92 protein-coding genes (2 of these 92 cut by a window edge) are annotated in these 115343 nt (G+C 41.0%); 66 read left to right on the forward strand and 26 right to left on the reverse strand.

Annotated elements, in window-relative coordinates:
• Both srlE and BSR11_RS13635 read left to right on the forward strand, forming a co-directional pair.
• Window positions 1-547 carry the 3' portion of a PTS glucitol/sorbitol transporter subunit IIB gene (gene srlE, locus BSR11_RS13630; RefSeq protein ID WP_072670883.1) on the forward strand. Its footprint begins 425 nt before the window's first position, so only the last 547 of its 972 coding nucleotides appear in the window; its start codon lies beyond the left edge, outside the window; its stop codon occupies window positions 545-547.
• Window positions 548-554: 7 nt separating this feature from the next.
• Window positions 555-914: a PTS glucitol/sorbitol transporter subunit IIA gene (locus tag BSR11_RS13635; RefSeq protein ID WP_072670884.1), complete on the forward strand. Its 360-nt coding sequence runs from the start codon at window positions 555-557 to the stop codon at window positions 912-914.
• A gap of 228 nt (window positions 915-1142) precedes the next feature.
• Here BSR11_RS13635 and glpT read toward each other — a convergent pair whose 3' ends face one another.
• Complete coding sequence (glpT, locus tag BSR11_RS13640; RefSeq protein ID WP_072670885.1) at window positions 1143-2513, reverse strand: glycerol-3-phosphate transporter; 1371 nt, start codon at window positions 2511-2513, stop codon at window positions 1143-1145.
• A gap of 599 nt (window positions 2514-3112) precedes the next feature.
• On the opposite strand from glpT, the gene BSR11_RS13645 reads away from it, so the two are divergent.
• The gene (locus BSR11_RS13645; protein WP_072670886.1) at window positions 3113-4279 is read left to right on the forward strand and encodes a lytic polysaccharide monooxygenase; all 1167 of its coding nucleotides are present in this window, start codon (window positions 3113-3115) and stop codon (window positions 4277-4279) included.
• Between the two features lie 144 nt (window positions 4280-4423).
• Here the strand turns inward: BSR11_RS13645 and BSR11_RS13650 are convergent, their stop codons facing one another.
• A complete protein-coding gene (locus BSR11_RS13650) occupies window positions 4424-6676 on the reverse strand; it encodes a TonB-dependent receptor domain-containing protein (RefSeq protein ID WP_072670887.1) in 2253 nt (750 codons plus the stop codon).
• Window positions 6677-6793: 117 nt separating this feature from the next.
• On the reverse strand, window positions 6794-7717 hold the full coding sequence (locus BSR11_RS13655; protein ID WP_072670888.1) for a LysR family transcriptional regulator: 924 nt from the start codon (window positions 7715-7717) through the stop codon (window positions 6794-6796).
• Between the two features lie 133 nt (window positions 7718-7850).
• On the opposite strand from BSR11_RS13655, the gene BSR11_RS13660 reads away from it, so the two are divergent.
• Both BSR11_RS13660 and BSR11_RS13665 read left to right on the forward strand, forming a co-directional pair.
• Complete coding sequence (locus BSR11_RS13660) at window positions 7851-9110, forward strand: adenylosuccinate synthetase (RefSeq protein ID WP_072670889.1); 1260 nt, start codon at window positions 7851-7853, stop codon at window positions 9108-9110.
• A gap of 227 nt (window positions 9111-9337) precedes the next feature.
• Complete coding sequence (locus BSR11_RS13665) at window positions 9338-9550, forward strand: DUF3820 family protein (RefSeq protein ID WP_072670890.1); 213 nt, start codon at window positions 9338-9340, stop codon at window positions 9548-9550.
• 205 nt (window positions 9551-9755) lie between these two features.
• Here BSR11_RS13665 and BSR11_RS13670 read toward each other — a convergent pair whose 3' ends face one another.
• From BSR11_RS13670 to BSR11_RS13680, 3 genes are all read right to left on the reverse strand, one after another.
• On the reverse strand, window positions 9756-11276 hold the full coding sequence (locus tag BSR11_RS13670; protein WP_072670891.1) for a hypothetical protein: 1521 nt from the start codon (window positions 11274-11276) through the stop codon (window positions 9756-9758).
• Window positions 11277-11349: 73 nt separating this feature from the next.
• The gene (locus BSR11_RS13675) at window positions 11350-12069 is read right to left on the reverse strand and encodes a hypothetical protein (protein ID WP_072670892.1); all 720 of its coding nucleotides are present in this window, start codon (window positions 12067-12069) and stop codon (window positions 11350-11352) included.
• A 404-nt stretch (window positions 12070-12473) separates the two neighbouring features.
• Window positions 12474-12698, reverse strand: coding sequence for a response regulator transcription factor (locus tag BSR11_RS13680; protein ID WP_072670893.1), 225 nt, complete (start codon window positions 12696-12698; stop codon window positions 12474-12476).
• A 259-nt stretch (window positions 12699-12957) separates the two neighbouring features.
• Here BSR11_RS13680 and BSR11_RS13685 point away from each other — a divergent pair, with 259 nt between their 5' ends.
• Genes BSR11_RS13685 through BSR11_RS13730 form a run of 10 tightly spaced genes read left to right on the forward strand, consistent with a single transcriptional unit; the run spans window position 12958 to window position 19615 of the window.
• Window positions 12958-13239 carry a hypothetical protein gene (locus tag BSR11_RS13685; RefSeq protein ID WP_072670894.1) on the forward strand — a complete coding sequence of 94 codons (282 nt, stop codon included), beginning with the start codon at window positions 12958-12960 and terminating at the stop codon, window positions 13237-13239.
• Between the two features lie 56 nt (window positions 13240-13295).
• Window positions 13296-13991 (forward strand): flagellar type III secretion system pore protein FliP, encoded by a 696-nt coding sequence (locus BSR11_RS13690; RefSeq protein WP_072670895.1) that lies wholly within the window; start codon window positions 13296-13298, stop codon window positions 13989-13991.
• A 1-nt stretch (window position 13992) separates the two neighbouring features.
• Complete coding sequence (locus BSR11_RS13695; protein ID WP_072670896.1) at window positions 13993-14676, forward strand: type III secretion system apparatus protein VscT2; 684 nt, start codon at window positions 13993-13995, stop codon at window positions 14674-14676.
• Window positions 14669-14944 carry a hypothetical protein gene (locus BSR11_RS13700; RefSeq protein WP_240004071.1) on the forward strand — a complete coding sequence of 92 codons (276 nt, stop codon included), beginning with the start codon at window positions 14669-14671 and terminating at the stop codon, window positions 14942-14944. Before BSR11_RS13695 ends, BSR11_RS13700 begins: the two co-directional genes overlap by 8 nt.
• Complete coding sequence (locus BSR11_RS13705) at window positions 14934-16400, forward strand: secretin GspD/PilQ domain-containing protein (protein WP_072670897.1); 1467 nt, start codon at window positions 14934-14936, stop codon at window positions 16398-16400. Before BSR11_RS13700 ends, BSR11_RS13705 begins: the two co-directional genes overlap by 11 nt.
• Complete coding sequence (gene vscN2, locus BSR11_RS13710; protein WP_072670898.1) at window positions 16400-17662, forward strand: type III secretion system ATPase VscN2; 1263 nt, start codon at window positions 16400-16402, stop codon at window positions 17660-17662. Before BSR11_RS13705 ends, vscN2 begins: the two co-directional genes overlap by 1 nt.
• Complete coding sequence (locus tag BSR11_RS13715) at window positions 17616-18020, forward strand: hypothetical protein (RefSeq protein ID WP_072670899.1); 405 nt, start codon at window positions 17616-17618, stop codon at window positions 18018-18020. The genes vscN2 and BSR11_RS13715 overlap by 47 nt, the downstream gene beginning before the upstream one ends.
• Window positions 18014-19012, forward strand: coding sequence for a hypothetical protein (locus BSR11_RS13720; protein ID WP_072670900.1), 999 nt, complete (start codon window positions 18014-18016; stop codon window positions 19010-19012). Before BSR11_RS13715 ends, BSR11_RS13720 begins: the two co-directional genes overlap by 7 nt.
• Window positions 18999-19232: a flagellar biosynthetic protein FliQ gene (locus tag BSR11_RS13725; protein WP_072670901.1), complete on the forward strand. Its 234-nt coding sequence runs from the start codon at window positions 18999-19001 to the stop codon at window positions 19230-19232. The genes BSR11_RS13720 and BSR11_RS13725 overlap by 14 nt, the downstream gene beginning before the upstream one ends.
• An 8-nt stretch (window positions 19233-19240) precedes the next feature.
• Complete coding sequence (locus BSR11_RS13730) at window positions 19241-19615, forward strand: hypothetical protein (RefSeq protein ID WP_072670902.1); 375 nt, start codon at window positions 19241-19243, stop codon at window positions 19613-19615.
• Between the two features lie 752 nt (window positions 19616-20367).
• Here BSR11_RS13730 and BSR11_RS17595 read toward each other — a convergent pair.
• Window positions 20368-20766: a transposase gene (locus BSR11_RS17595; RefSeq protein ID WP_072670903.1), complete on the reverse strand. Its 399-nt coding sequence runs from the start codon at window positions 20764-20766 to the stop codon at window positions 20368-20370.
• A 46-nt stretch (window positions 20767-20812) separates the two neighbouring features.
• Between BSR11_RS17595 and BSR11_RS13740 the strand changes: the two genes are divergently transcribed.
• The 4 genes from BSR11_RS13740 (at window position 20813) to BSR11_RS13755 (ending at window position 28430) form a co-directional block, all read left to right on the forward strand.
• Window positions 20813-24232: a response regulator gene (locus BSR11_RS13740; protein ID WP_072670904.1), complete on the forward strand. Its 3420-nt coding sequence runs from the start codon at window positions 20813-20815 to the stop codon at window positions 24230-24232.
• Between the two features lie 16 nt (window positions 24233-24248).
• Window positions 24249-24851 (forward strand): response regulator transcription factor, encoded by a 603-nt coding sequence (locus BSR11_RS17575; RefSeq protein ID WP_072670905.1) that lies wholly within the window; start codon window positions 24249-24251, stop codon window positions 24849-24851.
• A gap of 418 nt (window positions 24852-25269) precedes the next feature.
• Window positions 25270-25824: a winged helix-turn-helix domain-containing protein gene (locus tag BSR11_RS13750; protein ID WP_240004072.1), complete on the forward strand. Its 555-nt coding sequence runs from the start codon at window positions 25270-25272 to the stop codon at window positions 25822-25824.
• Window positions 25825-25907: 83 nt separating this feature from the next.
• On the forward strand, window positions 25908-28430 hold the full coding sequence (locus BSR11_RS13755; RefSeq protein ID WP_072670906.1) for a hypothetical protein: 2523 nt from the start codon (window positions 25908-25910) through the stop codon (window positions 28428-28430).
• A gap of 189 nt (window positions 28431-28619) precedes the next feature.
• Here BSR11_RS13755 and BSR11_RS13760 read toward each other — a convergent pair whose 3' ends face one another.
• Window positions 28620-30185, reverse strand: a complete 1566-nt coding sequence (locus BSR11_RS13760) for a hypothetical protein (protein WP_072670907.1) — start codon at window positions 30183-30185, stop codon at window positions 28620-28622.
• Between the two features lie 504 nt (window positions 30186-30689).
• Here BSR11_RS13760 and BSR11_RS13765 point away from each other — a divergent pair.
• The 23 genes from BSR11_RS13765 to BSR11_RS13875 all read left to right on the forward strand — a co-directional run bounded on the left by BSR11_RS13765 (window position 30690) and on the right by BSR11_RS13875 (window position 51698).
• A complete protein-coding gene (locus tag BSR11_RS13765; RefSeq protein WP_072670908.1) occupies window positions 30690-30938 on the forward strand; it encodes an EscI/YscI/HrpB family type III secretion system inner rod protein in 249 nt (82 codons plus the stop codon).
• On the forward strand, window positions 30938-31483 hold the full coding sequence (locus BSR11_RS13770) for a type III secretion protein (RefSeq protein ID WP_072670909.1): 546 nt from the start codon (window positions 30938-30940) through the stop codon (window positions 31481-31483). The genes BSR11_RS13765 and BSR11_RS13770 overlap by 1 nt, the downstream gene beginning before the upstream one ends.
• The gene (locus BSR11_RS13775) at window positions 31470-31937 is read left to right on the forward strand and encodes a hypothetical protein (RefSeq protein WP_072670910.1); all 468 of its coding nucleotides are present in this window, start codon (window positions 31470-31472) and stop codon (window positions 31935-31937) included. Before BSR11_RS13770 ends, BSR11_RS13775 begins: the two co-directional genes overlap by 14 nt.
• Before the next feature lie 36 nt (window positions 31938-31973).
• On the forward strand, window positions 31974-32459 hold the full coding sequence (locus BSR11_RS13780) for a tetratricopeptide repeat protein (protein ID WP_072670911.1): 486 nt from the start codon (window positions 31974-31976) through the stop codon (window positions 32457-32459).
• A 94-nt stretch (window positions 32460-32553) separates the two neighbouring features.
• Window positions 32554-33705, forward strand: a complete 1152-nt coding sequence (locus BSR11_RS13785; RefSeq protein ID WP_072670912.1) for a hypothetical protein — start codon at window positions 32554-32556, stop codon at window positions 33703-33705.
• A 125-nt stretch (window positions 33706-33830) separates the two neighbouring features.
• Entirely contained in the window at window positions 33831-35300 is a 1470-nt protein-coding gene (locus tag BSR11_RS13790; protein WP_233268603.1) for a hypothetical protein, read from the forward strand.
• Between the two features lie 14 nt (window positions 35301-35314).
• Window positions 35315-36043: a type III secretion system protein gene (locus BSR11_RS13795; protein ID WP_072670914.1), complete on the forward strand. Its 729-nt coding sequence runs from the start codon at window positions 35315-35317 to the stop codon at window positions 36041-36043.
• A gap of 38 nt (window positions 36044-36081) precedes the next feature.
• Complete coding sequence (locus tag BSR11_RS13800; RefSeq protein ID WP_072670915.1) at window positions 36082-36633, forward strand: hypothetical protein; 552 nt, start codon at window positions 36082-36084, stop codon at window positions 36631-36633.
• Window positions 36623-37036, forward strand: a complete 414-nt coding sequence (locus tag BSR11_RS13805; protein WP_072671217.1) for a hypothetical protein — start codon at window positions 36623-36625, stop codon at window positions 37034-37036. The genes BSR11_RS13800 and BSR11_RS13805 overlap by 11 nt, the downstream gene beginning before the upstream one ends.
• Window positions 37037-37041: 5 nt before the next feature.
• Window positions 37042-37611 carry a hypothetical protein gene (locus BSR11_RS13810; RefSeq protein WP_072670916.1) on the forward strand — a complete coding sequence of 190 codons (570 nt, stop codon included), beginning with the start codon at window positions 37042-37044 and terminating at the stop codon, window positions 37609-37611.
• A gap of 298 nt (window positions 37612-37909) precedes the next feature.
• Entirely contained in the window at window positions 37910-40429 is a 2520-nt protein-coding gene (locus BSR11_RS13820; RefSeq protein WP_072670918.1) for a hypothetical protein, read from the forward strand.
• A 151-nt stretch (window positions 40430-40580) separates the two neighbouring features.
• Window positions 40581-41177: a hypothetical protein gene (locus tag BSR11_RS13825; RefSeq protein WP_072670919.1), complete on the forward strand. Its 597-nt coding sequence runs from the start codon at window positions 40581-40583 to the stop codon at window positions 41175-41177.
• On the forward strand, window positions 41174-43066 hold the full coding sequence (locus BSR11_RS13830; RefSeq protein WP_072670920.1) for an FHIPEP family type III secretion protein: 1893 nt from the start codon (window positions 41174-41176) through the stop codon (window positions 43064-43066). The genes BSR11_RS13825 and BSR11_RS13830 overlap by 4 nt, the downstream gene beginning before the upstream one ends.
• Window positions 43067-43075: 9 nt before the next feature.
• The gene (locus tag BSR11_RS13835) at window positions 43076-44116 is read left to right on the forward strand and encodes an EscU/YscU/HrcU family type III secretion system export apparatus switch protein (protein ID WP_072670921.1); all 1041 of its coding nucleotides are present in this window, start codon (window positions 43076-43078) and stop codon (window positions 44114-44116) included.
• Window positions 44100-44858 carry an OmpA family protein gene (locus tag BSR11_RS13840; protein ID WP_072670922.1) on the forward strand — a complete coding sequence of 253 codons (759 nt, stop codon included), beginning with the start codon at window positions 44100-44102 and terminating at the stop codon, window positions 44856-44858. The genes BSR11_RS13835 and BSR11_RS13840 overlap by 17 nt, the downstream gene beginning before the upstream one ends.
• A complete protein-coding gene (locus tag BSR11_RS13845) occupies window positions 44848-45243 on the forward strand; it encodes a hypothetical protein (RefSeq protein WP_072670923.1) in 396 nt (131 codons plus the stop codon). Before BSR11_RS13840 ends, BSR11_RS13845 begins: the two co-directional genes overlap by 11 nt.
• Window positions 45230-46231 carry a hypothetical protein gene (locus tag BSR11_RS13850; RefSeq protein ID WP_072670924.1) on the forward strand — a complete coding sequence of 334 codons (1002 nt, stop codon included), beginning with the start codon at window positions 45230-45232 and terminating at the stop codon, window positions 46229-46231. The genes BSR11_RS13845 and BSR11_RS13850 overlap by 14 nt, the downstream gene beginning before the upstream one ends.
• A 15-nt stretch (window positions 46232-46246) precedes the next feature.
• Window positions 46247-46891: a hypothetical protein gene (locus tag BSR11_RS13855; protein ID WP_072670925.1), complete on the forward strand. Its 645-nt coding sequence runs from the start codon at window positions 46247-46249 to the stop codon at window positions 46889-46891.
• 3 nt (window positions 46892-46894) lie between these two features.
• A complete protein-coding gene (locus BSR11_RS13860; RefSeq protein WP_072670926.1) occupies window positions 46895-47107 on the forward strand; it encodes a FliM/FliN family flagellar motor switch protein in 213 nt (70 codons plus the stop codon).
• Between the two features lie 13 nt (window positions 47108-47120).
• A complete protein-coding gene (locus BSR11_RS13865) occupies window positions 47121-47675 on the forward strand; it encodes a winged helix-turn-helix domain-containing protein (protein WP_083545027.1) in 555 nt (184 codons plus the stop codon).
• Between the two features lie 293 nt (window positions 47676-47968).
• Window positions 47969-48115 carry a hypothetical protein gene (locus BSR11_RS17335; protein ID WP_167363664.1) on the forward strand — a complete coding sequence of 49 codons (147 nt, stop codon included), beginning with the start codon at window positions 47969-47971 and terminating at the stop codon, window positions 48113-48115.
• A gap of 524 nt (window positions 48116-48639) precedes the next feature.
• Window positions 48640-50271, forward strand: a complete 1632-nt coding sequence (locus BSR11_RS13870; protein WP_072670928.1) for a methyl-accepting chemotaxis protein — start codon at window positions 48640-48642, stop codon at window positions 50269-50271.
• 368 nt (window positions 50272-50639) lie between these two features.
• Window positions 50640-51698, forward strand: a complete 1059-nt coding sequence (locus BSR11_RS13875) for an ElyC/SanA/YdcF family protein (RefSeq protein WP_419796195.1) — start codon at window positions 50640-50642, stop codon at window positions 51696-51698.
• A 164-nt stretch (window positions 51699-51862) separates the two neighbouring features.
• Here BSR11_RS13875 and BSR11_RS13880 read toward each other — a convergent pair whose 3' ends face one another.
• Both BSR11_RS13880 and BSR11_RS13885 read right to left on the reverse strand, forming a co-directional pair.
• Window positions 51863-52465, reverse strand: coding sequence for a Fic/DOC family protein (locus BSR11_RS13880; RefSeq protein ID WP_072670930.1), 603 nt, complete (start codon window positions 52463-52465; stop codon window positions 51863-51865).
• Window positions 52466-52724: 259 nt separating this feature from the next.
• Window positions 52725-53447: an epoxyqueuosine reductase QueH gene (locus tag BSR11_RS13885; protein ID WP_240004074.1), complete on the reverse strand. Its 723-nt coding sequence runs from the start codon at window positions 53445-53447 to the stop codon at window positions 52725-52727.
• A 280-nt stretch (window positions 53448-53727) separates the two neighbouring features.
• On the opposite strand from BSR11_RS13885, the gene BSR11_RS13890 reads away from it, so the two are divergent.
• The 3 genes from BSR11_RS13890 to BSR11_RS13900 all read left to right on the forward strand — a co-directional run bounded on the left by BSR11_RS13890 (window position 53728) and on the right by BSR11_RS13900 (window position 57388).
• On the forward strand, window positions 53728-54651 hold the full coding sequence (locus tag BSR11_RS13890) for a cation diffusion facilitator family transporter (RefSeq protein WP_072670931.1): 924 nt from the start codon (window positions 53728-53730) through the stop codon (window positions 54649-54651).
• An 87-nt stretch (window positions 54652-54738) separates the two neighbouring features.
• On the forward strand, window positions 54739-56127 hold the full coding sequence (locus tag BSR11_RS13895) for a DEAD/DEAH box helicase (protein ID WP_072670932.1): 1389 nt from the start codon (window positions 54739-54741) through the stop codon (window positions 56125-56127).
• Window positions 56128-56257: 130 nt separating this feature from the next.
• Window positions 56258-57388 carry a conjugal transfer protein TraF gene (locus tag BSR11_RS13900; RefSeq protein ID WP_072670933.1) on the forward strand — a complete coding sequence of 377 codons (1131 nt, stop codon included), beginning with the start codon at window positions 56258-56260 and terminating at the stop codon, window positions 57386-57388.
• Window positions 57389-57523: 135 nt separating this feature from the next.
• Here BSR11_RS13900 and BSR11_RS13905 read toward each other — a convergent pair whose 3' ends face one another.
• Together BSR11_RS13905 and BSR11_RS13910 are read right to left on the reverse strand one after the other, a co-directional pair.
• Window positions 57524-60058: a zinc-dependent metalloprotease gene (locus BSR11_RS13905; protein WP_072670934.1), complete on the reverse strand. Its 2535-nt coding sequence runs from the start codon at window positions 60056-60058 to the stop codon at window positions 57524-57526.
• 430 nt (window positions 60059-60488) lie between these two features.
• Window positions 60489-61697, reverse strand: a complete 1209-nt coding sequence (locus tag BSR11_RS13910; protein ID WP_072670935.1) for a NupC/NupG family nucleoside CNT transporter — start codon at window positions 61695-61697, stop codon at window positions 60489-60491.
• A gap of 935 nt (window positions 61698-62632) precedes the next feature.
• On the opposite strand from BSR11_RS13910, the gene astA reads away from it, so the two are divergent.
• From astA to BSR11_RS13925, 3 genes are all read left to right on the forward strand, one after another.
• Entirely contained in the window at window positions 62633-63676 is a 1044-nt protein-coding gene (gene astA / locus BSR11_RS13915) for an arginine N-succinyltransferase (protein ID WP_072670936.1), read from the forward strand.
• Between the two features lie 39 nt (window positions 63677-63715).
• A complete protein-coding gene (astB, locus tag BSR11_RS13920; protein ID WP_072670937.1) occupies window positions 63716-65059 on the forward strand; it encodes an N-succinylarginine dihydrolase in 1344 nt (447 codons plus the stop codon).
• 331 nt (window positions 65060-65390) lie between these two features.
• Window positions 65391-67532 (forward strand): sensor domain-containing diguanylate cyclase, encoded by a 2142-nt coding sequence (locus BSR11_RS13925; RefSeq protein WP_072670938.1) that lies wholly within the window; start codon window positions 65391-65393, stop codon window positions 67530-67532.
• A gap of 38 nt (window positions 67533-67570) precedes the next feature.
• On the opposite strand, the gene BSR11_RS13930 is transcribed toward BSR11_RS13925, so the two are convergent.
• The 6 genes from BSR11_RS13930 to BSR11_RS13955 are packed head-to-tail and all read right to left on the reverse strand — an operon-like array spanning window position 67571 to window position 74383.
• Complete coding sequence (locus BSR11_RS13930) at window positions 67571-69214, reverse strand: BatD family protein (protein WP_072671219.1); 1644 nt, start codon at window positions 69212-69214, stop codon at window positions 67571-67573.
• Window positions 69214-71049, reverse strand: coding sequence for a VWA domain-containing protein (locus tag BSR11_RS13935; protein WP_072670939.1), 1836 nt, complete (start codon window positions 71047-71049; stop codon window positions 69214-69216). The genes BSR11_RS13930 and BSR11_RS13935 overlap by 1 nt, the downstream gene beginning before the upstream one ends.
• Complete coding sequence (locus BSR11_RS13940; protein ID WP_072670940.1) at window positions 71042-72010, reverse strand: vWA domain-containing protein; 969 nt, start codon at window positions 72008-72010, stop codon at window positions 71042-71044. The genes BSR11_RS13935 and BSR11_RS13940 overlap by 8 nt, the downstream gene beginning before the upstream one ends.
• Entirely contained in the window at window positions 71997-72482 is a 486-nt protein-coding gene (locus tag BSR11_RS13945; protein ID WP_072670941.1) for a DUF4381 domain-containing protein, read from the reverse strand. The genes BSR11_RS13940 and BSR11_RS13945 overlap by 14 nt, the downstream gene beginning before the upstream one ends.
• 5 nt (window positions 72483-72487) lie before the next feature.
• The gene (locus tag BSR11_RS13950) at window positions 72488-73417 is read right to left on the reverse strand and encodes a DUF58 domain-containing protein (RefSeq protein ID WP_072670942.1); all 930 of its coding nucleotides are present in this window, start codon (window positions 73415-73417) and stop codon (window positions 72488-72490) included.
• Window positions 73418-73426: 9 nt separating this feature from the next.
• Window positions 73427-74383, reverse strand: a complete 957-nt coding sequence (locus BSR11_RS13955; protein ID WP_072670943.1) for an AAA family ATPase — start codon at window positions 74381-74383, stop codon at window positions 73427-73429.
• Between the two features lie 287 nt (window positions 74384-74670).
• On the opposite strand from BSR11_RS13955, the gene BSR11_RS13960 reads away from it, so the two are divergent.
• The 6 genes from BSR11_RS13960 to BSR11_RS13985 all read left to right on the forward strand — a co-directional run bounded on the left by BSR11_RS13960 (window position 74671) and on the right by BSR11_RS13985 (window position 83471).
• On the forward strand, window positions 74671-76584 hold the full coding sequence (locus tag BSR11_RS13960) for a methyl-accepting chemotaxis protein (RefSeq protein ID WP_072670944.1): 1914 nt from the start codon (window positions 74671-74673) through the stop codon (window positions 76582-76584).
• Window positions 76585-76937: 353 nt separating this feature from the next.
• A complete protein-coding gene (locus BSR11_RS13965; protein ID WP_072670945.1) occupies window positions 76938-78854 on the forward strand; it encodes a methyl-accepting chemotaxis protein in 1917 nt (638 codons plus the stop codon).
• 64 nt (window positions 78855-78918) lie between these two features.
• Window positions 78919-79119, forward strand: a complete 201-nt coding sequence (locus BSR11_RS13970) for a restriction endonuclease subunit S domain-containing protein (protein ID WP_072670946.1) — start codon at window positions 78919-78921, stop codon at window positions 79117-79119.
• Window positions 79120-79417: 298 nt separating this feature from the next.
• Entirely contained in the window at window positions 79418-80776 is a 1359-nt protein-coding gene (locus tag BSR11_RS13975) for an alpha-amylase family protein (protein ID WP_072670947.1), read from the forward strand.
• Between the two features lie 442 nt (window positions 80777-81218).
• The gene (gene pepT / locus BSR11_RS13980; protein ID WP_072670948.1) at window positions 81219-82448 is read left to right on the forward strand and encodes a peptidase T; all 1230 of its coding nucleotides are present in this window, start codon (window positions 81219-81221) and stop codon (window positions 82446-82448) included.
• 144 nt (window positions 82449-82592) lie between these two features.
• On the forward strand, window positions 82593-83471 hold the full coding sequence (locus BSR11_RS13985) for a mechanosensitive ion channel family protein (RefSeq protein ID WP_072670949.1): 879 nt from the start codon (window positions 82593-82595) through the stop codon (window positions 83469-83471).
• Between the two features lie 9 nt (window positions 83472-83480).
• Here BSR11_RS13985 and norR read toward each other — a convergent pair whose 3' ends face one another.
• Window positions 83481-85067, reverse strand: a complete 1587-nt coding sequence (gene norR, locus BSR11_RS13990) for a nitric oxide reductase transcriptional regulator NorR (protein WP_072670950.1) — start codon at window positions 85065-85067, stop codon at window positions 83481-83483.
• 189 nt (window positions 85068-85256) lie between these two features.
• Here norR and hmpA point away from each other — a divergent pair, with 189 nt between their 5' ends.
• Window positions 85257-86456, forward strand: a complete 1200-nt coding sequence (gene hmpA / locus BSR11_RS13995) for an NO-inducible flavohemoprotein (RefSeq protein WP_072670951.1) — start codon at window positions 85257-85259, stop codon at window positions 86454-86456.
• A gap of 65 nt (window positions 86457-86521) precedes the next feature.
• On the opposite strand, the gene BSR11_RS14000 is transcribed toward hmpA, so the two are convergent.
• Window positions 86522-86731 (reverse strand): cold-shock protein, encoded by a 210-nt coding sequence (locus BSR11_RS14000; protein WP_004396923.1) that lies wholly within the window; start codon window positions 86729-86731, stop codon window positions 86522-86524.
• A gap of 501 nt (window positions 86732-87232) precedes the next feature.
• Between BSR11_RS14000 and BSR11_RS14005 the strand changes: the two genes are divergently transcribed.
• The 4 genes from BSR11_RS14005 to BSR11_RS14020 all read left to right on the forward strand — a co-directional run bounded on the left by BSR11_RS14005 (window position 87233) and on the right by BSR11_RS14020 (window position 90838).
• Complete coding sequence (locus BSR11_RS14005; protein WP_072670952.1) at window positions 87233-87592, forward strand: hypothetical protein; 360 nt, start codon at window positions 87233-87235, stop codon at window positions 87590-87592.
• A gap of 280 nt (window positions 87593-87872) precedes the next feature.
• On the forward strand, window positions 87873-88877 hold the full coding sequence (locus BSR11_RS14010; RefSeq protein ID WP_072670953.1) for a response regulator: 1005 nt from the start codon (window positions 87873-87875) through the stop codon (window positions 88875-88877).
• The gene (locus BSR11_RS14015) at window positions 88877-89320 is read left to right on the forward strand and encodes a PAS domain-containing protein (protein WP_072670954.1); all 444 of its coding nucleotides are present in this window, start codon (window positions 88877-88879) and stop codon (window positions 89318-89320) included. Before BSR11_RS14010 ends, BSR11_RS14015 begins: the two co-directional genes overlap by 1 nt.
• A 42-nt stretch (window positions 89321-89362) precedes the next feature.
• Window positions 89363-90838 carry a bifunctional ADP-dependent NAD(P)H-hydrate dehydratase/NAD(P)H-hydrate epimerase gene (locus BSR11_RS14020; RefSeq protein ID WP_072670955.1) on the forward strand — a complete coding sequence of 492 codons (1476 nt, stop codon included), beginning with the start codon at window positions 89363-89365 and terminating at the stop codon, window positions 90836-90838.
• On the opposite strand, the gene BSR11_RS14025 is transcribed toward BSR11_RS14020, so the two are convergent.
• Complete coding sequence (locus BSR11_RS14025; protein WP_072670956.1) at window positions 90828-91826, reverse strand: 2-hydroxyacid dehydrogenase; 999 nt, start codon at window positions 91824-91826, stop codon at window positions 90828-90830. The two genes, BSR11_RS14020 and BSR11_RS14025, sit on opposite strands and share 11 nt — an antisense overlap.
• A 555-nt stretch (window positions 91827-92381) precedes the next feature.
• On the opposite strand from BSR11_RS14025, the gene BSR11_RS14030 reads away from it, so the two are divergent.
• Complete coding sequence (locus BSR11_RS14030) at window positions 92382-93428, forward strand: GMP reductase (RefSeq protein WP_072670957.1); 1047 nt, start codon at window positions 92382-92384, stop codon at window positions 93426-93428.
• Between the two features lie 436 nt (window positions 93429-93864).
• Window positions 93865-96417 (forward strand): AAA family ATPase, encoded by a 2553-nt coding sequence (locus BSR11_RS14035; protein ID WP_072670958.1) that lies wholly within the window; start codon window positions 93865-93867, stop codon window positions 96415-96417.
• Window positions 96418-96669: 252 nt separating this feature from the next.
• Here the strand turns inward: BSR11_RS14035 and BSR11_RS14040 are convergent, their stop codons facing one another.
• Window positions 96670-98751 (reverse strand): TonB-dependent receptor, encoded by a 2082-nt coding sequence (locus tag BSR11_RS14040; RefSeq protein ID WP_072670959.1) that lies wholly within the window; start codon window positions 98749-98751, stop codon window positions 96670-96672.
• 180 nt (window positions 98752-98931) lie between these two features.
• Between BSR11_RS14040 and fes the strand changes: the two genes are divergently transcribed.
• The 3 genes from fes (at window position 98932) to BSR11_RS14055 (ending at window position 108993) form a co-directional block, all read left to right on the forward strand.
• The gene (gene fes / locus BSR11_RS14045) at window positions 98932-100260 is read left to right on the forward strand and encodes an enterochelin esterase (protein WP_139299850.1); all 1329 of its coding nucleotides are present in this window, start codon (window positions 98932-98934) and stop codon (window positions 100258-100260) included.
• Window positions 100261-100262: 2 nt separating this feature from the next.
• Window positions 100263-100457 (forward strand): MbtH family protein, encoded by a 195-nt coding sequence (locus BSR11_RS14050; protein WP_040905268.1) that lies wholly within the window; start codon window positions 100263-100265, stop codon window positions 100455-100457.
• A gap of 67 nt (window positions 100458-100524) precedes the next feature.
• Window positions 100525-108993 (forward strand): non-ribosomal peptide synthetase, encoded by an 8469-nt coding sequence (locus tag BSR11_RS14055; protein ID WP_072670961.1) that lies wholly within the window; start codon window positions 100525-100527, stop codon window positions 108991-108993.
• Window positions 108994-109027: 34 nt separating this feature from the next.
• On the opposite strand, the gene BSR11_RS14060 is transcribed toward BSR11_RS14055, so the two are convergent.
• Genes BSR11_RS14060 through BSR11_RS14070 form a run of 3 tightly spaced genes read right to left on the reverse strand, consistent with a single transcriptional unit; the run spans window position 109028 to window position 111946 of the window.
• On the reverse strand, window positions 109028-109795 hold the full coding sequence (locus tag BSR11_RS14060; protein ID WP_115152772.1) for an ABC transporter ATP-binding protein: 768 nt from the start codon (window positions 109793-109795) through the stop codon (window positions 109028-109030).
• A 43-nt stretch (window positions 109796-109838) separates the two neighbouring features.
• Window positions 109839-110876 carry an iron-enterobactin ABC transporter permease gene (gene fepG / locus BSR11_RS14065; protein WP_072670963.1) on the reverse strand — a complete coding sequence of 346 codons (1038 nt, stop codon included), beginning with the start codon at window positions 110874-110876 and terminating at the stop codon, window positions 109839-109841.
• A complete protein-coding gene (locus tag BSR11_RS14070; protein WP_083545006.1) occupies window positions 110876-111946 on the reverse strand; it encodes an iron chelate uptake ABC transporter family permease subunit in 1071 nt (356 codons plus the stop codon). Before BSR11_RS14070 ends, fepG begins: the two co-directional genes overlap by 1 nt.
• A 122-nt stretch (window positions 111947-112068) precedes the next feature.
• Between BSR11_RS14070 and entS the strand changes: the two genes are divergently transcribed.
• Window positions 112069-113352, forward strand: coding sequence for an enterobactin transporter EntS (gene entS, locus BSR11_RS14075; protein ID WP_072670964.1), 1284 nt, complete (start codon window positions 112069-112071; stop codon window positions 113350-113352).
• A 121-nt stretch (window positions 113353-113473) separates the two neighbouring features.
• Here the strand turns inward: entS and fepB are convergent, their stop codons facing one another.
• The gene (fepB, locus tag BSR11_RS14080; protein WP_072670965.1) at window positions 113474-114496 is read right to left on the reverse strand and encodes a Fe2+-enterobactin ABC transporter substrate-binding protein; all 1023 of its coding nucleotides are present in this window, start codon (window positions 114494-114496) and stop codon (window positions 113474-113476) included.
• A 355-nt stretch (window positions 114497-114851) separates the two neighbouring features.
• On the opposite strand from fepB, the gene BSR11_RS14085 reads away from it, so the two are divergent.
• Window positions 114852-115343, forward strand: partial view of an isochorismatase gene (locus tag BSR11_RS14085; protein WP_072670966.1) — the 5' portion only. Its footprint extends 393 nt past the window's final position; the window shows 492 of its 885 coding nt (coding positions 1-492); it begins with the start codon at window positions 114852-114854; its stop codon lies beyond the right edge, outside the window.

Raw genomic sequence — 115343 nt, forward strand, 5'->3', positions numbered from 1 at the left:
TAAACTGTCTCAGCAGAGTCATGGATTATTAGCCAATATTGGTATGGGAATGGGATCCGTGATGGCCACGCTTAATCAAGCTGGCCGTGAAACTATTGAAACCGTCATAAAAACCATTCTTCCTTTCATGGCCTTTGTCTCTATGTTGATCGGAGTTATTTTGGCTTCTGGTCTGGGAGATCTTGTGGCGCAAGGATTAGCGCCATTGGCGGATAATCCGCTGGGACTCATTACCTTGGCATTAATTTGTTCTTTTCCTCTCTTATCGCCGTTTTTAGGACCAGGGGCAGTTGTTGCTCAAGTGATAGGGGTATTAATAGGAACACAAATTGGCATGGGAACTATTCCACCTCATCTGGCTTTACCTGCGTTATTTGCGGTCAATGCTCAAGCGGGTTGTGACTTTATTCCAGTAGGGTTAGGGCTTGCTGAGGCAGAAGCTGAAACCGTACAAGTGGGCGTTCCGTCTGTACTGTATTCTCGTTTTTTGACCGGAGCGCCGAGCGTGTTACTGGCTTGGTTCGTTTCGTTTTTTATTTATCAGTGAGTTAAGAATGTACCAGTATATTGCGAGTATTGAACATATTGGTGAACAAGCTTTAGATGCCTTAAAAGATCGTATGATGATTCTATTTGGCTTAAATGCGCCGCAAGAGGTAAAAGATTATTGCTTTGTCATTCGTAACTATAGTCATCTCAATAGCAGTATTAATTTAGACAGCACTTTATTAATAGGAGATCATGCCTATATCATTACCGCAGTTGGTGACGTAGCCAACCACAATCTAGCGACTCTGGGTCATGTAACGTTGAAGTTTGATGGAAGTATTCAACCCGAGTTACCGGGCACTATTCATCTACTTGGACCGACACTAGGTAAAATACAGTGTGGGGATATTATTATTTTTGGTTGATTGGATAATCGAGCTATATTTAGATTGCTTATGTATCGATGCTGTTTACGCAACAGCCTGATTTTTGTGGCTATAACTAAGCAAACTTATCAGGTAAGTTTTTCTAAACTAAAATCTTTAGTTGTTTAAATCTTATATTCCAACGAATGAATTTTATCAAATCGTAAAACATCAGCCCGAGGTATTTTCGGGCTGATGTGGATGTTAAACAGAAGGTTCAGTAAGCGTTTATTGTGCGGCTTCCGCTGCTTCTCGTGCGTCTTTTTCTTTGTGGAATGCTCGTTCACCGATAAAGGCGTAGAGTAAACAAACAATAGATAAAATGCACGATGCAACCAGGATAAAGAATCCACCATCCCAACCAAAATGGTCAACCGTGTAACCTAAGATAGCGTTCGCGGCGACCGCACCACCGAGATAACCAAACAGCCCAGTTAAACCTGCTGCAGTGCCTGCGGCTTTTTTCGGCGCTAATTCAAGCGCATACAGACCAATCAGCATCACGGGGCCATAAATTAAGAAACCGATAGCGATTAATGCCATCATATCAACCATGGGGTTACCCGCTGGATTAAACCAGTAAACCAATACGGCTAGGGTTACTAACACCATAAACAGAATGCCGGCAGGGGCGCGACGACCTTTAAAGACTTTATCTGAGATCCAGCCGCAGAGTAGGGTTCCGGGAATACCCGCCCACTCATAGAGGAAATAAGCCCATGAAGATTTATTCACCGTAAAGGCTTTAGCTTCTTGCAAGTAAACTGGAGCCCAGTCTAATACACCATAACGAATGAGGTAGACGAATGCGTTAGCAATCGCAATCGCCCATAACAGTTTGTTATTAAAAACGTACTTAAAGAAAATCTCTTTCGCTGTCATCTCTTTTTCATGAGATTTATCGTAATTTTCTGGGTAGTCATTTTTATACTCTTCAATCGGTGGTAAGCCGCAAGATTGTGGAGTATCGCGCATGGTTAACCAAGTAAATAGCGCCACCAGCAAGGCAAAGAAAGCCGGAACGTAAAAAGCCGCTTTCCAGTCACCACTGAAGGCCCATAAGCCTAGGATAAAAATAGGACCAATCAGCCCGCCACCCACGTTATGCGCAACATTCCATACCGAAACAATTTCTCCGCGCTCTTTACGTGACCACCAATGCACCATAGTTCGACCACAGGCAGGCCAGCCCATCCCTTGGAACCAACCATTTAAGAACAGTAAAATGAACATCGCGGTAATACTGCCCGTTGCCCAAGGCATAAAACCAAAACAGAACATCACTAAGGCGGATAAAACCAAGCCTGCCGTTAAAAAATAACGAGGGTTGGAGCGGTCAGACACGTTACCCATTAAGAACTTGGACAGTCCATAAGCGATAGAAACCGCAGCCAGTGCGACCCCCAGATCACCACGGCTAAAACCTTGTTCAATCAAATAAGGCATCGCTAAGCTAAAGTTTTTACGGACTAAATAGTAACCCGCATAGCCGACAAAAATACCGATAAAAAGTTGCCAACGCAGACGTGAATAGGCGCTATCCACTCGTTCTGCAGACAGTCGCTCAATGTGAGCGTGTGGTTTAAAGATCCCAAACATAATGGCCTCGTAATGTAATTAGGTTGCTGGGGGAATAGAACATTCAAAATGGAGCGAACGAATAATGTTTTATTTTCGTTCGAAACTTTTCGAGAATTGTAGGTATGTTGCAAATTATTTCTGTGATGAATGAAGTGTTACAATTAATTTACTCATAAAAACAAATAATTAATTGGTTTTTATGAGTGATAAATAATCGAAATGATGGCATTTTGATCTTTAGTTTTTGCTAATAAAGCTTTGTTTTTATTAGATGGGTTTAATGTGACGCCATACCTGCTCGTTCGAGAGTTCTTTCTTTGCAACGAATCAATGACCAATTTAGTTTGATGATCTGGCGGGAGGATAAAATTTGATGTCCCTCGTAGGAAAATGAGCGTTCAAAGTATGAGCAGTATAGATTTGGAAGGTAGGTTGTATTTTGGAGCATCGATAGTGGTACTGGACTTGGGTTATCAGTGAATCTTGCTAGCTTTAGGACGTATTGGGTTTGAAAAGATAGCCCATTTTTATGGTGATGGTTGAGTTGGTTAATCACCGTAAAACATCGCCCTAGTTCATCTGTGATTATTAACATCGTCAGTGGAAGGAACCTAACAATGAAACATCGATTAGTCCTGAGTACCTTGTGTATCAGTTTATCTATTCCCTCATTAGCTTTTGCACATGGCTGGGTTGAGTTTCCCAGTGCGCGGCAAAATACGTGCTATTTAGATGGTGGTTTTTGGAGTAACACTATTCCCAATGCGGCTTGCCAAGCGGTTTATGATCAATCGGGAGCGTATCCCTTTGTGCAACGCAATGAAGTGGCTGCGAATGTGGCTCGTTATCGAGATCTCGAGCAGGTGAAAGCAGTGATACCGGATGGTCAGCTTTGTTCTGCCGGTCATGCAGCTAAAGCTGGGTTAAATATTGTCTCTCCTCATTGGCAGAAAACACCGATTCAGCTAAATGAACATCATCAATTGGACTTAGTTTTTCATGCTGCAGTGCCACATAATCCTTCTTATTGGGAGTTTTACTTAACGAAACCAGAGTACGATCCAAGTCTACCTTTGACATGGGACGATTTAGAGTTAATTGATGAGGCGGGGAATGTCGCAGTAGGGGCTGATCGAAAATATCGATTCACGGTCAATTTCCCCGAGGGGCGCAGTGGTGATGCGATTTTGTATACCCGCTGGCAGCGAATTGATCCGGCGGGCGAAGGGTTTTATAACTGTAGTGATATCACCTTTGTGGGCGGAGAGGCCCCAACGCCGTCTACTGAACCGAGTGAACCTGAGCAACCGACAGATTTAATGGCATTAGGTTATTTTGTGCCAACAGGGTTTGGACCAGTGGACAGCGGCGATAGTGTGCGTTTTCGTACCTTTAGCCAACAAGGGCAAGAGTTGACGGATATTCATCTCGAGATTTCTGCCAATAATAGACACACTTGGCCTGTTGAACTGGCCGGTCAGTTTAATCAGCAGCAAGCGGGACATTGGTATATTGGTATTTGGCACCAAGAAATGAACCACTATATGTTTGATAGCCGAAATATCCATGTTAACCAAGTGTTTGCGCCACATGGTCAGTTTAGCTACCAATTATCATTACAAAAACAAACACCGCCACCAGTGATCCCTGATAACGCTTGGCAAGAGAGCAAAACATACACCGCTGGTGACATTGTTGTTCACCAAGGGCGTGAATGGACGGCGCAATGGTGGACGAAAGGAGAAGAGCCGGGAACCACAGGAGAGTGGGGTGTTTGGCGCTAAGATGAGTCAAATTCTTAGTATGACTTCTGTTAATTGCTTTAATTCAAATAGGCAGCGATATTGCTGCCTATTTGAAGAAGAAAAATCATCAAAATACAGCCAAGTTAAGGGGCGGTAACTCCTTAACTTGGCTTGATATCTCGATTAATAGTGTACTTCCACACCAAGGGTGATCGTTCTGCCTGGATCGGGCATGCTGATCACCGCTCCCGGTTGTACTTGATAACGGTCAGTGAGGTTATTAATGGCTAAAAACAGCTGTGTGTTAGGGTTTAAGGCATATTGAGAGTAGAGATCAATTTTATAATCCGCAGGAATATCGATAATCGCACTAGCACCCGTGCCCGCTAACCAATTGCTTGGATTAGACTTACCTGAGTGATAAGAGACCTTGATACCAGTATCAAGGGTATTATTAAAAAATTGCGTGCCAAGATTGAGGTATATGTTTTCTTTGGGTGGAATACGCGTTGGGGTCAATCCCCAAGCAAAGCCCATAGAATTACAGCGTTCGCTTTCTGCATATGCCGCTTGGTCTGTGGAGCAAATTTTGGTCTCACTGTATAAGGTAGCGGCAAGGTGAGCGTATAACCAGGCATAGTGATATTTTGCGCTCAGCTCCCAACCAGAGAGTTGCATTTTATCGTAATTGGTAAAGGTGAAGTTAGATCGCCATTCAGGCATTCCCGGCGTTTTGGGTAATACGCCGCCAGAAATATAATTTTTAATGCTGTTGTTGAAATAAGACGCTGATAGATGAAGATTATCTCCACGCGCCATGGTATCCATGTTATGCCATTGCACGCCGACCTCATTATTGAATGATTGCTCAGGTTTGATTGGGTTGAAAGGGTTATAGCTGAACACCTCATTCGATAGTGTCGTTTCATATAAGCTAGGCATCCGATAAGTACGTGAAGATTTCAAAAATAGCTGAGTACTTGGGGTGAGTTGATAAGTTAGCTCAGTCAGTAGATCCACTTTTTCTTTGTAATCGAGATGTTGCTTGGTTTGGTGGTCAGTGGACTTGGCATTGTGGACATTTAGCCCCAGTTTTATTTTCAGCGGTGCGTAATTTATATCGGCATTAGCAAAAATATTTTGTGTACGACGTTTACCATCACGTGAAGTCACGGTTTGGGTAAAACGAATTTGTCCATCTTCTTCAGGCGATAAGCGCTCTTGCTGCTGCGCAAAACCATAAGTTAAACGCACCGGCCAGTCGGTCAGTAAGCTCTCATTACTGACGCTAAAGCCGGAACGATCGTTACTGTAGCCATGGAAATACTGCTCGGCGTTAGTGCCGTGGGCCCAAAGCCCATTATATTGAGCGAGCTTCGCATCGGTGTACCACACATTGGCATGCAGATTTAGCCAAGGCTGATTTGGTTGATAGTAGTAGTTGGCGGCATAGGTACTGACTTTTGCTGTGCCTAATCCCCATTGCGGCATCATTTCTTGACCATCGGGTAGTGGGTTCCAATTTTGGTCATAATCAAATTTGTACCAATAAGCGGCCAAAACCTCACCGGCTTTTTGTTCGTGGTAACGATAGGTGAGATCGGCATTATGTGCGGTGCGATTGTTGGTTGCTAATTTTAAGAGCCACGAATCACTTTCAAAACTGGTGTTAACCACTTCTTGAGCCGGACCGACGACGGGTTCGTGATAATCGTTATAGCCATTTTTACCGGAAAAATGGTTACCTTTTGAACGTTTGCTATAAGCCAGTACGGTACTGAATAACTCATGTTGATAACCAAGGCCAATCATAGCTGAGCCGTGTTTAAACTTGTATTCAGAGTCACGGTTCGCTAACAAATAATCACCTTGTTGACGGTAATCGCCGCTGACTTCTGGGGTACGGTTATGGTTATTGGCTCGAGCTTTAAATACGACACCAAAGGTGCTGTCATCTTTAATTACATCGTTAATGGTTAGCGTTGTGGCGTTAACCACGCCGCCAACAGCCCCGCTGGCGTAAGGTGAGCTATCCATGGTCGCACCTTGATGAACCGTCAAGGTGCTGAGTAAGTCGGTATCAATATAGGTTCGGTCACTGACGCCTTGGTAACCTCGGGAGGTGTGGGTTGATTGCAAGCTACCATCAATAAAAATCGGCACCCGACCTTCGCCTTGCAAGCCGCGAATGCCAATATCCAATGCACCAGCTTCATTATGCATATTATTACTTTGTACGCTGGTGATCCCAGAAAAGATATCCGCATTGGCGATACCACGCATTTTGTCTAAATCATTGCGTAATCGTTGATGAGTAGGAATGGGTTGACCATGCACTGTGATGGTTTCGTCGGTTTCTGAGGAAGCGGCTGTTTCTGCTTGAGTTACACTGGTCAACAGAAGAGGAATAAGAGCCAACAAAGGTTTCAACTGCATAATTTGATCCTTGTCAAAATGAGAGTAAGGATACTGATGTAATTGATAATTATTATCAATACGTTTTGTTTAAATAGTTTGTGACTTGAATCACGTTTTGGTGCTGGTGTTTAATCATTAAGCTAGTGGTTGCGATTTTTGGATTTCTTCATCGACCCAGATCAGTAATTGCTTAATCGCTCTTGAGAGCAATTGGTTTTGGCGCACGATATAACCCAAGCTGGTGGAAGAAAAATCAGGCAGTGGGGTAAGCGTTGTGTGTAATGCCCTTTGCGGATTGACTGAAAACGTAGGGACAATCGCGACTCCGAACCCCGCTTCTGCCCAGTCAATTTGTGCATCCACACTACCGACTTCCATAATGCGATAGTTAGACAGATTCAGTTTCGGCAGGCTGAGATCGATTAAATCTCGAGTACGAGTATCATGACCAAGCAGAATAAGCGTTGGCTCATCCGCGGTCAGAGGAGCTTGTGAATGCTCGCTCACCGCTAGGCTTTGATTCGTGGCCTGCGCTTGCCACTGCGCCAGTCCATTGCCAATTGCGCACCACTGCACTTCACGTAGCTCGGTAAAACTCAGTGGTGCCTCTTCTTTCTGCGCGATCACAAATCCTAAGTCGGCTTTGGCCGTTTTCACCAGCTCTGCCGCTTGTGAAGAGGTAGTATTAAATAATGATAGGTCGATACCCGGATAGGTTTTGCGAAACAGCTGAAAAGGGCCAATCAATAGTAAGCGAGAGATGATATCGCTGGCGGCAATGGTTAAAGTGCCCTGATGAAGATGGTTAATGGCATTGAGATCGGCTTGGCAGACTTGTAATTCAAGTAAGGTTTTCTCTGCACTTTGCAATAATCGCTCACCCGCTTGAGTCAGTTGAAACGGGTTACGTTCAATCAATTTGACACGCGTTGCTTGCTCTAATTGTTTTAAATGCAAGCTAACGTTGGGCTGTGTCATGTGTAAGGCTGCTGCGGTTTTACCAAAATGTTGATATTTCGCTAAAGTGACAAAGGTATTGAGCCAGTGAATATCAAGCATGATGGATCCTTATACGAGAGAACATTCAGTGAGGGTGATATGGATTTCTTATCAAAGTTATAATAATAATTAATTTTTCATATTTCAATCTTAGGCATAGGATGGTGGCACTTGCTTTTAAGGAGAGTAACTCATGTCGTCGATTGTTGTTGTTGGTGCTAACTGGGGTGATGAAGGTAAAGGTCGGATTGTTGATTATCTTGCCGATCAAGCTTCAGCCAGTGTTCGTTTTCAAGGCGGAAATAACGCCGGTCACACCGTAGTTAATGAATTCGGAACCTTTAAATTACACCAATTGCCGAGTGGCGTGTTTAATCCAGATTGTTTGGCGGTACTTGGCCCTGGCATGGTAATAAGCCCTGAGTTATTGTCAAAAGAGATGGCGGAAGTTGAGCAATCAGGCGTATCGCTACGCATGGCGATTTCCGATCGTGCGACCTTATGTTTGCCTCTCCATGCTTTAGAAGACAGCTTAGAAGAAGCGCGTTTAGGCGATCGCGCCTACGGCTCTACTCGTCAAGGCATTGCTCCGGCTTATGGTGACCGAGTGATGAAAAAAGGCATCTTAGTCGGCTGGCTAAAGCAACCTGAAGTATTACAAGAACGCATTCAATTTTGGTTAGATTGGAAATTGCCTCAACTCAAAGCCCTTTACCCAAGTTTTGAGTTTACGCAAAGCGCGGCGGAAATGGCAGCATGGTTACTAGAGGTTGCTCAGCCATGGTTAGCATCCGTGTGTAATGTCACTGTACCGCTAAAAGCGATTCAAGCTCAGGGCGGAAATTTGTTGTTTGAAGCCCAGTTGGGTGCTGGCCGTGATTTGGTGTACGGAGAATATCCTTGGACAACGTCCTCTCATGTCACTTCCGCTTACGCAGGTTTGGGCGGTGGTTTACCCGCATTGCGTCCAGAGCGAGTCATTGCCGTGGCGAAAGCCTTTAGCTCGTCGGTTGGCACTGGCACCTTGATCACCGCGATGGAAGAGCAAGATGCGTTTCGTGAAAAAGCCAACGAGTTTGGCGCGACCACTGGTCGTCCACGTGATATGGGCTATTTTGATGCCGTAGCAACCCGTAATGGGGTTGAGCTACAAGCGGCCACCGAAGTCGCTTTGACCAAAATTGACTGCTTAACGGGCTTATCTGATCTGAAAATTTGTGTCGGCTATCAAGGTAATCACAGTGAAAACCCGATTTGGCCACAAACGGCAGCCCTTGCGCCTATTTATGAGCAAATGGAAAGCTGGCAAGAAGACATTACCGGTTGTCGCACTTTTGAAAGCCTGCCGCTTGCGGCTCAAAAATACGTGCTGCGGATTGAAGAGCTATTGCAAGTGCCGGTATCGATGATTTCGGTGGGGCCGGAACGTGAGCAAATGATCTTACGTGGTTAAAGACCACTATACCCAAACGACTTAGAGTTGCAGCTAGGCGGCAAGTGAGTTCATTCCCATGAGTATAGGCTGGGGCTAATGAACGTAATCAACACCGCTACAGCTTCAAGTAGGAAGGGTATACCTCTGCAACAATAAATAAAGGTATCAGTCTCCCGGCACTTGCTCTGCTCGGGAGACTTTTTGTATGCTGTGCCTCTCATTACCCACCGAGTCTAAGTGACATCATGTTAGAAAAAGAAAACCTACTCAAACTCGCCAGAATGCCCATGCCTTTTGGCAAATACGCTGGTAGGGTTTTGATCGATTTACCTGAAGAGTACCTACTGTGGTTTGCCAACAAAGGCTTTCCCGAAGGTGAGTTAGGTCAACTGCTTCAGTTGTGTCTAGCATTAAAAATCGAAGGGTTAGATTCAGTGGTAAAGCCGCTTCAGTACTAAGATCTGTTAATATGGATTTTAACCAATAAGGTTCTATATTGGTACGTTATGTGTAAATAAAGAAATCAACAGATGGTATTTTAGATACTAAGAAAAGAGATCAAAAAATGAGGTATAGCGGGAGTTAAATATGAACTAACGTTAATGCCCCCCTTTCAGGGGGCTATAAATCTACAGCATCATCTAAGGTTTCGGGTTTTAATTTTTAATTACTCCAATTTATTTTATTAGATATTTCTAATGTTTTGTTATATGCGTGATTAACCGCATTATTATGATATGAAGAGATCTCAGAAAATAAATTATAGCTCATCGGAACATATGGTTCTAAAGCAGAATTAAAAATGTTATAGGCTTCATTAAATGAATGCCCACCGCTAAAAGTAAGAAAAGCAGCGGCTTGCAGTCTAGCTGTACTAATTTGAAAATCTTTATTTTCTTTCATAATGATTTGAAATAGCGGTTCTAATAAATTACTACTACCAGACATCCCAATACCGATAGCCCTTCCTTTTTTTATTGCATTTATATTGTGTATAGAATCTTCATTATAGGTAGAAGGACTTATGTACCTATCTATTGGACGAACACCAAGGCCTAGGCCATGTACATTTTCAAAAAGCCCATCGTACTGATAATCTAGTAATATTCCAGAACGATGATTTTCTTGGTGTTGCATGCTTTTATTTTCAATCAATACTCGTTGTTTTTTTATTTTTGATATGTACTTTTCCGTTGCTTTTTTGCACTCATCTCTTAATGAAGGATATACGAGCATTGCTTTAACACCTATGCTTGATAACAAAAAGCTAGAATATTTATTCTCAGACTTAAGCATGGAAATGTAATTGTTTTTTGTTGGATTATCAAAAAAATCATATACTTCTGGTATGTTGACTCTCCAAGGTTGCGGATCATTTATCATCATATCTTTTATTCTTTCAAAATGTTCAAACCCACGTTCAGGTAATTTTTTTATCAAAAAATCAACAATATACTGATGATTTTTATTTTGGTTTGTATCTGTTTCTTCCAAAATAAATTCTGCAAGATTTGAATCAAATAACCTACCGTAAAGGTTATCATTAGCAAGTGTTTTTGGTACTTGATTTGGAACAGTGTCTATTATCTCTTTTACATGATGGATAATATTGGAAAACGAAGGTTTATCACTCAATTCATCATAAATAAATTTTAAATTATCACGAGAGCAAGAACCATCTAAAAAAATAAATTTTAATTTGTTTAATATACTATTTTTTTCTGAAAGTTTTATGTCAGAAAAATTTATTAAAGAAGCAATATCTATATATGCACTATGAGGGGTTCTAACTGAAGACAAGTTTTCTTGAGATCTGTTTAGTGGTTTTATTATATACTTTAATAGAATATTGTATTCAGAAATGGACAGTTCCTTTTTTATACCACTAATCTTCCCATAGCCATCTACTATTAATTTTTCTTCAAAAACTCTAGATGATTTAAAAATATTAGGGTTAATTGACTTCCCTATGATTCTTTTAGTTATTTGATTATCATCTATTTTAATAAAGTTAGTTTCGTTTTTTTTGTTTTTTTTATAGCCTAAGAAAACTAACATTCTATGTATATTAGAATGTTTTTTTTGAACATTTTTTATAGAAACAATTTTATTTTCTATATCATTAGGTTTTATTGATGATAGTTTATGATAAATACTATTTGTTACAATATTAGATGTCTTCATTTTTTGTCCAATAAATATGACACACTTAAATATAGGATTTTAAGTGTGTGGATATATTAAATTTATTATATTGTTAAGAGATGCCTATTTTTTCTGAAACCCAGCTGTCAATTGATCTTTTAGTTAAAATAGTAGTGCCACCATAATTATTTTCAGCATAGTTAGATAAATGTTCATTTGTTTTATTTTCAACGAGTTTGTTAATCTGAGTGGTCACATTTACTCTTAAATTAACACTTACTTGACCTTGATCTAGCTTCGCTTTATCTACCGCACTTCTTAGTGTTGCTTGAAGTCCAGATCTACCAACACACGCCTTATCTACTCCTATCCATTTTAGGAACGATTTTATGTAAATTTTTGCTTGTTGTGAGTTTATTTCTTCTCGTATCAGTTTTGTTTCTATTAAACCTACGCCATAACATGCAAAGTGTTGTTTAATTTCTTCTTTAGTAGGTGATGTTAAAGGGTTATTTTTATCTTTCATTATCGAACTAAAAGCATTATCAACTACTTGATTAACTCTTAAATCAATGATCTTATCTGATTGGTATTTGGATAAAATATGTTTCCCGCATTCATTATACTGTCCTATTTGATTCATGATTGATATCACTCTCTCTTGTTGTTTTAATTCTTTTCTAGTTTTAGACTTTCTAGAGAATGAATTTCTCATTCTATTTATATCCGTGTTACGGATTGATTTTATATCCATGTTCTCTATTTTTTTTAATTCACTCTCAGATAAAGAGCTAGTCGGTAAAAAACAGGAAAAAAGAGAAGAGATTGCCATGATATTACCTATCTAAAGATTAATGGTTAACTAAGTTGTAAGTTAATTAATAACTCGATAATTTGAGTAGTTAATATTACTCATTGGGATGGTTTTATATCACGATATTTCTTATGAAAATTTATTACTGCCATTGAAATTAGTGTTTACGTTCCCCGATTTTTGATGCTATCTATGTTATTATATCACATTGTTGATGATTAAAATAAATTGTCAGATCATGTGGTTGACAAAAAAGTACTTGTCTATTAGTGACAGTGTTATTGATTTTTTTGAAGATGAGTAGAACGCGGTAAATTATTATCAGGATAAAAACGTAACCAGGGTAGGGTGTAATATTTTCCTATTTTATATGGATTTATGTTTACTTTACCATATTAGTTAATTTATAGATGAATTAAAATTCAAATTTGGAAGCTACCATAGTTTTTATGTGCAATTAAAATTAGGCTGGACATAGTGGAACAGTTTAGCTTTTCCATTAATCTTCTTTTATAAGTACTCACTGTTTTTTCACTAATATTTAGTATATTAGCGATTTGGTAGTTTCGATAACCTTGATATAAATATTTAAAAACGGTCAATTCACGTGATGATAAATGTGAGAATGAAATTTCTTCGTTCTGCATGCTTCTGCTCTTTTTCAAATTTAAAAATAATTCATATGGAGTGATTGTGAGAATCTTCATTTTAATTATGAAGTGTAATATAAGGTTGTGGTAGAGATTTTTAATGATTTTTTATGATGATAATTGATTTTTTATGTTCAGAAATAATCACAATTAATCATTTTTGATCCCACGCTCTCGTTGGTACTATTCTTGCTCATTTTTCTTCCTTTTAGAGTTTTTGGGAAGAGGAAAGTTAACAATCACGAGGAAAAATTTAATGCCAACGATAAATCCTGCTTCTACTAGTGGTGAAGTAAGTGGAAACCTGACAACAACATACATTAATGATACTTTTAATGGATTAATTTCAAAAGCTGATGAGGCAATCGAGAAATTTTTGACTGAGAAAAGCGCTGAAGACGGTACACTAAATTTATCTGCTTCTGATTCTTTACAACTTCAGAAGTTGATGGCTGAGCAAAGTATTGCAGCACAAACAGCAACGACAACCTTGAAATCGGTAAAAGACTCAATTATTGCTGCGGCAAGAAATATCTAGATTTATTAAGGCAAGGGGGATCGCCTGAGCCTTATATTTTAAAATATGGTGAGAATATGCTCCAGTTACTCAGTCCTGATAACGCTTACTCGGGCGCAAACTTACTATTACTATTAGTTTTGGTATTGTTATCAACGGTATTTTTTATCTGCTTTTCTGGCTTTGTAAAATACAACATTGTATTAAATATCATCAAAAATGCAGTCGGTACACAACAGATACCTCCAGCGATAGTTGTGAATTTATTGGCAGCCTTAATGGCGTTGAATAGTATATGGCCTGATATAAAACCAGGAATTGAGCGTATAAAGCCCTATTTTTCTGAACAGTTTGAAAGTGAACAAGTTTTTGATATTTTTTATGAGCCTAGTATTGAAGAAGAAAGTCACCCTAAAAAGATAACAATGTACTATTTAGCCAGTCATGTTTTTGAGTTTTTCCCTGAATTATTAGAACGCTCCACAATAAAGACAAATAAGTTGCTTTCTATGATTGATATCCCGATTAACTTTGATGAAAGCACCGATACATTTAAATATTTTTTTGGTAGTTTGGTTTTGGATCTCTATGAAGGATTTGAATTAGGATTGAAGTTGTATCTGGTATTTGTAAGTATCGACTTTTTGATTGCTGTGATACTCAGTGGAGTAGGGATGACGATGTTGTCACCGACGGTAATATCAACACCAGTTAAGCTAGCAGTTTTTTATTTTTCAGATAGCTGGACTCTTTTATTCCGAGTGTTATCTTGATATGGAGACATTATTTTTTCCAAATTGGTTTTTATTTGCTGGGTTATTTTTATTTCTCAAAATTTATAATCCTACTCGGCTTTATTTGGATAATACCACATGTTTAGCGATTGCCATCGTCCTTGCGATTGGGCTGAGTTCCAGTGAAAAAATACAAGTACCAACGTTTTGGTGGATCTTGAGTGTAGTGTTTTTTGCACTAATTGCTTCTATTCCATATTGGTTAAGCGGAATAGTGGGCAGTGTTATTCAGCAGTTGTTATTGCTTAATGAACAGTCAGTTCAGGATCGACGTTTTACCGATGAATCAGAAGCACTTGCGAAAATAAGTAGCCTTATTTTTATGATGTATGCTCTTGAGGCTGGAACTCTGTTTCGACCTATTTTCGATGTGTTCATGCATACTCATGATGAATACATTAGTCATCCTTTTGAAACACTTTATTTTATGATTGTTGATAGTTTATCGATGATGATGGTGGTATCGGGTAAATACTTGATTTTAATGATAGTGATAACGGTAGGCTGCGGTTATATCGACCTGTTTTTTAAAAAGGCGTCACTCTCTATGTTTGTTACGATAAATGTTAAAGCGATCGTAATTGTTATTATTCTTAATCTTTGGTTGTTGAGTGACCAATTTTATGTGTTTAAACAAATGATGCAAAAGGTAGGTTATGAATAGAGTAGAAATGATAAATAGGCATGCTGTTTTACAAGTGCATAATAGTATGAATGATTTTGAAACGGTTGCCCAAGAAATTTCGCGATCTGCAAAAGTACAAAATGAAGTGACCACTCACATTAAGGACGGAGAAATCACCGAAGATGATGAGATGCTGAGTCAAGATGAAACGGTAGATATGATATTAAAACAGTCTGTTATGAATCAAACTCTACGTGAAATGAAGCAAAATCAGGAACGCATAAAAGAGATACTCAATGAAGATTAAATTGTTAGGATTAATTTTATTTTTTTGTGCCACGATAACGCATGCGAGTATCTTGATAAAACAAGAAGATATTGACTTAAGAGCTGCGTTGTCAGCTATTGCCAAAGATATGCAAGTCAAGCTAGTTAATGATCTTGACGATCAAACACAGCGCCATACCCTCACTCAAACGCTTTCTGGCGAGGGTCCTGTTTTATTAAAGCAGTTGTCTGAGATTTATGATTTTGACTGGTATGTATACGGTGGAATGCTGACGGTTGAAGCAGGAAAGACTTACGTCAACTATGCCTATAAACCACGTAATATTTCTTCTCAAGCGTTATTAAAAGAGTTAAAACAGACTTTTAACACAAATGCTACCACTAAGCTAAAATTAACTGAGCGAGGTAATTCAATTCTATTTTCCGGCACACGTAGGTTCGTTAATGATGCTGTCAGCTATGCTAATATGGTAGACAAGAACCAGTTTTTAGAGAAAGGGAACAACTTAGAATTAGCCAGAATCGAATTTCATTTTATTTCTGTCATTGATCGTAGTGTCAGTTCTTTTGATAGTACAGTTATCTTCCCTGGTGCTCAAACATTGATTGCTGCCGCTATAACTAACATGGGGCAATTTCAGAATGTCAGTGATGGAGAAATAGTACAGCGTGCATATAAAGTGAAGTTGAGTGAAGCTGAAAAGCAGCAGCTTGATGAGGAAGAAAAAACCTCGAAGGTACAAGCTATACCGGCAGCTAATGCTCTTTTAGTCCGTGGTACTCCAGAAGAAATTAAGCTCGCAAAGCGTATTGCAGCTTTGATCGATATTAAGCGGCAACAATTGCTTTTTTCATTAAAAGTATATGATGTTGCTGTAGATCGTAATGAAAATTTTGGTATTGATAGTTCTTGGTTAAATGGTACCAAAGGTATTTACGATATTATAGTTCCACCATTCACTCAAACAGCTGATTTTATGAGAAACTTTCAGGCATTATCTTCAAATGGTATTGCTCGTAGTGTTTATCAAACTAATCTTTTAGTACTCGAAAACCAAAAAGGCCATTTTGGTAAAAAAGAAACGGCAACCATTACCTTGATTTCTGAGCGGCAAGTTGAAGTCCAAAAAATAGAGGCTGATAACAGTCTATATGTCACTGGACGTTTATTGCCATCGGGTAATGTACAAGCGAAGGTGGAATATATAGAGGAGTCATTAGGTGACAAGGATAGTGAAGGTAAGAAAAATGAGCCTCCAAGAGTAAGTTCACAATCAATAGAAACAGAAGTATACATTAAGCCAAATCAAACGGTTATCCTCGGAGGATTTGATAATACCGTCACTCAATCAACAACTAGTAATGTCCCCGTACTGTCAAGTATTCCTTTATTGGGAGAATTATTTAAAAATACTTCACAAAAAAAGTATAAAGTCAGACGTTATGTCTCGGTATCATTCGAGGTTATTGATTGATGTTAAAATACTTCTTTAAGGTAAAAGAGTTATACCAAGATACTGTAATTTGCCATGTATCGATCGATACTTTTGTTGGTCAAGAGTGTTTTATATATACGGCAACAGGAGAAAAAATTCGTGGTGAGGTAATGAAAGTCTCTCAACCGAGGGTAGAGATAAAGTTACTTCAGCCGGGCGCAGTACAACGTGGTGGGCGGATAGAAATCACACCTCGCCGATTTTGCTTTCCTCTCAATGAACATGCGCTCGTTGGTAAAGTGATCAACTGTTATGGCGAGTCGCTTTATGGTGATGATTATTTAACTCAACCTGGTGAATTTGTTGATTTACCAATCCTTATTGAGCCTATCTCACTACAGATGCGAGCGCCTATTGAAACGGTTTTTCCGACTAAGATTAAAATTATTGATGGTTTATTTACTATTGGAGAGGGGCAACGTGTTGGTTTGTTTGCGCCAGCTGGAGCTGGCAAAACGACTACAGTATCTATTATGGCGAATAACATGGAGGCTGACGTTATTATTTTTGCCATGATTGGTGAGCGAGCTCGTGAAGTTATTGAGTTTTTAGAGGGAGAGATTGGCCCAGAAGTTATTCGTAAATCAATCACTATAGTTTCTACATCAGAAGCAAATCCTTTAGAGAAAGTACGTTCTGGTTTGGTTGCTGTATCTATAGCTCGCCATTTTATGGCTCAGGGAAAAAAAGTTGTGATCTATTTTGACTCATTGACTCGTTTTGCTCGCGCCCAGGCGATGTTAGATGGCACGCCAATTAAAGATGGCATTCCAATAGGTGTATCGCTTGCTTTATCTCGATTAGTTGAAAGTTGTGGCAACTCAGTGCACGGTTCGGTAACTGGTATTTTCACGGTCTTGATAGAAAAAGAGATTGATGATGATCCGATTGCTCATGAAGTGAAATCATTAATTGATGGTCATCTTGTGTATTCCACGATCATCGCGTCCACAGGACGTTACCCAGCGATCGATGTATTAAAGAGTAAAAGTCGCCTACAAAATAAGGTTCAAGATAAAAGATACGTTCAATTATCGGAGAAAATCAAAGATATGGTGTATCGCTATTTCAATGTTGAGCTATTGATTCGAGTTGGAGAATACGAAAAGGGCAATGATTTAGAAACTGATAAAGCAATTGATCTTTACCCAGTGATTATGGAGTTTTTAAAACAAGATTTTAAAGGTGTTGAATATGAAGAAACACTCGAAGCTATGGAAAGAATTTGGTCAGATTATTGATATTATCGATATTCGAATTAATAAACAACAGAGAATATTGGTTAAGTTAAAAAAAATTAGCCAAGAACTGCAAAAAAATATAGACGAATATTGGCAGCGTATTAATATATTACAGCTAGAGCTAAAAGATTTGGCTGTAGTAAAAGAAACTAATGCGTTGAGTCGTCTATTTATGCGTCGAGAGAGTATAAAAACGAGCATTGAATCGGTTTTTTTTGACGTATCGGTCACACGACAAAAAGCAGAGGATTTAGCCTCTGAAATAAAACATGTGGAAGCAAAAAAAAGACATCTTGAAAAACGAAAAGATGCTCTTAGTGAGATCAGAGAAAAATTGAGGTTTGGAAAAGAATGCTAAATAAAATAAACCAGAACTCATTGAATTCTTTGATAACTGAAGATAGTCATTTTGAGAACATACTGAATGAATGTTCAGATGATGTTAAATTAGTTTTTGCTAGTGAAACTACAGTAAGAAAAAATAAAAAAAAGAAAAAAAACACTTTAAAAACGCCTCATGATGAGGTAGAAAACAAACCAGCTATCGAATTAATGAGGAATATAATTTTAGTGAAGCAAGGTGATGCATCTCTAAAGCCGAAAATATGTTCTAATCTTAGTCCTAGCATTGCTCTGAACGCTAGGATAATAGGAGCGAATGTAAGTCGAGGGGAGGGAGTATCCCTTACAAAAAAAGAAGCATCACTATTGGTACCTAATGAAACGAAGGTAAACACACGTGGCGAAAATCTATTTTTTCAAACTAAGCCTAAAGCTACGTTATTTCATAAGGATATAGCACCAGTATCTCCTTCTCTAACCATAAAAGATATAACAACATCGACACTAGACGATACTAAACAATATGGCCATGGAATAGAGCATCTAATTCCTAAAGAAAAAACGTTAATGGTATTGAATAGAGTGAGCGTCGAATCACAAGGAGTAAGATTTGCTTCTGAATCTTCTAGCTTTATCTTGCCTTGCGTTAACTCACTCTATGTTTCCCAGAACCAGAAATGGCCGATAGTATTTGCTACGAATAAAGAGGTTGTATCTTCTTCAATCTCTATAGAAGATACCAGTTTTTTGAAGAACGGACATAAAAACATAGTTGGAGTAGAGCTAAATTCTTTATATTTAGACAATATTAATTTAAATCATGGTGTTTTTAACAAAACTTCCTTGGTGAACTTAAACCATCTTAATTATTCATTATCACCAACGCTGTTTTGGCAATATCCTCAGGTGAATAGTTACCGAGTTTTTTTTGCTAGAAAATACTACTTGTTTACATTTGAAAATAACAAAGTAACCAGTTTTTTAGAGGAATACTATGACCGTACTTGATGTTACAGCTGCATGCCTAGATATTGTAAAAAATGCGATTATTATTTTTTCTTTAAGCTTTGTTGTTACTGGTGTTGTTGTCGGTTTGTTACAAACAATATTTAGTGTTCAAGACCCTGGTTTACCAATGGCTGCGAAATTAGTAGTATTTATTATTTTACTAACACAAGTAGGAGGAAATATTTATGAACAGTTCCACTTACTATTCCATCTATTATAGGTTTTAAAATGAAAAAATTAAGAGAAGTTGTGTATAAGGCATTAGTAATTAATTTGGGTGTGCCATCTCACTTTCTTTCAAGAATTGAGGATAATTTACCGATCTGCATTGAACTCACTGGCGGAGAAGAAATTTATATTCACTTGCAAAATGAAACCTTACAAATTTTTCTAGAAAAAAACATACCTGATCAAAGAGTAGTTATTGCTAAAGCTAACAAGATTCTAGATACATTATATCGAGATGGTGATGTATTTTTATGCCTTAAAAAAGAAAGGATTATTTTTGTATCTGAATTATCTATTTGTGAGTATAATGTTGAAAATATATTAATCCAGCGATTGAAATTATTCAACAATTTAATTAATCAGTTGAAAAGTTAAATTTAATTGAACTATCATGTAATTAATAATATATTCTAAAATAGAATATTTCGATATTATTTTGGCGGTTTCCTAATCAACGGTAGTGCTCTACTAAATATTCTGATTAATTTTTTATTTTTGCGCAATCCAAGTTTATAAAAAGAAACCGCCCCAGCTCGGTTGATTATTGATTAAAACGACAAGTTTTAGACATACTTAGCATCAGAGCTTTGATCATATTATGTTCCTATAAGGCTGTGCTACTTCTTGGAAGAGCGAAAGCTACTATTCTCAGAATGGATAAGTATTGTAACAAGATCCCTTTTGCCATAAATGTCATTACTTCATATCTCAATGACGACTCTAAGTATTTGCTTGAGTAAGTTTGACAGTACTTAATTGTCAATTTTAGTCGAGAAACTTAACTTTGTCGCAATAATTTCGCGACTATCAGTATCAAGATGGAATATTTGCCAAACTCTGCGTTTGTCGTTTGTGCCGTATTTTTTGACTCCTCATTTACTTATTACTAATGACTAAGTGGTATTCACTCCTCTCGTTTTCATTTTGAATGAGATGTCAACATCTTTAGCGCGACAACCTATACAAGTGTAATATAATTACTGTAACTGAACATGCCTTTGTTGCATTAAACAATAATCATTCATCAAGCGGTGACAAGCTTATTAAAGCCTTATTGGTTGGTAGACGCTAAAGAAATCGAAGAGTTTTATTCTGAATTTAGGCATATACTCCTCGCTTATTCACTATTACGAAACAAAGCCACGGAGCATGTGCAGCTCCAATATAGAGTTAATCATCCCTTGCAGCGTAAGCAATGGCATTGAGAAGAGTCGCTTAATAGTCAGTACCGTCGCAATCGGTCGATCACTGAAACGGTGTGTTCTCTCACGTTTGTTTTGTTTGTCTTGTTTCCAATCCCGTATCACATCTTCACCAATCCAGAAACTAAGAGAGCTATGATTGATTGAGGCTTTACTATTTACAGCTGTTCGTTTTTTAACCCAGCTGAGGCATGTAGAGTGGCAGATCAGATCGTAGAGCCTTGCTTTAGTTCGTCTGACTTGCGCGGCAAGATTTCGCCAATGAAAGTTTGGTCTGAACAGAAAGGGTGTATGTTCAGTCACCATAGCAAATATAAGATTCATGGTATATTATCAATTATAACCCTAATCATAGTCTAGATGGATAACTATGTCATATAAGCTTTGTTTTATATTAATTTTTATTTTTTATGCGGGAAAAATAACTGCAGGAAATTTAGTTTATGAGTTATACCCTAGTGATATGGTGAAAAGGGAAATGAACTGTGAATTTGATTATAAAAATATAAGTGTAGGTCTTGTAAGAAATATAGGTGAGCCATTTTTAATTAATTTTAGTAGTTATCTTTCAGGGATAGAAGTGGACCATGTTAATTTACTTATTCCATGTGCAAAAGACAAAATAAAGTATGTTTTTTATGATTCAGTTAATGATGCTAAATCATCGATGGAGAAAGGTGAGATTCAATTTTTTATTTCAAGGAATAATACGGATTTTTCTGGCGACGAGTATAAAAAAATAAAGTTTCGTGATGATGAATATATAGGTTTAAATTTCAAAAATAAATCTTTTAAGCATGAGGAAGTTAAAATTGGTTATGTGGACGAATGTTTTTATGAAGAGTTGTATAGCTATGGTTATAAAAATGTGGTTTGTATTAGCTATAGCAGTGAAAAAGATGCTTTTATAGATTTGATAAACAATAATATTGACATTTTAGTAATAAAAAAAATATCAGAATCCTATTTTAGGAATAAATTTAGATTTAAAGATCAATATGATGTGATTTATTTTAAAAATGAGTTAAGTAATTATTTAATTTATCAGGATAAGGATAATGAAAGTTTTTTAGACCAAGAACGTTTAAAGTATAAATGGCAGCTTGTAAAAACCATATGGTCTAGAGATGTAAGTAATAATGAATTGACTACATTATCTGAAGATGAAAAAAAGTGGGTAGCTGAAGAATCTCCTATTATTAAAGTTTCATTTAATCATTCCTTTCCTCCTTACACTTTTTATGATTATTATGGTAATGAGTCGGGTATAATACCAGAGCTTCTTACATCTATAGGTATTAAAACAGGTTTAAGATTTCAGTGGGTAAAAATTAATGATTTACCAGATATTGTTAAGAGTATAAAAGATGGTATCGTGGATATTGTACCTTTAGCTGCCTATAATGATGATTTTAAATCCAAGGTGTTATTCTCAATTCCATTTTCATTTACAGATATATCTTCAGTAAGGCGGATTAAAGATGAAAAAGATGAAATAATAGCAATATCCAGTACGTATAGTTTACAATCTTATATTTCAAATAAGTTTCAAGATAAAAAAATTATTATTGCTAAAAATACATTATCCGCAGTTGAAATGGTTGCAAATGGGAAAGCAGATGTAGCGTATGGATATAGTCATGTTATGGAGTTTTTAGTTGATATTTACTTTCCTGGTAGTCTAGTAAGTCATGTAATGCAATTTTCATATCCAGGAGACCTAAGATTTGCAATCAGTAAGGAAAATGATAATGCTAAATTGATACAGAGTATATTAGATAAAGCTATAGAGAATTTGGGATTTTCCTATGTTGATGGATTAACTGCGAAGTGGGACTCTTATTTAATAAACTCAAGTGAAGTATGGGTTGATAAAGAAAGAGAAATAAAAAAATACTATTATTTAATGTTGGCCTTATTATTTTCTATATTGATCTATACTGTTTTTTATTTTATCAATGACTTCAAAAGAAAAAGACGATTAGCTGAATATGAATTTAAGTCTCGATTAATAGATGGTATCCCAATACCAATTATTGTTCGAGACAATGAATCTAAACTTATTCATGTTAATAAGGCATTTACGGATTTTTATCTATCCACTGAAGAATTAGTTTTAGGAAAGAAGACTTCTGAATATCGTAATGACTTTCTGGATGATGACTTTTTCATTAATAGTGAAATGGAGTTTTTTGAAATAATTAAAAATAGAGAGTCGGTCTATAAAGAAATAACCCTGACCCGTAATGGAGAAAAATTAATATTAAATGAATGGTCTGTTCCCTATTACTATGATGGAAATATTTCAGGTGTGATTACGGGTTGGATTGATATGACGGAAATAAATTATCTAAACTCGCAGCTCATTATCTCTAGAGATGAAGCATTAAAAGCCAACAGGGATAAATCAAACTTTATAGCAGTTATGAGCCATGAAATAAGAACCCCATTAAATGCTATTATTGGTTCATTAGAAGTTGCACTTATCGATAATGAAAAAAAATATCTTAACCAAGCATACACAGCATCATTAGATTTAATGTATATTTTGAAAAGCATTCTAGATATTTCAAAGGTTGAATTTATATCTTCGGATTTAAATATTGAGTGTGTGAAAGTTAAAAGTTTAATTGAGAGTGTTTCTTATATATTTAAACCATTATCTATAAGTAGAGGGATAGACTTTGTTATAGATATTTCAATAGACGATGATATTGAAATATACACGGAGGTTAATTATTTAAAACAAATATTGAACAATATAATAAGCAATGCAATAAAATACACTGACGTTGGTTCTGTGTCCGTTATTTGTTATTTAATGAATAAGGATATAAACATTGAGATAATTGATACTGGAATTGGGATGTCTCAACAGCAAATTAATAATTTTGAGCACCCATTTGTGACTGAATCAGTAAAAAATGATAGTTATGGATTAGGTTCATCGATTATACATAAATTATGTTCAACATTGAATATACAGTTGAATATAATAAGTGAAGTTAATCAAGGGAGTAAATTCCATTTAATTATTCCAAATGCATTTAAGTTAAAAGGTTTAATTAAAAATGACACAGGAAGTCAAGATGATATTGATTTAAAAGGAAAGAAAGTACTTGTTGTTGATGATTATGAAATGAATTGCAATATAATTGAAAGACAACTAAATACTTTAAATATAGATGCAACAATATGCAGCAGTAGTATTGATGCTTGGAATTTAATCATTCGTGATCAAACAAAGTTTGATTTAATAATTACAGATTGTTACATGCCAGAAATGACAGGTTTTGAGTTGAGTGAAGTTATTCGATCGTGGGAAGTTAAAAAAAATAAAAAACCTATACCTATATTAGGTTTCACCGCCAACGCTCAGCAAGAAACATTTTCATTATGTATAGAGTCTGGAATGAATGATTGTATATTTAAACCAGTAACACTTAAATTGTTAAAAGAAAAAATCATTGCGACATTACAAAAAAACTATTGTTTTGATATGATTAATATTTATCGCACATCACATGAAATAGGTATGCCATTTGAAGAATTAATGGTATTAGTAAGCAATGCGTTAAAAGACGCTTATGACAATATCATGATGCCTAACAACTCTAGTGCTGATGTTTCAAATTTTATTCACAAATTAAAAGGCATAACTAAAATAATTGGTGATAAAAAAATCCTGGAGCTAATTAATGATTTTGAAAAATATAAAACGGAAGATGCACTAGATGATATTTTATTAAGGCTTGAGTTTTTAATCGAAAATATAGATTTGTTAAAATAAATTTTGAGGGTAACTTATGGCTAAGTTTTTACTGGTAGATGATCACTCTATAATAAGAGAGTTTTTAAAGAACATGCTAGTATCTATGGGGCATGAAATAGTCGATGAAGCAAAAACAGGCATAGAAGCGATAAAAAAAATTAAGGATTTAAATCCTCATTTTGTTATTTTAGATGTCGGTATACCTGAGCTTGACGGATTTGAAGTTATTAAGCGCTGCCCATCAAATGAAGAATTGAATTATATTATATTTTCTTCTATGCCAGTTAATAACATCAAAGAACAATTTAGTCAGTTTAGTGGTATATCCATTATATCAAAACAAGAAGATGTATATGATATAAAAAGAATGTTAGGTTCATTTATAAACAAAACCAGCTTGACATATAATAATCAACAAAATTCTTCAAATTCAGAAAATGCCACATATAACTTATCCTCACGAGAGTTACTGGTATTAAAGTACTTGTCTCAGGGGTATAGGAATAAAGAAATAGCTAACATATTAATGATTAGTGAGAAAACAGTAAGTACCTATAAAAAAAGAATAATGGATAAACTCGGTTGTTCAACAATATCAAGCCTTATATTATTCTCACACAGAAATAATATTTTATAATTGTATTACTACAGCAAAACAATGCTTATTTCATCAACTTGATGTCGAGTATTGTACTCCGTGTCGAGGGTTAAACCGTTGCCATGGACGGTGAAATTTCACGATGTTTATAGGACCAAAACCAGGTTGGTCTAACACACTATCTACTTTATTAGCTCAACGCTCTTGAAGGCCAGTTGTAGGCTAAGGGTAACTAGAACGCATAGGTGCAATTACGCTATTAGCTTGAAGTCAATAGAAAAAATTGCTTTACCTGAACACAAAGATGTAGGAATTTTCCTAAACATTTGTGATCCATTAGATGCTTTTCATTTTTGGTAATAATATTTCAGTCATTAGTTGTTGTCTTATGTTGAATGTGACGTCAAGAAAGCGTTTGCATTGAATGGTTAAGACGATCTTAAGATGCTTGGTCATTATGATTAAATGGGTTTATATGAGTGATAGATACTATCTTTTGGGTGAAACAGTAGCCTTTGACACATTGAAAAGAGAAATAACCGTAAATGAGAATGTTTACAATTTAGGGGGAAGAGAGTCTGACCTTTTAAAATTACTGTGTGAAAACCAAAATCAAGTATTGAAAAAACAAGATATACATATGAAAGTATGGGGCAGTATTTATGTCAGCGATACATCTCTGACAAAAGCCATCTCTAATTTAAGAAAGCAGCTTAGAGTGATTAATGGATTAGATTGTAGTATAAAGACCGTGCCTAAAGAGGGTTATGTTTTGATATCTGATAATTTATTAATGACAAAGTCTTCAGTGTCAGTCCAACAGGAAAAAACTGAAATTTTTGAAGATGTGCCTGAAAAAAGAAGTGACAATTTCCACGTTGAGTTTGAAAGTAAGGGAAAAAAAATTAAAAACTTCTTTGGTGACAGTATTTTTTATATATTATTTACATCTGTTTTTTCATCATCAATAACCTTTCTTGTCAACTACACATTAGGGTGGCATTATTTGTGAAATTTAATGGTTTTTGTATGTTTTTTTACTAATAGCTATGACACCATCTAATCATTATTTTATTATTAGATGGGGCGCTAGCAATGTTGAATTTTTTGGGATTAAAAAATAAAGAAGAATCCATAGAAATTGAATTGATTAATAATACGGATAACGAAAAAGAGCGAAGTGAAGCTATTGATTTATTTAAAAAAATAAAAAACATCAGAAATGACGAAATGATAGAAGAAGGGCCTAATCTATCAATGTTCAATCCTAATCTGAGTTTAAACGTAAAAAAAATATTGCTAGGTAGTTTATTATTTTCAGGAACTATACATTCAAAAAATTCATATCAGTCTGGCAATAATAAAAGTTTAGACTTCGATGAAAATTTTACATCAACAAAATTAAGTCACCGATCACTTCGGCATGCTATATTTCCTTCAACTACCATAAAGCCGATAGCTCAAGATGATGTAAAGATAGTTAAACTATTCGATTTCTCTTGTTTAAATAATGGAGAAGATTTAAGTTTTTCAAAAATAATACGTCAAATTGGAAAAACATTACAACAACCGATAACGACTATGGCTATAGAAAGTCAGAATGTTCTTAGTTGGAATAGAGGCGTTGGCTGCCCTCAGCAAGAAAAGATACAGGACATCACTCGTATTACTAAAGAAATTGATTCGATTGTTTCTCAAGTTGTCACTTTGCTTCCGGGGAGTAATGCTTTGGCTATCGCTCAGTATATCGTTGGCCCTCTTCTAATATTCGCTGCTAATGATCTTGAAGGTAAGCCTACGTCGCCTGAAGATGAACTGAATCTAATAGAACAAATTATTCAACAAGCCAAGGCATCTATTAGCACTAGTAGTCATATTGAACAGCAACACCTACGCACTAACCCATTGGGTGAGTCTCATTCTATATCAGTAGATCTTCCCAAGTTTAGTATTCATAATGGCATTAATCATATACCTATTAAAATAAATGGAAACCATGAGTTAGTGCAGATAAACATCAATAATGGTAAGTTATTGGCAGTTTTTCCTACAGGGGAAAACGGTATAAATGATCACCGTGAAGTATATTTTAATTATTTGGACCGAGAGTGGAGATTGACCGGAAACGGTAAACTTAATCGCTTTAGTAAAAAAGAACAACGTTTAGCACATGAACTATCTATTTATTCTACTCACTATCATAGGAAGGTTGATGAGGCGTTCCATGTGTATGGTGTTAAAAATCCTTTTTCTGAAAAACCGTTATATTTAAATGTTATAGATCTATGCGGACGATTAGTTCCATATCGACGCGATTTAGTTACAGGTAAGGAATTTATTTATGACTTCATGGTTCCTACATCTTCTGCTCATGAAGTAGAAAATCGATTTGGCGAATGGCATCTTAAATCAAAGCATACTCTTAATGTCTCATCTGCATTAAAATCATCAATTAATCAATATGGAATTGAACCATTAAAAATCAGTTCAGATGAGTTATCTTCACCAAATCACATTGGAATTCAGTTTTCTCGGAGTGGAAAATCTGTAATAAAGATTGATAATAATTATTATCTGGTCACTCAGCAGGGAAAGCAACTTCACCTAGGACATCGGAAAAACTTCCCGATTAATTTGAGAAAAATCAACAATCATGAAGTCAGAATAGAATTATCTGAAATGATATCGTCAGACAACAAAGCATTTAATTTATCAGATGTACCTATAATTAATGGACCTTGGAAAAATCGTATAGCACATCGGTTGATTAGTAAGTCTCTACCTATTGCGAAAGCTAAGATTAAAAATTCCTTAGAAATTATGAATAATCCTCAGTTTAACGATCAAGTTAAACTGGCACAAAATGCATACTTTGGCCGAGGATTTTCAGAAAACCCTCAAGGCCTAACGAAGTTACACCATACGCTATTTCAAATGGACTATGACTTAGGGCGTATCAGCAAGAAAAATTTTAATTTTATGCGTCATACTGGTGGGCATGTCACTGTAGCTGAGTTATCCAAAGAGCAGTATCGATTGTTAGATAAAAAACCTAATAGCAAGATTATAAACGTAGGGCGTGATGGATTTTATACTTATTATCAGAGAATGGGAAAAAGTAAATCAGCAGTCGCTGATTTATTGATTCATGAATTATCTCATGGAGCACCAAATACTCTCGACTTCGTCTATATTGGTACTAAACGACAAGTTAAAGCTGGTGATGTCGATGTTTTTGAGTTGATAAACCTCGGTAATAATAACCTCTATCGAAATCAGCGAGGTCATGTGCCACAAAGTGTTTACGCAGGGGCAGACCTAAGATCTATTGATAATATCAATGTTGCAGGTTCTAAAGGTTTGACAAATGCAGACTCAATTGCTCAATACATCTCTTTTTTGAGTAAAGCAAAAGATAATCCAGAGTCATTTAACAAAGATTATCAATCCTTACTTTCTGCAGCGAAAGTGTCTAATAATTTTCTAAAAAGGATAGAGGAAAGTGTGCTTGTTAGTCGTAGTCGTCGCGCGATAAAACCATTAAGTACGACTTTAACCAGTGTGATTTTAATGGTGGAAAGGAAATCTGGTCGCTATCATATTTATCGCCCGATTTAATAATGTAAATCAAATTTATATTCAGATACTTTTAAAAAAGACCCCGATATTATGGGGTCTTTTGGGGGTTGTAGTTTAATTCAACTAGGCTTAACCATTCTGATTTTATAGATAACTAAGCGACGTTAGTTATTTATACAATGGATTTCTATGATTAAAAACCAAAAAATATATTCGGCTTAGCATATGCTATTTTTTATGAGCCAGTTTTAGTTGTGCAAGCTCAGCTTTTAAACGTTCATTCTCTGCAGATATAGATTGATAAGTGAACTCACTGAAGCCTGTCGGTAGTCTTTGTTTAAGGAAGCTTTTAATGCTTTCTTGCAGTTTTTCTGGATTTTTAATTGCTTTACTGAATTCATGCTCCAATTTTCTAGCAGCAGTTTTATCGAGATCAGAGAAAAAACCATTAAATATATCAATGTTTCTGAATGACGAGGTAACTTGGCGCTGATAATCATTACTTAGTAGCTCAGTTCGAGTTGAATCATTGATTAATGCTATGCTAGCTTTTTGAGCTTTGGAAAATATCTCGCTGGTTTTTTCTCTTGTGGAAGCTACAGAACCATCGTTATACCTTTTCCTTGATGTAAGTGATGGTTGCTTTTGCATTTTATTTAGTCCCTCGCTTACGGTTAACCACCGGGAAGGGGATTCAATGTTACTTTCTTTGTTACTAAGCTGCATTTCCTCACTGATTTTTATTGGTTGATGACTATTGGCAACAATATCTGATTTCTTAAATATTGAGTGACTAAATAATGGTGAATTTTCTGTATCTTGTGTATAAGGTTTAATAATATTGAAATAAGCACGACAGTAATCTGGCATGTTGTCAATATCAGCCTGAGTCACGTTATTCGCTGGTAAAGAACCGATATGTTCATTAATTTTTGCTAAAATATCGAGTTCTATAGACTGGATTATCGCGTCACTAATGAATCCTGTTACCATATCTCTATCGCTGTTAGATAAGGATGAATATTGACTTAGAATTTTATCTGGTTGTTCTAATATAAGTTTCTTACCCGGTGACAATTCACTATCGCTTGATTTTGATTGTGTGATTTTTTCTGATTGGATGGACTTCTTTAACCCCTGAGTTCCACCAAACTTTCGGATTTGCGCGAACAGTTCATTTTTACTTGTGTTTGAGGATGAAACTTTACTCAGTGATTTCTCTGGTATTGGCATTGGTGGTGGCGGTGGTGGTGCAACCTGATCCCGATTATTATTTTCTTGATATTTAACGAGTGTCTTTAACCCCTGGGTTCCACCAAACTTTCGGATTTGCGCGAACAGCTCGTCTTTACCTGTACTTAAGGCTGAAACTTTAGTCATTGATTTCTCTGGTATTGGCATTGCTGGTGGCGGTGGTGGTGCAACCTGATCCCGATTATTATTTTCTTGATATTTGACGAGTGTCTTTAACCCTTGAATTCCATCAAACTGTCGGATTTGTGCTAATGTTTGTGTAGGCAGAGTGGCTTGAGGGAGTGCGTTTGACGGTTTGGATGTCTTACTATCGACCTCTTGTTGATTAAGTAGCCTATCGAGATCATCAGTGAGCTTATGAATAGTTATCTTGTTCTTATCTATATCTTTGTGTAGATCGGTAATAACACTTATGAGCCTCATCACTTTTTCTGGACTCACATTTGTTACTTTGTTGACCGGAAAAACTCCATCGCTTTCCTTTCTATCAAGTGGTTTCATTTTACAATTATTGGATTGAACAATAGCAGCTGGGTTCATGGTTTTATCCTAGTTGTTAGACACAGAAAATAATATCCCCTATGCAATAGTTAAATTCACGATAATATTTATGAAATATCCTTAATGCTGTTCCTTCCACTTGTCGTCAAGCTGTAATTTTAAGTCGATTGTGTATGGGTAAATTGTGGCGAACTTATTGTTCTTGCAGCCCTTCTTGTTGCGACTGTGAAAAGTTTTTGTTCGACTCGCGAAAATCTATGACGTGATTGAGTAACATTTAGAGTCCTAGATTGTTGTATAAACGTGCTTCACTACATCCGATTTATCAAAAAAGATGCATATCGATTCTGGCCTGCATGGTCCGATTGATCATTTGGTCTGGATTTTTCAGAAAAATTCCAGTTTACCCATTGGAGAAAATATAGAAAAGCTGGCATGTTGGGTAGGTGGTGAGTGATGTATGGGTTGTAACCCAAGTGAATATTGAGTTGGTTTACTCCTACATCCATTTTGTTTTTAAGCGAGCGGAGTTTATGTAAGATAATGATAGAGCTAGATATCCAAGCGATAAGACCATCAGTACTTGAAGATACGTTCAACAATATTGGTCAAGGCTTTCAAGAGATACTTGATGCATTAGATAAAGCGAATGCAAATGGGCAGACGTTAACAGTTCAAGATACCCTAGCGCTGCAGCAATCGGTTTTTCATTATACGATGTTCCAAGAAACCGTAACTAAAATTGCATCAAAATCGGCTAACGCCATTAATGAAGTGGCGAAGGCTCAATAATGAAATTTTTTTACCCATTGTTGCTACTTTTTTTATTTGGTTGTAGTGAGAAGGGCTCAACGCAAGTTGCCATTTTTGAGTCTGCGGATGTTGCAAACAAGGTCGTTGTTATGCTTTCTCATTATCAAGTCCCAGCAACATTATCTACTCAAAAGGAAAATTTTTTAGTACTTGTCGATAAATCTCAAGAAGGAAAAGCGAGAGCCTTATTAACAAAATTTAATTTCTATTTTCAACGTGAAGACCTTAATGATCTTCTAGAGTCTAAATTTGCCAGTTTAAGTAAACTAGAAACGGTTAAAGGCAATCTATTACAAAGTAAAGAAATTTTTAACAAATTAAGTGTTATTCCAAATGTGATGAGAGCAAGTGTCGTTGTTAGTGGTGATGTCAATAAACAGATATCAGTCCTGATCATGAGTTTTGAGGATCTCGAACCAGAAAACAAAAATAATATAGAACGGTTTCTAAAAGGGTTGGTTTCAGAAAAAGACAAGTTGACAATTAGCTATTTTGTTCAGAATTTATCAAATGAAACCATGTAAAAAACGTTATAAAAAGATACTCCATTATTATCTAAGTAAAAAGAAATTATCATCATCTGAGTTCTTTGTTTTGACTTCTTTAACTGAAGATGAAATAGCAGCTTGCTTCTCTTTATCTAGGCATGATGTTAGAGAAAATCTATTACTTTTAGGATTAGTAGTAGAGTATCAAGTGCTTCGTTTAAATACAGAAAGGAAAGCATTTTTATCATTACGCGATAAAATAGGACAAAAGTTATACCTATGGTCAGATGTGGTTGGTTTTTATGATATACCAATGGTTTCAGACACTATTTTGTCTGGACTTTTATTATTAAGAGAACATAACAAAAGACATGCATTGATATTAGCGATGAGATTAGGTCTCGATATACCAGAGGCATCAATTGGTATTAAATACCCTTATCGTTTGAGTAATTTTATCCAAAGAGTAATGAACTCTTCTTTAAGTTAGTAAATTTAAACTAGCCATGATGATTTAGGGTTATATATGAAAGAAGCAAAGATTGATTTCAATACCTCAGATGAGGAAAGCTTAGCTCTACTTGATAGTAAAAGCATCGAGCAGAAACTGTCTCAATTACGTCAGTCTAAAAAAGTCACGATAGACGACCTTAAAAGTATTTTTGCTTTAGGTGTTAAGTTTTATAACGATTTTCAATTCAAAGAAGCTGAAATTATTTTTTCTTCTTACACATCATTGAACCCATACGATCATCGCGGACCTGGCTCTTTGGCTGCAATTTATCTAGAAAATGGTCAATTTAACAAAGCGTTAGATGTGCTTAACGTTTTAAAAACCTACCCAACCAATGATTTGGATGAAACAGTGTTAAATATCGCGCTATGCCATTATAAATTAAAAGAATATTTACAGTCAGCAGCGATGTTACTAATCGTTAAATCAGAGAATTTGAGTGATTTTAACTCGAAAAGATATGCTTATCTTTCTCAGCAATTACGACCTTATCTTTGAATTTTATTTAAAAAATTTATGGTTATAGTCACTCTAACATTCTGTTTTTGTTATGAGTCTTACTTAAACCCATAAGTAAACAGCAGGGATTATTATGAGAATAAATGCTTTTAACGAACCATACTATAACGTTGATTATCAGAATGCTACGGATAAAAATAAGTATGGTTCTTTAGATAAAGATCTAGAGAAAATTGATCAAGCTCAAAAAGAGTTAATGGAAATAGATAAGCAGGTGGCTGCTACAGATAAACAGCCAAGTAATCCTGAAGTCATGGGAATGATTGCTACACATCAAAGTCAAGTTGTGAAGTCAATGTTAGAGGGAAACCCTGAAGAAGCGATTGCGCTGCTTCTAGCGAAAAGTATAGAAACCTATGCAAAGCGGCTGCAAGAAATTCAAGACTCAACCGGTGGTAAGGCTGCGTTTAGCGACGCATTACAAATCATGTTTGATAGTCTGATAAAAAAGGGGACACCAAGCGGACATGATTTAGAAAATATATTTCAGCTAGCCATCATGGACTTCATGTCAAATGAATATGAAGATTTAACACCAGATCTAAAAGAGGCGATGAGCCACTTTCTTGAAAGTACTGGTTCGGGATCTCATGGTGTGCATGAAGGATGGAATGGCCCTCACTTTGCCAACAACGTTGATAAATTATTTGATTTCATGCTGAAATATGCGCCGAAAGATAGCCTTTGTCATAAAGCTCTGAACAGTATAGATAAAAGTAGTTTAAAGTCACAATTAAAGAACAACTTTGATAACGAGGGCGGTTTTGTCGGTCTTAATGATTATGATAAAAATCCATCACATGGGTTATCGCCAATGCTGCGTATTGCCATCACGGCAGCGTATTTAAAAAATAACCCACTTGAATTAAAGGATGTTAATTTATTACTAACAGGCTCGATGGCTGATCTAAATGCATACATTAATAGTAATACTGAATATTCATCGGCAATGGAGTTTCTTTTTGCTAATGATGATAGTGGGCCTGGAGAAGGCTGGCGAATTGTAGATCAAGATGGAAGAAAAGTTATCGACTGGGAAGGTGTTGGATTATCGATAGAATACTTTGAAGGTATTTATAATCACTTTCCACAGCGAATATTAACCGAAGATGAGCTGAAAGAAGTTAACCGAATTGGTGACCAAGTAAAAATGTTGCAAGAAACTTTAAAATATTGGTTATCAATTATGCGTGATGAGCGTTTATCTACCGTACGAAATATTTAGAATTAGCAATAAAATTAAAATAAAAGAGTATACCATCGCTGGGGGATATACTGCTCGTTGGACGAGAAATGTGTAGTAATAAAATAGTACACATAATCCCAGCTAATCACATGAAGGGACAATACATGAGTACATTCATGAATAATATCTCACCGCAAGTTTACGTTAATGCGGTAGAAGAGGATAACCAAAAAGCCCAAGCTAAATCAGCCTCGTCCTCAGTGGTTGATGACATTAAGCCTAATCAACCTCTACCAGGTAGCGCTATTTCTCTTAATGCGTTATGGCGTTTGGTTGAAGAGCAGATGAAAGAAGTGGCTAATGCTATTTCAGGGACAGGGAAAGAAAACTCTGCAGCGAAAAAATCGCTGATTGATTTACAAAAAGATTCGCAAATCAATCAGTTGAAAGATCGTGAAAAGCAGCTTGAAGACCAGAAAAAAGCCCAGGCGAAGCAAGATTTCTGGAGCAAGTTTACCATGGCACTCGGTTTTATCGCTGCGATTGTTATTGCGCCTTTTAATCCAGTAATGGCTGCTATCATGATCGTGACTATGGTTGCGGCTATCGTGATCCCCAAAATTGCGGATAAAATTATGGAGTCACAGGGGGTTCCTCAGGCGACCCGCGATAAAGTAAAAATGGGGCTTGAAATTGGCATCGGCATTATTGGTATGTTGGTCAGTTTTAATCCTGCACAACTGGTGAGAAATGTCGCAAAAATGGCGGCAGATACTGCAATTAAAGCTGCTGCGATGGCTGAAAGAGCGATCATTGCGATGCGTAGTATGTTAGTGAATTTGAATCCTGCCAAATTGGCAGGCATGTTGGGTAAATCCGCTGCAAATAGTGCATCTAAAGTGACAAAGTTACTTGATACCGCACTTGACGCTCTCAAAGCCTTTAAAACGACGGTTGTGAATGCAACTAAAGAGGCCTTATCAAAAGCAGCCGATGCAGTATCTAAAGTTATTGAACAAGCATTGAATGCTATTAAGCAGTTAAAGTCACAACTGCTGAAAGCATTGGACAGTGCGACTGATGCGATTAAATCAACGGGTTCAGCGATTAAAGAGCAGCTAACGCATTTGAGCCAAGCTGTCGGCAAGGTTTCGTCCTCGATGGATGATTTGTTAGTCAGTTTAAAAAGTTTGAGTCCTGCAAACCTGATGAACAAAGTGTCACAAATGGTTGAAAAAATGTCTGACTTGCTGAGTTCAATGAAAGCAATGCGACCAAGCCAATTGCTGACTAAAGCCAAGCAAATGCTGGACGATGTGGTTGAATCACTCAAAAATTGGATGACTAACAGCGATAAAGCCGCGTTGCGTGCTACTCGTGTGAATCAGGCGATTGAAGTGGGTTCTAATGCCACCTCTGTTGTCAGCATGGGATACAGTATCAAATCAGCCGATATTAGGAAGGATATGGATATTTCTCAAGCTAAACAGGAAGCTTTGGAGACACAGATACAACAGATTTTAATGTTGCTTTCGCAAGCTATGCGAGCGGTGACACATGCCTTTGAATCACTATTTAAAACCCAAAGTGATTTCCGTCAATTTAATGAAAAAATGATTTCGATCAACATGTGATCCGGAGATAAATAATGACTTCAATTGTATTCAATACCCAGCTTTCAGACATTACGTTTTCCGAAAAATCTCAAGCTCAAAACAGCGTGACGTTTAATGAAAAACAGTGGAACAACTATGGAGACACACTCGATAAAGTCGAGAAAGGCTCTGTTTCAATGAGCGAGTTATTGGCTTTACTTGCACAAATCATCGAGTCATCCCAGCGTTTGCGTGCTCAAATGATGCAAAACCGTATCACAGAAGCCGTAGCAACAAATGACTTAGCGATAAAAATGTCTGGTGATAAATGTAGCGATGCCCAGCGTAAATTTGCTATTACGCTTGCTGCTGGAGTTGCAACAATGGCGATGTCTACCGCTGCCACAGTGCGTATGGGACAGAGTAAGACTTTAACTGACAAGCATGTGACTGATTTAACTAAAGGCAAAAATACCTCAGTGAGTTCACTTGATGCAAAGTCGATTAATCAGTTTACGGCTAGCTTGCAAGAAGCTCGCACCGCTAAATATCGCTCAGTTGCACAAATGAGCGAAATGGGCAGCAACATGACCGGTAATGTCAATGAAATTCAGCATGCTGATCAAGTTCGCCAACAAGAAGAATCTCAAGCGAGTAAAGATCTTAAAGAAAAATTTGATGCTCAGCTTGACCAATATATTCAAGATTTAACTCAAGAAGCTGTAAAGCTGAATGAAATCTTGGATGCAGTCGCCAAAGCCAGTTTGGCGACTAACCGATAACGGAGTGGGAGCGGGCTGCGGCTCGCTTCATTTAATCTATGCGTAGTGTATCATTTTCTATTTTCTCGAAAACAGAGAGAGTGTCAGAAGTTTCTTCTACTAAACAGACACGAGAGGAAAGTCAGCCGAAACGTGTAAGAGATGTTAAGCAAGTAGCGAAAAGAACAAAAAAGCATCCACGTCTATTTCGTATTCGTCGAAAGATGATGACTCCCCAAAATCAGCGTCAATTCGCTAGGTTATTGCAGGGTTATCAGTTAAAAGCTTTGAGAGATTGGCAGGGTTTTACCGATACGATTGTGGACCTTAAATCACTCAACGATGCGCAGCTATTTATTCTACAAGCGGCTTCGTACTCTGAACATTTATATCCTGAGTATCTTCGTAAAAAGCTTAAGCAGTATATTGATTCTTTGGGTGTTTCAGAAGAAGGGTTGGAGGCGGATAGTGGTACGTTGCAACAACTAATTGCTTATGAACATTATCTTGAAGGCCTACTTTCGCTGTTAGCATTGTGTAGAAAATACGACACTCGAGAGCGTAGTGGTCCGAAGGTAATGCGTAAAAATGGGCAAGATGATGAAAAATAACAAGACTCGTATCACTCATTGTCAGTTAGAAAATAAGCTCCTCGATCCTTATGAGATTTTGAAAAGTAAGTCTCAACGTTTGAGCTGGAACCAGTTATCAGATGCTGAGATACATCTTGATAAAAGAGCGGTAATTTCTTGGTTTGAACGATTAAGAAATTACTCAGAGGAAATGGTTAAAGCCATTATTGTTGAAGGAATTCTGGAAAGCCAGTTTCACAACATTACCTTTATTTTGCGTCTAATCCAGAGCCCAGATTTTACAGCAATGACTTCTAAGGAAAGCTATCAGTTGTTGTATGACATGGTATGTGAGATACCACAAGGGATCCGAGATTGGATTGATGAAAAAGATTATTTAATGAGTCGCGATGTACTTGCGCTCCTTTCACGGAATCGGTGAAGAGTATGAAACAACAGACAAAAGTAACGATCGAGGCCCGATATCAATTAACATCTGATATGCACGATAAAATCAATAGTATAGCAGGATGTCAATTTGACAATCGCTCGATAACACTTGATTTTATTGCGCCACGCTGGAAACGGGATTTTGAGGAAGATCTGCTTGAAATACGTGTTGTGCACATCGGTATTGAAGCTACTGGTTATATCCGTGCTTCTGAGGTGGAACGCTTGATAGGTGTTCAAGTAAAACACTTAGAAAACGATTATCTTGCTTACTTAATGACACAAGCGGTGGCAACAAAAGGTATTCATTACCAAGGATATTATTCTAACAAAGCGGTTACCAATACACTGTTTGAGAGTGTTCTGAGCTGTGGAGACTGGCAGGTTACTCTTTATGTAGATATCCAATCGTTAGATATTGACGATGACTATCTTGAGATTCAGCCCTGCCAACTCGATGGGAATCTTCGCTTGGCTGTCAGTTTCACTCCTTTTGAAACTTATCTCGATACGAACGAGATAATAGGCTTATCTGATGACGATATCGTTGTTGTTTTTCCGAAATAGATTCCTGTGAAACTTAACGATGTCGAGCAGTTCTTACTGCACTTAGAACAGAACGAAGGAATCGTGTTTGAACAGTATCCAAATTATGTACTCCTTCCGATAATCCCTTTTTTTCAACTGATTCATGTTCAGAATACATTGCAGGTTATTAATAGATTGCATTGTTTTGAACCCGCATCAAATGGCTTTTTGATTCGTGTAGATGGTTATCTGACCTTAGCTTGTGAAGAGCATAGCATAAGATATGATGATTTTCGCCGCATCACTATTCAATTACTAGAGACAATGAGGTTTTAATATGCCGTCATTCACACCTGTCAGTTCCCCTATATTCCCTGCCGGTTCTTCACTGCCTGCACTCGACGCTCAAATAACAAAAGTCAGTCCAAGTTCATCATTACTTACAAACCAACCCGTTAATGTAATGGTTAATCCGTCTCCGATTGCTCCTAATAGTGCATTACCTACCGAGTCTATACTAGCGAGTAATCAGGACAGTGATTCTTCATCTGAAAGAGCGGAAACTATTGAAACACCCGAACAAAAATTTAACAAAAAGAAAGTAAACACAAAGTCTAATAAATACGATAACAAATCTAAGGCAAAAGTCCATTTGGGCGCCTGCGCAGTGGGTAGCATTACCTTAGGAATACTTGCAGGACCGCTTGGGCTTATTTTTGCAGCGGCTTACATTAATGCGATGTGTGGGGTTATGTATGGAGGCTCTGAGTTTTATACGGGCGACAAAACTAATCAAGCAAAGAAAGAACCAGATCTTCAGCCTAAAGATACTCCGCATAAAACGACTCGAAATTTCAGCGTTCCTTCTTCAGAAGATGGGAGAATTCCCGATGAGACAGATGCTGGACGAGAAAAAGATCAAGACAGTAAAGATAATGTCTTTATTTTTGCTCCCGTGATTAATAACGACAACCGTACGACTATTCATGGTAACGTTTACTTTTTTAATCAAAATAATCAAAAAAATGATTCGTCAGCAGAGCCAAAAAGCTCATCGAATTTTTCTCAAACGGACAAGGAGACGAATACGACTCCAACGATGAGAGGAGCAAGACTGATTAGCCAACAAGAAGCAGAGCAATTAATTTCCCATTCATCAGTAGTTAATACTGCGGTTGAAAATGTGGATGATATTATTAACCAGTTTCATGGCGCTGAGCTCATACACGTTGATTTTCATGATGGAATGAACGCGATTGTTGATGCTCCTGAATCGCTCCGACACCAGATCTTATTACATCATAATGAAATCGGATCTCATACACCAACCTCAGCATCGTATAACGTGCAAGGTGCTGAAGATACCGGCGTTACAAGGAAGCGGCTTCTCCAATCTAACGTTTCCCAGCATCACCGAGGCGCTGATTTTGATGCTTTCATCGGTACACAAATCGCTCATTCCCAGGCTTCCGCTTGCTTGGTGGCGGATGAGTTACAAGAAAAACCGGTTATTGGGGCCACGGGGAGCCATCATTGGCAGCAAACCGAACAAGGAAGTTGGGTATTACAACCGAATAACCCAGCTCAAGCGCAAGCAGCATCAGCAATGGGAAGTTCGCTACAATCAACGCCAATTAACGCACCAGTGAGTGAGGGAGCGAATGACGTAACGAATGCTCAGACTGTAATTTCGACAACGAATAACATGAAGCGCAGCGATCATACTAGCGTAAAGGATAGTCCTCTAGCTAAAGCTGCTCTGCATCATCGAGGAGCCGATTTTGATGCTTTGATTGGTGAACAAATCGCTCATTCCCAGGTTTCTGCTCGTTTGGTGGCAGATGAGTTGCAAGAAAAGCCGGTTATTGGGGCCACGGGTAGCCATCGTTGGCAGCAAGCAGAACAAGGAGGTTGGGTATTACAACCGAATAACTCAGTTCAAGCGCAAACTCCATCAGCAATGGGAGGTTCATTACAATCAACGCCAATTAACGCGCCAGTGAGTGATGGCACGGATGCTCAGACTGTAATTTCGACAACGAATAACATGAAGCGCAGCGATCATACTAGCGTAAAGGATAGTCCTCTAGCTAAAGCTGCTCTGCATCACCGAGGAGCTGATTTTGATGCTTTGATTAGTGCACAAATTGCTCATTCCCAGACTTCTGCTCGTTTGGGGGCAGATGGGGTGCAAGAAAAGCCGGTTATTGGGGCCACGGGTAGCCATCGCTGGCAGCAAGCAGAACAAGGAGGTTGGGTATTACAACCGAATAACTCAGTTCAAGCGCAAACTCCATCAGCAATGGGAGGTTCACTACAATCAACGCCAACTAACGCGCCAGTGAGTGATGGCACGGATGATGTAACGGATGTTCAAGCACCAACTCTGACACCGGATTACGTCAAGCGTAGCGATCGTACCAGCACAGACTTAAAGAAAGTTATCAACGTTCATTTGACGTTTGATACTGAGAATTCTCATATAAATTTGGTTCCTACGACAAGCCAAGGTAGTCAGATAATTTCAGAAATTTTGCCACCGGTAACACCGGCAGATTTATCTAAAAAAATATCATCTTCCTGGACCAGAGTTATTTCTGAAGATGGTCAGGTTCGTTGGGTTAATCCGTTCCAATCTGCAGATCAATTAGTACTATTAACTGCAGGTCCTATTAGTGGTCTTGGGGGCAACTATACAAAAGGCACATGGAATAATCTACGCGATATAGAAGAACATCGAAAAAATCGGCTTAATAACCTTCAGAACAACCTAAGTTCTAAGGACTACAAAATGTTCAATATTCTCGATGGTAAGCTGGCTTGGCCGTTGCAGGAGGCAAACTTAAAGATTGCATAAGTAGTTGATTGCATAAGATGCCAACAGGTAAATGGCACTAAATTTTATAAAAAGACCAAATCAGGTTTATTCAGGTTTGGTCTTTTTTTTTCTTTTGCTTTGGCGATGAGTCTTAATTACTTTGTTCTTAATAGTAAAAGGAAGGTGTCCATTGTATATCGAAATAGAATCTGCAGATAAAGGTGTGCCTCAAATCACTTTTAAGCGAAATCTAAATACTAATATCATCAAAAAATCTGAACTGAATATATACCATGAAGCAAGAGCTTTATTGATGGCAATGGAAGACCATCTATCTGACTATCAAGCTGTATTAGAACAGAAAGTCATACAGATGATTGAAGATAAGGAGCAGTTTTTAAATTTTCGAATTAATAATACTTACCAATCAGTAGTCGAACAGTGGGTAGAACAACAAAAGCGTTGGTTAGATACCGCGGAAGAGCGTTTGGAGTCATTACTAGAAGAAGAAGAAAAAAAGATAAATCTTTTAAAAGATGAAATAAAAAAATCAATTATTTCAGCTATTCAATCAAGGATGACGAAATTGAGCCAAAGTGATAGCTTGATTTGCCATCTTATTGAATTCTTGCATGGTGAAGCAGAAGATGAAATGAAAACACTGAACGTTGATCATGTTCGTGATAATAATGGTGTTACACTTACTATCGAAAACCAAGATAGTATTATCAGTATCAGTACATCAGAACTTATTCATGAGCTTTATATCGGTTTGGAGCAGATATGATTCCGTTTTTTAAACGTTATCCAGTAATGTTTAACCCGAGTAGCGTTATTATTACTCTGTTATTACCGACCATTATCTTGGTAACTTTACCGGGTGTGGTAATTGATTCTTTAATCTTACTCAGTTTTATCAGTTCGATATTACTGTTAGTCATTATGTTAGAAAACGATCAACCATTGAGAGTCACATTTTTACCTACGGTGGTACTTTTATTAACAACATTCCGTCTATTGTTATCGATAGCGACAACTCGAAATATCATTGCTAATGAGGATGTTGGCCACGTCATTGAAACTGTTGGTGAGTTTGTCATGGGTGGCAACCTAATTTCAGGATTATTGATTTTTGTTATCATTACAATTGTTCAATTTTTAGTCGTCACTAAAGGCGGAGAACGTGTAGCCGAAGTGGGTGCTCGTTTCTCACTTGATGCATTACCTGGCCGACAAATGACTATCGATGGTGATCTAAAAAGCGGTTTGATCAGTGGTGAGCAAGCACAAAAACTTCGCGCAGATCTAAGTACAGAAAATAAACTTTTTGGCTCTTTAGATGGTGCAATGAAGTTTGTGAAAGGTGATTCAATTGCAGGAATTTTAATCAGTTTAGTGAATTTATTTGGTGGTATATATGTCGGTATTAACCAATTTGATCTTTCGTTATCGGAAAGTGTTAGTCGATTTTCAGTTCTGACAATTGGCGATGGATTAGTTTCACAAATACCAAGTTTATTACTATCGTTAGCGTGTGGTGTGTATTTAACTCGTATAAAAGGTGTTGAAGAAGATTCTAAACCTTTTATTGGTCAGTTAATGACACAAATCCGTTCTTTTTGGAAAAGTCTGTTAATTATTGGGGGCGTGATATTATCACTTGGTATAGTAAATTTAAATTTATTATATGTTTGTCTTCCCTTGGCTTTATTATGCACAATTCTTGCTCTAATTTTGCGCAGTAAGAATGCTGATATTTCTGGTACTGTAATTAATTTTGAACCAAAAGGAAGTGGAGTATTTGAAACTTTAAAATTCGTCTTGCGTGATAATCAGATGAAAATAGTTATTCAGCATCGGCTTGAAATGATGGAGAGGTCTATCTGGGGTCAACATGTTGGTATGCCAGCAATTATCGTAGATGAAGGACAAGAGCACGATATTGAAGTATTTGTATCGGATATTCTTATGTTCAGATTTTTACAGTCTGACACGAGTGATTTAATTGAAATAATGAATGATGAAGTTTTTCTCTTCAGTAATGATGTGCTAAAAAATATCTCCCAGATTGCAGATTACTTTATGCGCAGGCGCTTTGTTGATAAATATAATTTACAGTACACCAGTAATATTATTTTAGATTTAGCCAAGGAAAGTGAAGTTATTAAGAATGAAGTAGACGCTGCTATTGGACTAAATCGAGTGCACGATGTGTTAAAAGAGATGATTCGTTCACCTGAGTTTTATCTTGATCGCGTTAGTTTTTTTGAAGCATTGATTTATTGGTCTCGTATGGAAAATGAACCAAAAAATTGGTTGACGCGTATTCGTAATCAGGCTAAATATGAAATTACCTCTCGACTTATAAATGAAGATAATAAGATCCACGTTGCACTTTTGGACCCATTATTAACAGAGTTAATTGAGTCTTTTGTAGCAGGAGAAATAGAGGATGTAGATCAACTGATTGATTTACAATGCTCGCTAAGAAATGAAGTTTTACGTTTAACTCGCTTAAATGGTAACAAGCCCATTTTAATGGTTAATGATAATGAAATAACGAGTGTTAAGGCTTTCTTTCAAAAAGTAATGTCAACTTTACCAATATGCAGTCATAGTGATATCGCTGATTCCATTTATGTCGCTTCGTCTGAAGTTTTGCAAATTAAAGTTTAAGGATATTGTATGGAGTCAACAGAACCTAAAAAATATCCGCCTACTGAAAAGAAATTACGCGATTTAAAAAAAAAGGGTCAGTTTCCCAAAACGGAGCTCGCCGAGCCAACTTTTGAATTAATTGCTTTTGTATTGATATTTTGCAGCATGATTTTTCTAATGTTTGAGTATAACAACGAATGGTTTGAATTAATACTTTATTCGGACACTCAAGTTGGTTTTCATCTTGTAAAATCTATACTAGGTTTATTTATAGGCAGTGTGTTCCTAGTTAAATTAATAATGGCTGTAATAAATTGGGTGTTAATAAACAATACAGTAATAAATACTGAATCATTAGGGTTAAAAATAGAGAAAATTCATCCTGTTACTGGCTTTAAAAATATTTTTGGTATAGCAGCACTTTCTCGTTCATTACGTAAGGTTCTAGAGTTAATTTTTCTTATTTTTTTGATGAAGTATGTTTTTGATGTTACTCATGGTGAATTAAACATACTAAAAGAAACGAACAACAGTAGCGATTTTCTCTATAAGTTTTTATTTTATATTATAGTGGTATCAATAATTTATATCGTTTATGGTGTATGTGTTGGCAGTGTTGACTTCTTGATTGAGCGCTATCACTTTCATCAAAAAAATAGAATGACTTTTACGGAAATGAAGAATGAGATGAAGGAGACTGAAGGATCGCCAGAAATTAAATCTGAGCGAAAACGTAAAATGCGAGAGGTCATGGATTCTCCAATAGTTAAAGGTCGACAACCGACTTTTGCTTTGGCTAATCCCACGCATATCTTAGTTCCAATATGTTATGACTTAAACATTGATAGAGCTCCAGTTGTCTTACAGATTTGTACAGATTTTTTAGCTCAAGAGGAACGGAAACGTTTGCAAGAAATGCATGTACCTATTATTGAAAATAAGCAGCTTGCGCGCGCCTTCTATCATAAAATGAAAAATGGTGAAGATTTTATTCCTAAGGAATTTTATCATGATGTAGCTATTATTCTATCAGCACTCAAAAGGAAAAATAATGCAAAGAAAATATAAGTCAGGTTTTATTTTTTCAAGTTTGCTAACTCTGATCGCTTGTAGTAATCCAATACGTGATGACAACGTAGTCCTTGACTATGACTGGGAACCCGATATTTATAACCTCGTTTATTCTCATGTTGCCGATGTAGATAACCTACATTTTTGGGTACGGAGAGCACCTGAGTATAAGGACGGTTCTCCCCATCAACGTGGATGCATTGAAATTGCTCAACCTAAAATGTCTAACCGATTTTACATCGCTAACCTTAATAGCTATGGATTAACGGAAGTTAAGAGTTGTGAAGGTGATTATTCCGCATTTAATAATATTATCGCACCAATACAAAGTCGAGCATTTGATATGTCTGTATGGAGCAGCAACAATCGAATGACTGTAACAGAGCTTGATGGTGCCCATTGGTTACTAAAGTTTGAAAGCTTATTTGTTGTTAATCAGTACCAATTGACCGACCAAGGACGTCATACTCTTGTGCGAATGGTTAAAGAGCTACAGACCCTCCCTATTGAAAGCTTATTGGTTTATGGCGTTGCTGACTCGTCGGGATCATACGCAGTGAATCGACAGTTGTCCGATAAACGCTCACAAGTTGTACGTGAATTTCTAGTCGAAGAAGGGATGAGAAACATCCCTATTAATATTAGAGGAAGCGTTGAAAATGCACGTTCAACAGCGCAAGAACGAGTCACTCAACGTCGTTTTATGATTGAGGTAAAGTTAAAAAATAATGGAAAATAGACGATTCTCTTTATTAGCTAGTGAGTTTATTCAGTTTACTCAGGGTACTGTAATGAAAGTAAAGCTTGGTGAAGCTTTGTCTTGTCAATATGGTGAACGTCAGTGTCGTATTGAAGATGCTCAACGAGTCGGGTTAGCTAATCAATTGTTAATCTTGGTGGAAATCCCTGAATTGACAACACGATCAGAGATTGCTTTACATTTGAACGGTGAATTTCATCTTAGTTCAGATGGCTATTTAGCTCGCCTTAGTAACGGAGCTTTTTATTTTATTCGCCATCGCCCGATCACTGAATATCCACAAGAGCTTGTTCGTTATTTAAGTGAAAGTGTAAAGATTGCCGAATGCTTGAGTACAGAGATAAAAGATTATGTGGTTGATTGAGTTTGTTGGTGGACATTTACATGGGGTAAGGTTACCGCTCGAATCATCGTTAGAAATAACTGGAAACAAAGAGAGTAAAAATCTTGAGGCATTAATTGTGCCTGAAATTTTACCAACGGACATGACATTGTTGTTTGAACTGAATGGGGCAGTACCAGTAGTCAAAGGCTTTAATAAAAGTCATCGATTGAAGCGTTTATCTGCCAATCGAGTGTATTGTTTTGAAGGGTTAAGTTTCTTTTTATTTAAGGAAGGTTCGCGTTGTCCAAGTTTGAGGCGTTATCGTTTCCGAGAGTATCGAACTTTGATCGTATCAAGTCTTCTACTCAATATTTTACTGACTGGGTTGGTGTTTTTTTTGTTTCAGATGCAACATCAATCGATGGTCGTTGGTTACTTAAAACAATTAGGTTCGGGTTATCTTAAAGAGGGAAAACTGTATGTTTTTGAAGAAAAGTCATTGGTAGGTTTGCCCAATAGCTGGCTTAGTCATATTAACCTGGTGAGTAAAAATGATTATTTACGAGCATCTCAGTTAACTCTTGAATTAGTCTCTGCATCCTCAGGTAAACCTCTTGTCAGTAAGATTATTCAACGCGAAGGACGAGACCAGATACGAGTAGAAATCGATGAAATAGATAATCGAGTTATGACATTATTTGGTCAATATGGTATTAGCTTTAAAAAAATAGATAATGACTGGTTTGTTTCTGATCAAGGAATAGCAACTCAACTGTTAAGAGAATCTGGCCTACATCAGGTTTTAAGTCATGTTAGATCAAGAGAAGTCGAGGAAGAAATTATTTATGAAAAAGATTTCCCGTATTCAATTTTTTATTCTACGACAGCCGGTCGTTATATCTATAATTCCCAGGTTCGTTATTGGGAGGGTAGTGAAGTACCAATGCTTGGTACAATAAAAAGTATTAAACCTAGTAAAATAATATTTGAAGATGGTTTAAAAAAACGTTTGTTTTTAATTAAATAGAATTAGGATTATAGTATGACAATGATCAACCCTTATATATCCACTTCTACTAACTCTGAATTAGTAGATAAGGAAAAATTATCATTATTGAAAAATGATACTCCTCAATTTTTTAGTGAGGATACGAAAGAAAATTTATTTAAAACACTTTTTTCATCGAATACTAAAGATGCTCTATTATTAATTGATCAAATTTTATCACAATACACAAGTAATCAAACTATTAAAGCTGATCGTATGGCAAAAGATATTGAGAATAAAGCAAAAGCGATTGCTGAAATAAATCGTTTATGGGGGTTAATTATGCAAGATAACTTGCCTCATACTAACCCTACAGATAATGATAAAAAGACGCCGTTGGGAGATAGTGTTTCAGGTAAATATCTAGATGAAATAAATAAAATTATATCATCATCTTTAAGTGATAAGCAGGGAATAGCAGCTATTACTGGAAAAGACCTAGAAAATTCTAAGAAACATAATGTTAATTATAATGAGCTTCAGGCGATGAACGCTACGATGACCGCTTATTGTGACACGATTCAAGTAGATTTAGACAGTCACCAGCAGCTGTTTAAAAATATCATGACTGAGCTCTCTTCTACGCAAGAAGAAATTCGTGATGTACGTCGCTCGATCGTTGCTATAGCGAAGGGGTAAAGCATGAAAATTGCTATTGATGTTGTGATTGGTCATTGCACTATGACTTTAAATGAACTTCAACAGTTACAAAAAGGGAAAATAAAATCTCTTTCTGACTTTGTACAATCGCAAGTGATGTTGAAGAGTGGCAATGAATTAATTGCTGTAGGTACTTTAATAAAAGTTGATGATCAATATTGTGTCTCTATTGATCAGGTTAATAAAAATGATTGATGAGGACAAGCCTATGGAAAGAAAGTTTTTTCTAGGAAACCAAGTTGTTTTCGATACTTTAAAGGGCGAAATTTCTTCAGATTTAAAATCAGTCGGGCTAGGTAGTAGAGACGCTGCCATCTTGAAACTACTGTGTGAGCAGAGAAATAAAGTTGTTCAAAAAGAAGATATCCATCAGCATGTATGGGGTAAAGTTTTAGTCAGTGAAACATCATTGACAAAAGCGATTTCAAATTTACGAAAATCATTGTCTTTATTTGAAGAGTTGACTTGTCAAATTAAAACTATACCAAAAGAAGGGTACGTGTTAATACAAGAAGATGATGTCTCAGATAGTTTTTGGCTAGATGAACTCTCTACATTTGATATAAAAAATGTCATAAATGGAAAAGCAACTAATAATAATGATTTTCTTTATATCCCTAAAGATGAAAGAGATTTGTTTTTTTCTAAATATGAGGAAAAAAACTTCCCTGAAAATAAATTTTTTTTCTTCTATTCAGTCTCTGTTGTTATATTAATTTTTGCTTCTATTTTTTTGTTTTTCTATTGGGGGACTGTATTTTAGATATCTATAAAGGCGGGATCTAACTTTAGTCAATTCAAATGTTGGATTTTTTATATCCGATTGAATTTTTTAGATATTATATTGATCAGATCTTTTTGTTTTAACTACTGATTAAACAAAACGGTCATGATCAAATATTTAGATAAAATGTATAATTCCCTCTCACATATCAATTAGGTCAACCCCACGTTTGTGGTTGACCATGGGGATCTTACTTATCACATCTTAAAGAAAGAGGTAAGGGAAGCGATTAGAAGTTCGCTTGATGCATTCAATATCACGATTTTTTGCTGATGGCTGATACTCTTCGTTGTCAGGTAGAAACGCTTAAAAAAGTCGTTGATAAGGTAGGTAATATGTTGGTTGAGGTTAAGCAAAATCAGCCAGTACCGCTTAATGAAATTTATACGCAGTGCCATGCTTATGGGGTGTTGCCGTAAAAACACCCGAGTTTCACGCTACGCACAACAACAAAGGACATGGTCGTACGGAAGTTATGTAGTAAATGAGTTTTTGGTAAAAGAACGATTTTAGGATAACCAATCATGAGTGCTTGTTACGGTGTTTTTCAAGTGAGTTATCATGATCTAGCCCCTTAGGTGTGATGCATATTGCATTTAACTATAGTATTAAATTGCCACTCATTCATAGGTCGATTGAATTCATTATACAAAGCCATTTTTTCTACATAAAAACATAGAATTGAGATTCTAACTAATAAGTGCAATTCATGTTTTTTCATAAATCTATTTATAGCCAATAGTTGGTGACTATGATTGGTTTTATTGTAAAGATAACTAAATTTTAATTATAACTTTTTGTTCTATAAATGTTTTTTGGTTTAGATATTATTTTATAATTTTTCACTTGGAGGATTTGTACAGCAAGGTTTACATTTGCTCACCTTTTAAACTCAATTTTTAGTTTCTTTGAAAACTATCATCATCCATTTGGATAAACATTTATGCAATTTTCATTAAAAAATTTTTCTATTCGGGTGCAAGTTATGCTTCCCGTTTTAGTTGCTACATTCGCTTTAACGGTCAGCTTATGGATCATTAAAAATAATCTAGAAGGTGCACGAGAAAACGCTTCAGTGATGAGAGTCTTATATCAAGATCAAACGGATGCGCTATCCGTTAATGTCGTCGATGATATTAACGATATGCGCCTTCATGTGGCTGATTCTATAATCTCTCCAGCCATTCGAAAGGACCTCATGGCTAAATTACTACAAAGACAAAAAAACATCAGTACTCATTTAAAAATATTACAGCAAGATGAGTATTATCAAAGCGATGTACCTCATATTCTTAATCTTGTTGATGAGTTTTTAAATCGTTCAAAACAGATGCTCACATTTTTAGAACAGTATGAAGAAGGGACAGCTTCTGAGAGTGAATTTGTTGCGAAGAATGCTTCGTTTCGAGATCAGGCAATAGATTTACTCGCGACAGTTGTCAATGTCAGTAATAGAGCAAAGGAGCGTGAAGCGAAAGCCTATGCTGATATTGAGGCGTACGAACGTTATGAAATGAATGTTGCTATGGCGATTGTCTTGTCTGTGCTTGGGATATCATTGATGATTGCTTGGATGCTTTCAAAAATGATTGTTGCACCTATTCAGCATATTCAAGGAGTGATGCGTGAGTTGGCACAGGGGAATTTGACGGTCCGGGCAACAGTTGAGGGTAAAAACGAAATTTCAATTCTCAGTCAGGATGTCAATACCACCGCTTCTCAACTACATAGTATGGTCGATCATCTGAATCGAATCGGTGAAGAAGTGGCATCGGCGTCAACGGAATTAGCAGCGGTCATGACTCAAGCGGAATCAAATGCACAGCAAGAATTGTCTGAAGTTGAACAAGTGGCCTCTGCAGTGAATGAGTTGTCGAGCACGGCTGATAATGTCAGTGATAATGCCTCCGTTGCCGATTCGACGGCTCGTATGGCTGATGAATTAGCTAAATCCGGTTTGGCGATTTCTCAAGAGAGTGTTCAAGCGAGTGTTCAAATGTCGGAGGCATTGAACCATGCGGCAAGCTTAGTACAACGTTTGAAGGAGCAATCAGAGAAAATCAATGATGTCGTTGAAGTCATTCGTAACGTCTCTGAGCAAACCAATTTATTAGCGTTGAATGCGGCGATTGAAGCGGCTCGTGCTGGTGAAACGGGGCGGGGTTTTGCTGTGGTCGCCGATGAAGTAAGAATGCTCGCGGGACGTACAGAAAGTTCGACTAAGGAAATCGGCGTGATTATTGAGGATTTGCAAAATCAATCCGTTTTAGCCAATGATAGTATGCAAACTACGATTGAGATGTTGGCTCATAATAGTGAGTTGACCCAGCGTGTAAGTGATGCATTGGTTGGCATTTCAGAATCGGTTTCGGATATTAATGATTCTAATACTCAGGTCGCCACTGCAGCAGAGCAGCAATCACAAGTGACACAAGATATTAATCGTAACGTGGTTAACATTTCTGAGCTTGTGCATCAGAATGTCACTGGTATTAGCCAGAGTGCCAGTGCGAGTGCTGAGCTTTCGCAACTTGCTGAGAAGCAAAAAGCACAACTTGCCTTCTTTAAATTGTAAATTGCTAGTCTTGTGTGCAAAGCCGTATTACTCGAAAGAGAATACGGCTTTTTTAATAAGGTGGTTTACATTTATTTTGTGTGTGGATAAATGATAAATTTTCAGGAAAGACAGGCAGTGTACTACTGAAAAGTGTAGATCGATAAAAACCTTAATTTTCTAGGTGAAATTTCAGTGTGGATATAATCGGTTTTTGAGAGGTTGAGCCAGAGTTTAGCTATATTAAGTGCTTGAAAATAGTAATTTGCGAGTGATTTCACAATCATTATTTTGGGTAAATTTACAATGAAAAATTACTTGTTCATTTTTACTTAATAGAGAGTTAAGCCATGAAAAAAACTATTGTTGCTATGATGTTAGGTAGTGCTATGACGTTGGTGATGCCCGTTTACTCATTGGCGCAAACTCAAACGGCGGCAGTTCATTCTCGCGTTGACTACGCACAATTGGTTACTAAGCGTCAGGTTGTGGACCAATTGTTAGCGGATGCCGTTACTGCCTTTAAATCCCCCTCACGTATTTCTCATGCTGGTTTTACGGCCAAAATGCCGACGAACATGCAAATCGTCACTGAGCGATTATTAGAGGCCTATCAGCTTGAGCCTTACCGTACCGATTTATTAATTTCCGCAGCGAATGCTCAAATATACAATAACGACATTGATAGGGCACTCGATCTTTACCAGCAAGCGTTAGCTGTTGCTCCTGACGATATCGATCTTCATTCTTATCTTGCGGTGTGGTTAAGAGTCAAAGGGGATGAGACGAAATCAAAGCAACATATGAATGCATTGGCTAAGCTGAACCCCGGCCGTTTATCCGATTTACAGAAGATTTTTGCTGTGGTGGATCGAATATTAACAACGCCATTAAAAGAAATTGCACATCAGCCTAAGGCTGGAAAAAATGCGATTGTCACTCTGGGTTATGCACTCAACCCCGATGGTTCAATGCATGATATTCTGATTGCTCGTTTAGAAACAACGTTGACGATGGCGAAGGCGGATCCTAATGCCGTGATCATATTAACAGGCGGTGTTCCTCAAAATCATAAAACTGAAGGCAAACTGATGGCAGATTGGTTGAGAGAGAAAGGCGTCAACCCGAATCGCATTATTGAAGAGAACTACGCAACAAGTACGGTTGATAATGCATTATTCAGTAGCTACGCCTTAGCAAGACATAAAATAGATCATGCCACAATCATCAGTTCTGCTAGTCATGTCCGTCGTGGGCAGGCCTTATTTGAAATTACCAGTTGGCAAACCGGCCCTCATGGTATTACTTTTGATACGGTCAGTTATCCAGATAAACCACTTGCCGATTTAAAACAAGTTAGTCAATCTGAGTTATTGGGTATTTATCGTGATGCCTTGAGAACTTATGGTATGTGGAGCTACCGTTCTTATCCACTAGAAGCTCGCTAAGGACACGTCGCGTAATTTGTTGTTGCCTGCGGTGTTAGTGGTAACAACAAATTAGGTTTAATCTAATCGGTTGACACTGAGTATGCTTTGCTGGCGTATTTGGCTAACGAGTATCAGTTTATGTTGGCATTAATGAGGAAAGTTGTCGATATCGATAAAGCAATTTACAAGAGCTTGGTTTGGCTGATCGCTCTATCAAATAGTTCTTCGAGAAGCGATAAATTGCCGTGATAACCTTGAATATTGGCTTCAAGCCAGTGGTCTTTGGATACTTCAGGCCAATCCAGTTCATATCCTGCGACAAAAACTAACTCTTCAAAGAAAAAGCGTGTTGCTCTGCCATTACCTTCGCGAAAGGGATGAACGATATTAATTTCACAGAAAATATCAGCAATAAGATGTACAAACGCAGCTCTATCGACACAGTTACGTAGCTGAGGGATTCTTGCCAATTGGCGATTTAGCTCTTTTTCGATATAGAGGCAATTACAAAATCGGGTTGTGCCCTTGCTAATATCAACATCGCGGTATTTTCCTGCCCATGAGTAGACGTCTTGAAAAAGCACCCAATGCAGGGCTCGAAAGTGTTCAACGTCGAATTGCTCTAAAGTAGAAAGTTGGCTGACATAGTTGATGTATCGGTATTCAGAAAAGGCAGTTTCTGCTTCATGCAGTTCATCGCCGTCTTGAATATTCAGTTGATTTTTGAGTGTATCTGAATCGGGGTAGCAATAATGATCCCGACTGACGCCGTATTTATCTCGCATATCGGCGCTTTAGGGCTTCTAGGGTTGACGGTTTACCACTCGCGTTTAGGCCTTCGTAGGCAGTACTGACCTTAAAATTACTCAGCTTAGGCACAAATTTTCTTTCAATGGAGCGCTCTGGAATATCAATTTTGGCATGACTATTTTGCATATATTCACTCAACCTTATGATGTCACGTTGTCAGTGTAATGGTGTGGTTAATCAGGATCAAATGTTAAACGTAAGATTTTTTGGTTCGGTGATCTAGGAATAAGTGACTTACTCATCAGTATAATACTGCACACCAATTTGAATCCGTGGCCTATCATTGGCCACTCGCCAGCGGTTGGTATCACGCAGTGAGTAAATACAGCCGCAATACTCTTGTTGGTAAAAACGTTCTCGCTTGGCGAGTTCAACCATGCGACTTGCACCGCCTTGTTTGCGCCAGTTAAAAGTCCAGTAAGTCAGGTTTGGGTAACGTGCTGCAGCGCGTTGACCACAGTCATTAATTTGCTGCATATTTTTCCAACGCGAGATCCCTAAGCAACTGGTGAAGGTATCAAATCCATTTTCATGGGCATATAAAGCGGTGCGTTCAAAACGCATGTCAAAGCATTCGGTGCAGCGAATGCCGCGCTCAGGTTCCCACTCCATGCCTTTAACCCGTTCAAACCAGTTTGGTGCGTCGTAGTCAGCGTCAATAAACGGAATACCCAGCTTCTCGGCAAAACGAATGTTCTCTTCTTTACGGATCAAATACTCTTTTTCTGGATGAATGTTTGGGTTATAGAAAAAGACGGTGAGTTCAATCCCCGCGTTAACTATTCGCTCCATCACATCACCAGCGCAAGGGGCGCAGCAAGAATGAAGCAGGACTTTATTGGATACATTGGCGGTTTCGAGAACGATAGTTTGTAAAGTGGACATAAGAGTAAAGACATGATGGTGAATAAATAATGTTAACGTATTGTACCAATATGCAGTCAGTTTTCTAGTCATTAATGCTCAGTATAAAAATTGGATGAAAGTGGGCTCTTTTTTGGTTTTTGTGGTTTAAACATAACGATATTTTATGTTATATCCGAGTTTTAATTAAATACTAATAACAAGTAGTGATAATTGTTTCTATTCAATTTTATGGTGTTGTTTTTATTGATTTTTATCTTAATGATTTAGCATGCTTATGATTGTATTTTTTATAAAAATTATAGACGTATTGTGTAAAAAACTTGTGCTATGATTAGCGGCGGTGAGTTGGGTGTTTTTGTGGAGTTCGGGAATGAATCGTAAAACCAGCGCAGCACTTATTTCGGTGGGTTCTAATAGCACGCTAATTGTGATGAAAATGACGGTGGGCATTTTGAGTGGCTCGGTGAGTATCATTTCAGAGGCAATACACTCTGCCATGGATCTTATTGCGGCGTTAATTGCGTTATTTGCCGTTAGTACCTCAGATTTACCCCCAGACGATAACCATCCTTACGGACACAGTAAAATTGAGAACGTTTCAGGCGTATTAGAAGCGTTATTGATTTTGGGTGCTGCTGCATGGATTGTCTATGAAGCGATCAGTAAGCTGTTTAATCCTCAACCAGTGAGTGCTATCGGGTTAGGGGTGATTGTGATGCTGATTTCAGCTCTGGTGAATATCTTGGTTTCAAAACATCTTTATCGCGTAGCGAAAGAAGAAGAATCAATCGCGCTACAAGCGGATGCTCTGCATTTAAAGGCCGATGTATTAACCTCACTCGGTGTGGCGGTGGGACTATCAGTGATGTTAGTCGCTGGGTACTTAGGTTATGACTGGTATTTTATCGATGCGATTGTGGCCATCTTTGTTGCGGTATTTATTTCTCGTGAGGGAGTGAGCCTGTTGTGCGAAGCGTTTCATCCTTTGTTAGATCATCGTATTTCTGATGAAGAGTTGGCGCTGACTCGCCAAACCATTGAAACGGCTTGTGGATCAGAGATGAGTTTCCATCAGTTACGTACTCGTTACTCGGGGCGTCGTCGCCATATAGATTTTCATCTTACTGTACCTAAATCGATGTGTGTTGATGTTGCCCATCAACAATGCGATCAGATTGAAGCGGCGATCATGGCTGTACTGCCGAATGCGGAGGTGTTAATTCATGTTGAGCCTGATTATAGCCATTCAAGGCAAAGCGTTGTGAGCCGTCAATCGGTTGGTATTTGTAATTAACGGTTGCTACCCAATAGTAAAGGCCTCAAAATGGCGGACTTTGCGCGGTCTGCCGCGTTGTTTATTTATTACTATTGAGAATCATATATGGGTTTTACCTCGCTCGGTCTGTCTGCACCAATCCTTAAAGCTATTGAAGAAAAAGGGTATAACACGCCTTCGCCTATCCAAGTGCAGGCCATTCCTGCGGTATTAGAGGGCAAGGATGTCATGGCAGCAGCTCAGACTGGCACAGGAAAAACAGCCGGTTTTACTCTGCCCATTTTGGAGCTTTTATCAAAGGGTCCAAAAGCGAGAGCTAATCAGGTGCGCGCTTTAATTCTTACTCCTACCCGTGAGCTGGCTGCGCAAATTCAAGAAAGTATTCTAGTCTACGGTCGCCATTTACCGTTAAGCAGTGCCGTTGTATTTGGTGGAGTGAAAGTTAACCCACAAATGCAGCGGATGTGTAAAGGTGCAGATATTTTAGTGGCTACCCCTGGCCGATTGATGGATCTGTATAACCAAAATGCGGTTAAGTTTGATCAACTGGAAATTTTGGTTTTGGATGAAGCGGATCGAATGTTAGATATGGGCTTTATCCGTGATATTCGTAAGATACTGAAACTATTGCCAGAAAAGCGTCAGAACTTATTATTCTCGGCAACGTTTTCGGCTGAGATCCGAGAGCTTGCCAAAGGCTTAGTCAATAACCCGGTTGAAATTTCAGTCAGCCCTGCCAACTCAACGGCAAGAACCGTTGAACAGTGCATTTATCCGGCTGATGTGAAAAAGAAACCAGCCATGTTAGTTAAATTGGTCAAAGAGGGTAATTGGCAACAAGTGTTGGTGTTTATGCGTACCAAACATGGTGCTAACCGCTTAGCAACGTATTTAAATGAACAAGGTTTAACTGCGGCGGCGATCCATGGTAATAAAAGTCAAGGCGCACGTACCCGTGCGTTAGCCGATTTTAAAGCGGGTGATATCCGCATTTTGGTCGCCACCGACATTGCTGCACGTGGTATCGATATTCCTCAACTGCCACAAGTAGTCAACTTTGAATTGCCTAAAGTGGCTGAAGATTATGTCCATCGTATTGGACGTACTGGTCGTGCTGGAGAAGTGGGCAAAGCGGTCTCGTTTGTGTGTCAATTGGAAGCGCCAGAATTATTTGCCATCGAGCGTTTAATTCAAACGGTGTTACCACGAGTCAGCTTGGCAGGCTTTGAGCCTAGCAATGCGGTGCCTGAATCAAAGTTGGATACACGACCTTTAAAACCTAAAAAGCCTAAAAAGGTAAAACAGCCAGCCGAGGCGGTTGCGGGACAGAAAAATGCAGGTCACCGCGGACAAAGATCCAATGAGGCTCGACCTGCGAATAAATCTAATCCTAATTCAGCAAAAAAGAGTCCGTCCCATCGTACGCGTCGCCCTTCATCGACAACCAAAACGTCGACGGCTAAACCTGCACCTCGCTCAGCGAAATCAAACTAAGCGAATAATAGTCGCGCACTCATTTTATCAATAAGCGTGCGCGGTTAAAAAAATGGACAGTAATTTAGCGAGTTAGCTTTTCGTGTATTAACCTTATTGATGAGTGTTTTCACGTACAGGTGATAAGGATATGCAAAAATACACACAACTGGCAGTGGTGCTTGGGGCGTTTTTTTCTGGTTCTGCGTTAGCGGCGAATGCGGTCGCTGATGCGCGAGGGAATGCAATGGGTAATACAGGGGTGACCACCTCTGATTATCTATTAGCGCCGTTTTATAACCCAGCGTTAACCGCGGTTTATCGTAGCCGAGATGACTTTGGCGTCTTATTACCCGCCGTCGGTATTAACCTGCGCGATAGCGATGATAATTTATCGACGATTGATGATTTACAAGATGTGATCAAAGCGTTTGAAGCTGGTGATACTTCGCAAGCAACGCAAGATCGATTGAATCGTTATTTAGATGACTTAAATAACAATAAACCTTTTGCGGTGTCTGGTGGTTTAGGTGTTGCCGTCGCCATTCCGATGAACCGAGTTTCATTAAACTTTTTTGCGCGCGGCTACGTTGAGATCCTCGCGAAAGCACAGATCAGTGATGATGTTGATCCGGTCACTCGCTATCAAGACTCCAGTGTTGATCTCATGGCCTTTGGTTATTCCGAATACGGGCTTGCAGTGGCTAAAATGGTGCAGTATCGCGGCCACCAATGGGCTATCGGTGTAGCGCCGAAAATCCAACAACTCAAAACTTATCAACAGAGCTTAAGTGTTAAAGAATTTGATTTAGATGATTATGATCAGAGTGAAACCAGTGACAGCGCTTTTAACCTCGATTTAGGTGTCGTGTGGCTAAAAGATAACTATCGCGCAGGTGTGGCGGTAAAAGATCTGTTTAGTCAAAAAATCACGACATTTAATGGTATCAACCAATACAAATTGGATACTCAAGTTACCGTATCGGGTGGTTATGTCACCGATGCTTTCACCGCTGCTGTGGATTTAGATCTCACCAAACAATCTCGTTTTGACGGCAAAGGGGATGATACCCAGTTCTTACGCTTTGGTATTGAAGGTAATGCATGGCGCTGGGCGCAATTACGTGCTGGTTATGAGATTGATTTAGAAAGTAATCTTGATAATGCTATTACCGCAGGTATTGGTTTTAGTCCGTTTGATGTGGTGCGCTTTGATTTAGCAGGGAACTACGCTGGTAAACATCAGATGGGGGTTGCCGCTAACCTTTCGCTGACTTTTTAAGCTGATATTTATCGCGTCATTGTCTTTAGAGTGATGCTCTTTGCTAAAATAGAGATAAAGCGGCGGGCAATATGTCCACCGCTTTGACATGTATAACCGCTTCAGGTCTACTCGACGTTGAAGCGGTTTTTTATTTTATTTCAATGCGTTATTTATCATCTGATTAATAAACTGATAATGATTTTTCACTTCATCGCTCACGTGTCTTGAAAGGCGCATTTTACGAATCGCGTGGAGTTGCGCTAAAGCCTCAGAGCGAGTCACAAAATCGTGCTCACTTTCATTCTCTTTATCAAGATTTGCGATCACAATCAGACGTTGTACATAGCTAACCTGCAGCATTTGACTGATGCTGTTGACTTGTCTGGCATCGACAAAAATAGCGTTAGTTAATTCACTGAGCATCTGATTGACGCTGTATTGGTTACCATACAATCGACTATCGCTGAGACGCATCGTGACGTTAGGATGCAATAGATGATCGAGGACCATTTGCTGCATAGCAAAGAGGCGTTGGTGAGGTTTCGGATCCTCATTGATACCGTATCGATCAAATCCGCGTCGTTGAGGCTGCATATAATTGAGTAGCGGCATCATCTCTTGTAAGACATCAGGGGCAAAGACATAGTTGGCTAAAGTACGCATTGCGCGCTGTTGATCAGCAAGGGCGACGGGAGTAAATGGTTTGACTTGTGGATCTTGTCCAACCACCGCTCGCTCAACATAAATACCACCGATATAGCGCGAAACAACATTGGCCTGATTGAGATAGTGATTAAAGAGCACATTCGCGCTGATCAATAACTGCTGATGAGATTGACCAGGTACGCGCGCCGTTTGCAATAATTGAGGATAGGTGTGCTTAATCAGCTCAAAACGTTGCGTCGCATAGGTAATAGGATCTGAGCTGTGTGCGCCAATCATTGCTCGAGGGTCAATGTGGACGCCAGGAAAGCGCATATCATCCGCATCGTTAGCAAATGCCAATTCAGGTTGATGGGAACGCTGTAAAATACTTTCTAGGCGTTGTGACTCTTGTTCAGGATCGGCAAGGGCGGGAGAGTAACCATATTCAATCGCCCAGATATCGTAAGGCCCAGGTAAGTAACTGTAATAATCACCTTGAGGTTTACCTACGGGGGCTAAGTTAATCGGCGCGTAATCCATTACCGATCCCGACAAAACCCCTTTAGTGAGTGACTTATCATGAATTTGCTCATTATCCCATAAAGAGTGTGACTTCATATTATGGCTCAGCCCCAAGGTATGCCCGATTTCGTGCATCACTAAATGGCGTAAACCTTGTTGTAAACGCTCATTGTCGGCAAAGGCTTTGCCAGTCGGTAAACCATAAGTTGCTCTTGCCATCATCAAATCTTGCTGTAGAGAATGCGCGGCAGAGCAATGCACTTGTTGTCCGTTAATGGTATGAGTGTGCGTTTGCTGAGTTTGATTGACAGGCGCGAACACTTGCTCGGTTAACCAAACATTAGACAGAAAAATATGCTCTAACATGATGTTTGCGGCAATAATTTCACCGGTTAAAGGGTTCGCCAGCGAAGGGCCGTAACCGCCAAACAGAGGTTGAGGAGAAGAGGTCCAGCGTAGTACGTTATAATTAATATCTCCCGCTTCCCACTCGGCATCATCCGGCTGCTCTTTGACGACCAGTGCATTTCTAAATCCCGCAGCTTCAAAGGCGATATTCCATCCTTCTACTCCTTGGCGAATCGCCTCTCGCCATTCATGAGGAGTGGTATTTTCTATCCACCACACAATAGGTTCTACGGGTTCTGAGAGCGCTTGCTCTGGGTGTTTTTTCTCTAAGTGCCAGCGATTAATCACATCACCATAAGGAGCCCAACTGCTATCGGTCATCCGATCAAACGATTGAGTAAAGTAGCCAATTCGCGCGTCATCGGCGCGTGGTTGATAGTTATTCTCAGGCAGTGCAATCAATGAATGTTGAAGACGGATTTGCGTGATCCGTGCATCGGCTTGAGCAGCAGAGCTCTCTTGTGGCTCATTGTTTAAGAATACATAGTCGATCACCACGTCGACATTACGCGGATAGACGCGCTCTGCGCTAAAACGCGAGCGATGCTCGAGCAGTTCACCCATCATGAACCCTGCTCCTGATGAACGTCGGTCGAGAGTAGGCGTCAGTTTATGCAGTGCATCACCGATGAATAATCTATCCGCGCTTAGTAGGATTTGTCCTTCTTCCTCGGCAATGATTGGTAGGGTTGCCAGCGTCGCTTGACTAATATTTGCGTTAGCTGCTCGGGATAGAGGATTGTTGGGATCAAATTGAAAACGAGGATTCAACGCAACGATATCAATTCTATCGAAATAACGACGAAATTCGATGACGCGAGTTTCACGAAAGTTGCCCCGAAAATGCCCTGCTTCAACAATACCATCCAGACTTTGGGCAAGATAAATCATTGGCTGATTGAGCTGTGATTCATTGATGGCAAATAGCGTCTCACCGGTAGTTTGGTCGCGATAAAAATTAATGAAACCTTCTTTATGACTCATGGTTTCAACGATACTGCTGTAACTCATGGAGTCATCGACAGTAGGCTCTTCAGCCCATAGTGGCGAGGAACTTAATAACGCTCCAGCAAGTAGCGCGGTAACTAAACGTTGACGAGAATGCATTATCATGCGGTAACGGTCCTTTATTATTGGAGGATATACCCTTCCTATTGGAGACGGTAGCGGTGTTTACTGTGAGCCTTTACCCTAGTCACCGAGTTATCTGTGTCTAGGGAATAATTAAACTGGCTAACTATCTGCAATGCCAAGTCGATAGACGCACAGGCAACCACACACTTCAAACCTAGCTCATTGAATAGTCGCGAGTATTGAGCTCGGCTATCAGACCATTATGCAACAATAAAGTTTATTTATGGAGAGTAGAAAAGAGTAAATCATGAGGTTCTCGATGCAATAACTAGCAAAACCCAGTGGGTAATCCAGTCAATCATTGAGCGTAGAAGGGCGAAGATTAGATAAGATCTCACTTGCTCTCAAAGAGGGCGAATGAGAGAGATAAGATAATGAAGAAGGACAGAGTCCTTCTTCATTAAGAGATTTACAGTGAAATAAACAAACCAGCCAAACAAGCACTCATTAGGTTAGCAAGAGTGCCAGCAATCACGGCTTTCAGGCCTAAATTAGCCACTTCTGCCCGACGCTCTGGTGCCATAACGCCAATCGAACCGAGCTGAATCGCGATCGAACCAATATTGGCAAAGCCACACAAAGCAAAGGTAATAACCACTTGGCTGTACTCAGACAGTGTTTCTTTATGTTGGATAAAATCAATAAAGGCCACAAACTCATTCATGATCACTTTTTGGCCGATATAAGACCCCGCTTGAATCATTTCATGAGCAGGGATACCGAGTATCCAAGCCAGTGGTGCAAACAGATAGCCGAGTAAGAGCTGTAAAGTGATGCCTTGTAAACCAAACAGTTCGGCAAAGCTCTCTAACCCAGTATTGACCATAGCGATTACGCTGACAAACGCGATGAGCATGGTTCCGACCGCGACAGCCACCTTCATGCCATTCATTGCGCCGCTTGCCAGAGCATCAATCACATTACTTTGTTCGCTACCATCAATGTGTACATCGGTCTGATCGCACGGTTTTCCTGCTTCAGGGACGATGATTTTCGCCATGAGCAAGCTACCGGGCGCCGCCATAAAGCTAGCGGCAATCAGATATTTTAGCTCAATACCGAGTCCTGCATAGCCACCGAGCACACTACCCGCTACAGAAGCCATACCGCCAGTCATCACTGCAAATAGTTCTGAGCGGGTTAATTTAGGCAAAAAGGGACGTACTAATAGCGGGGATTCACCTTGTGACAAGAAAATGTTGCCCGTAGCGACTAAAGACTCAGCTTTGCTGGTGCCTAAAAAGCGCTGGATCCCGCCGCCTAACCAAGCGATGACTTTTTGCATAATGCCTAAATAGTACAGTGCAGAGATCAGCGCGCTAAAAAAGATAATGATCGGCAAAACACGAATTGCAAAGATAAACCCAGTATTGGCTAAATCACCAAATAAGAAGGCGATGCCTACATCAGCAAAGCCTAACAGACTTGCAACCCCTTGACTGAGCGCACCCAGTGCAGCTTGTCCCCAAGGAAAGTATAAGACCAGTGCAGCAAAGCTGACTTGCAGTAATAGCGCCCGTGAAACCGTTCTCCAATTAATAATCGTACGTTTCTCTGAGAGCAGATACGCCAAAGCGAGCAAGACCAGCATGCCCAATAAACTAAAAATAATTGTCATAATTTTTTTCGATGTCGTGAATGAATGGAAAGAGAGTGGGTGTCATGTTTATAAAAGGCGGGAACAGGCTACGGCACTGGCTAGCAGTGTAGGAGGGAAGTAATGACCTAAGCGGTCGCCGTTGTCTGTTCATAAAGCACCTTTACAAGCAAAGTTAACGAGCTGGTCCTATCCTAGGGTCGTTCACTATTCCATATGACGGCTTGTATTGGTGAGTTCGGATGCACACCGAGCGCGGAGTATAGCGATACAAAAAGAGATTTTCATCACATTTATTCAATTAATGAATGCGCAGTTTCGATTCTTTCACCGATTAAGCTAAGTAATCGGTTGCTTTGAACATTCCCTACCATATTTTTTATTGGATCATCATTTATGATGTCTTGAAATAAATGGTTTATTTATAAAATAAAGTTTCATAAAGCCTAATTATCGAAAATAAGAGTAATAATATACGGCATGACTATGCATCAATGGTGATTATTTTTTCTCTTTTCGATTATGGGTTTCTATTTATTGAGTCGTGGATATTAAGCCAATCAATGTAGATTTTTGAGAGTGGGAAAATAGAAAAGGCTTAAATCTGCATTACCATCTATTAAAGTAATTCATTTATTTTTCAGTTTATTACGTTGGTTTTTGTTATGTGATTGACTTGCTTTGGTTGGTTTTTTGTTAAAAGTGTTGATATTTTTCTTTGTTTGAATTTACTATGTGAACAAGACAAAGTTAATCAATGTTTAGTAATAACCACCAAATTTTAAATAAATAGTAGCACTTCTGGATAATAATCCTTACTTGTTAGCATAACGTGTCAAAAATAATGCATTTTTAGTGATGAGTAGACAGTAAGAATTATTTGTGTGGCTATTTTGCATGGTTATGTTCTTCGTTTACGCCCAAGAACATCACCCATCACAACAAGGATTCAAGTTATGATGCTTATTCGCCCAGTGACTAGGGATGACAAACCCGCATTGCTAGCTTTAGCTAAAAAAACCGGAGTGGGATTCACTTCGTTACCTCATCATGAACAGCGTTTAGCGCAGCGAATTGAAAGAATGCTGGCGACTTGGCAAGGAGACGCGCCACTGCATGATCAAGGTTATCTGTTTGTCTTGGAAGAGACAGAAACCCAGCAAGTGGTTGGTGTCAGTGGTTTAGAAGTGGCGATTGGTTTAAATGAACCGTGGTACGATTTTCGGGTTGGGACTTTGGTGCATGCGTCCAAAGAGCTCGATGTTTATAACCAAATGCCGACCTTATTTTTGAGTAATGATCATACGGGATGCAGTGAGCTGTGCACACTCTTTCTCGATCCTGATTTTCGATTAGGTAAACATGGCCATTTATTATCGAAAAGTCGTTTGCTGTTTATGGCGAGTTTCCGAGAACATTTCACCGATAAATTAATTGCTGAGATGCGTGGTGTATCTGACGATAGTGGTTATTCACCGTTTTGGGAAAGCCTTGGCCGACGATTCTTTTCGATTGAGTTTAGTCAAGCGGATCATTTAACAGGGATTGGTCAAAAAGCGTTTATCGCCGAATTAATGCCGAAACATCCTCTGTATGTCGATTTTTTATCGGAGTCTGCGCAGCAGGTGATTGCTAAGGTGCATCCGAATACTGAACCTGCGCGTAAAATTCTTGAAGATGAAGGGATGCGTTATGAAGGCTACATCGATATTTTCGATGCGGGTCCGACATTGGAAGCGTACATTGATGATTTACGCATGGTTCGCGACAGTGAGTTATGTGAGGTGTTGATCGTTGACTCACCGCCCCAAGGTGAGATCACGTGGCTGATTGGTAACCTAAGTTATCATCACTATCGAGCAATGATCAGTAATGCGCAATACGCTGATCAGCAGATAAGGTTGACCGCTGAGCAAGCGGATCAATTGCGGGTCCAACAAGGTGATAAAGTCAGAATTGCCTCATTATTTGCGCAGCCGCGTGTGGCCGCGAGTTATTAATGTTCCCTTTTAAAATCAATAACAATAAGGACGTTGTCTATGTCAGCTTATGAAGTGAATTTTGATGGTCTAGTCGGGCTTACCCATAATTACGCTGGATTATCGTTTGGTAATGTTGCGTCAACTTCGAATAAAAATGCGGCTTCCAATCCGCAGCTAGCTGCGCTGCAAGGGCTCAGCAAGATGAAAGCACTTCATGATATGGGGTTCGTACAGGGCATATTACCTCCCCAAGAACGCCCTTGTATGGCGACTTTGCGTGAATTAGGCTTTAGTGGACGCGATGAGCAAATACTGGCTAAGGTTGCCAAGCAAGCTCCACAGCTGTTGGCTAATGTGAGTTCCGCTTCATCGATGTGGGTTGCTAATGCTGCGACGGTTTCTCCTTCGGCGGATACGGCCGATAACAAAGTTCACTTTACGGTTGCTAATCTGAATAATAAATTTCATCGTTCAATTGAAGCCACGACAACCCGCCGAGCACTACAAGCGGTATTTTCTTCTGCTGAACATTTTGTCCACCATGCTGCACTGCCTCAGCAAGCTCTTTTCGGTGATGAAGGCGCGGCAAATCATAATCGGTTATGTCGTGATTATGCTGTTCCTGGGGTCGAGTTGTTTGTGTATGGTCGTCAAGCATGGGGAGGAGATGTTGAACCACAGCGTTTTCCTGCTCGACAAACTCGTGAAGCGAGTGAAGCGGTGGCACGGTTGCATCAATTAAACGCTGCGCAGCGAGTGTTTATCCAGCAAAATCCGGCGGTGATCGATCAAGGGGTTTTTCATAATGATGTGATTGCGGTCAGCAATGGACCGGTGCTGTTCCATCATCAGCAAGCGTTTCTCGATCAAGCGCGCGCTTTTGCTGAGCTAGAGCAAAAGCTGAACGCTTTAGACAGTCCATTTATCCCGATTGAGGTTCCGACCGAGTTAGTTGCGGTGCAAGATGCGGTAGACAGCTATTTATTTAACAGCCAGCTACTCACTAAAACCGATGGCAAAATGCTGATTGTCGTTCCTGAAGAGTCTCGTCAAAACCCGCGAGTGTGGGCGTATCTGCAGCAATTGATCAGCAGCGGTGGTCCGATTGATGAAGTTAAGGTGTTTGACCTGCGCGAAAGTATGTGTAATGGCGGCGGTCCGGCTTGTTTACGTTTGCGTGTTGTTCTCAATGCATCAGAGCTTAAAGCCACTAACTCCCGATGCTTAATGGATGATCAGCGTTTTGAAACGCTCAATCAATGGGTGAAAAAGCATTATCGCGATCGATTACTTGAGGCGGATTTGGCTGATCCACAATTATTAATAGAGAATCGAACCGCGCTTGATGAGCTAACTCAGATCATGGGCTTAGGATCGTTATATCCATTTCAGCGAGCCTAATTGGTTGAATCTGAAAAATAAAGGTCAGTTTTCTCACTGATGGACAAGAGTAGGACGTGGCTTCCTGTTATAGCTGGTTATCCTTCTTATCGTCCGCGTTTAAGGGTTAACCTTGTCTGTGGAAATTCTCACTATTGAGAATTTCCACAATTAATTATCGTGCTTTCCAAATAAAATGGAAACAACCTCTCAAAAATGCAGCTCATCTCTAAGATACATAAACCCTTTTAGTTAATTTGCGGCGCGGTTAACAGAGACTATTGGATCCGATTGAGTAACACAGATGGATTCTCTAATTTGACTCTAGGCACTCTTGATTTAGGCTATGGTCATGTCTTCTCGTACCCTAGTAAAACAGCTCTCGACTTGCAGTAGTCATCGTATGTTGACTGAGGTTATCTTTCCCTTTTTACGCGAGATACTCTTACCTCAGGCGATGCACATCTTCCATGCACCTTCTCATCCCCATCAGGCAAAGAGTATTTTTACCGTAGGGCAACCGCTGTCAGTGGCTCAGTATCCAGAGACATTTTGGTTGTGGGCCGCTCAATTTGATTGCGCCGATAGCTTGATCCCGCTTGCGACCAATACTTGCAACTGGGATTATCAGCAAGCTATCCCATCAGAAGCGTATTTATTTACCCTCGATAATCACAGCGATAAACGTACCTATTTATTGTTTGAGGGAGTTTGTGAGCAGCGGGTGAGTCAGTTATTGGCGACAGGGGGGCTTGAATGCTTACCGCTGATAGCGGCTCGTTGGCAGTGTATCCGTGCTGAAACAGACGCCGCACAAGAGTTTAAGCTCCGTGATAGCCGTGAGGCTAAGTATCGCGATGAGTTAACGCAGCGCGAAATTTTTATTGATAACATGAAACTGGTGCATCAATTAGCTCTTACCTTATCAAATCCGAGCAATTTGGATGAGTTGCATCGTGCATCGGTTGAAGCGGTGCGCGATAAGCTGGGGTTTGATCGAGTGGCTTTATTTTTATTAGACATCAAAAAACGCTGTTTTAGCGGCACTTATGGGACGGATGAGCAAGGACGAACGATAAGTGAGCATCATACTCAGTTCGATTTACATCAGTTAGAGCCACGATATATCGAAGCGATCGCCGACGGAAACTCAACGTTGGTGATCATCGATGATGCGCCGTTGTATACCGCAGGTGAGGTGATAGGACAGGGATGGAACGGCATGCTATTGTTGCGTGATGGTGAAGAAGTATTTGGTTGGATAGCGATGGATAATTATTTTCGTCGTCAACCGATAGGTGATTATCAACGCCAAATGCTCGGGTCTTTTGCTTCGTTATTAGCGCAAATTTATATCCGCAAACGGCAGGAACAAAACATGCGCATGTTACATGCGAGTATGGTCGAGTTATCGCGTTGTTTAACGGTGAGTGAAGTGTGTAAAACGGCGGTAGCCTTTGCGATTAAGCGCATGGGTATTGATCGTATGGCGGTGTTTCTGACCGATGAACAATGCAGTTACTTGCAAGGAACTTGGGGAACCGATATTCAAGGGAATATCGTCGATGAGGCGTATTTTCGTAGTTCTGCCATCGATAGTGAAATCGTCCTTTTAGCCAAACAATCACCGAATGAGGTGGTATTTAAAGAATCGGTGCCCATTTATCACGACAGTCAAATTGTTGGATTTGGTTGGACGGCGATGACGATGTTGACTGATAACGATAAACCATTGGCGTTTATTTCAGCCGATAACCTGATCCGCCGCTCTCCGTTAACGTCTCAGTTACGGGAAGTGATCCGCATGTTTGCCTCCAATTTAACCGAAGTTTTAATGCGTGCTAAAGCTCAGCAAGCGATCAATGAATTGAATGAAAACCTAGAGCGTGAAATCTATAATCGTACCCGAGAGCTACAAAAAGCCAATGAGAAGCTGGATTTACTGGCCAAAATGGATCCACTGACGCGTTTAGGCAATCGGCGTATGTTGACTCATTTGTTAGAGCAAATCTGCGAACAACATACCGTTCATCCGGTTGATTACGGCGTGATTCTGCTCGATATTGATCACTTTGGTTTATTTAATAACTATTATGGGCATCTTGAGGGAGACATCGCATTAATGCGGATTGGTAAAGTGCTCAGTCAACATACTCAGTCTGATGGAGAGCAATTCTGCCGGATCGGCGGCGAAGAGTTTGTCTTGCTACTGGCTAGGCATAATGCTCAGCAAGTCGCCGCGTTAGCAGAAGCGATTCGCTGTGCGGTCGAGCAAGAGAATATTCCACATCACACTAGCCCTGTTTCTTCATGTTTAACAGTTTCGATTGGTTACTCTGTTGCTCGTTTTACGCCGAGTGAAATTCAATTTGAGCGTATGTACGCTGAAGCCGATAAAGCGCTTTATCAAGCAAAGCATCAAGGACGCAATACCGTGGTTGGGGCCGAATTGACCCCAACGTTGCCGGATTCATTGGATCATCTGCTCTCCTAATGACAAAGCCAATGCGCCTTGTCTTCACCTAGTGCCCGTTATAATTTCGCTAAGGGATGTTGAGTCTTAGCTGACCGCTTTAGCGCTTCTTGTTGAAGACGTTTTATCAGCGTATTAAGGGCTTGGTAGTCGCACGTTTGGTTTTTTAATGAAAATTTATTTTCATGCAGTGTATTCAGGGTTTGCCGTACTTGCTCTCGCTCTGCATCAGTCAATGGACTTTCATTTAACCAGCGTGAGAGGGCATGGTTAATCATCATCGCATCTTGAGTAGTTAAGGCATTCTGTAGCTGTTGCCAAGCGGAGCTAGGCTGAATGTTGGTTGTTTCTTGTTCATTCAATCGGGTATGTTTTCGATATAAACACCAATACAATCCGAGCGTGACTAGCCAGAAAGTCGCCAATAAGGCGGCCAGATACGGCCATAATCCCGCCTCTTTAACAACTATTGTTTGAGCAGACATTGCTGTCGTATGGTTCGGATCAGAGGGCGAGATAGCGTTGATTGGCTGAGTCGCTGAAACATCAAGGGATAAGCCTTTCGCTTGGCTTAATTGAGCCTGTTTAGTGCGGCTATTCCACCAATGAATATTGATATCAGGCAGTTGGATTTCACCACTTCGCCGTGGGATCAACACCTGTTTGAGTTGCATCAGTGTATCTCCGTTATCTAAAGTGGTGAATTGTGGCTTTTGCTCGTAAACGCTAATCGAATCAGGATAGCTCAGAGCAAGAGAGGGCAGCTGCTCTGCAGAGAGCCCAGCCACTTGCAGGGTAATATCTCGGGTTAGAGCATCTCCCACTTCGAGAGGATAAACGCTATCGGTGATAGGTGTGCCTTGACTGTTGGTCCAATGATCGGTGAGCGCCAACTGTGAGGTCGGTAGCCATGCCCCTTGGTAGTCACTCGGCTGCGGTTCAACCACTAATGAATAAGTGTTGGGTTCAGTCTTGAGGGGAATAATGCGCGCTCCACCATGTAACGTATTCCCTAAAAGGTATGAGCCTTGAAAACGAGGTTCAACTAAACGATATTCCCCTGCTTGAGTCGCTGTTAAGCGATACTGCTGCTCAATAATGGTCGCTTCTATCCCCGCGATCACCGTCTGATATTGTTGAGTTTCACCAATCTGATCAATAGTCATCCCATCCACGGATGGTGGTGTGATGTGGGTGTTTTGTAAGCGGCGGCGATCCGCTTTGATGGTAAGACGAGTCGTTAAGATAGTACTTTCTGCTGGATACAGAGTATCTCGTGACAAGGTACTGTGTAGTTGAACCAGTTCATCCATCTGTGGTGCTTGTTCATCAACACTGACTTGTATCGAGATGGGGTCGGTGTGTTGGCCGTTAAGCTCAAAGCTTGGGATAGTTAAGATCCCTAAGCGATTGGCGGCTAGCGATAATGTCCATTCGCTGCGCTGGCTACGTTGATTGTTAATGATATTGACTGAAGACGCAAAGCTTGGGCGGCTGGTAAAAAAGTCCTCTTCTAGATGACTAAAATCAATCGCTTCTGCATTGGCAGGTTGATCACTGACAAGACGCAGTTGAAAGACTTCGTTTTGGACGACTTTATTTTTGCTGACCGTAGCATAAAACGATGCACTATAAGCCGAGAGACTGATGCTAGTGAGCAATATCATTAGCCAAAATGAAAAGTTGAGTCGTAACAATTTCATCACCATGGATTACCTTGATTTTGGGGAGTTGATTTCTCTTGAGCTTGTAAATACAGCTGTGCACGTAATAAGAGACTCGGATCGCGAGCACTCTCGACTTGCTCTAAACGGCGCAGTAGCGGATCGCTTTCTTGTGTACTAGCTGGGGTTTGATCCACCGTTGGCTCATGGGGCAAATCTGGTTCTGATGCATTCGGCTCGGTCGGTGTTGCTGCTGAGTCAGATGTCTTTTCATCCGTATTTAACGTATCTGTATTTGACGAAGCCGAAGGTTCTGCATTCGGGCTGTTATCTTGGGGCGATTCTGATTGCGCTGACGAATGTGAGTCATCCCCGTTTTGGGGCGAGCTTTTCTCTTTCTCAGAGCTCGGATTGGCTTCGTTGCTCGGTGACGAATCTGCTTGCGACGAAGCATCGTCAGCGTCAGACTCTTGTTGCTGTTGCTGTTGCTGTTGCTGTTGCTGTTGCTGTTGCTGTTGCTGTTGCTGTTGCTGTTGCTCAAGCGCTTGCTTTACCACCATTAAATTATGCTGCGCATCAGCATGCTGCGGATTATTGGCGAGTATATGCTGATAACGTTGTAGCGCTTCGGTCAGCTCACCGGCTTGGGCGAAAGCATTGGCTAGATTGTATTGTACTTGCTCGCTGGGATTCTTGATTTGACTAAGCACGTCAATCGCACCTTGATAATCTCCGGCTTGATAGCGCGCAACACCTTGCCATTCTGGTTGAGAAAATAACTGTGCTGCGGTTTGATAATCACCTTGTTGATAAGCCTGCAGCGCTTGCTGATTTTGATTTAGCCATGCAGAGGCGTGTGCCGGTGAAACGGTTAAGCCACTACTCAGTGTTAGTAACGCAATCCAAATATAGCCACGTCTAAATAGTAATGCAGCTGGTAAAATGAGCAATAAAATCAACCAATAGCCTTGGTTTATTGCCACCGAGAGTGACTCGGCTGGTGTGGATAATGAAGCTTGATACTGAGATTGAGTGGCACTTAATAGACGGGTGACATCCTGATCATCTCCTCGATAAGCAACGAATAAGCCTTGCACTTCGTTAGCTAAATCTTGCATCAATGAAAAATTAGTTTTAGCAATGACCGGTTGGCCATATTGATCGTTGAGTAGTGTGCCATCAGGCATAGCAATGGGTGCTCCACTTTCGGTTCCGATACCGAGCAAGCTTAACTGCCATGGTTTACCACGCACTAAAGCAGAGATCGCCGATGCTTCATTGGCGGAAAGGTCGTCGGCGATTAATAGAATATCGCCTTGTTGAAATCCCGCTTGTTGGAGCATCTCAATGGCCAGTGCTACCCCTGCCGCCGCATTGGCTCCCGGTAATGGCATGATACTTGGCGATAAGTTCGGAACTAAGCTCGCAATCGTGGCTGTGTCGGTAGTTAAAGGGCTGACAATATAGGCATCCCCAGCGTAGGCGACCAAACCTGTGCTGCCTTCTTGCCAGCCGTTGAGTAAATCGAACACTTTGTAACGAGCTTGAGACAGTCGATTTGGCTTGATATCGGTAGCATACAGCGATCGTGACATGTCCATCACCACGACACGGCCACTCTGCTGGCTATAACTTGGCCGAGGCTGTTTTTCAAAACTAGGTCCTGCTAAAGCAATGAGGGCGATTAGCCAGCACACACCGAGCCCACCCAAAACAAGTGATTGCCGCTGACGACCCGCTAACCCTAATGCTTGGGCCAAATGGGGGGCAATGAGAGGTGTGGTTGTGGCGTATCGCAAAAGCCAAATAAGCACGAGGCCAACAGGTAGGATCCCGAGTAACCATAGGGGCGAAAGAAACATAAACTCAGACATGATGTCTCCTCAGCATCATCAAAATGATAGAAAGTAACAAACTTAGTGCTAACGGATAGCTGAATATTTCTTTTTGAGGTCGCCAAACATGAGTCGCTTGCTGAATCGGTTCAAGTTTATCGATCGTCTGATAAATGGTCTGTAAATCGTGTTTATCACGCGCTCTGAAATACTGTCCCCCCGTCAAGTCGGCAATCTTTTGTAGGGTTACTTCATCAAGATCTTCAGCAGTATTAATACGACGCGTCATAAAAAAATCTCTTACCATCATTTCACCAGCCCCCACGCCCACCGTGTAAATCGTGGTGTGATACTGTTTAGCGATGTGTGCGGCTTCGATAGGATCAAGTACGCCGGCATTGTTACTGCCATCACTGAGGAGGATCATCACCCGCTGCGGGGCATCACTATCAATAAAGGTTTTGGTCGCAAGGCCAATACCATCGCCGATGGCAGTTTGAGTGCCGATCAGACGTAAAACGGCTTGATTAAGCTGTTGAGCGACCGTGGTTCTATCGAGAGTGAGCGGTGTTTGTAAATACGCGTGATCCGCAAAAAAAATCAGTCCGAGGCGATCGCCTTGCCGCTGAGCGATAAAGTCACTAAGTACCTGTTTGACTGCCGTGAGACGATCGATATATTCATCGCCTATTTGCATGTCTTTTTGATTCATAGAATAAGACAGGTCGACCACCAACATCATATCTCTATGAGGCTGAGAGTGTGTAATGGGTTCACCATACCAAACAGGGCGTGCTGCCGCTGCGACGAGGCATATCCAAAGTGTTAGCACCAAACCTTTCATCAGCCATTGCTGTGGTTGGTGGTTATCACTGGACGGAGGAAGATAAGTGAGAGGTACTGCAGTAGTGGGTGGTTGCGGCGGTAAAAAAAAGTACACCAACAGTGGCAGTGGCAGTAAAGCCCACAGCCACCACCATACAAATTCAACGTTTGCCAAGGTTTCCTAAACTCCTCTTTTTCGGGGGCAATGCTTTATCTATCCACAAGTAGCAATCCGCAACCAAACGCTCCGGATGCTCGATGGGTTGTTTTTGATATAAGGCTTGTTGCCATAACGTGAGATTTGGCACAAAGAGAGGTTGCCCCAATTGGTTATCTAAAAAAACGTACCAGTCATGGCCCGTGAGGTGAGCAATGTCTTCACGTGGGAAATAACACAGCGCGGCTTGTCTCAGCAATTCAATCGCAGAAGAGGGGGTCTGATAACCCGCAGGCATACCGAGTAAGCGTAGGGCTGTTTTTTTCGGAGCGAGGCGCTTACGTTTCCAGTGGATAAAAAAAGCAACCAATAGAATAACGCTAACAGCGCCTGCTGCGCTTGCCCACCATCCCCATGCTAATGGCCACCAAGAGGGCAAAGCAGGAAGATGAAGAGCATTAAGGTCGAGTAGTGATGAGGCTGCCTGCATTTAATTTAGAGTCCGGATAGTTGTGGTAACAAAGGCCGCCCACAAGAGAGTAGGCGATAGTCCATTGCCATACGTTGGCTCAATAATTTTAGTTTTAGTTTCTGAGATTCAAAGGATTTTTTGATACCGTCGCGGGTATTATTTGCTGAAAAGTTGAGCCAGCGCGTGTGTTGGTTATTTCTTACACGTTCTATACCACGAAAAGCGGTGATACCTTGCTCCAATGGATCGGCAATCTGTACTATGCGGACTTGATTATGGCGGCTTAATCGACTTAGTAATGGCTGCATTCCGTCATCATAGCGTACGAAATCGCTGAGCAAGATAATCTCACTGCCTTTAGGACAGAGTCGATCAAGCGTGAGTAAACCTTCCTGCATGGACGAATTTGACGCAGTAGCCGTTTGTTGCGCTTGTGTTTGTCTACTGACTAGTTCAGACAGAATACGCAATGCGCCATTACGCCGTGCGGTAGGTTTTAGTTCAATTAACTGGTTTCCAAGATCAATAACCGCACCAATTCGATCTTGTTGTGCCACGGCTAACCAACTGATTAAACTTGCCATATGAGCAGCTTGCACGGATTTAAACAGTAAAGTCGAACCAAACTGCATCGAAGGGCTAAAATCGACATAAACAACAACGGGTTTTTCTCGTTCTTCACAAAAGAGCTTAGTGTGTGGTTTACCCGTTCTTGCTGTTACTCGCCAATCGATGCTTCTGATATCATCGCCAGCCTGATATTGGCGCACTTCAGCAAAATCCATTCCACGGCCAAGTTGACGGCTTTGGTGCTGACCGAGCAATGGAGCCCACAAACTTTTAGCTGGAGGGAGCCATTTCACGGCCTGTTGCTGGTAAGGCAGTAGTTCTTCAAGGCATAAGGTAACGCCATTGGCGTGCTCAGGTAATGATGATAGAGAAAGATTGGTCATCTATTTATCCTAGGCACTGCCGACTAATGTCAATAAGTGAGCAATAACTTGGTTGGGCGTGATGCCTTCTGCTTGCGCTTGATAAGTTAACAGTAATCGATGGCGAAGCACGGGATATATCATCGCTTGGACATCCTCCGGGCTGACAAAATCTCTGCCGCTGAGCCAAGCATGCGCACGAGCACAACGGTCTAAGGCGATGGTTGCGCGTGGGCTAACCCCCATCTCAATCCATTGAGCTAGTGTTGGGTCATACTCACTGGGATGACGGGTGGCCATGATAAGGCGGATGATATACTGCTCGATGGCCTCAGCCATATGGATATTGAGTACGGTTTGTCGAGCAGAAAAAATATCCGATTGACTCAAGACTGGCGGAGTAATAGAACGCTGTCCCAGAGCTTCTCCACGGTTAAGACGCAAAATAGCCAATTCATGTTCAGCATCAGGATAGCCCACTTCTAAATGCAATAAAAACCGATCCAACTGCGCCTCAGGTAAAGGATAAGTTCCTTCTTGCTCAATCGGGTTTTGTGTCGCCATCACTAGAAAAAGTGGCGGTAGTGAGTAGGTTTGACGTCCTGCGGTGATTTGTTTTTCAGCCATCGCTTCTAGCATTGCCGCTTGTACCTTGGCAGGAGCACGGTTTATTTCATCAGCGAGAACCAGTGAATGAAAAATAGGCCCAGGTTGGAAGGTGAATTCTCCTGTTTCTGGGCGGAAAATATCGGTACCGGTTAAGTCTGCTGGCAGTAAATCAGGGGTAAATTGTATACGATGAAACTCGCCTTCAATGCATTCAGCCAGTGATTTTACCGCACGAGTTTTTGCTAATCCTGGCGGGCCTTCAACCAAAATATGCCCATCCGCCAGTAAAGCAATCAGCAACTGTTGGATTAATGAGGATTGACCAATCACTTGCTGGTTTAAATAGTCTTGTAGTGTTTGAAAGGTAGTTAACTGCATGGACCTTAAACTCCCGATAGAAAAATCAGCTTTTGGTCAATGTATTACCCGAAAAGTTCCCACCAATACAGCAAAAAAATGCGGTACTTGAAGCGATTGGTGATGATTTCGACGCCGACGTTACGATGAGAAATGGAACGAAGTTCGGTATATAAATAAATGATTGGAAGAATACTCACCAAATTGCAATCCATTTCGTGATTTTTGATGGTTTTGTGCTAAACCTCTAAGTAGCAAAATTTCGATTTTATTAGTCTCAGCAGGCATTGTTTGGTGAAGAGGATCCCATGCTCAAAAAATTAAGAATGACATCAAGACTGATCATTGTGTTCAGTATTCCTTTGACCATCAGTTTGTTACTGGCTGCTTGGATAGTAACCAATCAAGTCAGCTCCAGAGTGGTGGGATTAGGAGAGACATCGGTAAGCCGTACGGCGCAAAGTAGTTCGGAAATGGTCAGCAGTTGGGTTGAAGCCCGTATGGCGGTTGTCCGCTCCTTGGCACAAACAGAGACGTTAGCTTCAGGAGATACGCAAGCCATTTTTAACTACGTTAAACACTTTGGCAAAAACATGAGTTCAGAATTTGAAGTGATGTTCTTTGTCGATCTTAAAGGGGATGCTTACCACCACAATGGCGTTGTCGCGAGTCGAGCCGATCGTGGTTACTTTCAGCAGTTAGTGGTACAAAAAACTCAGCAGTCACTGGTCAGTGACCCGCTTTATTCGGGAACTTCAGGCAATGCGATCATTGTGTTGGCTCATGTGGTAAAAAATCATCGTGGTGAAGTGATTGGTTTATTAGCCGCAACCGTAACGTTGAATACTTTGACTCAACTGGTTGATAGTGTCGCTACCAATAATTCAGAAGCGTGGCTGGTTGACTCGCGCGGTGTGTATGTGGCACACAAAACAGCAGCCAAACGCCTAAAAGATAATGCAACTCAGGACAGCAACGCGGCTTACGCACAAATGAGTCGCTTAATGGTTGCTGGTCAATCAGGGTTAACCGATCTGTATTTAGAAAATAAGCAACATTATATGGTGGCTTACCATCCAGTTGCGAATACCCCTGGCTGGTCGCTTGCTGTTGCTCAACCGTACGATGATATTATCTCTACGGCACGTGAATTAACGGTCACCTTGTTACTGGCTTTTGCGGTGACCTTGATTTTATTAATTGTCATCATTCTGTTGGTCGCCAAAATGATTGTCAGGCCTATCAACGAAACGCGTGAGGCACTAGAGCAAATTGCTGCGGGAGATGGTGATTTAACCCAGCGTCTTAATGAAGAGCGCCACGATGAGTTTGGCGATCTGGCGCGCAGCTTTAACGCGTTTGTGGGCGGGGTGCATAGCTTGGTGAAACAAGTGGCTGAAGCTTCCATTCAGTTAGGTGCCGCGGCTGAGCAATTGGCGGTTTCAAGCCGAGAAGCGAATGATCAAGTACAGAAACAACGTCACGAAACGGATCAAGTGGCGACCGCGATGACCGAAATGGCTGCAACGGTGAACCAAGTTGCAGAAAATGCCGGTAATGCGGCTCAAGCGGCGGACCGCTCAAGTAAGTTTGCTCAAGAAGGCGAAGTAGTGGTAACGAAAACCACTAACGAAGTCCTATCCTTAGCGAAAGAAGTACAAACCGCGGTAAATGTAATAGAGAAACTGCAGCAAGACGCAGATTCTATCGGCAAAGTGCTTGAGGTGATTCGTAGCATTGCTGAACAAACGAACTTACTGGCTCTTAACGCTGCGATTGAAGCTGCCCGAGCTGGTGAACATGGTCGCGGTTTTGCGGTCGTGGCGGATGAGGTTCGAACATTGGCGACACGTACGCAAAGTTCTACCGAAGAAATTCGTGACATTATCGAGAAACTACAATCAGCGTCGAAGAATGCTTCGCAAGTTATGGATGGTGGTTATCGTAAGGCTAATGAAGTGGTCGATTGGGCCGAACAGGCTTCGGAAAAGCTGCGTGAAATTACCACCGCAATCATTACGATCAATGACATGAACATCCAAATTGCGACAGCAACTGAGCAACAATCGATAGTGGCTGATGATGTAAACCAAACACTCAACCGAATCAGCGGTGGGGTAGAGCAATTATCCGATGGCTCAACCCATATTGCGGCGGCCAGTGATGAGTTGGCACGTTTAGCGACGGATCTACAGAATAGAGTCGGTCGCTTTAAGGTTTAAATTTTACTTTCTTTTCAATCCATATCGCCCCTAAAACTAGGGGCTTTTTTATATCCTTTCTACCTAAAAATCGAGTCATACTCACTGCCATTATTACTCTCAATGATCCTCAAAGACCAATCGATGATGCTATCAATCTATTGAAAAAGTGCATGGTTGATTGACGGTCTCGCTGTGGTCTTAAGCGATTGGAGTATTGATGCGTGGTGAATAATTATCAGTTTTTAATGAATTGAAGGCTTACTATGATGGTGAGCTATGCGTAAATATGAATTGGTTGCCGATTCTATTATACTCCTGACTTGATAATGTTGGTTCTACCCCCTGAAGGGATATCTATATAAGGTTGTACTATGTTTACATTCAAAAACATGACCATAAAAAGTAAGGTTGTGCTCGGTATGACGCTAGCCGTTTTAGCGTCGACGACCATTCTTGGTTTAATGGCTCAGCATCAAGCTAGGCAGACGCTAGAGCACCGTTTGGTTGATATTGAGCTCCCAACGATGCTGCATCGAATTGCGGAACAAATTGATCGAGACGTTAGTACCCTATTGCAAGCTTCTCAACAGATTGCAAACAATGTGTTTATTCAAGAAGTGATTGCGACCACCGACAGAAATGCAGAGCAAGAAGCTCAGCTTGTTCTTCAGCTTAACAATATTCGTCAGCAATACCGTTTAGATGATGCTTCAGTGGCGAATCGAGAAACGGCTTTTTATTGGAATCAAAATGGATTTCTCCGCCAATTGAATCGTCAGCAAGATGGCTGGTTTTTTGGTTTCACGGACTCTCAACAGCCAACGATGGTCAGTATGTTTAGAGAGCCGACAGGTGAAGTAAAACTGTTTGCTAACTACCAAATTGTCAATGGAATTAGTATGTCGGGTTTGTCTAAATCAATGGATGACATGGTACGTTTATTGACCAGTTTTAAGATTGAACAAACCGGCTTTGTTTATCTGGCAAATGCTCAGGGTGAGATTCAAGTTCATCATCAAAATGATAAACATCAACGTTCATTAACTCATATTTATGGCCCACAAGCTTCATCTCTACTTAATAAATCCACCTTTAATTTAATCACGGCTCAAGACAGCGGCGAAGAGGTATTTGTTGCCAGTCTCTATATCCCGAGTATGGATTGGTTTGTCGTTGCTTCTGTGCCTGTTCGAGAGGTTTTCGCTGATCTGAATAGCATGGGACAACGGATGATATTGTTAACCTTGATGGTCGCTGGAGGATTCATTGTTGTGGGGATTATTTTGGCCAACAGTATCGCCAAGCCTATCCGCCAGATCGCTCAACGATTTACCGATCTCGGACAAGGTGATGGTGATCTTTCTCAACGTATTGAGATTGAAGGCACCGACGAAATTGCTCAATTATCACAAGGATTTAATGGCTTTATTGATAAAATTCATCAATCGATGAAAGAGGTTTCTGCGACGAGTCGAGCATTGCATCATGCTGCTGCGAACGTCTCGAATAAATCGCAGACCACGTTTGATAATAGCCAGCACCAGCGTGAACAGACAGTCCAAGTCGTGACAGCCATGAACCAAATGGGATCGACGATCAGTGAAATTGCCGCTAATGCTGCTACCGCTGCTGAAACCGCCAATGAGGCAGCAACAAGCACGCTACAAGGCAAAAAAGTGATTACTCAAGCCAAAGACACCATCGATCGTTTAGCCATTGATATGACAAATACAGGCGAAGTCGTTGGAGAGTTGGCGAAAAAAACGCAAGATATTGGCAGTATTTTAGATGTGATCCGAGAGATATCTGAGCAAACCAATTTATTAGCATTGAACGCAGCGATCGAAGCTGCGCGCGCAGGCGATCAAGGTCGGGGCTTTGCGGTGGTTGCCGATGAAGTTCGTAATTTAGCCAGTCGTACAGCAAGCTCGACGGAAGAGATACAAACTATGATCCATCAACTACAAGCTGACGCGAAAGAGGCGGTACAAGCGATGGAAATGGGACAAAGTATTTCAACTGAAGGGGTTGAATTCACCCAATCAGCCGCTCAAGAGCTAGAAACCATTTTACTGAAAATCCGAGATATTACCGATAGAAACACTCAAGTTGCTACGGCGACAGAAGAGCAATCGACGGTTGTTTACACCATTAACAGTAATGTTGAAGAAATTAATGTTGTGAATGAGAAAACGACGGTAACGGCGGAACAACTTGCTCAAGCCAGCCAAGAGTTAAGTGACTTATCACAGCGTCTTGATTCTATGGTGAGTAACTTTAAACTCTAACGTAGTCTAGCTACCTTGTGGTGACTTAAGTAGACTACGAGGTTTTTAATTGAAGAGGCATAGTATGAACGATATTGAACAAGAGTTAGAGAACATGACTGCTCAACTCAGTGATCAACCTGAAATACCACTACCCAGTCTAGAAGAGCAGCGCGCTTTAGTGGCTGAATTTAAGCGTTTAGAAGCGGCGGGTGAACTGACCCCAGAAATTCTAGAACAACATTTTGGGCAGTTCTTTGCTACCAGCGATGCGCCTGTTCATTAATATTGCTTTTTTATTCAATCACAAAGGCATTGTAATGCCTTTGTGATTCTCACCATGCAGTCATACGACAAGTAAACGTATTTTCTCGACCGTTGTTAATCCTTTCCTCGCATTTGGTTACTTAGCCAAAGGGTGATTCTACGCCTTGAGTCTCCACCATCAATAATTCCACAAAGGGGGATGGCGCTTTAACCAAGCAACTTATAATCATGAGCACTATAATAGAAGCGTTCTAGCGAGCCGCATTCATTGATTTTCAAGTCTTCTTTCGCTGGCTAGACAAATAGGAGTATTCAGGATGATCAGTTCCCAGCCGACGGATGTCATTTTACACGCTTTTGATTGGCCTTATGCTCAAGTTACCGAGCATGCGTCAAAGATTGCTAAAGCAGGCTATAAAGCCGTACTTGTTTCACCACCCATGAAGTCTTATCAACAGCCGAGCGGTACTCCTTGGTGGCAGCGTTATCAACCACAAGATTATCGAGTTATTGATAATCAATTGGGCAATACCAGCACGTTTCAAGCAATGGTTGCGAGTTTAGAAGCGCTCGGTTTATGGGTATACGCTGATGTGGTATTTAACCACATGGCCAATGAATCAACCCATCGCTTGGACTTACAATACCCAAGTAATGACGATCTTAACGACTATGCTCAGCGTAATGAGTATTACCAACAACAGCGTTTGTTTGGTGACTTATCTCAACCTCTGTTTACCGAAGATGATTTTGTCGAAGCCTTTGGTATTAAAGATTGGCAAGATAAGTGGCAAGTGCAAAACGGACGTATTTCAGGTGGGCCACATGATGCCGGCTTACCTACGCTACGTGATAATTCTCATGTTGTGGAACAGCAAAAAGCTTATCTGTTGGCGCTAAAAGCAATGGGCGTGAAAGGGTTTCGGATTGATGCTGCCAAGCATATGACCATTGAGCATCTCAAGCGTGTGTGGAGTGAAGAGATCACTCATGATGTGCATATTTTTGGCGAGATCATCACCGATGGGGGAGCGACCAAAGCGGAATACAAACTGTTTTTAGAGCCCTATTTAGAGCAAACCCGTTTGGGAGCTTATGACTTCCCATTATTTCAGACCGTCTTTAATGCGTTACAGCCGAAAGGCAGTTTAAAAGCGTTAATTGACCCCTACTGCTTTGGTGAAGCGTTATCGAAAGAGCGCGCTATCACGTTTGCTATCACCCATGATATTCCTAATAACGATGTGTTTATGGATCTCGTGATGCCAGAAACGTTAGAGTCGCTGGCGTATAGCTATATTCTTGGTAGAGATGGCGGAGTACCGTTGATCTACACGGATTTAAACCCCAGTGGACTCTGTGCTCGTAATGGAAAACCGCGTTGGCAGAATGCTTGGTGTGATCCTAAGATTTTGGCTGGGATTGCCTTTCATAATCAAATGCATGGGCTACCCATGTTGCCTATCGAAGCCAGTGATGATCTATTCGTCTTTCGTCGTGGTGAACAAGGGGTCGTGATCATCAATAAATCGGCTCGTAGCCAATCGGTTGAGCTTAAGCAATGGACGAATCAATTGTACGATCTCTACACTGGTGAGACGTTTGAAGCTCAAGGTAGTATGACGGCGATTGAAACACCAGCAATGAGCAGCCGAATGCTGGTAGTTCAACAATAGTGGATGATTTATCATCTTGATACGAAAAAAAGAGCCTCTTGAATCGATAAGTTGATATCAAGAGGCAAGACGTCGTTAGCGAGATGTTTAGAGAGTGTAAGCCGTTTGAATCGTTAATATCTGTACATTAACCAGAGTGAGTTACCTTATCATTCTAGTTATGATGATGAAAAACGCCAATCGACAGCGCAATAATTGTCCATTTAATGATTTTTATTGGAGCAATGTCTCACTTATTTTGAGCGTTATCTTTCACCGCTTAGTGCTTCTGTTGAGACTAATCCACTAAAAACTGATTTATAGCAAGTTATCTGATCAGCAAAGACGTACTATCAAGAGCAATCAGTCGCGTATAAGGTGAAACCCTCTTAGTCTATTAGGAGAAGAGGGCTTTCGATACGTGTGCATTTTTAATTGCCTTGCCGAATAGTGAGTATTTACTATGCAGAATCTTGTTGAGCGTTTTTTACGCTACGTCACTTATGATACCCAATCTAAGCCAAAAAATACGCATACGCCAAGTTCTAGCGGACAACTCGTTTTTGCACAACATCTGGTTGCAGAATTACAGCAAATCGGATTGAGTGACGCGAGTGTGGATGAATACGGCTATGTAATGGCCTGCTTGCCCTCTAATGTTCCGTACACGGTTCCGGCCATCGGGTTCATCGCTCATTTAGATACAGCACCAGACGCTTCAGGTAAACACGTCAAACCACAAATTGTCGAACATTATCAAGGTGGCGATATTGCCCTTGGTAAAGGTGATGAAATTCTCTCACCGATTCAATACCCAGAACTGCATCAACTGCACGGTGAGCACTTAATCACTACCGATGGCCATACCTTACTCGGTGCTGATAACAAAGCGGGAATTGCCGAAATCATTACCGCCATTGAGATGCTGATTGCTGATCCTTCCATTCCTCACGGTGATATTTACATCGCTTTCACTCCTGATGAAGAAATTGGTCGTGGTGCTGATCATTTTAATCGGCAAAAGTTTGCTGCGGAGTGGGCCTACACCGTTGATGGTGGTCCTGTCGGGGAACTAGAGTTTGAAAACTTCTACGCAGCTACCGCTCAGGTTATTTGCCACGGTGTTAATGTTCATCCTGGAACAGCAAAGAATAAGATGGTGAATTCGATGTATCTTGCCAGTGACTTCATTGCCATGATGCCGATGCAAGAGACACCAGAGCATACCGATGGCTATCAAGGTTTTTATCATCTTAAATCCGCTAAGATGAGCGTTGCATTATCACAGTTAGATTACTTAATTCGTGATTTTTCACGTCAAGGGTTTGCCGCTCGTAAAGCATTTATGCAGCAACAAGTACAGCAGCTTAATCAACGTTTGGCCAAAGGCCATATTGAATTGGTCATAACGGATCAGTATGCCAATATGAAAGAGCAAGTGATGGCGCACCCACATATCATTGAACTAGCCCAATCCGCGATGCTTGAGTGTGGCATCTCGCCAATCATTAAGCCTATCCGTGGTGGAACTGATGGTGCGCGTTTATCCTTTATGGGATTACCTTGCCCGAACCTTTTTACTGGCGGCTATAACTTCCATGGTATTCATGAGTTTATTACTATTGAGGGAATGGAGAAATCGGTGCAAGTGATTGTAAAATTAGCAGAAAAAACCGCACAGCGTTACGCATAAAGGATTGTTGTCAATCAACGCTAAGGGTTCCCTTTAGCGTTTTTTTATGGTTTTTTGATGCCTAAGCAACTTCATGTAGGCATAAGACCATCAATACGGTATAAAACACTCAATAAAAAAGATAATGGATTAGGAATTTTTACCATGCAACATCTCTACGTCGCCATTGCGTTTTTACAAGAAAATAAGTTGATATTAACACTACTTATTATTTTCTTGATCATGGCACTAAAACGGTTAGTGTTATCGCAAATTCGTGGTGAAGTCTCTTTTTTGACTGAAGAGCAACGTAAATGGATGTCACGGACGAAAAATGGTGCTTTTGTTGCCACGATTTTAATTTTATTTTTACTCTGGAAATCAGAGATCAGCCAGTTTGCACTATCGGTAACCGCGATTGCCATTGCGATTGTGGTGGCTTCAAAAGAGATCATTCTTTGTTTCACCGGCTCTATTCAACGCGCCAGCTCTCGTTCATTTCGTATGGGGGATTGGATAGAAGTGGGCAAACTGTGTGGTGAAGTGATTGAGCACAACATGATGGCGACCGTCATTCAAGAGATTGATTTGCAGCATGGTCAATACCATTACACAGGCAAAACGGCGACGCTACCTAACAGTATGTTTTTCACTTACCCAGTGAAAAATTTAAACTTTATGAAGCGTTATGTCTTCCATAATTTCACTATTATTGTGCCCCGATTCGTCAATTTGTATCCCTTGTTACCGATCATGTATCAGCGAATGGAAACGCATTTTGCTCATTTTATTGATGTCGCTCGGCGTTATAACAATATGATTGAGAAACATGCTGGCGTTGATTTACCCAGTGCTGAACCACACATTGAAATTTCCAGTGCAGGAGCGGGCGAGCAAGTGGTGCACTTTATGATCTTTTGCCCAACCGATAAAGCGAACCAGTTAGAGCAATTGATCCGCCGAGATTTTATGGAGGCGTACGAAAAAGCTTTTCCACCTGAGCCAGCTGTAGCGCAAGAACCCGCCCAAGAGAGTGAGAGTTAACGCGTCAAGTCATTCAATACTGTGGTTTCTGTGCAGTTGTATGCCAAGTCGTTTGGCAAGGCGAGTTAAGTTGGCACGATCCACATCCAGTCTCCGTGCCGCTTTGGCCCAGTTGTATTCCGCTTCCTCTAAAGCTTGACAGATCAATTGACGCTGAAACGCATCGGTTGCAGTGCGTAAGCCTAATGATTTCTGATCTGACGCCCTGACAGCTTGCTCGACACAAGCTTGTGGAGGATGAGTCGCGATTAAAGACTCATCGAGAGTCCCGATTTCCATTAAATCAATGGTCACTAAGGATTGGTTAGACTGCAGAGCACGAGCTTTGAGTGCGGAACGATTAATGACATGCTCTAACTCTCGAACATTGCCAGGCCATGAATAATGGATCAGGTAACTAAGCGCTGGAGCGGCGATTTTTAATTGCACGATACCGAGTTTACGCCGGGTTTGTTCCAGAAAGTATCCGACTAATAAAGCTATATCACCGGTGCGTTCACGAAGTGGGGGGACCCAAATTGGATAAACACTTAATCGATGGTAAAGGTCGGCTCGAAAACGACCGGCTTGAACCTCTTGTTTTAAATCCCGATTCGTTGCGGCGAGAATGCGAACATTGACGGTCTGTACCGTATCTTGACCGACGGGTTGAATCTCATTATTTTGTAATACACGCAGTAATTTACTTTGCGCTAATAAAGGCAACTCACCAATCTCATCTAAAAATAATGTTCCCCCATCGGCTAAAGCAAATTTCCCCATTCGATGACGTTCAGCGCCGGTAAAAGCGCCTTTTACATGCCCAAATAGCTCACTTTCAACTAAATTTTCAGGGATAGCGGCACAGTTCACATAGACCATAGGTTGATGTTTGCGAGCAGATAGCTGGTGAATGGTGCGCGCAACCAACTCTTTTCCGACCCCTGTTTCACCATGAATCATAATGGTGAGATCGGAGGGGGCGACAACGTGAATATCCGATATCATGATCTGTATGGCATCACTATTACCAATGATATCCCCTTTTTCTCGTAGCCAAACGTCTTCGTTGAGGGCTTCTAGACGCTGCTGGCTATACTTAGCTTGAGCTTCCAGTTGCGAGAGCGTCAACGCCAGTTTTAGCGTGGAGGCCGCGATCGCCGCTAAAGCCTCTAGACTACGCATGGGGATGTCATTAAAAGCGTTGGGGGTGAGGCTATCGAGGGTCAGAACGCCTAATAACACATCGCCAAAGAGCAAAGGTAGGCCCATACAAGCGTGAATCGGTAGATCATCGTCATGCTCCATCAGTAAACCATCAAAAGGATCGGGGAGTGGGCAGTCGGCTCCGAATCGCACTGGAGAAGTCGACTGACAAATAATATCCAGTCTCGGGTGCTCTGAGATGATAAAACGCCGCCCCAATGTGTCTCGGGTTAAGCCTTGCATGGCCAGTGGAATAAGTGTGTCATTTTGCCGTGACATCAACACCACACAGTCACATTGAATGGTCTTGCGAATCGCATCCAATAAGCGATGAAAACGATCTTGATCATTAATACCGCTGGCTAAGCCAATCGTCATGTCTACTACGGTGGAAATAGAAAAATCTTGCATGGTCATCGCTCCTTTTGGACATGATAGAGTCAAAATGACCAATTTAAAAGAAGTTAATTTGACATGATTTTATAAAGGGTATTGTTATTATCTTTTAATAACAATAAGTTAAGTGTTGGCATTGAACCTGCAATGGGATAGTGGAAGTCAGTTTATTTTCAATTATCTAATATCAGGAGACGTCGATTTATGCTCAACAACCATACTATCGCCATCATTAAAAGTACGATTCCTTTACTAGAGTCTGCAGGACCCGCACTTACGGCTCATTTTTATCAGCGTATGTTTACTCATAACCCTGAATTAAAAGATATTTTTAATATGACACATCAAAAAACAGGTCGTCAAAGTGTTGCTCTGTTTAGTGCTGTCGCAGCTTACGCTAAAAATATCGATAACTTAGCGGCTCTCACTAGCGCTGTTGAACGTATCGCTCATAAACATACTAGTTTTAATATCCAACCGGATCATTATCAAATCGTTGGTCATCATTTGATTGAAACATTACGAGAGTTAGCACCAGAGGCCTTTACGAGCGAAGTAGAACAAGCATGGACAGATGCTTATCTCTTCTTAGCACAAATTTTTATTGATCGAGAAGGCGAACTCTATTTACAGCGCAAACAAGCGATTGGCGGTTGGTCTAATGCGCGCGAGTTTATTGTTGCAGAAAAGCGTCCAGAATCATTATTGGTGACCAGTTTTATCCTAAAACCCAAAGATGGTTTACCAGTACTTGCTCATCAAGCAGGTCAGTATATAGGATTAGAAGTGAAACCTGCGGGGCATCGATATCAAGAAATCCGCCAATATTCGTTATCTCACGCGACAAACGGCGAGTATTACCGGATATCGGTCAAGCGTGAAGGAGCGGACAATCAACACGCAGGGCTAGTCTCGCACTATTTGCACGATAACGTTCAAGTTGGCGACTCGGTTGCTCTCTATGCGCCAGCGGGTGATTTTTATTACGTTGAGCGTCAGCGTCCCGTGGTACTTATTTCTGCTGGCGTCGGTGTTACCCCGATGCAAGCGATGTTACAGACTCTGGCCGAGCAGGATAAAAATCAGGTTCATTATTTATACGCTTGTCATGATCGACAGCAACACACCTTTTTAGAAGAAACGGCGACACTCATTGCAGCGCAGCAAACCTCAGGCAAAGAATGGCAACAGCAGGTTTGGTATTTACGTGGTGAAGGCGCTAATACGCATACTGGTCAAATGGATTTATCTGCCGTAACTTTACCAATTGATGATGGGGATTATTATCTCTGTGGTCCACTTGGTTTTATGGAAAATACAGTCAAACAGTTGATGAGTTTAGGCGTTGATGCGGAACGGATTCATTATGAAGTGTTTGGCCCTCATGCCGAGCTGAATCGTTAAGATATGAGAATATAAAATGAAAATAGCCAGCTAAGAAGCTGGCTATTAAGTATTAGGTTCGTCTATTACAGGACTTTGATGCTTTCAGCTTGAGGGCCTTTTTGACCTTGTGTGATCACAAACTCAACTTTTTGGCCTTCAGCCAAAGTGCGGAAACCTTCACTTTGGATAGCACTGAAATGAGCAAAAACGTCAGGACCGTTTTCTTGTTTAATGAAGCCGAAACCTTTAGTTTCGTTGAACCATTTAACGGTACCAGTAACAGGAGTAGACATAGTAAAAATCCTAAAAAACATTTTGTATATAGGCCGAATTCGGCACGGATAGCATGGAAAAGTAGATTGCTATTGCGTACGACACGACGGGAGTTACAAGGAATCCAACGAAACAATGTGTATACAACGAACTTCATTTCTAGCTGTCAATGAGTCTAGATCAATCTGTATCGTTGTCAATTGGAACTTGCGATGAATTGCAAGAGTTTTCGTTATTTTTTGCTCTAGGTGTCATTTCTGTGTAATTGATCATGTACTCAGTTCACTTTTAGCTCCAGTATGGGGAAATCTTTGAGCGTTTATTGCTTGTTAAAGAAAGGTTTGTTATCGCTATAGCGTGAAAATTACTCTGTGAGCTAACCTCAAGAGTTCAATGATCAACCTTGTTTTTTATTATGCAAAGGCGTACATAATAAAGCGTTAATATGAGGTATGGGTCGAGGTGAGTAGAACGGCCTCATTTCAGCGGCATATTTCCTCCTTTCACTAAGGTAGGCCACGATGAAAATATTAATCATTGCTGCGGTCTCTTTATTCGTCGCTATTCTCGTCTCCGCCGAGCACTTTCCTTCGTTATTACTTGGTTCTCTTACTGCTATTACGGCCGTCGTTGGGTGTTATGGCTTGGCGTTTAGTCGCGCACGATTTCCCGAACAAGCATTACTGCTGCTTTTTTGCGGTTTACTATTTAAGTTTGCGATCACCATTATTGGTGTCGTTTGGGGGATGGCGATGGGTTGGATGACTTCTCCCGCCGTTTTTGCACTCTCTTATTTGATTTTCTCTATTACTGCTACGTCATTGGGGTTTTATCTTCGTTCTCGTCAACGAGCCGATACCTCAGCAATGACTAAATCGTGATGTTAAGGTTACGGATAGCTTGGCTGTATTCTTCCTACCTGAAGCTGCAGCGGTGTTGGCTACGTTCGTTCACCCCAATGACATAGTCTGTCTATGCTTATGGGGATCGCCTGCTGGCAACTCCAAGTGGTTTGACCCTATAACTTGACCGTATCGAGTAACATCATCAAACGGATTTTAAAAAGTGCCATTTATCAATAATTAAATCACGATAACCTAGTACGCCGATTCGATTTGGGTATACACTTTTAATTAATAAAAGCTAACAATAGGTGGTGGTATGTCTTACCCAGTGTTGATCTGCGATGATTCTGCATTAGCCAGAAAGCAAATGGCTCGCTCTTTACCCGCTTCGTTGAATGCAGACATCACCTTTGCTGTACACGGTGTCGATGCATTAGAGCAGCTCGATAAGCACTCGTTTAAGTTAATGTTCTTAGATTTAACCATGCCAGAGTTAGATGGTTTTGAAACGCTTGAAGCGATGCGAGCGCGTGGTGATCAGACGCCGGTGGTGGTGGTCTCCGGTGACATCCAACCCAAAGCCAAAGAGCGAGTGATGGCGCTCGGTGCTCGCGCATTTATTCAAAAACCAATTGATAAAACGATCTTAAACGATGTTCTGCGTGAGCTGGTTGAGCCGCCGACGCAGCCGCGGATTGTCACGCCAGTTTCGATTGATCTCCCAGTCTTACGGCGTCGTGATGTTTACATGGAAGTGGCTAACGTATCGATTGGTCAAGCAGCCGACGCGTTGGCTCGCCATTTTGACGTGTTTGTTGAGTTACCTTTACCTAATATCAATATCTTAGAAGTCAGTGAACTGCATATGGCTTTGCGTGATCTGGCCGATAATGTTCAGGTTTCTGGTGTTTGTCAGGGCTTCAGTGGCGAAGGGATTGCTGGAGAGGCTTTGGTGTTACTCAGTGATTCTAGCGTGGCGGATTTAAAAAAATTAATGAAAGTCCCGGTGGACAGCGAAGAGTTGGAAGAACTTGAATTATTAATGGACGTTTCGAATATTCTGGTCGGCTCATTTCTCAATGGGCTCGGTCAACAATCGGAGGTGCGCTTTTTTCAAAGCTCGCCCGTCTTACTTGGTCAACATATTTCGATAGACTCGGTGATTAAGTCAACCGCAGGTTCATTTACCAAGACCATGACCTTTGAGGTCAGCTACAATATTGAAGGTACCTCAATTCGTTGTGATCTGCTGTTTATGTTTGTCGATGAGTCGTTGCCGTTGCTCGATAATAAACTGGCTTATCTAATGGAGGATTTTTAATGCTTTCTCTCCCTGCTGAATTTGAGCAATTCCACTGGATGGTGGACATGGTCCAGAACGTCGATATGGGATTAATCGTCTTAAATCGAGACTACGAAATACAAGTTTGGAATGGGTTTATGACTCATCACAGTGGCAAGCATGGTCATGATGTGATTGGCAAATCCATCTTTACCATTTTTCCTGAAATCCCGTCAGACTGGTTTAAATTAAAAACCAAGCCCGTGTATAACTTAGGCTGTCGAAGTTTCATTACTTGGCAGCAGCGTCCTTACCTTTTCAAATGCCGCAACGTTCGCCCCATTACTCAACAAGCGGATTTTATGTACCAAAATATCACTCTTAACCCAATGCGTACGCCGACAGGAAAAATCAATTCTCTTTTTCTGTCTATTCAAGATGCGACCACCGAGGCGTTGGCCTCTTTACAATCTCGACAGTAAGTTAACGCGATGCGTCTCATCTAGTGTTGTAGGAAAATTATCATGCCTTTGCCCAGACTTTTTTATACCCCACAGCAAGTCAAACAAGGTGAACAGTTAGCCGCTAAGGCGCAAGGTTTAGAAATGTTTCGGTTGATGGAGCGTGCTGGCCAAGCGGTATTTACCATTGCTTTAGCTCAGTATCCGGCTTCTCATCACTGGTTAGTGTGTTGTGGCAGCGGCAATAATGGTGGCGATGGTTATATTGTTGCACGGCTGGCTCAATCGGTGGGTATTCAAGTCACGGTATGGCAGTTCGGCGATCCTGAATGTTTACGTGATGATGCACGAAAAGCTTATTATCACTGGTTAGATAGTGGCGGAGAAGTTTTTCCTTGTAGCGATACTATTCCAGATCATATCGATGTCATTATTGATGGATTATTAGGCATTGGTATTAAGGGGGCCGTTCGTCCTAAATTGCAAACGGTGATCGAGACGATTAATGATCATTCCGCCCCTGTCGTTGCGATTGATGTGCCATCGGGTTTATGCGCTTTGACAGGATGTGCACTAGGAAGCGCGATTTATGCGCAGCATACGGTGAGTTTTGTCGGTTTAAAACAAGGTTTAGTGACAGGGAAAGCGCGAGATTATGTTGGCCATTTGCATTTTGCAGGATTAGGCATAGAAGAGGCTTTTAATGCGCAAAATAGCTCTACGTTGAAAGCGATCGATGTCAAGTCACCTCAGCGTTACTTACAACCCAGAGCGAGGACTGCCCATAAAGGTTTGCATGGTAAGGCGCTCTTTATTGGTGGGAATAGTGGCATGGGTGGCGCTGCCATTCTAGCGGTACAGGCTTGTGTGCGAACGGGGAGTGGTCTGAACGCAGCTTTGGTTCATCCCGGAAATACCACCGCGATGTTGGTCAGTTGTCCTGAAGTGATGGTCGCCAGTTGGTCGGATGCCAGTTTGCTTGAACAGCGTTTAGCGTGGTGCAGCGTGATTGCCATTGGTCCTGGTTTAGGTCGTGATGAAAAAGCGCAACAGCTAATCAGAGAAGTTCAAAGTCTCAATAAACCAAAAGTCATGGATGCGGATGCGTTGTATTTTCTTGCTCAATCCGCCTGTTTTGATCAGCAGCGAATTATCACTCCTCATCCTGCAGAGGCCGCAAGAATGCTCGCTACCGATGTTGAAATTATCGAAGCGGATCGTTTTCAGGCCGCACGCGCCTTACAGCAAAAATACGGCGGCGTAGTGGTATTAAAAGGCGCTGGTACCTTAGTCTATGACGGCGAAAGCCTGTATGTATGCTTGGCGGGTAATCCCGGCATGGCCAGTGGTGGAATGGGGGATGTCCTGACAGGGGTGATAGCTTCTCTACTTGCGCAAGGACTCTCTTTATTTGATGCGGCTAAAGTAGGGGTTTTGATCCACAGTCAAGCGGCGGATCAAAACGCCCATGAACATGGGGAAAGAGGGCTAATTGCAAGCGATCTCATTCCCCATTTACGCCGTTTGGTTAATCGTTGATCAACTCATTGCCGGATAGCTTACCTTGACTAAATACTAAAATATTATTTAGCGTGGTTTGCGCGATGTTATTTAACGCATCTTCGGTCAAGAAAGCTTGGTGTCCGGTAAAGAGTACATTGTGGCAGGATGATAAACGGCGGAACACATCATCAACAATGACATCATTAGACTTGTCTTGGAAGAACAGATCTTTCTCATTATCATACACATCGAGGCCTAATGAGCCTATACGACCACGTTTCAACGCTTCAATCGCCGCCGCAGAATCAAGTAGCTCTCCACGACTGGTGTTGATGATCATCACTTTGTCTTTCATCTGATCAAACGCTTGCTCATTAAGCAGATGATAATTTTCTTTCGACATGGGGCAGTGCAAAGTGATCACATCACTATTGGCGTATAACTCAGGCAGCTCAACGTATTTTGCCCCTAACTCAAGCGCAGCTGGATTTTGATAAGGGTCGTAGCAAAGCACTGTCATACCAAGCCCTTTTAAAATCCGCATGGTAGCAACCCCAATTTTCCCCGTACCGATCACGCCAACGGTTTTACCATAAAAGTTAAAGCCCACTAAACCTTCTAAAGAGAAGTTGGCTTCACGAGTACGTTGGTAAGCCTTATGGAAACGACGGTTGAGGCACATCATTAAGCCCACGGTATGCTCAGCCACCGCTTCCGGTGAATAGGCAGGGACCCGTACTACCTGTAAACCTAATTGTTTCGCGGCGGCTAAATCAACTTTATCAAAGCCTGCGCAGCGCATAGCAATCAAACGAGTGCCACCTTGATAGAGTGTCTGTAGCACTTTCGCATCCAATTCATCATTCACAAAAGCACAAACTACAGCACACCCTTGCGCCATTTGGGCAGTCTTACGAGTTAAGCGGAAATCATGAAAATGAAAGGTAAGTTGCTGAGGGTCAATAAATCGGTTGAAAGAGAGTTCATCGTAGTTTTTCGCGCTAAAAAAAGCGACATTGATCATGGTGCTGTCTCCTCAAATAAGATCAGGCGAGTCAAAATAATACGCGCTTGCGAACATTACTGCTCTCGGTATAAACCTAATCGTAATAAAAATAAACCCTATTTTTTCTCTGAGATAGGGAGGCTCAGCCAGCATTTCAGTCACATTCATCTCAAGAAACCGTTGTCGCAACCGTTTGCAAAACGAGGTCAGCCATCACACTTTTACTAAATATCAAACATAAAACGCCACAGACGGGTTTTGTTGCCCAAAGCGTTAAATAAAACACATTCAGAATGGTTGGTTTTAACTTATTGATTTAAATTGACTAATAGACTTTGTTTGCGTGGAAGAGGGTGTCGTTAGATAAAGGATATGAAATCTTCGCTAGCGTAGCACAAAAAAAAGTAAAATATCAGACTTGCCGGAAAGAAATCACGCCCTATAATGCTGAAAACCGGAGCGTCTGCCAACGCTCCGGTTTTTTTGTGTCCGAAACATACTCAGGTCTGCCAACTTGGGTATGCCGCACCCTTGCGCTAAGGCACAGATAGTGAATTAACTAAGGAAATAACCATGCGTATCGAACAAGAACTTAAGTTAGGTTTTAAAGATGTCCTGTTTCGCCCGAAACGTTCTACTCTCAAAAGTCGTTCTCAAGTTAACTTAACCCGCAATTTTACCTTCAAGCATAGTGGCCGTCAATGGTCTGGCGTGCCTGTGATTGCCGCCAATATGGACTCGGTGGGCAGTTTCGCAATGGCGAAAGCTCTCGCTGAACATGGGGTCATGACCGCGATTCATAAGCACTATACAGTGCAAGATTGGGCTGACTTTGTGCAAACGGCGAATGGTGACACCTTAAATAAGGTGATGGTTTCTACCGGCACTTCACCGCAAGATTTCCAGAAAACTCAAGATATTATGGCATTATCGGATGATCTGCTGTTTATCTGTATTGATATAGCTAACGGCTATTCAGAGCATTTGGTCGATTACGTACAGCAAGTGCGTGCTGCCTTCCCTGATAAAGTGATTTCTGCGGGTAACGTAGTGACAGGGGATATGTGTGAAGAGCTGATCCTCGCTGGCGCGGATATGGTTAAAGTCGGTATTGGCCCAGGTTCGGTTTGTACCACACGGGTGAAAACGGGTGTGGGTTACCCTCAGCTCTCGGCGATCATTGAGTGCGCCGATGCTGCCCACGGTTTAGGCGGTCGTATCATCGGTGATGGTGGCTGCGCTTGTCCGGGCGATGTGGCGAAAGCCTTTGGCGGCGGCGCTGATTTTGTCATGCTAGGCGGCATGTTAGCCGGTCATGAAGAAGCGGGCGGTGAGCTGGTGGTGAAAGACGGCGAAACCTTTATGAAGTTCTATGGTATGTCGTCCAAGAGCGCCATGGAGAAGCACTCTGGCGGCGTAGCCGGTTACCGCGCTGCGGAAGGTAAAACCGTATTATTACCATTTCGTGGCAGTGTCCACGGCACCATTCAAGACATCCTCGGCGGCGTGCGCTCAACCTGCACTTATGTCGGCGCGGCGGAGCTTCGCGAGCTCACCAAGCGTACAACGTTTATCCGCGTGTTGGAGCAAGAGAATACGGTGTTTGGCAAAGAGAAGTAATTTTTCTTTCTAATATACCTTACCAACTTGAACGCGCAGCGATGTTAGGCACGTTCTCGTTCACCCCAATTACCTAGTCTATCTATGTGATTGGGGATGAACGTGTCGGAAGACATTAAAGTTTGTGATAACAAAGTTTGAAACTCACTTTTGGACAGAAGTGAGTCAGTAACTTTGCTACATTAGTATTTAACAAATTACCTCCGGTATTGTAAAAACTCTGATTGAATGGCCAAATTCACTATGCCTCTACAATGTGAGATGGGTATTTGAAAGGCACTGGACGCAGCCTTACTGACAAAGACTTAACCGTCTAATTATTTGCTCTATATTAGATTTTTAGATCTTACTAAAGAGATAGCATATTAAGATTTCTGAACACATGCTTTAATCAACCTATTCTAATTTCAATCGAAAGTTTACTGGAGTGTTGTGGATGGGTAACGTGAGGGATGACATCATCAAATGGCTACATGCCCAACCTTACTGGGTTCAATCGGCAGCTCAAAGCATTTTAAAACAAGAAGAAATCACACAAGATAAAATCATAGAGTTTAAAGATCTATTAAAAACCCCAAAAGGTCAGTCATGCATCGAGGCATTAGACTTTGGACAATTTAACGAAGACTCAAACTACGCAAATAAAGTATGGATTAAGTCAATTGGTGAAATAGAAGGTATTGACGACCTAAACCCACGCTATCCTTTAACTTTCGAACAGAAGCTCACGGTTGTCTACGGAAACAATGGTTCTGGCAAATCAGGTTACACACGTATCCTCAAAAAGGCATGTGGAAAAAACAATGCCAATGACCTGAAACCAAACGTTTTTAAAGAGCCTCCAGCTATCAGCAGATGCAGCATCAGTATTGATGGAGCTAGTGCAAAAAAAATCAACTGGGTTGCAAACTCGCTACCTATCCCTGAGATAAGCTCAGCAGATATCTTTGATTCTTCTACTGGAGGCTTTTACCTTGATAATGAAAATGAAGTGTCATATGTACCGATTGAGGTTCTTCTGTTCGAGAAGCTTGTGTTCATTTCCACATCGATCAAGTCTTTACTCGATAAAGAGCAGGCTCAATTAGTAAAAATTCTACCGAGCGCTCCAGTAGACCTAATGCAATCCAAATATATAAGAGCTATAAACGACAGGCTTAAAGCGGATGTTCCGGAGGCAACACTAAGAGAGTTCTTCAATTTTACCAATGATGATGAAAACAAACTCAAAGAACTTAGTGAACGTCTAGAAGGTGATCCTTCAAAACTAAAAGAAAAGAAATCTCGGGAGCTAAAACAACTGACTGAACTCACTAATTCAATTTTAGCGGCCAGCGAACAAGTCAGCTCTCTAGTTTGTGAAATGATTAATGAATCTAAAGCTAAACTAGAATCAGCAAAAAAAATAGCGGAGCAAGGTGCTAAAGCCCTCTCTGACGAGAACTTGCTGAATGGTATCGGAAGTCAAACTTGGAAAGCTCTTTGGGTCGCAGCGAAAGAATACTCTATGAAAGAAGCATACCCAGATGGAGCATCCCCTTTTGTTGGAAATGACGCTCAGTGTGTTCTATGTCATCAACCACTTTCGAATGCAGCTAAACAACGCTTTAAGTCTTTTGAGGAACACATCCAAGGAAGCCTTGAGAAAGAAGTTAAAGCTCGGCAGCTACACTTTGACAACCTAGTTAAGAAGTTACCATCAATACCGTCGAAAGATATCTTAAAGACTCAAATAGCAGCATCAAACCTTGCCGAAGAAGAATGGCTCCCAGTCTTAAGCAAAATATGGGGTGAAATCGAAAAAGTCTCTGAGGCTCTTGTTAAGCACCCTGAGATTCCGAATCAAGGATTCATATTCGATACTTCACTTATTGCGGCACTATCAGAAAAAAAAGAGGTGTTAGCAAAAGAAATAGAAAACCACCAAAAAGACGTAATTGCTTTCAACAAAGAGAAACTAACCAACGAGCTGAATGATTACAAAGCAAAACAATGGGCTTCAGGTTACATTGACGCCATTATTAAAGAGGTCAAAAGGCTTGAGAAGTATAGGCAATATGAAGAGTGGGGCAAATTGTTAGGTACCTCAAAGTTCACACGTAAAGCTGGCGAAGTATCAAAGCAAGTCATAACAGATGCTTATGTTAAGCGTTTCAACGATGAACTAGATAATCTTGGTGCAAAGAAAATCAATGTTCAGTTGTCCAAAACGCGTGTATCAAAAGGAAAAGTGATGCACAAACTGCATTTGATGGGTGTGAACCAAAATTTCTCCCTTAGTAAGTCCCATGACATTTTAAGTGAGGGTGAACAGCGAATTGTAAGCCTTGCCGCTTTCTTAGCAGATACTAATAGTAAACCTCAAACTACTCCGTTTATTTTTGATGACCCGATATCATCGCTAGACCAGTCATATGAGCTGTGTGTTGCAAAACGACTTGTTGAATTATCAGAACATAGGCAAGTTATTGTTTTTACGCATCGAATTAGTTTGTTAGGAGCCTTAAATGACCTTGGGAATCCTACATGTGTACACATAAGACGTGAACATTGGGGCTGTGGAGAGCACGGAGTTGTACCATTGTTTGCGAAAAAACCACTTAATGCTTTAAATGAATTGAAGAATCAAAGGTTAGCTCAAGCTAGAAAACTATTGGATTCAGACGGCTCTGAAGTTTACGCCCCTCTGGCGAAGTCAATTTGCAGTGACTTCAGAATTCTACTTGAAAGAGTTGTTGAAGTTGAGCTTCTAGCAGATGTGGTTCAACGTCATCGTAGAGATGTCCAAACAAAAAATAAAATTAGTAACTTAGCGAAGATAACAATCGAGGACTGCAACTTTATTGAGCGCCTTATGGGGATATACTCTGCGCATGAACATAGCCAGCCAACTGAGTCACCAGTAGAGCCACCTACACCAGAGCAGCTAGATGCTGATATTAGTGCTGTTATTGACTGGCACGCCGATTTTAAATCTCGCAAGAATTAATAACAGATATGAGGGTAGGTGAATAGATTCGCTTACCTTCCTCCCCCTAAACTTGCAAGTAAAAAGTATAATTGCGCTTCAGAGAAATGCTATTTTTGGGGTGCTTAAACTCATTTCTGGGCAAAACCTTGCTAGAACAAAAGATAAACGACGACAGAACTCACTTGCTGCTGACCAACCACTTAAATAATAAACGTCCGATCATTATCGGACGTTTATGTGTTAGTTTGGCAAGGTAATCAATAGCGCCTTTTAGAATTTATAGTCAGCGATGATACCGAATGTGCGTGGTCCGCCAACTTCGATCAGGTCATTCTTGTGACGTAACACATAATCCTCGTTGGTCGCATTTTTAACATAAGCACGAACGGTTAAGTTATTTATGTTGTAACCAGCATTGACGTTAAGCACCGTGTAGTCACCAGCCGAAGTACTTTCAGTGTTGGCTAAGTTAGTATAATAGTCTGAAACATAGTTAACTCTTGCGCCAAAGAATAAGCCTGAGTCAAAGTTTTGTGTAAAGCCTAAGCCTGCAGAAAGGTCAGGGGCATAGCTAAACTCTTTGCCAGTGAGATCGACGGTTGTTCCGCTAGGCCCTTGGGTGACTTCTGTTTTCAGTAAGCCAACAAAGGCAAAAACATCTAAACCAGAATCAAACCAATACGTCGTTTCAACTTCAGCACCATAAGTTTTACCTTTAGGGATATTCGCTACGTAATTATCGAATCGGCTACCGCTGTCTCCATAGACAACGGTATGGTAATTACGGTAATCGTTGTAAAAGATGTTTGCTGTTAAACCAAGCCGGTTCTCTAGGAAAGTGGAACGTGAACTGAGTTCGTAGGTCCAGACTTTTTCCGGTTTAAATACAAAGAGATTCTCTTGGCCCTCGTTGTAGCCTATGCCACCAGCATTGTAGCCTTTACGAGCGGTTAAACCTAAGTTCCAAGTATCAGAGGCCTCGTAAGTTAAGCCAACTTTAGGCAGCAAGATACCGTTGTTTTCTTTTTCTTTGAAGTCGAGAGGCAATCTTGCATGGTCAAAATCACGATCAAGCTTGTCATGCTCGTAGCGAGCACCTAGTAACAGTCCCCATTGAGAGGCAATCTTGATTTTGGAATCAAAATAAATGGAATGGGTTTGGACTTTATCAATACGTTTTAGTGAGTCAGTTTGTGTGTTTTGATCTTTAAAATAACTGCTGAGTCCGAAAATCGCATTATATTTTTCGTCTAAAGAATTATAAGCCAGTTTAGCTTCTACAGTATAATTCTCCTCGTCCACATCACCCCACCAATCCGTTGAAGGATAGGCTTTAAACTTGGTTGAGTAATCTCGCCTTGCCAGTAAGAAATCGGCTTTAAGTTCTTCATTGATGAGATAACCGACATCAAGATTAACGTTCCAGCTTTTAGTTTCTTGACGACGAGTACCGCTGGCATCGGTGTATTCCAACTTACCACCATCTTTATCGACAAGGTTTGTATATTGGCCTTCTTCATTACGGCTGGCGACCGTGAGTTTCGCGGTGAGTTTATCGGTGCCAAAAGGTTGATATAGCAGTTTACCCCGGACGTTATGAGATTTTATTTCTGAAGGGTCCCAAGGGTATTGATCATTGTTTGGTAATGAATAATCGATCGGCGTATTGCCTGTGGTCCCTTCAGCGGCAATACGGAAGGCAAGTTTATCTTCGACGATTGGGGCAGAGACAACCCCAGCTAAGTGGTATTTGTTGTCCTCATTTTCGTAGCCAACTCGGAACTTACTTTCTGTGTAAAACGTGGGGTCTTGGGTTTTGATGACTACGGCACCACCGATGCTGTTACGCCCTTGATTCGTTGATTGAGGGCCTTTGTATACTTCGACCTGCTCTGTATCCCACAGCCCAGCTTTACCGAAAGCTTCACCTGTCCAAGATTCAGATACACCATCAACAGTGGTATTCACCCGAGGCGTGGCTCCGGTCATGAATGAGATGAATCCATCTCCAGCTCCACCTCGTCCATCAACGCCACGAATGTGTGGCATTCCTGATGGGGCGTTAAGCACGTTAGGGACTCTATCCAGTAAATCGTAGTAAGTTCGGTCTTCGCCATTATCTGCTTCTGCAGTAAAAATAGTCACCGAGCTGGTATTTTGCGCCAGCGTGCCGCCCAACTTTTCACCAAGAACAACAATCGTTTCTGAGGCCCGAACATTATTCGCTTCTTGCTGTTCTTGAGCGTAAACGACCGAACTGGCGCTGCCTAAGCAAATCAGGCCAATCATCGTAGAAAGAGTACTCCTTGTATAGCGAGGGGTATTACCACTGTTTAAGTCCATAAGCTTCATATTAAGAAATCCTTTAAAAATAGGGAAAATGTTTGATGTTGTAACCGTTTTTATGTAAAAGATTATTGCGGATGATTATGTTAATGATAATTGTTAGTGTTTGCAATTATTGGTGGTGTGAATTTATTCCGCTGGCTTGTTTTTGATGAATAAGAGAGTGGTTGATGAATAGGAATAGTCATGTTGTTTGAAGAACCCAATGCACATAGCAACCCAAATCTTCATCAGGTTGGTCGATGGCTTTCTCGCGATGGTTGCAATATTGGCGATAACAGGTGGTGGCAACAAATGGTGTTTGAAGGGATGCCGATAGTGATGAATGCTGAGGATGAATACGCTGATGTGATCTTTATTTGGCGAGAACCGAGAGGTTCAGATATCCGAGAAGTGTACATTGATATTAATGGTGTCACCGACCATCACAGTTTTACTATGGCCAAGCTTTCTCAGATAGAAGGTACGGACGTGTGGTTTTATATCGCTTCTATTAAGCACACTTGGCGCGGTGGTTATTCTTTTATTCCAGTCCCTCATCAACTATGTCAGCCAAGTTATGTTGGCAGTTATCAAGAGAAAAGGGCTCAGCACCGTGAATGGTTAAAAAAACTATTTCCGTTGAGTTGTCGTGATGAGCTTGGCAGAAACCGATTGGATCATTGCCTGTGGGGAATGAGCAAAACACCGCTGCATATGCCTAATGCTCCGTCGCAAATCTATTGGCAAATTTTTGATCAGAATGGCGGTAACAGTCCCATTAAGTCGAGTTTCTCTTTCAACTGGCAGAGTAGGATACTGAATAACAGCCGCAGTGTATGGCTGTATTCCACCACACGCGATACGCAGAAAACATTGCCTGTTGTTTTTATTCTTGATGGCCGTTTTTGGTCTGAGTCGCTACCGATATACGACGCATTGTCATGCGCGACTCAGCAAGGCGTATTACCAGAAGCCCTATATGTGTTGATTGATGAAGTGGATGGCCGTCTGCGAAGTGAAGAACTCAGTTGTAATCCGCTGTTTTGGCAAGCACTGATACAAGAACTATTCCCTTTAATTTCGGGTTATTTCACCATTAGTCAAGACCCCGAGCAAACCGTAGTCGTCGGTCAGAGTCTCGGTGGTTTGGCTGCTATGTTCGCTGCATTAAATTGGCCTGAGCGTTTTGGAGCGGTCGTGTGTCAGTCTGGATCATTTTGGTGGCCAGATTTTTCTCTGGTTAAACCGCCTAGTGACTATGTACCACCTGAGTCACCGCATCTTCTTAGTGATATGAGTCGACAGATACATCAAGGGTTGGGTCGTCACTGCTGTTTGAACATTTTTATCGAAGTAGGAAGTGGCGAAGACATCATGGTCGATCTTAGCTTGGACCTATACCAGCAACTCGCTACTCAACGACACAATCTTCAATACCGAGTCTTTGATGGCGGGCATGAACGTCTATGTTGGCGTGGTGGCATCATCGATGGACTCTCTTACCTTTTTTCATTACCGCCGAAACGGAGTTAGACATGTCTGAACAATACGTTAATCCTTTTGATAATACTGAAAATCAGTTCACCGTCTTGATTAATCATCATGGTCAATACAGCTTGTGGCCTGAATTTAAGCCTACGCCATCAGGCTGGAAAAGTACTTTTGGCCCATCCAGTAAACAACGCTGCATCGAATATATCGAAGCTAACTGGCATGACATTCGAGTGTAAACCGCCCTTCAGTACAGTAAAAAATAACTAAAAAAGACAAGTGATTATCATTTTAAGGAATGGATGAATGAAAGAACATCAAGTACCAGAAGAACAGTATCCTCTTATTGGTACTCAGCAGGGTATTTGGTTTGGGCAGCAACTGATGTTAAGACCCGAAGAATTTAACGTCGCCCATTACATCGAGCTTGATGGAGAGATTGATTTAGAATGCTTTAGCCAAGCTGTTAATAGCGGTATTTTTGCCGCTGATTCACTGCATTTTCACTATTTCGAGATGGATGGGGAAATTAAGCAGGGGATTATCGAGCCTAAGCAAGCTCAAAACGTTTTGGAGATCATGGATTTCTCGCAAGCGGCTTCTGTTGATGAATCTGCTCTTGAATGGATGAAAGAGGATCTCGCTACTCCGATCAATTTACAAGAGGCAAAACCAAGGTATCGACATTGCTTAATTCATGTGGGTGATAACAGCAAAACCAAGTGGTTATGGTATCAACGTTATCATCATATTGATGTTGATGGATTTAGCATTAACGCCATCACTGATTATATTGTTAGCGAGTATAATCGGTTAGTTGCGGGGACCGCTGGGCCAACCCCATTTACTCCTTTCAAAGCGGTTATCGATGAGCATCAGCACTTTCATCAATCTGAACAATATCAAGCGGCTCGTCATTTTTGGCAACAACAGGCACGTCAATTACCGGAAGCTCTCAGTTTAGTGACCGGAGGTAGACAAAGCTCGGCGAATATCGTTGAGAAATTCAACATTGAATTAGAGGGTGGCGATTGGCTTAATCGCGGAGGTAATAAAATTCTGCCTTCAGAGCTGGCGATGGCATTGGTATTTGCTTACCTACACTTAGTTTCTGGAGAGCAAAATATTGGTGTGGGCTTCCCATTTATGCGTCGAATGGGTAGCTGCGCTGCGAGCTCATCAGGGGCCGTCGTCAATATTCTGCCGTTGACAGTAAACGTCGATCCTACAATGTCACTGTTTGATGTTGCTAGGTCGATGAATAAAGTTATCCGCCAAGCTCGTTGTTATCAAATGTACGATGCCGAACAAATTCAACGAGATTTAGGCAAAGTTGGGCAAGTTTTGTATGGACCAATTCTTAATTATAAACCTTTTGAAGAAGACATACATTTGGCAGGAATAAAAGGCCGGACGCACATCCTTTCAGCCGGCCCTATTGATGATATTGAGTTTTCTCCCCAGCTAAATAATAACCAACTGGGCTTAACGTTGACCGGGAATGCTGCCAAGTACTCTCAACAGTCACTGGCCTTGCATGCGCATCGTTTCGCTTATATGGTCGAACAGATAGCCCGTAATCCAGATACCGCTTTGCATACACTGGATATTATTCCGACGGATGAACGAACGAATATTGCTCGATGGTCTACAGGAAAGACGCTGAATGAAAAACCTCAAGTTCAGACAGTGTTAGCCGTATTTGATCAGCAGGTTAAATTGAAACCTAATGTCGAGGCGCTAAAATTTGCTCAGCAGAGTTGGAGCTTTATTCAGCTAGACAGAGCTGTTGAAAATAAAGCTCAGCAGATCAAGGGATTGGGCGCTCGCAAAGGTGATATCATTGGTGTCGCCATTCCTCGTGGTGTTGACACGATTATCACTATGTTGGCTATCCTACGAGTAGGGGCAGTCTACCTTCCTATTGATTTAGCGTATCCTCAGGAACGTATCGAAACCATTTTAGAACAAGCCCAACCATGGGGGGTGATGGTGGAAAACCCTGAGCTCTTGCCGTGGAATCACCTTACCCGTTGTATATCTTTGACTGATTTGGACAGCCTAGCTGTTACTGAGCGTATCAAGGTTGATATTGATCCTTCAGATATCGCTTATATTGTATTTACCTCTGGCTCGACGGGTAAACCGAAAGGGGTAATGAACACTCATGGTGCGTTGCTCAATTTATTACATTCACATCAGCATTCCATTTTTGCTCGTACCATTCGATGTCTTGCTGAGAAATATCAATGTGCTGAGAATGATGTGCTAGTGAGAGCTGCGCATACGACATCATTCTCATTTGATGCATCTTGGGAGCAAGTGCTCTGGATGCTCTGTGGTCATTCACTGTACCTGTACGATGATGAACAACGCAAAGATGCCTATGAATTAACTGAAAAAGTCAAAAAAGATCATATTGATGCATTAGATCTTCCCCCTCTATTATTGGGTCAAATGCTTGATAACCAATTGATGGAAGCTGAGCATGTCCCTTCACTAGTGTTAATCGGGAGTGAAGCTGTGCCAGAGAAACTCTGGTCGAGAGTGAAAGCTTATCCGCAATTGTTGGTGGAAAACTTCTACGGCCCCACCGAGTTTACCGTTGATGCCGTGAGTGCATCACTCAACGTCGATGACACCCCCGTTATTGGTCGCCCAATACTCAACGCTCAAGCTTATGTGTTAGACAAGCAATTAAATGCGGTTGCTGTTGGTGTGGTTGGTGAGTTGTATCTTGCTGGGGCGGGGTTGGCAAAAGGGTATTTAAATCAAGCTGGAATGACAGCAGAGCGGTTCATCGCTAATCCCTTTGCACATGGTCAAATCATGTATAGAACCGGTGATTTAGTGAAATGGCGTGATAATGGTCAGTTGGACTTTGTTGGTCGTAGTGACGATCAGGTCAAAATTCGTGGTTTCCGTATCGAGCTTGCTGACGTGGAAAGCATAATTAGTGCTATTGATGGCGTTGAAACAAGCGTGGTGGTGGCAGAGCGTTATGGAGAGTCTCACCGACTGATCGCGTACTGTACATTGGTCAATCCGGATCGGTCTGAGTTAAATGAATCTCTCTTATTGGCCCATATTTCCTCCTCTGCGCCAGAATATATGGTGCCTGCCGCTTTAGTGATCATCGATAAATTTCCTCTTAATGTGAACGGTAAAATTGACCGAAAGTCACTACCTAAACCTGTGATTATGTCTAGCCATGGGAGCGTGGCTCCGACTACCCAAGAAGAGCAAGTCTTATGCGATGCGATTGCTGAACTACTTGGAATAGCAAAGGTTGGAACGTCGGACGATTTTTTTGCTCTCGGAGGAGATAGTATTTCTGCGATGGGCCTTGGCACATTATTACGGAAAGTGGGTTATGAGCTCCGCCCTAAAGAAGTATTTGCGGCACGTCAGTTAGGCGTGATGGCAACGTTGATGAAACCGCTTAGTATTGCTCGTCAAGGCACACTCAATCAGGATGGGGAAATTCGGCCTCTACCAATGTGGCGCTGGTTTGAAGAAACCTTTGCTGCAAACACGAGTTATGTTCAAGGTGTGTTTGTCGAGATCGAACCCGATGTGATGCTAGTCCATCTTCAAGCTGGATTAAAGCAATTGGTCGCTAATTATTCTGCCTGCCGCTTGATGAAACGAAATCAAGGTTACCGTATTGAGCCAGTGGAGAAGGTAAATACCGATTCTTGGTTAACAACGAGTCGAGTTGAAGATCTGGAATACGTTGATCTTGATGAAATGTTTGAACAATTTGGTCAAAGGTTAGCGCCGAACAGGAATATGCTCCAACTGATCCATGTTGTTGATAGAGCAGGGCGAAGTGGATTAATGATCCTTGCCCATCACTTGATCATTGATGGGGTCTCTTGGCGAATTTTATTGCCGCAGTTAAAAATGTTGGTTCGCGCGCAAGTCAATGGAACCAAGCCTGATCTTAACTTTGAGGTTACTGGACTGAATACTTGGTCGCAAGCGCTCTACCAACACTTACCACAGTTGATGAAGCAAGCGAAAGGTTGGATTGAGCAGGAGTCTTGCTTTATTGAGCCGTTAAAACCGTCAACGGCAAAAGGCCGTATTATTCATCATCGGGCATTGTTACCGACAGAGCTAACACAAAATGTTATTCGCTATTGCCAAGAATCCCGAGTGCTCGACATTGATGAGATATTGATGGCAGCGGTGACATCTGCACTAGGTAAGTGTTATCAAAAAGAAGCGATTAAGCTGAATTTAGAGTCTCATGGTCGTGAAGAGTTTGACGCTGCACTGAACCTTACGCAAACCATAGGCTGGTTTACTACTGAATTTCCAATCGTCGTTGTTCTACCTAAAGACGGCGACCTGGTCGAGTTACTCAAACAGGTAAAACAATCTAAGCGGCGCATCAAGGATAAAGGCTTAGGTTATATGTCTTTGAGATATTTAGATAACGTATATCGTGATGAGCTTGCAGAATTATCTAAGCGTCATCAAGCATCGTTATTGTTTAATTACTTAGGACGTTTTGAGCAGGAACAGGGTAACTGGACTCCCATTCGTCGGCAGGGTAAGTTTGCCGATACGTTAGCGGTCTCTTTAAATAGCGATAACGCTCTGTTACATCCGTTAGAACTGAATGTTTTTGTCGATGAGAGTGACCAAGAGAGCAAATTTGCTCTTAATTGGACTTGGGATGAAGCGCAATTCAGTCATGATGAGATTCGCGTTATTGGCGACCATATCACTCAGCAACTTGAAGCGATTCTGGATTGGTTTAGTGCGCAACAAGAGCCACAAGCGATCCTTCGGGTTCCAGCTGAATTTACTGAAGATGATGTCTCACTCAACGATGCAGAAAAGTTAGTCCATCGCTTTGGCCCATTTAGCGATATTCTTCCCGCTTTACCGCTGCAAGAGGGCTTATTGTTTCAATCACAACTGGGAGATGAGAAAAGTAACTACAACTCAACGACCCGATTAAGCTTCAACGGTACAATAGTACCGCAGCGAGTTCAGCAAGCGCTGAATGCCGTGATCATGCGTCATCGGCAATTACTGGCTAAATTCGACAGTTCGATTTTAGGAAGAACCGTTCAATTGCTTCCTCAAGCGATGGCTTCTTGGCCATTGAAGTGTATCGATATTCGTAAAGAGAGTCGTCAATATCAACAGGCGTATCTTGAGCAAGTGGAAAAGAAAGAACTCGTTCGTCAATTTGATCTCAATAACCCCAATGAATCATTACTGGGTGCGACGTTAATCCATCATGGTGACGATCACAGCGCTTTATTTATTTCTGCTCATCATCTCGTTGTTGATGGTTGGTCAACCCCTATTTTATTGGCTGATTTCCTTGCCGCCTATGGCCAAGACAATCAAAACCTGCCACAGATATCCTCTCAATATGCAGATGTCGTCAATCAACTTAAACTGCGGGATAAAGCCCCCGCTCAAGCACTTTGGCAACAGGTACTGAAGGACGTGACACCAACGATTGCCTTCGAAGATATCCCCGTTGAGGATAGTGTAAAAGAGGGGGAATTGATCATTGGCGCAGAGCAAACCCAGCAATTAACCCAATGCTTAAGTCGTTATGGTTTGACGTTCAATTCATTGGTACAAGGGATTTGGTCATGTATTTTGGGGAGCATGACAGGTCGAGAAGATATCGTATTTGGTACGCCAATCTCTGGTCGATTTGGGCATATAAAGGGCATTGATGAGCACATTGGTTTGTTCAGCAATACAATTCCCGTGCGTATGAAACTGAATCCTAAACAGAGCTTGTTGCAACAATTACAAGCCCATCAGAACACGCAAATTCAGCTTCTTGAGCATGATGAACTGGGTTTGAGTGAAATTCAGCAGTTGGCGGGGGGCGAAACATTATTTGATACCTTATTAGTGGTGGAAAATTACCCTGATCATTCTGATTGGTACCAACGAGATTATCAGGGAGCGAAACTTACCCACATTCACAACCGAGGCTATACCCACTACCCATTGACTATCCTGGTTCTCCCTGGTGAGCAAATCCATATTCTATTTGAGTATCGTGACACTATTGGTATTGCACAGCAAGTCATGCAACGTTTTGAGAGAGTACTGCAAACCATTATTGATGAGCCCGATATTCCCTTGTCACAATTGGATTTACGGTTAGAGGAAGAAACCGTCCTTCAGCAGCGTATTAACCAGACGGAAACTGAAGTTCGTCATAGTACATTGGGCATACTCATGGCCGAGCAGGCAAAGCGCACACCGGATCATGTTGCCTTGGTCGATACTGAATATAGTTTCAGCTATCGAGAGATGCGTGAACACGTCATTGCTATCACTAATTCATTGGTTAATCAGGGTATTAATATCGGTGATATCGTTGCCGTTGCGCTACCAAGAAGCGTTAAGCTCAGTCTTGCTCTTAACAGTATAATCGAATCTGGGGCCGCTTATCTTCCGTTAGATGTCAGTTATCCCGATGATAGATTGGCTTATATGATCAGCGATGCTAAGCCGAAACTGATCATCACCACCTCTGATTATAGCGAGCGTTTTAGCGATCTTGGTGAGCTTTTTATCTTAGATGAACTACCACAAGCCACACCCTATAGCGATGTAACGAGACAGCAAGCATTACGCCCAGAACATGGCGCGTACATTATTTATACCTCAGGTTCTACAGGTAATCCAAAAGGAGTGCTGGTTTCTCATCAAGCGATTATTAACCGTTTGCAATGGATGCAGCACGAATATCAACTTAATCACAAAGACGTTGTACTACAGAAAACACCTTGTAGCTTCGATGTGTCCGTATGGGAATTCTTCTGGCCATTAATTCAGGGGGCAACCTTAGTTATGGCTCCACCAGAATCGCATAAAGATCCAGAATGGCTTATGTCGATTATTGAAGATTATCAAGTCACGACGATGCACTTTGTGCCTTCAATGCTTGCTGCGTTTATCGCGTCAATAGCGGCGAACTCGGATAAAGAGCGCAACGTCGCCCCAAGTTTACAGCGCGTATTTTGTTCGGGTGAGGCGTTATCTAAGGATTTATCGACGGCCTATGCCAAGTGGATTAACGCACCGTTACATAATCTGTACGGCCCGACGGAAGCCGCTGTTGATGTGACCTATTGTCCAGCGTTTGGTGAATCACTGGACGAGAGTGTTGGCAATAGCGTACCGATTGGCTTGCCGGTTTGGAATACGCAGTTGTATGTCTTAGATAGCTTTCTGCGAGAAACACCTCTCGGTGTTCCTGGTGAGTTGTATCTTGCTGGAGAACAACTGGCGATTGGTTATCTTAATCGACATTCCCTTACCGCCGATAGATTTATAGCCAATCCGTTTACTCATGGAGAGCGCATGTATCGGACGGGGGATATCGTCCGTTGGTTACCGTCAGGGAAAATAGAATATTTGGGAAGAAGTGATGAGCAGCTAAAAATTCGAGGTCAGCGAATTGAACTCGGTGAGATCGAAGTCGCCCTTCAGTCTTTGCCAAGTGTTAAGCAAGCCTTGGTTTGTGCCAAAGTCTTCGGCTTAGAAAAAAGTATGGCAGGAGCCGATGAGCGTCAATTGGTTGGTTACGTGATTCTCAATGAAGATGTCCATATCGAGGGTGAAGCGCTTAAAGCTGCTTTGGCCGATTACCTTCCTGCTCATATGGTGCCCATCGCAATCATTATTATGGAGACATTTCCTCTCAGCGCTAATGGTAAGTTAGATCGTAAGGCGCTGCCTTTACCTAGCGATATACTGATAGGGGAAGGCCGTAAAGCGCGTCCTGGCTTAGAAACCCAACTAGTAGGTATTTTTGCTGATGTGTTAGGCATTGACTCGCTGTCTGCTGAAGATGATTTTTTCTCGTTAGGCGGCCACTCTTTAATGGCTATGAAGCTAGCAGCAGACATTCGACGAGTCTTAAATGTCCCAGTTACTGTCGGTCAAATCATGGTCAATTCTACGGTGGAAAAACTGGCGTTATTACTGCTTGATGATAAGGCCCGTAATGATCCAACCTTAGCCGGGTTTGGGGACGTACTTCCTATCCGTGCCGGTCATGGGCCTGCTTTATTTTGCATCAACTCAGCATCGGGTTTTGCTTGGCAATACACAGGATTACCGAAGTATTTACAAGGACATTATCCTATTATTGGTCTCCAATCTCCACGCCCATCTGGGGCCATGGCGGTGGGAGCCGACATGCAAGAAGCTTGTGATATTTACCTGAAAGCCCTAAAGGCGATACAGCCTCATGGCCCCTATCATCTATTGGGCTATTCATTTGGCGGCAATGTGGCACATAGCTTAGCTGCTCAGCTTCAGCAGCAAGGTGAAGAGGTGGCCTTTCTTTGTCTTTTCGATACTTATCCACCCGAAGGGCAGGATTGGGAAGGGCCAATGAATGAAGAGGTGCAGGATGAAATCCAACGAGAGAAAGAGCGATTTCTTACCACCAATGATGTAACAGATGATGAACTTGATCAGCAAAGAGCCAAGATGTTTGAGGACATCACCGCCAACTATGAGGATGCGGTTCGGTTGCTGTCTGGGGCTCAATCGTTAAAGTATCAGGGGAGAGTGGAGTTATTTGTCGCTCAAAGAACGCTACCCCAAGGCTATGATATTGATCAGCACTGGCAGCCATTCATAACAGGGCTAGAAAAGTATTATTTTGATTGCTCCCATGAAGACATTATTACATCCGAACATGTTGGAAAAATCGGTGAGCAACTTAACCAACTGTTATCTGAGAAAAAGACGCTCAAAGCATAAGGAAAAACCGGCACACGCCGGTTTTTGTTCGTTATCAAGACTTGGGTATGATCAAGGGAGTATGGCTTAGAGGGTCATCAATAATAATACTGTGTAAGCCATAGACGTGGTGGATCAATGCTTCACTAATGATTTCTTTTGGGCTGCCTTGGGCGATAATCGCGCCTGACTTCATCACAATCAAGTGGTCTGCGTAGCGACAAGAATGATTCAGGTCATGCAGTACGGCAACGACGGTGCGATTCTCTTCTCGATTTAGCTTTCTAAACAGGTTGAGTAACTCAATTTGATGGGCGATATCTAGGTATGTTGTCGGTTCATCCAATAACAAGTAGGGCGTTTGCTGTGCTAAAGCCATCGCTACCCATACACGTTGACGTTGTCCGCCGGACAAAGAGTCAACCGTTTGCTGCAGTAATCCCTCTATATTGGTCGCTTGAATGGCATCCTTGACGGCTTTTTCATCTTCTAATGTCCAGCGACGTAGAAAAGATTGATGGGGAAAGCGTCCTCTTGCGACCAGTTCATGCACAGTGATACCTGTTGGTGCGATGGCAGATTGAGGGAGTAAACTGAGTATTTTAGCTAATTCCTTTCGTGGATATCGTTCGAGGTTCTTACCATCAAAGCAAATTTTTCCTTCACTGGGGGAGAGCAGTTTACTTAGCCCGCGCAGTAAAGTCGATTTTCCACAGCCATTGGGTCCAAGGATAACGGTAAATTGCTTATCTGGTATGTCAAGCGATAGTCCATGAGTGATCTGAGTATCTTGATAAGCGAGCGTGATATTTTTGGCTTGCAAGCGGCTCTCTTCAAATGTGGATTGTAGTGTATTTACCAAAATATCAGCTTCCGGATTGTTGAATTAAAAGATATATCAGATAGCAACCACCAATACTGATGGTGACAACTCCGACAGGCAATTGATTAGGGGCAAATAAATTAGCAGCGATAAAGTCTGATAAAGTAAGCAGCATTGCCCCCATTAATGCAGACGGAATGAGGGCGACTCCCCCTTCCTTCATCAACTTTTTCACCAATTGTGGCGCAACAAGAGAAATGAAAGAGATAGGGCCAGTCGTGGCGGTTACTGCTGCAGTTAAAATGACCCCGAATAATAGGGCGAGTTGGCGTGTTTTTTCGCTACTGATCCCCAGAATCTTTGCACTGTCATCGCCCATTTCTAGAATGTTCATTTTTCGTGTCAGCATGGCTGCTGCTACCAAAGCCACTAATATAAATGATAATGAAGGGATAATTTGCTTCCAACTCAACCCGTTAAGAGAGCCTGCTCCCCATAGGGCGGCGGTCATCGCAGTTTCTAGACTGCTTGAAACCATCATCCAAGTATTCAAAGCGCTTAACATTGCACTGATACCAATACCGATGATGATAAGACGAAAACCTTCGATACCGTGCTTAAAAGCCAGTAAATAAACCACACCTGAGCAGACAATACCGCCGATAATCGCACCTAAAGCTATCTGGAAATAACTGCCTCCAATCAGAATGATGACAACAAGTGCACCAGTATAAGCACCAGTATTGAATCCAATAATATCTGGGCTGCCTAATGGATTACGGATTAAGGATTGAAACAAAGCGCCACTCACTCCTAGAGCGGCACCAAAGATGAGTCCGGAAGTGAGACGCGGTAGTCGCCATTCAAGGATGACGGCAGTAAGAAACTTTTCCCCTTTGCCAAGAAGCACTTGTGACAGCTCAGTAAAGGAGGTCTGTAACTGCCCAGTTGAGAGTGCAAAAGCTGCGACGATGATGGTGAAGCAGAATAAAACTAAAGACCATTTGAGCGAGCGTTTTGAGATAAGGATATTCAGCCAGCCATTTTGGCTACCTAGCAAAATAGTATTGGATGGTTGCATTATTGTTTACCAAAAGTAGTGACTTTACGAGCCAAATAAATCAAAACAGGGGCCCCTACAAAAGCGGTCATAATAGAAACACGAATTTCATTGGGGGCAATAATTCGGCCAATAATATCGGCACTGATGATCAGCAAAGGTCCGAGTACGATCGAATATAGGGTCAACCATAACTGATGGGGGCCTGACAAACGACGAGCGATATGCGGGATCATGAGGCCAATAAAGCCGATCGGGCCTGCGATCGCTGTCGAGCTCCCACACAGTAACGCAATAGCAAATAACGCAGTAAGTTGAACGAACTTGACGTTTGTTCCTAATGTTTGTGCAATGTCTTCACCGAGAGAAATATTATCTAAAGCTGGGGCGATGATTATCGCTGCGATAATGCCAACTAGGATAGGCAAAATAGCCATTGAGACGAGTGAAAGATCTCGGATATCTAATGAGCCCGCGTCCCAAAAGCGCATTTCGTCGAACGCGATGGGATTGACCAGAGTGATTGAAGAAGAAACGCCCGCAAGCAGAGCACCAATAGCCACCCCGGCTAACGTCATCTTAAGAGGGTTAACTTTGGCTTCTTTGTATGTTCCGATTAAATACACAAAAATACTCGTGATCATTGCCCCTAAGAACGCTAACCAAAGATGTTCTGACATACTTTGATTGCCTAATACGACCACGCCAACTAAGACAAAGAAACTTGCCCCTGAGTTGACCCCAAGAATCCCAGGGTCAGCAAGAGGATTGCGGGTGATGGATTGAATCAAGCAGCCAGCGACAGCCAAAGCCGATCCGACGAATAAGCCGGTCAATGTTCTAGGTAGGCGGCTTTCTATAATAATAAGGCTGTCAGTAGAGATGGTTTGGGATAGCAATACATCAATGACAACACTGGGTGGGATGCTTTTTGCCCCAATAAATAAACTCGCTATACAGACAATAAACAGGGCAACGGTAAGAGAAATGAACTTACTCAATTGACTCGATAGTCGGTTAGAAAACAGAGTACTCAGTACGGATGTTTTGAGAACCTGTTGGTTCGCACTCAATTGTGGAAATACACTCACTACAAATACCAATAATAATTATTATCATTGGTGTTATTATATTCTAGTGGTTAGAATGTTCAAGTTTTAAGCTTTTATAGCTCAGAGCTACTTTTTGTTTCCTCAACTTTCGACGTAAAAATATGAAAACCTCCCAATTACTATTAGATTTTAGCCTGCTCAAAGAAAACCCCCATTTTAGAATGGTATTCATTGCTCGAATGATGTCAGTTCTTGCTTTAGGAATGATGACCGTTGCTGTTCCAATCCAGATCCATCAAATGACGGGGTCAACCCTGCAAGTCGGTCTAATTATGGCCTTAGATGGTATAGGTATGTTTGTCGGACTACTCATTGGTGGTGTACTGGCCGATAAATACGACCGAAGAAAATTGATTTTGATTGCCCGCGCGACCTGCGGAATCGGTTTTGGTGCATTAGCACTGAACAGTTTATTGGCTAATTCATCATTGGCTGCGCTTTATATACTTTCTGTGTGGGATGGTTTTTTTGGTGCGATGGGTATGACGGCTTTGATGGCTTCTCTACCGGTGATTGTCGGTCGAGAAAACCTACCCGCCGCGGCGGCTTTGAGTATGTTAACTGTGCGAATTGGGATGGTTCTTTCTCCAGCGATCGGGGGGCTTATCATTTCGTTTGGTGATGTGAGTTGGAACTACTTAGCCGCCTCTATTGGCACATTAGGTACCCTAATCCCTTTGTTTAAATTGCCTAAAATGAAAGCGACTCATCAGACACCGGAGAATCCATTACTTTCGTTGTATGAGGGGGTGAGGTTTTTATTTTCCAACAAAGTTGTTGGCTGTGTTGTGGTGTTTGGTACGTTAGAAACGTTAGCAACGGCGGTTAGAGTCATGTTTCCAGTTTTGGCTTTAGAGACGTTTACCGGTAATGCGACGAATGTCGGTTTAATGTATTCAGCCATTCCCCTCGGTGCAATGATAGGGGCGTTAACTTCTGGATGGGTGAAAATGTCACCTAAGCCAGGCATGGTCATGGTTTATTCAACAATGGGTACCTTTTTATCGATAGTCTTGATGGGATTAGCGGGCAACTTCTGGTTGTTTCTCGCGGTGTTGGTGGTCTATGGCTATTTAGGTTCTGTGGCGTCTTTGATCCAATATTCAATAGTACAGGGCCATACGCCTGATCACTTGTTGGGACGGGTCAGTAGTTTATGGACGGCACAAAATGTCAGTGGTGACTCTGTCGGTGCGTTAGGACTAGGTGCATTGGGTAAAGTTATGGCTCCAGCGATGTCAATTTTGAGTTTTGGATTAGGGGCGACTGGAATGGGTATATTGATGGTGATTGCATTTCGTTCGCTACGCCAAGCAACATTATTTGATCCTACCTTAGCGCCTCCAGAAAAATTAACGGATTGCTCACAAGTGGCATCAAGTTAACGGATACCGCCTTATGTGAGGCGATATCAGGGCATGTCCTCTTTTTGCTTGGAGGTGCAGTGGTGTTGGCTGCGTTCGTTTACGTCAATCGCATCGTCTGTCTATGTGATTGGCGATAAACTCACTTACCGCCTACTGGCATCTCTAAGTCGCTGGGAGTAAATGTAGATTCTAGAGTGGTCAGTAAATTCATCGAGCTATAGTAGTCGAGCCGGAAAGAATCATTGCCCATTGGAAAAATATTTCCTTGTTTGATCACGGGTAAGTAGGCGATGAATTTGTTGTTTTTTACTCGTTCGATAGCGGTGTCATCGGCGGAAAATAACAAAATAGAGCGGCCAGTAATGGCATCAGCAAAGTGTTCTCCGTTGACCGGAACAATATCTTTGCGTTTTCCCATTTGATGGTTGTTTTTAAGCCTATCTGGAAGCGGGCTTATGATAAACCCTAACGCGTTTAGAATTTGTCCCTGAGCTGAGCTTTCTGTCCAGAAGTTTCCGCCGCGATCATCGCCATAGTACACCATCGCTGAGACAGGTTGAGGTGGTAGTGATATTTTATCTCTTAATGCGGTAAGTTTGGCATCAAACCTTCTGATCGCGGCTTCAGCTTGTTGTTCTCTGTCGGTGATAGAAGCTAATAATCGTGCCAGTTCTTGCCAACTCTTATCATCATAATTGACAACAAGAGTAGGAGCGATGACTGAGAATTGTTGGTAGAGTTTCACCGCTGAGTCTCCGCCTGTTGCGGCAACGATAATCAAATCAGGTTGCTCTTTGGCGATCGCCTCTGCATTCGCCGCGCCTTGATACAAAGATTTAATACTACGATCGTAAGCAACTTGGCTCCACTGATGAAAGAACCCATTTTCATCGGCTACCAGAGTGTTGGGGCCAGTACCTCCTGAAGCAATCAGTGGAGCATCAATAGCCAGCAAGGTTCCTGTTATCGAGACGCTGGTAGAAACGATTCGTTTTGGTGGTTCGCTAAGGACAACTTCACCATAACTACTCGAAATCGTTTTAGGCCAACCTTGGGAAATGGTTAGGTCTCTGGGAGATAAATGGGTTTCTGTGTTGTCGTTACATCCTATTATGCCAAGGGTAACAATAATTCCGAGCATGAGAAATGATAAGCGACGCATAAGGATCTCCAATGGTTATTGTGCGTAGGGTTTTCTTTAATAGGGCCTGACAGTAACACCGTTATATTCTCCCCTTGTTGGGTAGGTTCGTTCTCGTCACATCGTTATCAATGTTCATCGGTACTGATTGACCGTCTCGCGGCCACGTCAGGTTGTTTGGGGGAATAGTTGATAATGTATTGCGAATCACTATCATTATCAATTGATTTAAATGGAATGGTTGTCTATTATCTCGTTAATGATAATTGTTAGCATTTGATTTGCGGTGCAACTCAAATTAGAACGACTTTGTTCATATGCCTATGCATGTTGAACGCCAGTCAGTCAGCAACTTTTCTCCACAAGGATAGTAACAATGGCCATTCCTAAGATAGCAGCGTACCACATACCCTCAAGTGATTCGTTTCCAGCCAACAAGGTAAACTGGCAGCTAGATGCCAAGAAAGCCGTGCTATTGGTGCATGATATGCAGAATTACTTTATTAATTTCTTTGATAGGGCCGAGGCCCCTATCCCTGAGTTGATAAAGAATATTCAGTTAATAAAACAAGCCGCCGGTTTGGCTAATATTCCCGTGGTATACACGGCTCAGCCAGCGAATCAAGATCCAGAAGAGCGTGCATTATTAACAGATTTTTGGGGGACAGGATTGACCCAAGATACAGAAATTATTTCAGATGTCGCACCGAAAGAAGAGGATATTACTTACACTAAGTGGCGTTATAGCGCTTTTAAGAAAACGCCATTGCTAGAGTGGATGAATGAAACGGGTCGCGATCAACTGATTATCGTGGGTGTTTACGCTCATATTGGTATTCTTTCAACGGCTCTTGATGCATTTATGCTA

Source organism: Vibrio injensis, from assembly GCF_001895205.1.
GTDB classification, from domain to species: Bacteria; Pseudomonadota; Gammaproteobacteria; order Enterobacterales; family Vibrionaceae; genus Vibrio; species Vibrio injensis.

Excerpts from the sequence above, each read along its gene's own strand:
- BSR11_RS13635 (WP_072670884.1), top strand. The coding sequence starts at position 555 with ATGTACCAGTATATTGCGAGTATTGAACATATTGGTGAACAAGCTTTA.
- glpT (WP_072670885.1), bottom strand. The coding sequence starts at position 2,513 with ATGTTTGGGATCTTTAAACCACACGCTCACATTGAGCGACTGTCTGCA.
- BSR11_RS13645 (WP_072670886.1), top strand. The coding sequence starts at position 3,113 with ATGAAACATCGATTAGTCCTGAGTACCTTGTGTATCAGTTTATCTATT.
- BSR11_RS13650 (WP_072670887.1), bottom strand. The coding sequence starts at position 6,676 with ATGCAGTTGAAACCTTTGTTGGCTCTTATTCCTCTTCTGTTGACCAGT.
- BSR11_RS13655 (WP_072670888.1), bottom strand. The coding sequence starts at position 7,717 with ATGCTTGATATTCACTGGCTCAATACCTTTGTCACTTTAGCGAAATAT.
- BSR11_RS13660 (WP_072670889.1), top strand. The coding sequence starts at position 7,851 with ATGTCGTCGATTGTTGTTGTTGGTGCTAACTGGGGTGATGAAGGTAAA.
- BSR11_RS13665 (WP_072670890.1), top strand. The coding sequence starts at position 9,338 with ATGTTAGAAAAAGAAAACCTACTCAAACTCGCCAGAATGCCCATGCCT.
- BSR11_RS13670 (WP_072670891.1), bottom strand. The coding sequence starts at position 11,276 with ATGAAGACATCTAATATTGTAACAAATAGTATTTATCATAAACTATCA.
- BSR11_RS13675 (WP_072670892.1), bottom strand. The coding sequence starts at position 12,069 with ATGGCAATCTCTTCTCTTTTTTCCTGTTTTTTACCGACTAGCTCTTTA.
- BSR11_RS13680 (WP_072670893.1), bottom strand. The coding sequence starts at position 12,698 with ATGCAGAACGAAGAAATTTCATTCTCACATTTATCATCACGTGAATTG.
- BSR11_RS13685 (WP_072670894.1), top strand. The coding sequence starts at position 12,958 with ATGCCAACGATAAATCCTGCTTCTACTAGTGGTGAAGTAAGTGGAAAC.
- BSR11_RS13690 (WP_072670895.1), top strand. The coding sequence starts at position 13,296 with ATGCTCCAGTTACTCAGTCCTGATAACGCTTACTCGGGCGCAAACTTA.
- BSR11_RS13695 (WP_072670896.1), top strand. The coding sequence starts at position 13,993 with ATGGAGACATTATTTTTTCCAAATTGGTTTTTATTTGCTGGGTTATTT.
- BSR11_RS13700 (WP_240004071.1), top strand. The coding sequence starts at position 14,669 with ATGAATAGAGTAGAAATGATAAATAGGCATGCTGTTTTACAAGTGCAT.
- BSR11_RS13705 (WP_072670897.1), top strand. The coding sequence starts at position 14,934 with ATGAAGATTAAATTGTTAGGATTAATTTTATTTTTTTGTGCCACGATA.
- vscN2 (WP_072670898.1), top strand. The coding sequence starts at position 16,400 with ATGTTAAAATACTTCTTTAAGGTAAAAGAGTTATACCAAGATACTGTA.
- BSR11_RS13715 (WP_072670899.1), top strand. The coding sequence starts at position 17,616 with ATGAAGAAACACTCGAAGCTATGGAAAGAATTTGGTCAGATTATTGAT.
- BSR11_RS13720 (WP_072670900.1), top strand. The coding sequence starts at position 18,014 with ATGCTAAATAAAATAAACCAGAACTCATTGAATTCTTTGATAACTGAA.
- BSR11_RS13725 (WP_072670901.1), top strand. The coding sequence starts at position 18,999 with ATGACCGTACTTGATGTTACAGCTGCATGCCTAGATATTGTAAAAAAT.
- BSR11_RS13730 (WP_072670902.1), top strand. The coding sequence starts at position 19,241 with ATGAAAAAATTAAGAGAAGTTGTGTATAAGGCATTAGTAATTAATTTG.
- BSR11_RS17595 (WP_072670903.1), bottom strand. The coding sequence starts at position 20,766 with ATGAATCTTATATTTGCTATGGTGACTGAACATACACCCTTTCTGTTC.
- BSR11_RS13740 (WP_072670904.1), top strand. The coding sequence starts at position 20,813 with ATGTCATATAAGCTTTGTTTTATATTAATTTTTATTTTTTATGCGGGA.
- BSR11_RS17575 (WP_072670905.1), top strand. The coding sequence starts at position 24,249 with ATGGCTAAGTTTTTACTGGTAGATGATCACTCTATAATAAGAGAGTTT.
- BSR11_RS13750 (WP_240004072.1), top strand. The coding sequence starts at position 25,270 with ATGATTAAATGGGTTTATATGAGTGATAGATACTATCTTTTGGGTGAA.
- BSR11_RS13755 (WP_072670906.1), top strand. The coding sequence starts at position 25,908 with ATGTTGAATTTTTTGGGATTAAAAAATAAAGAAGAATCCATAGAAATT.
- BSR11_RS13760 (WP_072670907.1), bottom strand. The coding sequence starts at position 30,185 with ATGAACCCAGCTGCTATTGTTCAATCCAATAATTGTAAAATGAAACCA.
- BSR11_RS13765 (WP_072670908.1), top strand. The coding sequence starts at position 30,690 with ATGATAGAGCTAGATATCCAAGCGATAAGACCATCAGTACTTGAAGAT.
- BSR11_RS13770 (WP_072670909.1), top strand. The coding sequence starts at position 30,938 with ATGAAATTTTTTTACCCATTGTTGCTACTTTTTTTATTTGGTTGTAGT.
- BSR11_RS13775 (WP_072670910.1), top strand. The coding sequence starts at position 31,470 with ATGAAACCATGTAAAAAACGTTATAAAAAGATACTCCATTATTATCTA.
- BSR11_RS13780 (WP_072670911.1), top strand. The coding sequence starts at position 31,974 with ATGAAAGAAGCAAAGATTGATTTCAATACCTCAGATGAGGAAAGCTTA.
- BSR11_RS13785 (WP_072670912.1), top strand. The coding sequence starts at position 32,554 with ATGAGAATAAATGCTTTTAACGAACCATACTATAACGTTGATTATCAG.
- BSR11_RS13790 (WP_233268603.1), top strand. The coding sequence starts at position 33,831 with ATGAGTACATTCATGAATAATATCTCACCGCAAGTTTACGTTAATGCG.
- BSR11_RS13795 (WP_072670914.1), top strand. The coding sequence starts at position 35,315 with ATGACTTCAATTGTATTCAATACCCAGCTTTCAGACATTACGTTTTCC.
- BSR11_RS13800 (WP_072670915.1), top strand. The coding sequence starts at position 36,082 with ATGCGTAGTGTATCATTTTCTATTTTCTCGAAAACAGAGAGAGTGTCA.
- BSR11_RS13805 (WP_072671217.1), top strand. The coding sequence starts at position 36,623 with ATGAAAAATAACAAGACTCGTATCACTCATTGTCAGTTAGAAAATAAG.
- BSR11_RS13810 (WP_072670916.1), top strand. The coding sequence starts at position 37,042 with ATGAAACAACAGACAAAAGTAACGATCGAGGCCCGATATCAATTAACA.
- BSR11_RS13820 (WP_072670918.1), top strand. The coding sequence starts at position 37,910 with ATGCCGTCATTCACACCTGTCAGTTCCCCTATATTCCCTGCCGGTTCT.
- BSR11_RS13830 (WP_072670920.1), top strand. The coding sequence starts at position 41,174 with ATGATTCCGTTTTTTAAACGTTATCCAGTAATGTTTAACCCGAGTAGC.
- BSR11_RS13835 (WP_072670921.1), top strand. The coding sequence starts at position 43,076 with ATGGAGTCAACAGAACCTAAAAAATATCCGCCTACTGAAAAGAAATTA.
- BSR11_RS13840 (WP_072670922.1), top strand. The coding sequence starts at position 44,100 with ATGCAAAGAAAATATAAGTCAGGTTTTATTTTTTCAAGTTTGCTAACT.
- BSR11_RS13845 (WP_072670923.1), top strand. The coding sequence starts at position 44,848 with ATGGAAAATAGACGATTCTCTTTATTAGCTAGTGAGTTTATTCAGTTT.
- BSR11_RS13850 (WP_072670924.1), top strand. The coding sequence starts at position 45,230 with ATGTGGTTGATTGAGTTTGTTGGTGGACATTTACATGGGGTAAGGTTA.
- BSR11_RS13855 (WP_072670925.1), top strand. The coding sequence starts at position 46,247 with ATGACAATGATCAACCCTTATATATCCACTTCTACTAACTCTGAATTA.
- BSR11_RS13860 (WP_072670926.1), top strand. The coding sequence starts at position 46,895 with ATGAAAATTGCTATTGATGTTGTGATTGGTCATTGCACTATGACTTTA.
- BSR11_RS13865 (WP_083545027.1), top strand. The coding sequence starts at position 47,121 with ATGGAAAGAAAGTTTTTTCTAGGAAACCAAGTTGTTTTCGATACTTTA.
- BSR11_RS17335 (WP_167363664.1), top strand. The coding sequence starts at position 47,969 with ATGGCTGATACTCTTCGTTGTCAGGTAGAAACGCTTAAAAAAGTCGTT.
- BSR11_RS13870 (WP_072670928.1), top strand. The coding sequence starts at position 48,640 with ATGCAATTTTCATTAAAAAATTTTTCTATTCGGGTGCAAGTTATGCTT.
- BSR11_RS13875 (WP_419796195.1), top strand. The coding sequence starts at position 50,640 with ATGACGTTGGTGATGCCCGTTTACTCATTGGCGCAAACTCAAACGGCG.
- BSR11_RS13880 (WP_072670930.1), bottom strand. The coding sequence starts at position 52,465 with ATGCGAGATAAATACGGCGTCAGTCGGGATCATTATTGCTACCCCGAT.
- BSR11_RS13885 (WP_240004074.1), bottom strand. The coding sequence starts at position 53,447 with ATGACTAGAAAACTGACTGCATATTGGTACAATACGTTAACATTATTT.
- BSR11_RS13890 (WP_072670931.1), top strand. The coding sequence starts at position 53,728 with ATGAATCGTAAAACCAGCGCAGCACTTATTTCGGTGGGTTCTAATAGC.
- BSR11_RS13895 (WP_072670932.1), top strand. The coding sequence starts at position 54,739 with ATGGGTTTTACCTCGCTCGGTCTGTCTGCACCAATCCTTAAAGCTATT.
- BSR11_RS13900 (WP_072670933.1), top strand. The coding sequence starts at position 56,258 with ATGCAAAAATACACACAACTGGCAGTGGTGCTTGGGGCGTTTTTTTCT.
- BSR11_RS13905 (WP_072670934.1), bottom strand. The coding sequence starts at position 60,058 with ATGATAATGCATTCTCGTCAACGTTTAGTTACCGCGCTACTTGCTGGA.
- BSR11_RS13910 (WP_072670935.1), bottom strand. The coding sequence starts at position 61,697 with ATGACAATTATTTTTAGTTTATTGGGCATGCTGGTCTTGCTCGCTTTG.
- astA (WP_072670936.1), top strand. The coding sequence starts at position 62,633 with ATGATGCTTATTCGCCCAGTGACTAGGGATGACAAACCCGCATTGCTA.
- astB (WP_072670937.1), top strand. The coding sequence starts at position 63,716 with ATGTCAGCTTATGAAGTGAATTTTGATGGTCTAGTCGGGCTTACCCAT.
- BSR11_RS13925 (WP_072670938.1), top strand. The coding sequence starts at position 65,391 with ATGTCTTCTCGTACCCTAGTAAAACAGCTCTCGACTTGCAGTAGTCAT.
- BSR11_RS13930 (WP_072671219.1), bottom strand. The coding sequence starts at position 69,214 with ATGAAATTGTTACGACTCAACTTTTCATTTTGGCTAATGATATTGCTC.
- BSR11_RS13935 (WP_072670939.1), bottom strand. The coding sequence starts at position 71,049 with ATGTCTGAGTTTATGTTTCTTTCGCCCCTATGGTTACTCGGGATCCTA.
- BSR11_RS13945 (WP_072670941.1), bottom strand. The coding sequence starts at position 72,482 with ATGCAGGCAGCCTCATCACTACTCGACCTTAATGCTCTTCATCTTCCT.
- BSR11_RS13950 (WP_072670942.1), bottom strand. The coding sequence starts at position 73,417 with ATGACCAATCTTTCTCTATCATCATTACCTGAGCACGCCAATGGCGTT.
- BSR11_RS13955 (WP_072670943.1), bottom strand. The coding sequence starts at position 74,383 with ATGCAGTTAACTACCTTTCAAACACTACAAGACTATTTAAACCAGCAA.
- BSR11_RS13960 (WP_072670944.1), top strand. The coding sequence starts at position 74,671 with ATGCTCAAAAAATTAAGAATGACATCAAGACTGATCATTGTGTTCAGT.
- BSR11_RS13965 (WP_072670945.1), top strand. The coding sequence starts at position 76,938 with ATGTTTACATTCAAAAACATGACCATAAAAAGTAAGGTTGTGCTCGGT.
- BSR11_RS13970 (WP_072670946.1), top strand. The coding sequence starts at position 78,919 with ATGAACGATATTGAACAAGAGTTAGAGAACATGACTGCTCAACTCAGT.
- BSR11_RS13975 (WP_072670947.1), top strand. The coding sequence starts at position 79,418 with ATGATCAGTTCCCAGCCGACGGATGTCATTTTACACGCTTTTGATTGG.
- pepT (WP_072670948.1), top strand. The coding sequence starts at position 81,219 with ATGCAGAATCTTGTTGAGCGTTTTTTACGCTACGTCACTTATGATACC.
- BSR11_RS13985 (WP_072670949.1), top strand. The coding sequence starts at position 82,593 with ATGCAACATCTCTACGTCGCCATTGCGTTTTTACAAGAAAATAAGTTG.
- norR (WP_072670950.1), bottom strand. The coding sequence starts at position 85,067 with ATGCAAGATTTTTCTATTTCCACCGTAGTAGACATGACGATTGGCTTA.
- hmpA (WP_072670951.1), top strand. The coding sequence starts at position 85,257 with ATGCTCAACAACCATACTATCGCCATCATTAAAAGTACGATTCCTTTA.
- BSR11_RS14000 (WP_004396923.1), bottom strand. The coding sequence starts at position 86,731 with ATGTCTACTCCTGTTACTGGTACCGTTAAATGGTTCAACGAAACTAAA.
- BSR11_RS14005 (WP_072670952.1), top strand. The coding sequence starts at position 87,233 with ATGAAAATATTAATCATTGCTGCGGTCTCTTTATTCGTCGCTATTCTC.
- BSR11_RS14010 (WP_072670953.1), top strand. The coding sequence starts at position 87,873 with ATGTCTTACCCAGTGTTGATCTGCGATGATTCTGCATTAGCCAGAAAG.
- BSR11_RS14015 (WP_072670954.1), top strand. The coding sequence starts at position 88,877 with ATGCTTTCTCTCCCTGCTGAATTTGAGCAATTCCACTGGATGGTGGAC.
- BSR11_RS14020 (WP_072670955.1), top strand. The coding sequence starts at position 89,363 with ATGCCTTTGCCCAGACTTTTTTATACCCCACAGCAAGTCAAACAAGGT.
- BSR11_RS14025 (WP_072670956.1), bottom strand. The coding sequence starts at position 91,826 with ATGATCAATGTCGCTTTTTTTAGCGCGAAAAACTACGATGAACTCTCT.
- BSR11_RS14030 (WP_072670957.1), top strand. The coding sequence starts at position 92,382 with ATGCGTATCGAACAAGAACTTAAGTTAGGTTTTAAAGATGTCCTGTTT.
- BSR11_RS14035 (WP_072670958.1), top strand. The coding sequence starts at position 93,865 with ATGGGTAACGTGAGGGATGACATCATCAAATGGCTACATGCCCAACCT.
- BSR11_RS14040 (WP_072670959.1), bottom strand. The coding sequence starts at position 98,751 with ATGAAGCTTATGGACTTAAACAGTGGTAATACCCCTCGCTATACAAGG.
- fes (WP_139299850.1), top strand. The coding sequence starts at position 98,932 with ATGTTGTTTGAAGAACCCAATGCACATAGCAACCCAAATCTTCATCAG.
- BSR11_RS14050 (WP_040905268.1), top strand. The coding sequence starts at position 100,263 with ATGTCTGAACAATACGTTAATCCTTTTGATAATACTGAAAATCAGTTC.
- BSR11_RS14055 (WP_072670961.1), top strand. The coding sequence starts at position 100,525 with ATGAAAGAACATCAAGTACCAGAAGAACAGTATCCTCTTATTGGTACT.
- fepG (WP_072670963.1), bottom strand. The coding sequence starts at position 110,876 with ATGCAACCATCCAATACTATTTTGCTAGGTAGCCAAAATGGCTGGCTG.
- entS (WP_072670964.1), top strand. The coding sequence starts at position 112,069 with ATGAAAACCTCCCAATTACTATTAGATTTTAGCCTGCTCAAAGAAAAC.
- fepB (WP_072670965.1), bottom strand. The coding sequence starts at position 114,496 with ATGCGTCGCTTATCATTTCTCATGCTCGGAATTATTGTTACCCTTGGC.